We start from the raw sequence: 113,388 nt of genomic DNA on the forward strand, positions 1-113,388 counted from the left end.
GAAGACCTCGGCCGGCCGGGGGACCTGACGGGTGACCATACGACTCCTGACTCTCCGTTCGTGCCACCGAGGCTAGTCGCCCGCCTGAGAGACTGTGCCCATGAGCAACGCCGAGCAGATCACCGACCCGCTCTGCCACCACGGTGAGGGGCCGGTGTGGTCCCCGGTCTGGGGCGGGCTGCGCTGGGTCGACATGCTCGCCGGGGATCTGATGACCCTGCGCGAGGACGGCACCGTGGACCGGCTCCCGACCGGCTCGGACGTGGCCGCGTTCGTGCGGCCTCGGACCTCGGGCGGGTACGTCGTCGGGCTGGAGCGCGGGCTGGGCCTCGCGGACGCCCCGGACGACCCGCCACGCGCCCTGCCGGAGATCTGGGCCGACCCGAACCTGCGGATGAACGAGGGCGGCTGCGACCCGGCGGGCAACCTGTACTGCGGCACGATGGCGTACGACCGCACGCCCGAGATCGCGCACCTGTACCGGGTCACACCCGGCGGGGAGGTCACGGTCGCGCTGGAGGGCGTGACGACGTCGAACGGGCTGGACTACTCCCCCGACGGCGCACGCGCCTACTACAACGACACCCACACCGGGGGCACCGACGTCTTCGACGTCGACGAGTCCTTCGCCCTGGTGAACCGGCGCCGGTTCCACTCCGCCGACGACGGGCGGGCGGACGGCCTGTGCGTGGACTCGGCGGGCAACGTGTGGGTCGCGCTCAACCGCGTGGGCAGGGTCCGCCTGTACTCCCCCGACGCCGAGATCCTCACCGAGATCTCGCTGCCGGTGCGGCTGACCACCGCCTGCACGCTGGGCGGGGAGGACGGGCGGGACCTGTTCGTGACGACGTCGCGCGAGGGACTGCAGGACCCCGAGCCCGAGGCGGGCGCGGTGTTCAAGGTCCGCGTCGACGTCCCCGGCAAACCCGTGCTCCCGTACGGCGGCTGACGTGCGGTACGACGCCGTCGTCGTCGGTGCCGGGCACAACGGCCTCACGGCCGCGGCGTACCTCGCGCAGGCGGGACGCCGCGTGCTGGTCCTGGAGCGGCTCGACCACGTCGGCGGCGCGGCGGTCTCCGCGCGGGTCTTCCCCGGCGTGGACGCCAGACTCTCTCGGTACGCGTACCTCGTCTCGTTGCTCCCGCGCCGCATCGTGGCAGAGCTGGAGCTGAACGTCACGCTGCGCCGACGGCGGTATGCGTCCTACACCCCCGTCGGCGGGACCGGGTTGCTCGTCGACACCTCGGACCGGGCGGCGACCGCGGCCTCCTTCGCACGGGTGACCGGCTCGGACCGGGACCACCGGGCGTGGGAGGCGTTCTTCGGCCGGGTGGCGACGCTGGCCGCGCGCGTCGCTCCGACGCTCACCGAGCCGCTGCTCAGCCGTGACGAGCTCCGCCGGGTGGTCGGGGACGACGAGATCTGGCGGGACGTCGTCGAGGAGCCGCTCGGCGCCGTGCTCCGCCGGACGTTCGGCGACGACGTGGTCCGCGGCGTGGTGCTCACCGATGGGCTGATCGGCACGTTCGCCGACGCCGACGAGGAGTCGCTGCGACAGAACCGCTGCTTCCTGTACCACGTGGTCGGCGGCGACTGGGACGTGCCGGTGGGCGGCATGGGCGCGGTGACCGCCGCCCTGCGCGACGCCGCGCTGGCCGCAGGTGCCGAGATCGCCGTCCGTCGCGAGGTGACCGCGATCGACCCGGCCGGGGCGGTGACGTACCGCGACGACGAGGGCACCGAGCGGACCCTCGAGGCCGGGCACGTGCTGGCCGGCTGCGCTCCGGCGACGCTGGCCCGGCTGCTCGGCGAGGTGCCCGGCGGCTCGCCCGGTGCCGCGCCGGAGGGCGCGCAGCTGAAGGTCAACATGCTGCTGCGGCGGTTGCCACGCCTGCGCGACGACGTCGAGCCGGCCGCGGCGTTCTCCGGCACCTTCCACGTCAACGAGTCCATGTCGCAGCTCGCCGACGCGCACCGGCAGGCCGCGGACGGGCAGATCCCAGACCTGCCGCCCTGCGAGATCTACAGCCACTCCCTGACCGACCCGACGATCCTCGGCGCGGAGCTGCGTGCCGCCGGTGCCCAGACGCTGACCCTCTTCGGGCTGCACATGCCCGCACGGCTCTTCGCGACCGACAACGAGCGCGGACGCGGTGAGGCCCTCGCGGCGACGCTCGCCTCGCTGGACTCGGTGCTGGCGGAGCCGATCGAGGACTGCCTGATGACCGACGCCGACGGCCGGCCCTGCCTGGAGGTGCGCACCCCGGTGGACCTGGAGCACGACCTCGGCCTGCCGGGCGGCAACATCTTCCACCGCGACCTCGCCTGGCCGTTCGCCGAGGCGCCCGCGGACGTGGGCCGGTGGGGAGTGGAGACCGCGCACGAGCGGGTTCTGCTGTGCGGCGCCGGAGCCCGGCGCGGCGGAGGCGTGAGCGGCATCCCGGGACGCGCGGCCGCGATGGCCGTGCTGGGTTCGGGTCAGGCGTCGCGATGATCGCGGGCGAGCCCGAGGGGGCGGACCAGGGCCGACTCTTCGACCTGCCGGCCGGGTCGCGGCGCGGCGTCGCGCGTGTGGTGCTGCTGACCGGCCCGTCCGGGTCCGGCAAGACGTCGCTGACCCGGCGGCTGGGCGTCCCCGTGGTCCCGCTCGACGACTTCTACCGCGACGGCGACCATCCCGACCTGCCGCGCCGGTACGGCATCGTCGACTGGGACGACCCGGCGTCCTGGGACGCGGAAGCCGCGGTGGCGGCGCTCGTGGAGCTCGCCACCACCGGCGAGGCCGAGCTGCCGGTCTACGACATCCCCACGAACGCCCGCACCGGCACCACACGGCTGTCGCTGGACGGCTTCCCGGTGTTCGTCGCGGAAGGGATCTTCGCCGCCGAGATCGTCGCCGCCTGCCGTGCGGAGGACATCCTGGCGGACGCGCTGTGCCTGGTCCGGCCGCGCCTGAAGACGTTCTGGCTGCGTCTGCTGCGGGACCTCGGGGATGCCCGCAAGCCCCCGCTGACCCTGGTGCGGCGCGGGCTCGACCTGGCCCGCCGCGAGCCGGCGATGGTGGCTGCGATCGGTGCCCGAGGTGCCCGGCCGGTGACCGTGGAGGAGGCGGAGCAGGTGATCCGGCGGCTCGTCGCCGGCGACTGAGGTCCGGTCACGGCTTCGGCACGGATGTCGAACGGTGCTGGTCGACCTCGGGGTACCGCCGTCGCCGCCGTGCGGAGGCACCGCCGCCGGCTCAGCGGGCCTTGACCAGGGGGAAGGTGATCGTCTCGCGGATCCCGCGGCCGGTGAGCGCCATGAGGATCCGGTCGATGCCCATGCCCATACCGCCGGTGGGCGGCATGCCCTGCTCCATCGCCTCGAGGAAGTCCTCGTCGAGGACCATGGCCTCCGGGTCGCCCGCGGCGGCCGCGAGCGCCTGGGCCTCGAACCGCTCGCGCTGGACCACCGGGTCGACGAGCTCGGAGTATCCGGTGGCGAGCTCGACGCCGCGCACGTACAGGTCCCACTTCTCCACCACGCCCGGGATCTCCCGGTGCGCGCGCACCAGCGGCGAGGTGTCCACCGGGTAGTCCCGGACGAAGACGGGACCGACCAGGGAGTCACCCACCAGGTGCTCCCAGATCTCCTCGACGATCTTGCCCGGCGTGTAGTGCGGCGCCAGCTCGACGCCGACCCGCTCGGCGTGCGCGGTGAGCGCGTCCACCGGTGTCTGCGGCGTGACCTCCTCGCCGAGCGCCTCGGACAGCGACGGGTAGAGGCTGACCGACTCCCACTCGCCCCCGACGTCGTACTCCGTGCCGTCCTCGAGGGTCACCGTGGTCGAGCCGAACGCGTCGAGTGCGGCCTGCTGGACCAGCTCGCGGGTGAGCGCACCGATGGTGTCGTAGTTCCCGTACGCCTCGTAGGCCTCGAGCATGGCGAACTCGGGACTGTGCGTGGAGTCCGCGCCCTCGTTGCGGAAGTTGCGGTTGATCTCGAAGACCTTCTCGATCCCGCCGACGACGGCACGCTTGAGGAACAGCTCCGGCGCGATCCGCAGGTAGAGGTCCACGTCGTAGGCGTTCATGTGCGTCACGAACGGCCGGGCGGCGGCACCACCCGGCTGGATCTGCAGCATCGGCGTCTCGACCTCGAGGAAGCCGCGGGCGTCCAGGGTCTCTCGCAGGGAACGCACGACGGCGGCGCGCGTACGCACCATGTCCCGCGCGGCCGGTCGCATGATGAGGTCGAGGTGGCGACGACGGACGCGTCCCTCCTCGGAGAGCGCGACCGTCTCGCCGTCGGCCGTCTCGTAGGTCTTGGGCAGCGGCCGCAAGGACTTCGCGGCGATCCGGTAGGAGTCGGCGAACACGCTGAGCTCGCCGCGGCGGGAGGCGATGACGCGGCCGTGGACGTACAGGTGGTCGCCGAGGTCGACGTCGGACTTGAACGCCGCCAGGGCCTCCTCACCCACCTCGGCGAGCGACAGCATCGCCTGCAGCCGGTTCCCGGTGCCGTCCTGCAGCGTGACGAAGCACAGCTTCCCGGTGTTCCGCAGGTACATCACGCGTCCGGCCACCCCGACGACCGTCTCGGTCTCCTCGCCGGCCGCCAGGTGGCCGAACTCGTCGCGGACGACCGCGATCGTCGTCGTGATCGGCAGGGTGACAGGGTAGGGGTCGACGCCCGCCGCGAGGAGCCGGTCCCGCTTCTCGGTGCGGACGCGGACCTGCTCGGGGACGTCGGAGTCGTCGTCCGTGGCGGGCAGGGTGGGTTCGGTGGTCTGCTCGGTCACCGGACAAGCCTAGCCAGCGAAGAGCTCGTGCTCCGCGCGGTACTGGGCGGTGGAGATCCCGCTGGCGCCCACGCCGGCGGCGGCCGGGACGTCCGGGACCTGACCCGGTTCCTCGCCGACGTCCACGATCCGGTTCTGTCCGTCCACGAACACCACGTGCGGGGTGTAGCTGCGGGCGTCCGCGTCGGAGAGCTGGCCGTAGGCGATGACGATGACGAGGTCACCGGCGTGCACCAGGTGCGCGGCGGCGCCGTTGATGCACACGGTCCCGCTGCCGCGTTCCCCCGGGATCACGTAGGTGGTCAGCCGCGAGCCGTTGGTGACGTCGACGACGTCGACCTGCTGGCCGGGCAGCAGGTCCGCAGCGTCGAGCAGGTCCGCGTCGATGGTGATGGAGCCGACGTAGTGCAGGTCCGCGCCCGTGACGGTGACGCGGTGGATCTTGGAGATCATCATCGGACGCTGCAGCGAGCGTGGCGTCGTGGTCACGGCGGTCCTTGCGGTCTACGGGCGGGGATCGAGCTCGACGGGCATGTTGTCGATGAGACGGGTGCTGCCGACCCGCGCGGCGAGGGCCAGCAACCCGGGGCCGCGGGCGTCCGCCGCGAGCGGCAGGAACGTCTCAGGATCGACAAGCACAAGGTAGTCCTTCTCTATTCCGTCCGCGGCCCCCAGCACCTCCTCCGTGACGCGAAGCACAGCCTCGGCGTCCCGGCCCGCCTCGGCCGCCGTCGCACCGGCGGCGAGCGCCCGCGGGATCGCCAGCGCCCGCTCGCGCTCGGCGGCCGAGAGGTAGACGTTCCGGCTCGACATGGCCAGCCCGTCCGCCTCGCGCCGGGTGGGCACGGTCGCGATCTCGACGCCGAGGTCGAGGTCGCGGGCGAGGGTCCGGACCAGCGCGACCTGCTGGGCGTCCTTCTGACCGAACACCGCGACGTCCGGCCGCACCAGCGAGAAGACCTTGGTCACGACCTGCAGCACGCCCGCGAAGTGGCCGGGCCGGGTGGCGCCCTCCAGCACGTCGGCGACCGGACCCGGGTCCACACGCACCAGCGGGTCGGCCGGGTACATCTCCGCGTCCTCCGGTGCGAAGACGACGTCGACCCCCCGCCCGGTGAGCAGCGCGACGTCCGCCTCGAGGTCACGCGGGTAGCGCTCGAAGTCCTCCCCCGGACCGAACTGCAGCGGGTTGACGTAGATCGAGACGACCACGTGGTCGGCCCGCCGGGCCGCCTCCTCCACGTTGACGAGGTGGCCCTCGTGCAGCGCCCCCATCGTCATCACGAGTGCCCGGGATCCCGGCAGCGACGCCAGGGCGGCACGCAGCTCCGCCCGGGTGCGCACGACGAGCGGCTCGGGGGTCCGGGACGGCTCCTGTGACCGGGGTTCCGCGGGTGCGGGCTCTGCCGTCGGGGCGGCGAGCGTGTCCAGCAGCCGGGCGGCGGCGGGCTCGGTGATCCGGCCGGATGCCAGCGCTCGCCGGGTGGTGACGCCGGCGAGGTGCCGGTAGCTCTCGGTGACGTCCGCCAGGTCCGGCCCGAGGCCGGCGAGCGCCGTCAGGTGCGCCGCGACCGTTCCGGCGTCGCCACGCACGACGGGCCCGGTCAGTCCCTGCTCGCCGCCGCGCAGCACGCCGTCCAGGGCGGCGCCGAGCAGCGGACCGAGGTACCGGCCCGGCTCCTGGACGCCTGCGGCCACGAGGGTGCGTTGGGCCTGGGCCACGAGGGTGACCAGGTGGTTCGCACCGTGCGCGAGGGCCGCGTGGTAGGCGGGCCGGTCCCGCTCGGCGAGCACCACCGGCTCCCCGCCGAGCTCGACGACGAGGGCCTGGGCGATCGGCAGCACGGGCGCGGCGGCGCTGACCGCGAACGGGCAGCCGGTGAGCCGGGCGAGATCGAGGCTGGTGCCGGTGAACGTCATGGCGGGATGGATCGCCAGCGGGATCGCGCCGCGCTCGGCCGCCGGTGCGAGGATCTCGGTGCCGTACCGGCCGGAGGTGTGCACGAGCAGCTGACCGGCCTGCCACCGGCCGAGGTCGGCGAGACCGCGGACGAGGTCGCCGAGGGCGTCGTCGGGGACGGTGAGCAGCACGAGCTCGGCACGCTCGACGACCTCCTCGATGCCGAGCACGGGCACGCCGGGCAGCAGGGCGTCCACGCGGTCGCGGTTCTCCGCCGAGACCGCGGTCGCGCCGACGACGGCGTGCCCCACCGACCGCAGGGCACTCGCCAGGACGGCGCCGACCCGGCCGGCACCGATCACGCCGACCCCGAGCCGGCCCGGACGTGCCTCGCTCACGACGACCCGCTCCCCTGGTCCGTGGCGGGGCCGTGCGGCACGCCGACTCTTCGCATCCACTCCTCCGGCCCTTCGGCGGCCCGGGCCGTGCGTGCCCGCTCCGCCTGCTCGACGAGCACGTGCTGGGCGAGCATCTCGTCGAGGTGGTACGCGATCGGGGTGACCGGTCCCGACACCGAGTGCGCGAGCAGGTCGGCGAGGCGGAGACGCCGCTCGAGCGGCCCCTGGCGGATCGCCAGCGACTGGGTCCGTTCGTGCGGGACGACGACGAGCGAACGGACCAGCCGGCCGCTGCGCATGAGGAGCGCGGTGCCGGTGATGCGCAGCCCGTTGCGGCGCCACCCGATCGGGTCCACCCAGCGGGCGCGCCGTGGGCTGGTCCAGAAGCCCGCGGCCTCGCCGTCGCCCTCGAGGGCGGCGTCCAGCAGACCGGGCACGTCCTCCTCGCCCAGGTCGGGCAGCACCAGCCAGAGGGCGGTCAGGGCGTCACCGCGGGGCCCGACCGGCAGCAGCACGGTCTCGACCTCGCTGCGCTGCTGCCCCTCGCTCCCGCCGTACCCGGCGACGTTGATGCGCACCCGCCACCAGCCGAACGGGCGCCACAGCAGCGGCTGGCTGAGACGGACCGCCTGCACGCGGCCCGGCGGAAGGGTCTGGGAGCGGGTCTCCAGGAGGCCGTGGCGCAGCCGGATGCCGTCGGGTGAGATCGCCGCCCGGAAGTGGAACTCCCCGGCGAACCGTCCCCACAGGTAGAACACCCAGCCGATCAGGCCCGGCCCGGCACCGAAGATGGGGGCGGTGGTCTCCGCCAGCACCGCGACCACCACGAGGACGGCCACGCCGATCACCAGCAGCAGCAGCGACGGCGAGAGCAGCAGCGAGGCGACGAGCCGATTGGCCGGGACGCGCAGCATCTCCCGCTCAGGTGCCTCGGCGAACGTCGGTGCCGGGCCGGCCTCGCCGCTCGCCGGGTGCTCGACCGGGGCGTCGACACCCGCCGCGCGTGCCATCACCTCGTTGCGCAGCGCGTGCGCCTCGTGGTCCCGCAGATACCCGATGACGACGTTGGACTCGTTCCCGCCGGCGGTCTCGACGCGCACCTGGGCGAGGCCGAAGACCCGCCCGAGCAGCGGCTGGACCACGTCGACCGCCTGCACCCGCACCAGCCGGGCGTGCCGCTGCCGCCGGAACAGGATGCCGCTGTGCAGGTCGACCGACTCGCTCGTGACGGCGAACTTCATGCGCCGCCACGCGAGGGCCGAGTAGACGGCGGCGATCGCGCCGACCACGACGACCACACCGAGTGCCACGAGGAGCGCCGTCGTGCGGTAGCTCTCGATGGCTCCCCAGAGCTCGGAGAACTGGCGGAGGTTGTCCCCGAGCTGCCAGATCAGCGCGGCGACGACCGCGACGACGACCTTCCACGCGTTGAGGATCGGCGTGACCTTGTGGACCGAGCGCCAGACGGGATGCGCGGCGGGCGGCTCTGCGGCGGGCGGCCCGTCCGGCTCCGGACCCATGCCTCCCTGCTCGGTCACAGGCCTGCCAGCCTCGCCTCTCCGCGGGCGGTGAGGCGGTCTCGCAGCCGCGAGGCCTCCTCCGGCGGGAGCCCGGGGATGGTCGCGTCGGTCTGCGCCGCGGCGGTGTGCAGGCGTACCTGGGCCACGCCGCAGGCGCGGTCCAGCGGGCCCGCGGTGACGTCGACGAACTGCATCCGGCCGTACGGGACGACCGTCAGGGACCTGAAGAGGATGCCCTTCCGGACGAGCAGGTCGTCGTCCAGCTCGGAGTACCCCATCGCGCGGACCTGGCGCGGGATCAGCCACAGCAACCAGAGCACGAGCAGAGCCACGACCGCTGGAGCCACCCAGACCCAGCCGCCGAAGATCACACCGAGCACGATCGTCCCGGCCAGCGGGACGGCGAACCAGATCGCCAGTGAGACGAGGCGCACCGTGATCAGGGAGGAGGACACGGGCGCGAAGACGACGCCAGGCGGGTCGAAGGCACCCCCGGAGATGGCGGGTTCGGCGGTCACGTCACCAGCCTCCCAGAAATCAGGCCGGTGTCGCGCCGTGGTTGGCGCCGCCGGAGGGCTCGTCCTCGTCGTCGGGCGGGACGCGGCACCACCGCTCGACCACCATCGCGGCGACCACGAGCGCCAGGCACGCGAGCAGCGACAGCCCGGCCGCGAGCGCCACCTGCCGCGGCAGCGGGGCGGAGAGGTTGTCCAGCGCGACGAGGATCTGGGCACCGAAGTACCCCACGAGCGCCGCGCCCACCAGTGCGGACGCCTTGGCGAGCACCACGACGCGGGCGGCGCCGATCGGGGTGATCGACGTCGGCTCCTGGCGCACCAGGCGGCGCACGCCCTGCCCGAGACGGAGCAGCACGACGCTCAGCACCGCCGGGCCGGCGGCACTGAGGTACGGCACCGGTGGCCCGAGGCCGCCGCGGGCCTCGATGTTCTCGAGCACGAAGAACGTGGCGAGGCCGACGACGCCGGCGATGAGGACGAGGGTCTGCCAGGACGTCCGGTTCACGGTCCGCCGTCCTCCACGTCGGCCGTGCGCCAGTCCCCGTCCAGCCAGGTCAGGCCGTGCCGGTCCGGGGCGGCCGCGGCGAGGACGGCGACGGGCCCGCCGTGCGGCCCGGGCAGCACCGCGTCCGGGTCGAGCCGGGCCCACGGGGCGAGGACGAACGCCCGCTCGTGCGCCCGTGGGTGCGGCAGGGTGAGGTCTGGGTCGTGGATGACCCGGTCGCCGACGGCGACGACGTCGACATCGAGGGTTCGTGCACCCCAGCGTTCGGTCCTGGTGCGGCCGTGGGCGTCCTCGACCGCGTGCACCAGCTCCAGCAGCCGCCCGGGGGCGAGGGTCGTGGTGCCCGTCAGGACCGCGTTGAGGTAGTCGGGCTGCGGGTCCTGGCCCGGTGCGAGCACGGCAGCGGTGCGGGCCAGCGGCGAGACGCCGGTGAGGTGCAGGCCCTCGGCGTGCGCGAGCGCGTCGACGGCGGAGCGCAGCGTGGCCGTGCGGTCGCCGAGGTTCGCGCCCAGCGCGAGCACCACCTGCTCCGGGGCCACCGTCCTCGCCGGCTCCTCGACGTCGCGGGCCGCCGGCCCGGACGGCTCGGCGCGGCTGCGGTGGATGGTGATCTCGACGTCGTCGAACTCCACGGGGATCGGTGCCTGCGGCTTGTGCACGGTCACCTCGACCGCGCGGACCCCCGGCCGGGCCAGCACGACGGCGGCCACGCGGTCGGCGAGGGTCTCGACGAGGTCCACGGGCTCGCCCGCCAGGACGGCGACGACATCCTCGGCGACGTCGGCGTAGCTGACCGTCCGGTCGAGGTCGTCGGTCCGGGCGGCGGGCCGGGTGTCGAGGTGCAGCACGACGTCCGCGCGGAACTCCTGGCCGGTCTCCCGCTCGGTGCGCAGCACCCCGTGGTACCCGACGGCGCGCAGACCCGAGAGCCGGATCGTGTCTCCCACGGGGTTCATCGGTGCGCCGTCCAGGCCGCGGCGACCCGCGTCGCGTCGAGGCTGGCGGTGACCTCGTGCACCCGCACGGCCCAGACGCCGGCCGCGGCCGCCAGCGCGCTCACGGCTGCCGACGCGGCGTCGCGCGCCATGGGCTGGTCGGCCAGACCGGGCGCGACGACTCCGCCGAGGAACCGCTTGCGCGAGGCACCGACGAGCAGCGGGCGCCCCAGCCGGCCGAGCTCGTCCAGCCGGGCCAGCAGGGCCCAGTTGTGCTCGGCGTTCTTGGCGAAGCCGAGCCCGGGGTCCAGCACCACCTGCTCCTCCCGGACACCGGCCGCGGCGGTGGCCGCCAGCCGTTCGGCGAGCTCGGCACGCACCTCCGTGACGACGTCGTCGTAGACGGCCAGCTCGTTCATCGTCGCGGCCGTGCCGCGCCGGTGCTGCAGGATGTACACGACGCCGGTCTGCGCGACGGTGGCGAGCATCTCGGGGTCGGCGGTGCCGCCGGAGACGTCGTTGACGATGAGCGCGCCGGCGTCCACCGCCGCACGGGCCGTCGCCGCGTGCAGCGTGTCGACGCTCACCACGCCACCCGCCTCGACCAGGGCCTCGACGACCGGGAGGATCCGGCGTCTCTCCTCCTCGGGCGTCACCGGTGCCGCCCCGGGTCGGGTGGACTCCCCGCCGACGTCGACGATGTCCGCGCCCTGGGCGAGCAGGTGCTTGGCGTGCGCCACCGCGACATCCGTGTCGAACCACTGACCGCCGTCGGAGAAGGAGTCGGGCGTGACGTTGACGACGCCCATGACGAGGGTCCGTCCGGCGTCGCGCAGCGCGTCCGGCAGCGGTCCGGGAGCCGCTGTGCCGTCGGGTGAGCTCACCGTCCCAGGCTATCCGCGGCTCAGACCCGGCCGGTGAGCAGGCTCATGGCCTCGGCGCGGGTTGCGGCCCGCCGCATCGTGCCGCGGACCGCGGAGGTCACGGTCCGCGAGCCGGGCTTGCGGACACCCCGCATGGACATGCACAGGTGCTCGGCCTCCACGATGACGATGACGCCGCGGGGCTGCAGGCGGGCGACCAGCGCATCGGCGATCTGCGAGGTCAGCCGCTCCTGGACCTGGGGCCGGCGGGCATATCCCTCGACGAGCCGGGCGAGCTTGCTCAGGCCCGTGACGCGGCCGTTCTCGGCGGGGATGTACCCGACGTGCGCGACTCCGTGGAACGGCAGCAGATGGTGCTCGCACATGGAGTACAGCGGGATGTCGCGTGCCAGGACCATCTCCTCGTGCCCGATGTCGAACACGGCGTCGAGGTGGTCTGCCGGGTCCTCGGACATGCCGGCGAAGATCTCGGCGAACGAGCGGGCCACGCGGTCTGGCGTCCCGGCGAGCCCGTCGCGGTCGGGGTCCTCGCCCACCGCGAGCAGGAGGTCACGCACGGCCCTGCGGACGCCGTCGTGGTCGTACGGGCGCGGGACCGAGGGCTGGCGCAGCGGGCCGGCGTCGCTGGCGTAGGTCGTACCGTCACCGGGCTCCGACGGAGAGCCGGCGATGCCGGAGACGTCCGGCCGGCCGTCCTGCCCGGCCGTCATCACACGCCCTCGGCGGGCCCGCCGACCTTGCCGCTCTCGGGGACCGGCGCGGTGCTGTCCAGCTCGGTCTCGCCCGCGGCGGCCACCTGGTCCTCCGGCTGCATGTGCTCGCCGCTCGCCCGCTCGGCGGCGGTGAGCACCGGCGGGCGGTCGCTGACGTGCCGGTCGAGGGAGGACAGCCAGACGGGGCGGGCCTGCCGCTTCTCCACCGGGGCGAAGATCCGGGCGAGCTCCGACTCGTTGAGCGTCTCGTGCTCCAGGAGCTCCAGGACGAGGTGGTCGAGCACGTCGCGGTACGTGTTGAGGATCTCCCACGCCTCGTCGTGCGCGGCCTCGATGAGGCTGCGGACCTCCTCGTCGACGATCCGCGCGACGTCCTCCGAGTAGTCCCGCTCGTGACCGTAGTCGCGCCCGAGGAACGGCTCGTCCTGGTTCTTGCCGAGCTTGATCGCGCCGACGCGCGCGCTCATGCCGTACTCGACGACCATCTTGCGGGCGATCTTCGTGGCCTTCTCGATGTCGTTGGAGGCGCCCGTCGTCGGGTCGTGGAAGACGATCTCCTCGGCCACCCGGCCACCCATGGCGTAGGCGAGCTGGTCCAGCAGCTCGTTGCGGGATGTGGAGTGCTTGTCCTCCGTGGGCATGACCATCGTGTAGCCGAGGGCGCGCCCGCGCGGCAGGATCGTCACCTTCGTCACGGGGTCGGTGTAGCGCAGCGCCGCCGCGGCGAGCGCGTGACCACCCTCGTGGTACGCGGTGACCTTGAGCTCCTTGTCGTTCATCACCCGGGTGCGCTTCTGCGGCCCGGCGATGACGCGGTCGATGGCCTCGTCGAGCGCGCGATCGTCGATCAGCTGCGCGTTCGAGCGGGCGGTGAGCAGTGCGGCCTCGTTGAGCACGTTGGCCAGGTCGGCACCGGTGAACCCGGGCGTGCGCTTGGCGACCATGCCGAGGTCGACACCGGGCGCCATCGGCTTGCCCTTGGCGTGCACCTCGAGGATCGCGGCGCGCCCGTGCATGTCCGGGGCCTCGACGGCCACCTGGCGGTCGAAGCGGCCGGGCCGCAGCAGCGCCGGGTCGAGGACGTCCGGCCGGTTGGTGGCGGCGATGAGGATGACGTTGGTGTTGACGTCGAACCCGTCCATCTCGACGAGCAGCTGGTTGAGGGTCTGCTCGCGCTCGTCGTGGCCGCCGCCCATGCCGGCGCCGCGGTGCCGGCCGACGGCGTCGATCTCGTCGACGAAGATGATGGCGGGCGCGTTGGACTTGGCCTGCTCGAACAGGTCGCGGACGCGGGAGGCGCCCACGCCGACGAACATCTCGACGAACTCCGAGCCCGAGATGGAGAAGAACGGCACGCCGGCCTCGCCGGCCACGGCCCGCGCGATGAGCGTCTTCCCGGTACCCGGTGGGCCGTAGAGCAGCACGCCCTTGGGGATCTTCGCGCCGACGGCCTGGAACTTCTCCGGCTCGGCGAGGAACTCCTTGATCTCGTGGAGCTCCTCGACCGCTTCGTCCTCGCCGGCCACGTCGACGAAGGTGACGTCCGGGTTCTCCTTGTTGACCTGCTTGGCACGGGACTTGCCGAACTTCATCATCCCGCCGGCGCCGCCCTGCATGCGGCTGAGCAGCCACCAGAAGACGGCGAGCAGGATGACCATCGGCAGCACGAACGTCAGCAGCGACGTCCAGATCGACTGCGTCGGGACCACGGAGTTGTAGCCCTGCTCAGGGTCGGCCTGCCGGACGGCGTCCACGACCTCCCGGCCCTGGGGCGAGACGTAGTAGAACTCCACGTCGGTGCCCTTGTCGACGGTGCCGCCCTCGCCGTCGGGCGCCTCGTACGGCTCGGAGAGGGTCAGGCGCACCCGCTGGGTGCCCTCGGTGATCTCGACCTGCTGGACCGTCTCACCGCGCAGGAGCTCGAGGCCCTGGGAGGTGTCGATCTGCTGGGTGCGGGCCTGCCCGAGCAGCGACCACCCGACGGAGACGAGCAGCAGCACCAGCAGGATCCACACCAGTGGCCCACGCAGCAGTTTCTTGGCGTTCATCGATCTCGGCTCGCGCCCGGTCCCTCCTGGTCGCACGGTTCACCTGACGGTATACGACGACGACGGTCCGGGGGCGCGATGTTCGCGCAGGGCGGTACGTGGAACGTCCGCGCGACCGGGGCGTTCCCCGTCAGCCCCCGTACACGTGCGGCGCGAGGGTGCCCACGAACGGCAGGTGCCGGTACTGCTCCGCGTAGTCCAGGCCGTACCCGACGACGAACTCCGGCGGGATGTCGAACCCGACGTAGCGCACGTCGACCGGCACCTTCGCGGCGTCCGGCTTGCGCAGCAGGGTCGCGATCTCCACGGACGCTGGGCCGCGCGAGCGCAGGTTGCCCACCAGCCAGGACAGCGTCAGCCCGGAGTCGATGATGTCCTCCACGATCAGGACGTCCCGCCCGGTCAGGTCCGTGTCGAGATCCTTGAGGATCCGTACGACGCCGGAGGACTTGGTCCCCGATCCGTAGGAGGAGATGGCCATCCAGTCCATCTGGACGCGGCTGTGCAGCTTCCGGGAGAGGTCCGCCATGACCATGACGGCGCCCCGCAGCACGCCGACCAGGAGGATCTCCCGCCCCGCGTAGTCGGCGTCGATCTCGGCGGCCAGCTCGGTCAGCCGCTCCTCGATCTGCTCCTGGCTCAGCAGGACCTTCTCCAGGTCGGAGCCCATGTCACGGTCGTCCACGTGTTCTCCTCGTCGCCTCAGCCGAAGGCAAGCCTGCCACAGGTGCGGCGGACCACCACCGGCCCCGGCAGGTGCACCGGCCCCTGCCCGTGGTAGTCCGTGACCAGCGCCTCGACGGCTTCCACGTGCACCGCCGCGAGCGCGCCGGCGCTGGCACCGGCACGCACGGCGGCCGACCGGATCGCCCGGCTCCGCAGGGCCGGATGGGCGTCGGCGAGCACCGCCACGTCGAGGGCGACGGCCGAGCTCTCGGGCGGCACCGTCGCCCGGTCCGCGAGCGCGGCGGCCTGCTCCTCGAGGAGTCCGGCGTCGCGGGCGAGCTGCTCGGCGGTCCGGCCGAGCGACTCGACGACGCCGGGCCCGAGGGCGTCCACGAGCGCGGGCAGGACCCGGTCCCGCACCGCCGCCCGCCGCAGCGCCGAGCCGTCGGCCGCGCGCCAGGGACCGTCGGCGGCGTTCGTCGGGTCCTCCTCGGGCACCACCCCGGCCGCCCGGCACACGGCGCCCGTCTGCGCGCGGCGCAGGCCCAGGAACGGTCGGCGCCACAGCCCCCGCACGCCGGGCATGCCCGCGAGGGAGCGGGCGCCCGAGCCCCGGGCGAGCCCGAGCAGCACGGTCTCCGCCTGGTCGTCCAGCGTGTGGCCGAGCAGGACGGCGGCGGCACGGTGCTCCCGCGCGGCTGCCTCGAGGGCCGCGTAGCGTGCGGCACGCGCGGCGGCCTCCGGCCCGCCCGCCCCGGTGCCGGCGGCCCCGCCGGGGACCTCCACGGTCCGGACGTCCACCGGGTCGAGCCCCAGCTCGCGGCAACGTCCGGCCGCGCGTGCGGCGGCCGCCGCCGACTCCGGCCGGAGCCCGTGGTCCACCACCACGGCGCCCGCCGGCCGGCCCTCGCGGCCGGCGACGAACGCGGTCGCGACCGCGAGCGCGAGCGAGTCCTGGCCGCCCGAGCAGGCCACCAGCACCGGTGCGTCCGGTGCCAGGTCCGCCAGCGCGGATCGCACGGCCCGGCGTGCCGCCGCGACGGCCGGGTCGAGTGCGGGCACGGCGTGCTCCGTCAGCCGTGGACGCGGCGCACCCAGGCGGCCGGGTCGCTGACCTCGGCGGCCGTGGGCAGCGTCTCCGGCGACGTCCACACCGCGTTGAGGCCGGCGTGCCCGACCTCGTCGACGACGGCACGGACGAACCTCGCGCCGTTGCGGTACTGGGCGACCTTGGCGTCCATGCCGAGGATCCGGCGCAGCAGCACGTCCCCGGTGGAGGTGCCGTCGCGCCGCTTCTCGAACGCGGCACGGATGTGCCGCACGGATGGCAGCCGGCCGGGACCGACCTCGTCCATGACGACGTCCGCGTGCCCCTCGAGGAGGCTCATCACGGCGACGATCTCGGCAAGGTCGGCCCGCTCCCGCTCGTCGAGGAAGGCATCGACGAGCGGGCCGCCCAGGTCGTCGGGCTTCTCCTGCGGCGTGCCGCCGAGCGCGGCGGTGGCCGCGTCGAGCACGCCGCGGACGGCCCGCGCCAGGCGAGCGCTGCCGTCCGGCGTCGCGGAGACGCCGCCGACCAGACGCCGCATCCGACCCGCGAGATGCTCCGGGAGCCACGGCGCGGCGGCGAACTGCACGGCGTGGGTCTGCTCGTGCAGGCAGACCCACAGCCGGAAGTCCATCGCGTCGAGGTTGAGCTCGCGCTCGATCTTCAGCACGTTCGGCGCGACGAGCAGCAGGCGCCCGCGGGGCTCGTCGCCGAACGGGTCGTACTGGCCCAGCACCTTGGTCGAGAGGATCGCCAGGACGAAGCCCATCTCCTCGCCGGCGACGCGCCCGGAGCCGGGCAGCGGCGAGGTGGGCAGCAGCCCGTCGGTCAGCCGGGCGAACATCTCGACGTTCGCCTGGGACCAGCGCGGCCGGTCCACCACGTACACCGGGACGTCGGCGACCTGCTGGGCGGCACGCGTCAGCCCGGTGATCTCCGCCACGTGCTCGGGGGCCTCGGCGGCGGCGCGGCGCAGCACCTGCACCAGCGCCCGCAGCTCGGCCGGCGTCCCGGTGGGGCCGGGCCGCGCGAGGCCACCCGCCCGGCGCACCGCGGTCTGCCAGTCGACGGCGCTGCTCATGGAGCCACCGTAAACCGTCACGCGCACCCGCAGGCGGCCATGTCCGTGACGAGGTCCTCCATGGCCAGGTGCGCCAGGCTGCCCGTGCCCGGCGAGAGGTCGGAGGCGATGAGCGAGAAGTGCAGTGGACGGCCGTCGGCGGTCAGGACGAGCCCGGTCAGCGAGACCGATCGGACGAGCGTCCCGGTCTTGGCCCGGACGTATCCGGCGGCGTCGCCGGTGAACCGGTCGGACAGGGTGCCGTCCAGGCCGCCGACGGCGAGGCCCGGCACGAGGCCGTGCAGGTTGCGGTTCGCCGGGTCGTCGGAGAGCCGCAGCACGTCCACCAGGACCGCGGGCGGCACGGTGGTCGCCGGGCTGAGACCCGAGGCGTCGGCCATGGTGACGGCGGAGACGTCCGCGCCGAGGTCCCGCAGGACGGCGCGCACCGCGGCGGTGGAGCCGGTGAAGTCCGCGTCCTCGCCGCGCTCCACCGCCACCAGGTGGCCGAGGACCTCGGCGAGGGAGTTGTCGGACTCGCGGAGCATGTGGCGCACGACGGCGGATATCGGCGCGGACTCGACCGTGGCGAGCACGTCCGCCTCCTGCGGCGCGGCCCCCCGGTCGATCCCGGTGACCTCGACGCCGCGCTCCTCGAGGGCGTCGGCGAAGGCCACCGCGGCGTCCACGCCCGGATCGTCGGAGTAGGCGCCGCCGGAGCGGCCGGAGTCCAGCGCGATCGGCTGGATTGCGGAGACGAAGGTCCGGTCGATGGGACCCCAGTCGGGGTGGTAGAGGGGGTCGGTGAAGAGCGTGTCGTCCAGGTCCAGGTCCACCCGCGTGACGTCCCGCTGCCGGAGCGCCTGGGCGGTGGCCTCGGCCAGGTCCGCCAGGCCGGCGTGGCCGTTGGTGAGGCTCGGGTCCCCCTCGCCGGGCGCGAGCAGGGTGTCGCCCCCGCCGCGGAGGGTCACGGTGTCCTCGTCCGCGAGGACCGCGGAGGTCGTCAGGGTGCGGTCCGCACCGAGGGCGGCGAGGGCGGCGGCACCGGTGAGCACCTTGAGCGATGACGCCGGTGAGCGCGGGGTCTCGCCGTCGTGGTCGAGGATCACCTCGCCCGTGATCGCGTCGGCGACGACCAGGCCGAAGCTGCCCGTTCGGCGCGGGTCCGACTCGAACGCGGAGACGAGCTCCTCGAGGCCGGCCCGGGTGGGCACCTCGGCGGACTCGTCCGGGCCCTCCACGGTGGGGGCGACCACCGGGCCCCCGGGGAGCGCGAGCTCGGGGAAGGGCCGGGCGTCGGGCGGGACCGGGTCGGTGGTGAGGACGCCGGGAACGGCGTCGGCGGCGTCCGCGGCCCCGTACGCGAGGACCAGGGCGAGCACGACGACGAGGAGGCGGCTCCGACGTCGTCGGGTGCCCGACGTCCTGGGACCGTCCTCCGCCACGTGCGTCCCCCTTTCCCGCGAGCGGTCACCTCGAGCGGTCACGTGCGGGACCACCCCGGCCGGTAGGTCACACTAGTGGGCAGGAGCGGCGGGCGACGTGAGACCCGACCGCGTGAGATCGAGCCGGGCACCAGCGGACTCGAGAAAGGGTAGACGTGGAGTTCGACGTCACGATCGAGATCCCCAAGGGGAACCGCAACAAGTACGAGGTGGACCACGAGACGGGCCGGATCCGGCTCGACCGGATGCTCTTCACCTCGACGAGATATCCGGACGACTACGGCTTCATCGAGGACACGCTCGGCGAGGACGGGGACCCGCTCGACGCGCTCGTGCTCCTCGAGGAGCCGACGTTCCCCGGCTGCCTGATCCGCTGCCGGGCGCTCGGCATGTTCCGCATGCGCGACGAGGCGGGCGGCGACGACAAGGTGCTGTGCGTCCCGTCGGGCGACCAGCGTGCGTCGTGGCGGACCGACATCGACGACGTCTCGGAGTTCCACCGGCTGGAGATCCAGCACTTCTTCGAGGTCTACAAGGACCTCGAGCCGGGCAAGTCGGTCGAGGGCGCCCACTGGGTCGGCCGTACGGAGGCCGAGGAGGAGATCCGCAGGTCCTACGAGCGGTACCGCTCCGGCGGCCACTGACAGCCGTCCTGGACAGGAGAAGACCCCGCCGCCCCAGCCGGCGGGGTCTTCTCGTGCGGCCGGTCATCTCTGCCCGGGCGGGTCGGCGCACCGCCGGGGCAGGTCAGGCGACGCGACCGCCGTAGGGGAGGATGCTGCCGTACCACATGGGGACCTCCTCGACCGTGCTCCCCGGGCTCGGGGCGTGCAGCCGCATCCCGTTCCCGGTGTAGATGCCCACGTGGTAGATGCCCGAGGCGGCGCCGTTGCTGCTCCAGAACACCAGGTCACCCGCGCGAAGCTGGCTGAGCGGGACCGGCGTGGAGGCCGCGTACTGCGCGCCCGAGGTGCGCGGGAGGTAGATCCCGGCCTGCTCGTAGGCGCGCATCGTCAGGCCCGAGCAGTCGTAGCCGTGCGGGCCGGCGGCGGCCCAGATGTACGGCTTGCCGAGCTGGGTGCGCGCCCAGGCGATCGCGGTCTGCGCGGCCGAGGTGTTCGGCGGCGCCGGGGCGGGCTCCGGTTCCGGCTCCGGTGCCGGTTCGGGCTCCGGCTCGGGGGCCGGTTCGGGCTCCGGCTCGGGGGCCGGTTCACGGGTGGGCTCGGGGGCCGGTTCACGGGTGGGCTCGGGGGCCGGTTCGCGCGTGGGCTCGGGCTCGGGCCGACGGGTCGGCTCCGACCGCTCCGGCGCCTGCTCCTCCTCGGCGGCACGGTCCCCCGCCTCGCGCTGCGCCTGCTCCTGTGCGGCCTGCTCCTGTGCCGCCTGCTCTTGGGCCGCCTGCTCCTCGGCCGCCGCCTCGGCGGCCCGCCGCTCGCGCTCCCGTCGCTCGGACTCGAGCGCCTCCTGACGCTCCTCCTCGAGCGCGACGGTCGTCCGGCGCTGCTCGGCAAGCTGGGCGATGAGCTGCTGGCGACGCTCGGCGGAGACCGTCAGCTGGGTCTCGGCGGCCCGCGCCGCCGACTGGGCCTCGCGCGACGCGGCGGCGAGGGCGTCCGTGGCCTCCTGCTGCTCGGCCACGGCGTCCTCGGCGCGGTCCTGCAACGTGCCGTGGACCTGCTCGAGCGCCTGGAAGTGCTGGACCTGCTCGTCGGTGCGGGTGCCGAGCCGGTCCAGCGTCTCCTGGCGAGCCATCGCCTCGGAGAACGAGTGTGACGAGAGGTAGGGCATCGCGCCGGACAGCGTCGCGGAGCCGTCGCGATAGAGCGCAGCGCCGATCTGGCCCAGCTCGGTGCGGGCCGCGTCGACCTCCTCGGCGGCTGCGTCGGCCTGGGCCTGGGCCTCCTCCGCACGAGCCTCCGCCTCGTCGAGCGCCACCTGCGCCCGCAGGTACTGCTCGTTGGCGATCTGCGCGCGCACACGGGCCTCTTCCGCCTGGGCGGCGACCGACGCCAGCTCGATCTCGAGCGCGGCGATCTGCTGCGACGTCGACCGCTCGGCCTCACGCGCCGAGGAGATGTCCTCCTGGCTCGGCGTGGCGAACGCGGCCGCCGGGATCAGGGTGCCGCCGACAACGAGGGCAGCGAAGGCCGCCGTGATGCGCCTCATGCGCTGCTCTCCCGCCACGAGCACTCCCTTGAATCACACGCGTGTTATTCGAATTGTCGTTCCACCGGCGTGTCGCCTTGACGTTTCGCCGATGCCCTCGCAGACGGTAGCGGAAGTTTGCCTCACTGTGAACAGGGGTCCCGATTTTCACATCATTCACACCAGCACCAGGATGCTGCGCGGCGGCGCATCACGAGCTGCGGCCTGCCGCCCCCGGCCCTGCCCACCGAGTGCGCGCGTCTCGGAATCCAAGACGCACCGGACCGCACCTCGCACCGGTGCCCCGCGGCACGTACCGTGCGGGTCATGTTCCTTCGCCGAATGTGCCGCTGACGCGCACGTTCGGCATGCCCGCTGGCGCGAGACCGGGCCGGATCCACCCGGCCGGAGACGACGCCGCGGGCGGCACACGTGCACGTCATCCCCAGTCCCCCGCGGGCTGACGACGTCGGCACGAGACGCATCGGCCCGCTCCCCCGAACCGACCTGGAGCCAGACCATGAGCGAGCCGACCACCTGGGCCTTCGAGACCCGTCAGATCCATTCCGGCCAGGAGCCTGACCCCGCGACGGGGGCCCGAGCCCTGCCGATCTACCAGACCACGTCCTTCGTCTTCGACGACGCCAAGCAGGCCGCCGACCGCTTCGCCCTCGCGGAGCTCGGCCCCATCTACACCCGGATCACCAATCCCACCCAGGAGACCGTCGAGAACCGCATCGCCGACCTCGAGGGTGGCGTCGGGGCACTGCTCGTCTCCTCCGGCCAGGCGGCCGAGACCCTTGCGATCCTCAACATCGCCGAGGCCGGTGACCACCTCGTCGCGAGCCCGCACCTGTACGGGGGCACGTACAACCTGCTCCAGCACACGCTCCGCAGGTACGGCGTCGAGACGACCTTCGTCACCGACCCCGACGACCCCGAGGCCTGGCGCGCGGCCGTCCGGCCGAACACCAAGCTCTTCTTCGCCGAGACGATCGCGAACCCGAAGGGCTCGGTGCTCGACATCGAGGCCGTCGCCGCCGTCGCGCACGAGACGGGCGTCCCGCTCGTCGTCGACAACACCGTGGCGACGCCGTACCTCGCCCGGCCGCTGGAGCACGGCGCCGACATCGTGGTGCACTCGGCCACCAAGTACCTCGGCGGCCACGGCACGGCCATCGCGGGGGCGATCGTCGACGGCGGCACCTTCGACTGGTCCGCAGACCCGGAGCGGTTCCCCGGCTACAACACCCCGGACCCGAGCTACCACGGCCTGGTGTTCAAGGACCTCGGCGCACCGGCGTTCATCCTCAAGGCCAGGGTCCAGCTGCTGCGCGACCTCGGCCCGGCGGTCTCGCCGTTCAACGCGTTCCTCGTGGCCCAGGGGCTGGAGACGCTGTCACTGCGCATCGAGCGGCACGTCGCGAACGCCCAGCGGGTCGCGGAGTTCCTCGAGGCCCAGGAGCAGGTGACGTCCGTCGCGTACGCCGGGCTGCCGTCCTCGCCGTGGTACGAGCGGGCGCAGCGGTACACCCCGAAGGGCGCCGGGGCCGTGCTGGCCTTCGAGCTCGCCGGCGGCTACGCGGCCGGCCTGGCGTTCGTCGACGCCCTGACGCTGCACTCGAACGTGGCCAACATCGGCGATGTGCGCTCGCTGGTCATCCACCCCGCATCCACGACCCACTCGCAGCTCGACGCCGCGGGGCTCGCGGCGTCCGGCGTCAGCGAGGGTCTGGTCCGGCTGTCCGTCGGAATCGAGCACATCGACGACATCCTCGCGGACCTCCGCCTCGGCCTGGAGGCGGCCGCCGCGTTCACCCCCGCCGACACGGCCGAGCAGGGGGTGGCGTGAGCGAGCCTCGCCCGTGGACCGGGGCCGACGCCGTGGGCACGGACCACGACCGTCGGCACCGGCGCCGGGTCATCGACCTCGCGGCGCTGCCGGCCACCGGCGCGTGGCGGGAGGGCGAGGACCCGGGAGCACGGCAGTTCGTCGACATCGGCTCCCTCACGCTGGAGGCGGGGGGTCGGCTGCCCCGCGTGCGGATCGCCTACGAGACGTGGGGACGGCTCAACGAGGCGGGCGACAACGCCGTGCTGGTGCTGCACGCCCTCACCGGCGACTCGCACGTCGCCGGGCACGGACCGGGCGACCCGGTGCCCGGGTGGTGGGACCAGATCGTCGGTCCGGGCCGGGCCATCGACACCGACCGCTACTTCGTCGTCGCGCCGAACGTGCTCGGCGGCTGCCAGGGTTCGACCGGTCCGTCGAGCCCCGCACCGGACGGCTCACCGTGGGGCTCCCGGTTCCCGTACCTCACGGTGCGGGACCAGGTCGCGGCGGAGATCGAGCTCGCCGACCGGCTCGGCATCGAGCAGTGGGCGCTCGTGGTCGGGGCGTCGATGGGCGGGCACCGGGTCCTGGAGTGGGCGGTCACGGCGCCCGAACGGGTGCGTGCGATCGCCCCGGTCGCCACCGGGGCGCAGGCGTCGGCCGAGCAGGTCGCGTGGGCGCACACCCAGCTGGCCGCCATCGAGCTCGACCCGGGCTGGAAGGGCGGCGACTACTACGCGGCCGGGCCCGGCGAGGGCCCGAATCGCGGCCTCGGTCTGGCCCGGCAGATCGCCCACGCCACCTACCGCTCGCCGGCCGAGCTGGACGCGCGGTTCGGCCGCATCCCGCAGGGCGGTGAGGATCCGCTCGAGGGCGGGCGGCTGGCCGTGCAGTCCTACCTGGACCACCACGCGGCCAAGCTCGCCGAGCGCTTCGACGCCGGGAGCTACGTGACCCTCACCCGCTCGATGATCACGCACGACGTCGGACGGGACCGCGGCGGGATCGACGCGGCACTCGGCCAGATCCGGGCGGAGACGCTCGTCGTCGCCGTCGACTCCGACCGGCTGTTCTTCCCGGCTGAGTCGGAGCGGATCGCGGCGGCCGTGCCGGGAGCCGGGCCGGTCGCCCACGTGCGGTCCCTGTACGGGCACGACGGGTTCCTGGTCGAGCACGACCAGGTCGCCGCGCTGCTCGGGCGGTTCCTCCGGGCGGTCTCGCCGCAGCACTGAGCCGCCGCCGAGTCGTCGAGCTCGCGCCGCAACGTCGACGACTCGCGAGCCCCGGGTGGGCGACGGACGGCATGATGTGCCCCATGCCTCGCAAGAAGGCTCCGGAGGTGCGCCCGGAGGGAACCGTCCCGGAGGACCTGGTCGACCTGCCGCCACCAGCCCCGGCGGGTCGCTGGTCCCCGGACGTGCTCGGTGACGGCTTCGAGGCCCGCACCATCCCGCTGCTGGAGGACGACGAGGGTGAGGTCGTCGCCACCCTCGTGCGGCACGTCCCCGCCGACGATCCGGGCGCGTTCCACGAGACGCCCTCCTCGCCGTCGTTCGCGGTGCTCTATCTCCACGGCTGGAACGACTACTTCTACAACCGGGACGTGGCACGGCGGTGGTCGCAGCTCGGCGGCGCCTTCTACGCGTTGGACCTGCGCAAGTACGGCCGGTCCCTGCGCCCGCACCAGACCCGCGGTTACGTCGAGTCGCTCTCGACGTACGACGAGGACCTCCACGAGGCGCTCAAGGTCATCCGGCGTGAGCAGGGCGTGCGGACGGACCTCGTGCTCATGGGGCACTCCACCGGCGGCCTGACGGCGGCGCTGTGGGCGCACCGGCACCCGGGGGCGCTACGGGCTCTCGTCCTGAACGCCCCGTGGCTGGAGCTGCAGCACTCGGCGCTGCTGCGCGGCGTCGCGCAGCCGATCATCGCCCGGCTCGCGCGGACACAGCCCAAGGCGGTGATCCCTACCAGCGACCCCGGGTTCTACCAGCGCACCCTCACGGGGTGGACGGACGAGGACGGTCCCCTGCCCGAGGGACAGGAGGACGACCCGTTCGTGACCGGCTGGGAGCCGCACCCGGCCTGGCGCATCGTCGGTGCTCCGATCCGGGCGGGCTGGCTCTCGGCCGTCCTCGCCGGGCACGCGCAGGTGGCCGCCGGCCTGGACATCGACTGCCCGGTGCTCGTGATGACCGCGGCGAAGACGATCATCACCGCCACGAAGTGGTCGCCGCAGCTCCGCGAGGTGGACGTGGTCCTGGACGTGACCTGGATCCGGCGGCGTGTCCACCTGCTGGGCGGTCACGTCACGCTGGTCCGGCTCGACGGCGCGATCCACGACGTGATGCTGTCCTCGCGGCGTGTGCGGGACCGGGCACACGCCGAGCTGGCACGGTGGGCGCGGACCTACGTCCTGCGCTGACCGTCGACGGCCGGCGCGCGAACGCATCAGGCGGGCCGACTACACCCGGCCGGCCGCGATCGCGTCGAGGTCACGCGCGGCGTAGCGGTGGTGCTCCCACTCCTCCTCGAGGATCGTGTGCAGGCAGGACAGGACGGTCTCGTCGTGGTCGGGGTCGTGCGGGTTCGGGCGCGGCTCGGCGAGCAGGTCAGCCGTGGCGGCGGCGAGGAAGTCCCGCACCATCGTCTGACGGCCCGCCCGCGCCCGGAGCACCTCCTCGTACGACGGCGCCGCCGTCTGCAGGCCGTCGGGGCCGCCTTCGCGCGCGGTTCCCGTGTCGAGGAGGCCGACGGGATGGAACGGCTCGGCCTTCCCGAGGATGCCCTTGCCGAGCCACATGTCGGTGGCCATGATCAGGTGGCGCAAGGTCTGCGTCAGCGACCACTCGCCGTCGACCGACGCCTCCACCGTGCCGTCCGGCATCGCGGCGGCACGGGCGAGCGTCGCCGCCCACGTGCTCTCGACCTTCGCCCACGCCGAGCGCAACCCGTCCGGGTCGGCGGCGCGCTGCTCGGAGCGGCCGGGGAAGCGACGGTTGAGCTCGGCATCGACGTAGGGCAGCACGTCGACGCCGTTGACGAGGAGGACGTTGTCGCCGTCGAAGATCCACGGCGAGTCGATCTCCATCTGCTGGAGCTCGCTCCCGCGGACCACCACGCCGGACAGGTCGCACCCACGGAACTGCGCACCGCGCAGGTCGGCGTTCTTCACGACCGCCCCTCTGAGCTCGTCGGACCCGCTGAACGTGGCCATGTCGCCTCCTCTGCGTCCCAGATACGCGCAGTATGTCGGCCGCCGGTGACATCGTGGGCGGCATGGCGGCCCGCGAGGGCCGGGACACGGTGCTGCGGAAGATCGACGGTCCGACGCCTGGTGGCGGGCCGACGCCGAGCGGCTGCAGGAGATCGCCGAGCGCTTCCGCTGAAGCGCACCCGTCCGTCGACGACCGTACCGGGAGGCGTGACGGCGATGCGTCACGGAGACCCCTCGGGTCATGGCACCGCGAGCGCGCGGACGGGGCGCAGTACCCTCACAGTGAGGGGGCGACCAGCGTCAAGGAAGTCTGCGATGCCACCCGCGCACGTGCCCTCACCCGAGGCGGAGACGACATGACAGGCACACAGACGCCGAGGAGCGCCGGGGCCAGTCCAGGAGGTATGGCCCTGGCTCTGGCACTTCCATTGGGCACCCTGGCCGCGGCCGCCACCCTCACCGGGCTCGTGCTCCGGCCCATCGAGACCACTGTCGTCGCCGTGCTGGCGGTGCTGGTATCCGCCGGCGGCGTCCTCACTGTGCGGAGAGCCGGACACGGCCCGCTTCTGAGCAGGTCGTTGTCGGCAGTGCTCGTCGGGACCTTGGCCGTACTCGCGTACTACTGGGTCTCGGCGCTGGTGCACCTCGAGTAGCTCGTCTGCCGCTGACACACGTGTCACCCGGTTCCGAGGCGGCGGCGAGCTCGAGCGTCGTCGTCCCCGGGTCCTCAGGCCTCGCCCGCCAGCAGCTGGGCCAGGTGCACGCCTCGCCGGCCCGCGAGCTGGTCGGCCTGGGTCCGGCAGGACAGCCCGTCGGCGAGGTAGACGGCGTCCGGGCTCGCCTCGCGCAGCGCGGGCAGCAGCGCGTTCTCGGCGACGGCGACCGACGTCTCGTAGTGCCCGCGCTCCATGCCGAAGTTCCCGGCCAGCCCGCAGCAGCCGGCGAGCCGCGTCACGCGGGCGCCGGCCCGGGCGAGCAGGGCGGCGTCCGCCTCCCAGCCCATCACCGAGTGCTGGTGGCAGTGCGGCTGCGCCACGACCTCGACGCCCTCCAGGGACCGGGGCACCCACTCCTGCCCGGGACCGAGCGGCGCCGGGGCGGTGAGCAGCTCCGCGAGGGTGCGGACCGCGTCCGCGACCTCGCGCGATCGAGGGTCCTCCGGGAGGAGCTCCACGAGGTCGGAGCGCAGCGTCGCGGTGCACGACGGCTCGACGCCCACCACCGGGATGCCCTCGGCGACGTACGGGCCGAGCACGTCGAGCAGCCGCGTCAGCCGGCGCCGTGCGCCGTCGAGCTGGCCGGTGGTGATCCAGGTCAGGCCGCAGCACGCCTGCTCGGTGGGGACGATCACCTCGTAGCCCGCGCCCTCGAGGACGGTGACGGCGGCCCGGGCACCGGCGCCGTCGAGCGTCTCGGAGAAGGAGTCCGCCCACAGCACGACCCGGCGCCCCTCCCCCACGCTCGTGCGCCGCCCGCGCCGGCGCCACCACGCGGTGAAGCGCTCCTCCGCGAACCGCAGCAGGTGGCGGCGGGTGTCCATGCCGCCGAGCCGCAGCACGACCTTCGCGAGCGGCCGCAACCGACCGGCCCGGTTGGTCAGCCGCGCCAGGCCCGGGACGGCCGTGATCAGGCCAGACCAGCGCGGCAGCTGGCCGAGGAGGTAGTGGGTCCGGGGCCGGAGCCTGCCCCGGTAGGCCCGGTGCAGCACCTCGGACTTGTAGGTGGCGACATCGACGCCCGCGGGGCAGTCGGCGGCGCAGGCCTTGCAGGACAGGCACAGGTCGAGCGAGTCGCGCACGGCGGGGCTGTGCCACGAGGTCACGAGCGAGCCGTTGGTCAGCTCCTGCAGGACGCGGGCGCGCCCGCGCGTGACGTCCTTCTCGTCGTTCGTGGCCAGGTAGCTGGGGCACATGAAGCCCCCGGCGCCGGAGGTGTCCGCGCGGCACTTGCCCACACCCGTGCAGCGGTGCACCGCGGTGGCGAAGTCCCCGCCGTCCTCGAGGAAGGCGAAGCCCGACCGGTCCCGGACGGGCCGGGCGTGCGGCCGGCGCAGATCGGCGTCGATCGGCCGCGGGTCCACCAGCACACCCGGGTTGAGGTGGTTGTCCGGGTCGAACATCGCCTTGACCCGGCCGAAGAGGTCGAGCACCTCGGGCCGGTACATCCGCGGCAGCAGCGCGGAGCGGGCCCGCCCGTCGCCGTGCTCGCCGGAGAAGGACCCGCCGTAGGAGGCGACGAGGTCGGCGGCCGCCTCCAGGAGCTCCCGGGACGGACCCACGCCCTGCGGGGTCTCCAGCGGCAGGTCGAGGCGCACGTGCACGCACCCGTCCCCGAAGTGCCCGTAGAGCAGGCCGTCGATGCCGCGGTCGGACATGAGTGCGGTGAAGTCGCGCAGGTAGTCCCCGAGCCGCTCCGGTGGGACGGCCGCGTCCTCCCAGCCGGGCCAGGCGGGCTCGCCCGCGGGCGTACGGCCTCCCAGCCCTGCGCCGTCGGCGCGGATCCGCCACAGCGCGTCGGCCTGCGCCCCGGCGGGCACCACCGCGGCGGCGCCGGTGCCGCCCGCCGCGGCGAGCGCGCGGGCGCGGGCCAGCACGTCGTCCGGGCCCTCGCCGTCGCGGGCGCCGACCTCCACGAGCAGCCAGCCTGCGCCGTCGGGCAGCTCGGGGACGGCAGCGGCGCCGCGGTGGCGCCGCACCACGTCCACGAGCCGGGCGTCGATCCCCTCGACGGCGAGCGGCTCGTGCTCCAGCAGCGCGGGCACCGCGTCCGCGGCCGCAGGCATGTCCGGGTAGCCGAGGGCGACGACGACCGGGGCCTGCGGGATCGGCACCAGGTCGAGCGTGGCGCCGAGGACGGTCACGAGGGTGCCCTCGGTGCCGACGAGCATCTTCGCCAGGTCGGCACCGTGCTCGGGGAGCAGGTGCTCGAGGGAGTAGCCGGAGACCTGGCGTTTGAACCGGCCGAGCGCGGTGCGGATGGTCGCGAGCTCGGCGGCGACGAGCGCATCGAGACCGGGGACCGCGTCGAGCGACCCGCGTCCGGCGGTGAACCGGCGGCCGGAGCCGTCGACCACGTCGAGGCTGCTGGTGTTGTCGGCCGTGCGGCCGTAGGCCACGGCGTGCGGGCCGCACGCGTTGTTGCCGATCATGCCGCCGAGGGTCGCCCGGTTCTGCGTGGACGGGTCGGGGCCGAACCGCAGGCCGTGCGGCTTCGCCACGGCCTGGAGGGCGGACATCACGACGCCGGGCTGGACGGTCGCGGTGCGGGCCTCGGGATCGAGGGCGAGGACGTTGTTCAGGTGGCGCGAGAAGTCCAGCACCACGCCGGGTCCGATCGAGTTCCCGGCCACGGACGTGCCGGCGCCGCGGGCGGTGACCGGCACGGCGAGGTCCCGGGCGGCCGCGAGCGCGGCGAGGGCATCGGCCTCGTCCCGCGGCGCGACGACGACCTGCGGCACCACCCGGTAGTTCGAGGCGTCCGTGGAGTACTCGGCGCGCCGCCGGTCGGAGTCCTCGACCTCGCCGTCGACGACCGCGCGGAGCGCGGCGGCGACGTCCCTGCTGGTGACCGTGCTCACGGGCGCGAGTCTGGCAGAACGGAGGCCCGCTCGATGAATCAGGCGGTCGCGTCCTCGCCGGTCACGACGGCGGCGCGGCCGGCCTCGAGGCGCGCCACCGGGACCCGGAACGGCGAGCAGGAGACGTAGTCCAGGCCCGCGCGGTGGAAGAAGTGGATGGACTCCGGGTCACCGCCGTGCTCGCCGCAGACCCCCATGTGCAGTCCCGGCCTGGTCTGCTGGCCGCCCGCCACACCGGCGACGACCAGGGCACCGACGCCGTCACCGTCGAGGGTCTCGAACGGGGAGATCGTCAGCACTCCGTTCTCGAGGTAGTCGGCGAAGAAGGAGCCCTCGACGTCGTCCCGGGAGAAGCCCCAGGTGGTCTGGGTGAGGTCGTTGGTGCCGAACGAGAAGAAGTCCGCCTCCTCGGCGATGCGGTGCGCCGTCAGCGCCGCCCGGGGCAGCTCGATCATGCAGCCGATCGGCGGCTCGAGGAGCTCGTCGTGCTCGTGGCCGACCTCGGTGAGGATCCGCTCGGCCTCGTCGCGGACGATCTGCATCTCCCGCACCGAGCCGACCAGCGGCACCATGATCTCCGGCCGGGGGTCACCTCCGGCGCGCCGCCGCTCCACCATCGCCTCGGCGACGGCCCGGATCTGCAGCGCGAACAGCCCGGGGACCTTGAGCCCGAGGCGCACGCCGCGCAGGCCGAGCATGGGGTTCTCCTCGTGCATCCGCCGCACCTGCGTGAGCAGGGCGGCGTCGTGGTCCGCCTGCTCGCCGGTCTCGCCCCGTTCCTGCGCCAACGCGACCCGGACTGCCAGCTCGGTGAGGTCCGGGAGGAACTCGTGCAGCGGCGGGTCGATGAGCCGGATCGTCGTCGGCAGCCCGTCCATCGCCTCGAGCAGCTCGACGAAGTCCTGCCGCTGCAGCGGCAGCAGGGCCGCGAGCGCGTCCCGACGCTCCTCCTCGGTCCGGGCGAGCACGAGCCGCTCGATGTGGCGGCGCCGGTCACCGAGGAACTGGTGCTCGGTGCGGCACAGCCCGATGCCCTCGGCGCCGCGCTCGCGCGCCTGCCGGGCGGCGTCGGCGGTGTCGCAGTTGGCCCGCACCCGCATCCGGCGCACCTCGTCCGCGTGCGTCATGACCCGGTGCACGGCGAGCACCAGCTCCTTCATGCCCTCGTCCTGCCCGCAGGCCTCGACGCCGGCGTGCACCCCGGCGGCGACGTACCGCATGACGGGCGAGTCGACCACCGGGACCTCGCCGCGGAAGACCTCGCCGGTGGTGCCGTCGAGCGCGATGACCTCCCCGGCCTGCAGGACGGTGCCGTCGACCGTCACCTGCTGCGCCGCGACGTCGACGCTCACCTCCTCGGCGCCCACCACTGCGGCCTTGCCCATGCCGCGCGCCACGACGGCGGCGTGCGAGGTCTTCCCGCCGCGGGCGGTGAGGATGCCGGTGGCCGCCACCATGCCCTGCAGGTCGTCCGGGTTGGTCTCACGCCGGACCAGGATCACCTCCGCGCCGGCCGCGGTGCGCTCGACGGCCTGGGCGTTGTCGAGCACGATCTCCCCGACGGCGGCGCCCGGGGAGGCGGCCATGCCGCGGGTCAGGAGCTGCTTGCCGGCGTCGGCGTCGAACTGCGGGAAGAGCAGCTGGGTGAGCTGCGCGCCGGTGACGCGGGCGATGGCCTCGTCCATGGTGATGAGGTTCTCGTCCACGAGCTGGGTGGCGACCCGGAACGCCGCCGCCGCGGTGCGTTTGCCGACCCGGGTCTGCAGCAGCCAGAGCGTGCCGCGCTCGACGGTGAACTCGATGTCGCACAGGTCGCGGTAGTGCGTCTCCAGGCGGCGCATCGCCTGGGTCAGCTCGCGGTAGCAGGCCGGGTCACGCTGCTCCAGCTCGGTGAGCGCCAGGGTGTTGCGGATGCCGGCCACGACGTCCTCGCCCTGGGCGTTGGGCAGGTAGTCGCCGTACACGCCGGGCTGGCCGCTGGACGGGTCGCGGGTGAACGCGACACCCGTCCCGGAGGACTCGCCCAGGTTGCCGAAGACCATCGCGACGACGTTGACGGCGGTGCCCAGGTCGTTCGGGATGCGCTCGCGGCGCCGGTACAGCCGGGCGCGGTCGGTGTTCCAGGAGCCGAAGACCGCCTCGATGGCCATGTCGAGCTGCTCGCGGGGGTGCTGCGGGAAGTCTCGGCCGCCCGCGTCGCGGACGATGGTCTTGTAGGTGCCGACCAGGTCCTGCAGGTCCGCGGCGCCGAGGTCCACGTCCGTGGCGGCGCCGACCTGCTGCCTCTTCTGCTCCAGGGCCGCTGAGAAGGCCTCGCCGTCGATGCCCAGGACGGTCCGTCCGAACATCTGGATGAGGCGCCGGTAGGAGTCCCATGCGAAGCGTTCGTCGCCGGAGAACTCGGCCAGCCCGCGGACCGAGGCGTCGTTGAGGCCGACGTTGAGGACGGTCTCCATCATCCCGGGCATCGAGAACTTCGCGCCGGAGCGGACCGAGACGAGGAGCGGCTCGTGGAAGTCACCGAGTCGCCGCCCGATGGCGTCCTCGACCTCACGCAGCGCCATGGTCACCTCGACGCGCAGCTCCGGCGGCAGACGGCCCTCGCGCATGTAGGCACGGCACGCCTCGGTGGTGATGGTGAACCCGGGCGGCACCGGCAGGCCGATCCTGGTCATCTCGGCGAGGTTCGCGCCCTTCCCGCCGAGCAGGTCCCGCTGGTCCTTGCCGCCCTCGCTGAAGCGGAAGACGTACCTCGCCATCGCAGCCTCCTGGCCGCCGCCGCGACGAACCGGCACACGCTCGCCGGCGGCGCCCTCGAGCCGAGCATAGGTGACCCGCGTCGGCTGTGTCCGCCATGGGGAGATCTCCCCATCGGCCCGTGCTCGGGCGTGCCCATAGCCTCGGCCCCGGCGGTCGGCAGCGACGCTGCGACCTGGTGACTCAGGGGGAACAGGTGGCCGGTGCACAGGGTGATGGACTGATCGATCCGGCGCGGTTCGTCGCGCGCTCCGGCGACCTGAGCATCGAGCGGATCACCGAGGTGTCGGAGGCGATGCGCCGGGCCGGCCGCCGCACGGTACGACACATGCAGACCGTCCAGGTCAGCTGGTCGGGTCTGCGGACGCACTACGAGGCCCCCGAGCAGCACCAGGTGCACTCGCTCATGGAACCGGCCGTGCGCACCTCCGAGGAGATGCACCGCCGGCTCGGGTCCGCAGCCACCCACCTCGAGACCTACGCCCGGACGCTGGCCACGATCAAGCCCGACCTGGCCGACCTCGAGCGTCGGGCGGCCGCCTTCCGGGCGCGCGTGGCCGGCGGGGTGACCGTCGGCGCGTCCGAGGCGAAGGACGCCGGGGTCGTCGACCACCTCCAGGCGGCCTTCGACTGGGTCCCCTTCGTCGAGGAGGACCGGGTGACGGTGCCCTGGTACGAGGACACCGCGACCGTCGAGGAGAACACGCGTCTGCTCGGCCAGTACGGAGCGCTCCTGTCGCGGATCTCGCTGGCCGCCACGACCTGCGCGAACGACATCAACAGCCTGATCTCCGGGGAGCGGGCCCCGGTGGCGGAGCCCCTCCCGGCGCCCGCGTTCACGGACGCGGCGCTGCCGATGCCGTGGGGGCATCCGCGCGAGGAGGACCGCAGCTGCATCGAGAGCGCGGGACACACGGCGACGAACGGGTTCCGGGTGCTCACGCGCGCGGGCGGCACCGCGCTCCTGGGGTACGACCCGGTGACGGGCAGGTTCTTCGACGACGCCGCCTACGGCCGGTTCTGGGGCACGACGTTCGACCTGACGGTCTCGATCGTCCGCGCCTTCGGCCCGGGCGAGATCGACTCGCTCGACGACATCCCGCGTGAGCTCGGGGAACAGCTCCCCGTGGACGGCCTCACCTTCGGGCTGCTCGGTCTCGTCGGCTTCGGTGCCGGCCGCGCCCTTGCCGGCGTCGCGGACCATCGCGCCGACCGCACGAAGGTCAAGGACGTCACGGGCCTCGCCCGGACAGCCGGCGTGCCCGAGGGGACGACGCCCACCGGCCCGGCGGACCTCTACGACGACCTCGACGAGGTCTACGGGGTCCGCGGCGCGGTCCGCGTCCAGACCATCACGCGCGCGGACGGCACGGAGCTCGCCGTCGTCCAGGTTCCCGGCACGCAGACCTGGTCACCGGCACCGGGTCAGGACCCGTTCGGCCCGTACGGGGCGGCCGCCAGCGCGGCCGGGAAGGACTCGCCGCAGCGCGCCGCCGTCCTCGAGGCGTTGCGGCAGGCGCAGGTCGACGCCGGAACCCCGGTCGTCATGGTCGGCCACAGCCAGGGAGGCTTCACCGTCATGGACCTGGCGGCGGACCCGGACGTCCGGAGGACGTACGACATCCGGTCCGTGGTCACGGCCGGCGCCGGCGGCGGCCAGTTCGATCTCCCCGACGAGGTCACGCACATCTCGGTCCGCAACCCCGACGACCCGGTGGCCCGCCTCGTCGGACCGCGCGACGGCGACGTCACCGTCTCGGGGACCTGGGAGGGCGACCATCCGCACGCCTCGAAGAAGTACGCCGAGCTGCTCCGTGGCTCCGACGACCCCGCGCTGCGGCGCTGGTGGCAGAGCCTCGGCGTCGACGAGCGGGCCCGCGTCGAGGACACGATCTACCAGGGCTCGGTCGACTGACACCGCTCACCCCGGTCGACCGAGCTCGCCGGCCGGCACACCTACAGCCAGCCGTTGCGCTGCGCCACCCGCGCCGCCTCGACGCGGTTGGCGGTGCCGGTCTTGCCGATCGCCGCGGACAGGTAGTTGCGCACCGTGCCGGCCGAGAGGTGAACGCGCGCGGCGACGGCGGCCACCGGAGCGCCGTCGAGGCACTCGCGCAGCACCTCACGCTCCCGCTCGGTCAGCGGGTTGGCGCCGCCGGCGAGGGACTCGGTGGCGAGCGCCGGGTCGACCACGCGGAGGCCGGCGTGGACCTTGCGGATCGCCTCGGCGAGCTCCGTGGCCGGGGTGTCCTTCACGACGAAGCCGCTCGCGCCGGCCTCGAGCGCACGGCGTAGGTAGCCCGGCCGGCCGAAGGTGGTGACCATGAGGGACCGGGTGCCGGGCACCTCGGCGGCGAGCCGGGCGGCGACCTCGATCCCGTCCGCGCCGGGCATCTCGATGTCGAGGAGGCAGACGTCCGCACCCGAGGCGCGTGCCGCGTCGACGACGTCGTCGCCGTTGCCGACGTCGGCGACGACCTCGATGTCCGGCTCGAGCCGCAGCAGCGCGGCCAGCGCGCCGCGCACGAGCGCCTGGTCGTCGGCGAGCAGCACGGTGATCACCACGTCACCTCCAGACGGGTCCCGGCCCCGTGGTCGCCGGGGCCGAGGGTGACGGTGCCGCCGGCGCCGTCGACCCGTTCCCGGACTCCCCGCAGCCCGCTGGACTCGCGGGCGCCGTCGAGACCGACGCCGTCGTCGAGAACCTCCAGCGAGGCGCGGCCGAGCCGCACGGTGCACGTGCTGGCGCGGCTGTGCCGGACGACGTTGGTGACGGCCTCGCGCAGCACCCAGGCCAGGACGAGGCGGTGGCGCGGGTCGACGACGTCGGGGTCGGCGGGCACGTCGGCGGTGATGCCGGCGCCGGTGAGGGTGTCGCGCGCGGCGGTCAGCTCGTCGCCGAGGCGTGCCACCCGCAGGCCCGCGACGGTCGCGCGGATCTCGGCGAGCGCCTCGCGGGTCAGGGACCGGATCTGGGTGATCTCCGCCTTCGCGGCGCCGGGGTCGGCGTCGACGAGCCGTTCCGCCAGCTCGGCCTTGACGGTGATGACGGTGAGGCTGTGACCGAGCACGTCGTGGACGTCGCGGGCCACCCGCTCGCGCTCGGCCACGAGGTCCAGCTCGCGGCGCAGTCGCTCGTGGTCGCCCTGGCGCTGGTCGAGCCAGCGGATGAAGCCGGTGAAGAGGCCGACCAGGACGTTGATGCCGACCAGGAACCACAGCTGGGCCCACAGCCCCGTCACCAGCAGCACGACCGCGGAGACCGCGACCCAGCCGACGGCCATGAGATAGGCGCGCCGCAGCGGCTGGCTGAACATGCCGGAGGCGAGGAGGAAGGTCGTCATCCCGGCCGCCCGGCCGCCGACGACGAGGCCGGCCACGAGGGCCAGCAGCGACATCCCGGCGAGCACCGCGAGCCCGAACCGGGCACCCTGCCGTTTGTCGTCGTACCGGGAGAGGCGGACGAATCCGTAGAGGTACAGCGCCGCGAACCCGAGGATCGCGGCCACCGCCAGGGCGCGCACGAGCACCGGCCGGTCCACACGGAACGCCTCCACGAGCGGGAAGGCGAGGAAGAGCAGCCACACCGCGCCCATGACCCAGGCGAACCGCTCCCACGGCGCGCGCACCTCCGGTGCACGGGCCGCCGCAGGATCCGCCCGGCCGTGGCCGCTCTCGCCGTGGTCGCTCGTCATCGTGGTCCGATCATGCCGCCCCGGGACCGCTACTGGCGGGCACGCGAGCGGCGGACCAGCCAGACGGCGAGGAACGCGAAGACCAGTCCCCAGGCCAGCAGGCCCGCCACCGGGATCCACAGCGCCTGCTCGATCGCGCCGCCGGCCGTGTCGAAGATCGTCCCCTCGGTGACCGGGTAGCGCGCCAGGGCCACGTACCCGTAGAGCGGGGTGAAGGTCGCGATGGTCAGCATGGTGCCGGACAGCGGGAAGAAGATGTTGCCGAGGAAGGCGAGGATCACCAGGGCGCCGCTCGCGCCGCCGACCGCCGCCTCGGACCGGAAGATCAGCCCGATCACCAGCCCGAACAGCGAGAAGACGGCTGCGCCGAGGACCACGACGGCGGCGCTCAGCAGCCACGCCCACCAGGCCGCCTCCGCACCGGTGAGGAAGCCGAGGCCGTAGATGAGGGCGATCGGGACGGCCGCGACCGCCAGCGCGACGGCCGCCTTCGCGGCCACGTACTGTGCGTCCGGCATCGGGGTCAGCCCGAGCTGGCGACCCCAGCCCTGCATCCGCTCGACGGCCGCCATGCCGCCCACCCCGGTGGTCGCGGTGACGGCGCCGTAGGCCGCCATCGAGATCATCACGTACATGGTCACGTTGCCGTTGCCGGCGTCCTGCGCGCCGTAGTCCATGGAGGCGCCGAAGATGACGTAGAAGAACGCGGGCAGGACGGCGATGAAGAACATCGAGACGAGGTCGCGGGTGACCCGCCGGAGCTCGATCCCGGTGTAGGTGGGGTTGGCCAGCGCAGCCATCACGATGCTCCCTCGGTGAGGGCCTGGAAGGCCTGGTCCAGCGAGCCGGAGGTGATCTCCAGGTCGGTGGCGCCGAAGTCGGTGAGGAGGGCGAGAGCGACGGCGTCGGAGTCCGCGGCTCGCACGGCGACCCGTCCGCCGTCGAGACTGACGTCCTGGACGCCCGGCAGCGTGCGGAGGCGGTGCCGCACGTCCGCCGTCGGGCTGCCGAGACGGGCCGAGACGGTGCGGCCGGTGGCCCGGGCACGGATCTGCGCGGTGGGCCCGTCGGCGACGACCCGGCCGGCCGAGACCATCACGATCCGCTGGGCGAACGCGTCCGCCTCCTGAAGGTAGTGGGTGGCGAAGACGACCGTGCGGCCGCGCGCGGCGTCCTCACGCATGGTGTCCCAGAACTCGCGCCGGGCGGTGACGTCCATGCCCGCGGTGGGCTCGTCGAGCACGAGGAGGTCGGGGTCGGGCAGCAGGGCGAGCGCGAAGCGCAGCCGCTGCTGCTCCCCGCCCGAGCACTTCGACACCTTCCTGCTGGCGATCGACTGGATGCGTGCCCGGCGCAGGACGTCGTCGACCTCGGCGTGCCGGTCGTAGGTCGAGGCGATCATGCGGACGGTCTCGGCGACGGTCAGGTCCCGGAGCAGCCCGCCGGTCTGGAGCACGGCCGAGACCTGCCCGGCACGCACCGCCCGGCGGGGCTCGGTCCCCAGCACCGAGATCGTTCCCGACGTCGGGGTCGTCAGTCCCAGCACCATGTCCAGGAGCGTGGTCTTCCCGGCGCCGTTGGGCCCGAGGAGGGCGAGGATCTCACCGCGCCCGATCGTGAGGTCCACGCCGTCGACGGCCCGGAGCGGACCGTCCTTGGTGTGGAACTGCTTGGCGACGCCGATGACGTCGACGGCGTCGGTCGCCGTCCGTGTCGTGGTGGTCATGGCGTCCACGGTGCCGCCGCGGGGCATGGTCGCACGATGGTGCGCCGTCACGTTCTCGGCATGACAGCTGTCATGCGGTGACGGAGGAGATTCCTCAGGATCAGCCTGAGAGATCCCCTCCGGAGCTCACAGGACCCCGGGCGCCGGCCTACAGGTGGCGCTCGTCCGGGCCGTCGTACTCGCTCAGCGGCCGGATGAGGGAGTTGTCCGCGGCCTGCTCCATGACGTGCGCGGTCCATCCGGTGACCCGCGATGCGACGAACAGCGGCGTGAAGGTCGCGGTGTCGAAGCCCATCAGGTGGTACGCCGGCCCGGACGGGTAGTCCAGGTTGGGCTTGATGTTCTTCCGCTCCCCCATCGCCGTCTCGAGCCGGGTGTACAGGTCCAGGACGTCCGGGCGCCCGTAGTGCTCGACCAGCCGCTCCAGCGCGGCCCTCATCGTCGGCACTCGCGAGTCGCCCTTCTTGTACACGCGGTGCCCGAAGCCCATGATCTTGCGCTTCTCCGCGAGCGCCCGCTCGAGCCACGGCTCGGCGTTCTCGGCCGATCCGATCTCGTCGAAGACGTGCATCACGGCCTCGTTGGCGCCACCGTGCAGCGGCCCCTTGAGCGCACCGATCGCCCCCACGACGGCGGAGTACAGGTCGGCCATGGTCGAGGTGATCACCCGGGCGGTGAAGGTCGAGGCGTTGAAGGAGTGCTCGGCGTACAGGATCAGCGAGACCCGGAACGCGTCCACCACGACGGGATCAGGGACCTCCCCGAAGGTCATGCGCAGGAAGTTCTCCGCATAGTCGAGGTCCTCGTCGGGCGGCACGAGGTCCTCACCACGGCGGCGGCGTTGGTCGTACGCCACGACCGCGGGCAGCTGGGCGAGCAGCCGCACCGACTTCGCAAGGTCGGCGTCCGGGGACGCGTCGCCCGCCGACGGATCCTGCGCGCCGACCAGCGACACGGCAGTGCGCAGCACGTCCATCGGGTGCGCCGTGGTCGGCGTCCGGTCGACCAGGTCCCGGACGTCGTCGGACAGCGCCCGGTTCGCCCGCTCGGTCTCCTGCAGCGTGTCGAGCTGCTCGTCGGACGGCAGCTCGCCGTGCCACAGCAGCCAGGCGACCTGCTCGAAGGAGCACTCCGCGGCGAGCTCCTGGACGGGATAGCCCCGGTACAGCAGGGAGTTCGTCTCCGGATTGACCTTGCTGATCGCCGTCGTGTCGGCGACCACGCCGGCCAGACCTTTGTGGATCTCGGGGGCGGTGCTGCTCATGTCTCGCTCCTTCGCGGCAGGGGGCCAGGGCCCGGCAGGGATGTCCATCCCCTCAGGGCTCGTACGTGAAGATCTGGTTGTCGAAGGCGTTGTACCCGGCGTAGTCCACCAGCTCGTACAGCCGGGAACGGTGCTGCATCCCGGGAACCTCGGAGCGCAACGACCCCTCGGCTGCCAGGGTGTCCAGCGCCCGTTCGGCCGCGCCCATCGCCACCCGCAGCAGCGAGACCGGGTAGATGACGATCCGGATCCCGGCGGACGCGAGCTGCTCGGTCGTGAAGAGCTCGGACTTGCCGAACTCGGTCATGTTCGCCAGCACCGGCACCTCGACGGCCGACGCCACCGCCTCGAACTCGCCCAGATCGGCCATGGCCTCCGGGAAGACGGCGTCGGCACCGGCGTCGACGAGCGCCTTCGCCCGGTCGACGGCCGAGCTCAGCCCTTCGACGGCGCGGACGTCGGTCCGGGCCATGATCAGCAGGTTCGGGTCCCGTCGGGCATCGGCCGCCGCGCGGATCCGCCTGAGCGCCTCCGACTCGGCCACCACCTGCTTGCCGTCAAGGTGGCCGCAGCGCTTGGGGTTGACCTGGTCCTCGATGTGCAGGCCGGCCACCCCGGCGTCCTCGAGCGTCTGCACGGTGCGGGCCACGTTCATCGGCTCGCCGAACCCGGTGTCGGCGTCGACGAGGGCCGGCAGGTCGGTCATCCGGGCGATCTGCCCGCTGCGGCCCGCGACCTCCGTGGCCGTCGTGAGCCCGATGTCCGGCAGCCCGAGGTCGGCGGACAGCACGGCGCCGGAGATGTAGACGCCCTCGAAGCCCTTCTCCTGGATGAGGCGCGCCGAGAGGGGGTTGAACGCTCCGGGGAAGCGCAGCAGCGCGCTCGACTGCTCCAGCTCACGGCGCAGACCGGCGCGCTTCTCGGCGGCCGAGGTCGACGCGTACAGCATCAGAAGATCCCCTCCGGGGCGCTCGCCCCGGCGAGCAGCTCGGGCGGCGCCACCACCGTGAGCTCGGCGAGCTCCTCGCCCCGCAGCTCGGGCAGCCGCTGGGCGACGTCGAGGAACCGGTCGATCTCGGCGTCGGGCAGCACACCGGATGCGAGGGTGCGGAACTTCTCGACGTACTGCTCGCGGCCGAACGGCCGCGCACCATACGGGTGGGCGTCGGCGAGCGCGATCTCCTCCACGATCCTGGTGCCGTCCGCCAGGTCGATCTCCACCCGGCCACCGAACGCCTTCTCGTCCGGGTCGCTCGAGTGGTACCGGCGGGTCCACTCCGGGTCTTCCGCGGTCGTGATCTTGCGCCACAGGCCCACCGTGTCCGGGCGGGCCGCCCGCTCCGGCGTGTAGGAGTCGACGTGGTGCCACCCGCCGTCCTGCAGGGCGACGGCGAAGATGTACGGGATCGAGTGGTCGAGGGTCTCGCGCGAGGCGGCCGGGTCGTACTTCTGCGGGTCGTTGGCGCCCGAGCCGATGACGTAGTGGGTGTGGTGCGAGGTGTGGATGACGACGCTGACGATGTCCTCGACAGCGCCCGGGCCGGCCAGCTCCGGACGCTCGCGGTGCAGGCGGCGGGCCAGGTCGATGAGTGCCTGCGACTGGTACTCCGCCGAGTGCTCCTTGGTGTAGGTCTCGAGGATGCCGCGCTTCGGCTCGCCCGGCCCGGGCAGCGGCACCCGGTAGTGCGCCTCCGGCCCGTCCAGCAGCCACGCGATGACGCCGTCCTCACCCTCGTAGATCGGGGTGGGCGAGGTCTGGCCGCGCATCGCCCGGTCCACCGCCTCGACGGCGACCTTGCCGGCGAACGCCGGGGCGTGCGCCTTCCACGTGGAGATCTCGCCCTTGCGGGACTGCCGGGTCGCCGTCGTCGTGTGCAGGGCCTGGCCCACTGCCTGGAAGATCACCTCCGGCGGCAGCCCGAGCAGCGTGCCGATCCCGGCTGCGGCGGACGGGCCGAGGTGGGCGACGTGGTCGATCTTGTGCTTGTGCAGGCTGATCGCCCGGACCAGGTCCACCTGGATCTCGTAGCCGGTGGCAATGCCACGGACCAGGGCGGCGCCGTCGAGCGAGCGCGCGGAGGCGAGGTGCTGGGCGACGGCGAGGACGGGCGGGATGTTGTCACCGGGGTGGGAGTACTCGGCCGCGAGGAAGGTGTCGTGGTAGTCGAGCTCGCGGACCGCGACGCCGTTCGCCCAGGCCGCCCACTCCGGGCTGACCCGTTCGGCCGCCGGGACGCCGAACACGGTCGCGCCGGGTGTGTACGGGTGCGCGAGCGCCTGGGCACGCGCCGCCACGATCGGCGCCCGGACCAGGGACGCCGTCGCCACCGAGGCGTTGTCGATCACCCGGTTGATGACCATGTCGACGACGTCGTCGTCGACGTCGACGGGGTCGGCGGCGACCTCCGCGATCTTCCAGGCGAGCTGGTCCTCGCGGGCGAGGTTGTCGCTGGACGGGTGGACCCGGACGTCGTGCGTGATCACTCCCCGAGCCTACCGACGCGCCATGCACCGGCGCGGCCCGGCCCGGTCCCGTCAGTCCCGGCGTCCGCTCTCCTCGCCGTCGTGCCGGTGCGCCCGCTCGTGCCGCTCGCCGAGGTCGTCGGGCGTCTCCTCCGCCACGATCGGCACCTCCGTGCCGGCGGCGTCGACGAGCTTGCCGTCCCGGACGTGGTCGCCGTCCTCGAGCGCGTCCAGCACCTCGGGGCCGATGTACCGCACGCCCCGTGCCGCGAAGACCGACGGACGCTCCGGCGTCCCGGCCCGCAGGTGGTTGAAGACCAGGTTCAGCAGCACGGCCATCACGGCCGCCGAGGAGATGCCGGAGTGGAAGATCGTCGTGAACCAGTCCGGGAAGCCGTCGTAGAACGTCGGCGCGACGATCGGGATCATCCCGAACGCCAGCGACGAGGCCACGATGACGAGGTTCATGTTGCCCTCGTAGTCGACCTTGGCCAGGGTCCGGATGCCCGCGGCGGCCACCGTCCCGAAGAGGACGACGCCGGCACCGCCGAGCACGGGAGACGGGATGGCCGCGACCACCCGGCCCAGGACCGGCAGCAGGCCGAGCACCACCATGATGAGTCCGCCGGCGGAGACCACGAACCGGGACCTGATCCCGGTGATGGCGACCAGCCCGACGTTCTGGGCGAAGGCCGTCTGGGTGAAGGAGTTGAACACCGGCGCGACCGTGGAGGACAGCATGTCCGCCCGTAGCCCGTCGGCGATCCGCTTCGAGTCGACCTTCGTGCCGATGATCTCCCCGACGGCGAGGATGTCGGCCGTCGTCTCGGTCATCGTCACCAGGACGACGATGACCATCGAGATGATGGCGGCGGCCTCGAAGGTCGGCATGCCGAACGCGAAGATCTGTGGCACCGCCACGACGGCCCCGTCCCCGACGCCGGAGAAGTCCGTCATGCCCAGAGCGGCGGCCACCAGGGTCCCCACGATGATCGCCAGCAGGATCGACAGCCGCGAGATGCTCGCGACACCGACCTTGGACAGCGCCAGCACGACGACGAAGGTGAGGAAGGCGAGCCCGATGTTCGCCGTCGAGCCGTAGTCGGGGGCCTCCGCGTCGCCGCCCATCGCCCAGCCCGCCGCCACCGGCATGAGGGTGAGGCCGATTGTCGTGATCACGACCCCGGTGACCACCGGCGGGAAGAAGTGGATGATCTGGGCGAAGAACGGCGCGGCGATCAGACCGACGGCACCGGCGACGATGACCGCACCGATCACGGCGGGAAACCCGCCGCCACCGGCGAGGATGGCGAGCATCGTCGCCACGCCCGCGAACGACACCCCCTGGACGAGCGGGAGACGGGAGCCGAAGAATGGCACGCCCCAGCTCTGCAGGATCGTCGCGGCACCGCCCACGAACAGGGCGGACGCCACCAGCACCGCGACCTCACCGGGCTCCAGACCCGCCGCCTGACCGACGATGAGCGGGACGGCGATGACACCGCCGTACATGGTCAGCACGTGCTGCAGGCCGTACATGAACGACCGGCCGATCGGCAGCCTCTCGTCCTCCGGCCGGGTGGCCGTGGTGGCTGAGGTCGTGGGCATGGTGCCTCCTCGTCGAGACGTCGGTGGGGTGGGTCGGGGGTCAGGTGGCGAGGAACAGGTCGCGCGCCACGAGCAGCGCGGCGACGACGTAGAGGATGGCACGGACCTCACGTCCCCGGCCGGTGAGGTCTCTGATCGCGCAGCAGGCGATCGTGCCGAAGGAGCGGTCGAGGACCGGCGGGCGCCGGCTCGTCTGCGGCGTCGTCGTGGTCGAGACGCTCATGCGTTCTCCAGCTCGGTCCGGCGGGAGGCCGTCACGGCCTCCCCGGCGACCCACGTCCGGGCGACGTCCGCGGGTCCCCCGAGCGTGATGGTCCTGGCGAGCGCGTCGGCCGGGTCGGCGGCGTGACGCAGGGCGACGTCGAGCGTGCTGTCGCGGGCCGGTCGGACCCAGACGGCGTCGAACGCCTTGCCGACGGACAGGTCGCCGACCGTGTCCGCCAGCCCGAGCGCCTGCGCCCCGGACCGGGTGGCGAGGTGCAGCAGCGCGGCGGGGCCGAGCTCGGCCCCCTCGGGATGGAGGTGCTGCAGGAGGCACGCCTGCAGCGCCTCCTTGAGCAGGCAGAAGCCCGTCCCGGCCCCGACGTCGGACCCGAGGGCGAGACTCACGCCGGCGGCGAGATGGTCGCGCATCGGGAAGATCCCGCTGCCGAGCGCCGCGTTCGACGTCGGGCAGTGCGCGACGGCGGTGCCGGTCTCGGCGAGCCTGGCGAGCTCGGCCGCGGTCGGGTGGACGTCGTGCGCCCACACCGAACGTCGGGTGACGAGGCCGTGCCGGTCGTACGCGTCGAGGTAGCCCGGCACCCCGAAGAGCTCGCGGACCTGGGCGACCTCGTCGCGGTTCTCGTTGAGGTGGCTCGTCACCCACACCCCGTCGACCGCGTCGACGACGGCGGCGCACGCGTCGAGCATCGCCTCCCCGGCCGAGAGGGCGAACCGGGGCGTGACCGCGTAGCGCAGCCGGCCGGAGCCGTGCCACCGCGTGGCCAGGGCGACCGACTCCTCGACGGCGCGTTGCGGGGTCGTGAGCAGCTCCTCGGGCAGGGTGACGTCGGAGAGCACCAGGCCCGCGGTGATCCGCAGGCCGCTGGCCGCGGCCGCCGGGAAGAACTGGTCCATCGCGCCGGCGAAGTGCGAACCGAACACCAGGGCCGTCGTCGTCCCGGCGCCGGCGAGCCCGGTGAGGAACTCGGTGGCGACCCTCGCCGCGTACCCCGGCTCGGCGAGCCGCGCCTCCTCCGGCAGGGCCCGCTCCCGCAGCCAGTCCAGCAGTGGCAGGCCGACCCCGCCGACCACCCGGACCTGCGGGTAGTGCACGTGGGTGTCGACCAGCCCGGGCAGGAGCACGCCCTCGGTGAGGTCGACGACGTCGTGGTCGGGGAACCGCGTACGGGCGTCCGCCCGGTCGGTGCGTGCGACGACCGTGCCGTCCTCCACGACGAGCGCGATGCCGGACGCGGCGCGCAGGCGCGGCTCGAGCATGGTCTCGCCGGGGGTGTCGAGGACCGTGGCGAGATACACCGTCACGGCAGCACCGCCAGGTCGCCGACGTCGTGCGGTCCGGCCGGTGCGGCGTCGGCCTCGAGGCGCAGCAGCAGGTCCGCGGCGACCGACACTGCAATGACCGCCGGCGACTTTCCGACGAGCGCCGGCAGGCCGATGGGGCAGGTGACCGTGTCGACGGCGGCGGGCTCGTGGCCGCCCTCGACGAGCCTCTTCCGGAACCGCGCCCACTTCGCGCTCGACCCGATCAGCCCCACCGTGCCGAGGTCGCCGCGACGCAGCGCGGCGTCGCACAGCACCATGTCCTCGGCGTGGTCGTGGGTCATCACGTACACGTGCGCGCCGCCGGGGAGGGCGGCGAGGACGGTCTCGGGTGCTGGCGCGTGATCAGCACGCACGTCCGCCACCTGACCGGCGAGCGCCTGCGCTGCCCGGACCTGCCCGGGACGGGAGTCCACCAGGCGGAGGGCGAGCGGGTGCCGGGCAAGGATCCGGCCCAGCTCGAGGCCGACGTGCCCGGCGCCGAAGATCGCGACGGTCGGGCGGGCGGGCAGCGGCTCGAGCAGGACCGTGACCACCCCGCCGCAGCACTGTCGTCCGTGGCGGGTGGTGACACGCTCGTTGAGCGTCATCTCCATCGTCTCGGGTGCGCGAGACCCGGCCGCGAGGATCTCCCTCGCCCGGCCCACGGCGGTCGCCTCGAGATTGCCGCCGCCGATGCTGTCGTGGCAGTCCTCGGCGGTGACGACCATCTTCGCGCCGGCGTCCCGGGGCGCGTGGCCGCGCACCGTGACGACGGTGACGAGGACGGCGTCGCGCCCGTCGGTCCGCGAGCGCCGGAGGGCTTCGAGCCAGTCCATGTCAGCCTCCCGACGTCCCGGCCACCGCCCGCGCGGGGGCGGACCTGGCCCGATCCTGGTCCTGGACCGCGGCGCGGGCGTCCTCGATCGCCCAGTAGACCGCCTCCGGCGTCGCGGGGCTCGCGAGCTGGACCACGTGCCCGGGCGGGCCGAACGCGGAGGCCGCCTGCCGCAGCGCCTCCCGCACGGAGAACGCGAGCATGAGGGGCGGCTCGCCCACGGCCTTGGAGCCGTAGACGACGCCGGGCTCGGTCGCCCGCTCGTAGAGATGGACGTTGAGCTCCTCGGGCATCTCGGAGAACGACGGGAGCTTGTAGGTGCTGGCCGCCTGGGTGGCCAGCCTGCCGCGGCCGGGGCCGTCGGAGAGGTCCCACCGTAGCTCCTCCAGCGTGAGCCAGCCGGCGCCCTGCACGAAGCCGCCCTCGATCTGACCGCGGTCCACGAGCGGCGAGAGCGAGTCGCCGACGTCGTGGACGATGTCGGTGCGCAGGAATCGGTAGGCGCCGGTGAAGCCGTCGACCTCGACCTCGGTGGCCGCGGCCCCGTAGGCGAAGTACTTGAACGGCTCGCCCTGCATCCGGGTGGAGTCCCAGTGCAGGCCCTCGGTGCGGTAGTACCCCGCCGCGAACAGGGGGACACGGTCGGTGTAGGCGGTGCCGACGACCTCCGCGAAGCTCAGCCCGGTCTCGGTCCCGAGACCCGTCACCGTGCCGTCGCCGAAGCGCACGTCGCCCGGGTGGACGCCGAGCCTCCGGGCGGCGACCTCGGCGAGCCGGGTGCGGATCTGCTCGCACGCGTTCTTCACGGCGCCGCCATTGAGGTCGGCGCCGGAGGAGGCCGCGGTCGCAGAGGTGTTGGGCACCTTGTCGGTACGGGTCGGCGCGAGACGGACCGTCTCGAGCGGGACCCCGAGCGCGGTGGCCGCCACCTGACGCATCTTCGTGTGCAGCCCCTGCCCCATCTCGGTGCCGCCGTGGTTGATGAGCACCGAGCCGTCCTTGTACACGTGGACGAGCGCGCCGGCCTGGTTGAAGGCGGTGAGGTTGAAGGAGATGCCGAACTTCACCGGGGTCACGGCCAGGCCGCGCTTGACGTGCTCGTGGCCGGCGTTGAACGCCTCGACGGCGGCCTGCCGGCGGGCCACGTCCGCCCGGTCGGCGAGCTGCTGCCAGATCTCGTGCAGCCGTTCGACGTGCCGGACCGGCTGGGCGTACGGGGTGGACTGGCCGGGCAGGTAGAAGTTCTGCCGGCGCAGCGCGGCCGGGTCGATGCCGAGAGCCGGGGCGCACCGGCCCAGGATATCCTCGATGACGAGCATGCCCTGGGGTCCGCCGAAGCCGCGGAACGCCGTCTGGGACGTCTTGTTGGTCTTCGCGATGCGCCCGTGGACCTCGACGTCGGGGATGAAGTAGGCGTTGTCGACGTGGCACAGGGCCCGGCCGAGCACCGGCTGGGAGAGGTCGAGCGACCATCCGCCGTCCGCGGTGAGCGTGGCGCGCAGCGCGAGCAGGCGGCCCTCGTCGTCGAAGCCGACGTCCCAGGTGGCGTGGAACGGGTGACGCTTGCCCGTCATCGTCATGTCCTGCGTGCGGGTGAGCCGCAGCCGGACGGGTCGCCCGGTGGTGACGGCGCCGAGTGCGGCGACGGCCGCCAGGCCGTGCGGCTGCATCTCCTTGCCGCCGAACGCCCCGCCCATGCGCAGCGACTGCACGGTGACCTCCGAGGAGCTCAGGCCCAGCACGTGGGCGACGATCTCCTGGGTCTCGGACGGGTGCTGGGTGGAGGACTGGACGAAGACCTGCCCCGCCTCGTCCACCTGGGCGAGCGCGGCGTGCGTCTCGAGGTAGAAGTGCTCCTGCCCGCCGATCTCGAGCTCCCCGGTGAAGCGGCGCGGCGCACGCTCGAGCGCGGCCGCGGCGTCGCCGCGCGAGACGGTCGGCTGCTGCCCCTGGAAGGACCCGGCGTCGATGGCCTCGCGCAGGGTGAGGATCGACGGCAGCGGTTCGTACTCGACCTCCACGGCGTCGGAACCCTTCCGGGCGGCCTCGAGCGACTCCCCCAGGACCCAGCAGACGGCCTGGCCGGCGTAGCAGACCTCGTCGGGGAAGAGCGGTTCGTCGTGATGGATGCCGCCGTCGTTGACGCCGCGCACGTCGGCGGCGGTGAGGACGGTCACGACGCCGTCGACGCCGAGGGCCGGGGCGGTCCGCAGAGCCGTGAGGCGGGCGTGGGCGTGCGGGGCCTGCACGGGCCAGGCGTGCAGCACCCCCGGGGCGCGGGCGAGCAGGTCGTCGGTGTACAGCGCCGCACCGGTCACGTGCAGGTCGGCGCTCTCGTGGGAGACGGTCCGGCCCACGACCGCGTTCGGGGGACGGTCGGCCAGTGACGTCATCGGGTCACCTCCAGTGACCGGGGCGAGGACTCGGCGTGGAAGCGGCGCAACGCCTGCCCCAGCATGGCCGTGCGGTAGCGCGCGGAGGCGCGGTGGTCGTCCAGCGGCGTGCCCTCGGCAGCCAGCGCGGCGGCGGCACGCTCGACGGTCTGCGGGGTCCACGACGCCCCGGTGAGGGCCTCCTCCGTGCCCAGGGCCCGGATCGGAGTGGCGGCGACGCCGCCGAGCCCGATCCGGACGCGGCCGACCCGGTCGCCCTCGAGATCCATCGCGACGGCGACGGCCACCGAGGAGATGTCGTCGAACCGGCGCTTCGCCACCTTGTAGAACGCGGCGAGCCGGGGCTGCGGCGCCGGGAGACGCACCGCGCGGATCATCTCCCCCGGCTGGCGCACGGTGCGCCGGTAGCCGGTGAAGTACTCGGCCAGGGGCACCTCTCGCTCACCGTCGCTCGCGGCGAGGACCAGCGTGGCGTCGAGGGCCAGCAGGACCGGCGCCGCGTCACCGATCGGTGAGGCGGTGCCGAGGTTCCCACCGAGGGTGGCGGCGTTGCGGATGAGCCGGGAGGCGAACTGCGGGAAGAGCTGGTCCAGCAGCGGGACCCGCCCGGCGAGGCGGCGCTCGATCTCGCTGAGGGTGAGGGCCGCGCCGATCTCGATACCCTCCGCGGTGGTCTCGAGGGTGCGCAGCTCGGGCAGCCGGTCCACGGCGAGCACGCGCCCCGGACGGGCGTGCCGGATGTTGACCTCCACGCCCACGTCGGTGGCGCCCGCCACGAGCACGGCGTCCGGGTGCTCGGCGTACCGCTCGAGGAGCTCGGTGAGGCTGACCGGACGGACGAACTCGGTGCCGGCGGACGTGACCCGGGTGGGCACGGCGGGCGGTGCCGGGCGGGTGCGGCGCTCGGCGATCCGGTCCGTAGGGTCCGGCCCGCCGAGGGCGTACGCGGCGTCGCGGATCGGCCGGTACCCGGTGCACCGGCAGAGGTTCCCGGACAGCGCGTGCAGGTCGAACCCGTTCGCGCCCACCTCGTGACGGTCGACGCCGTCGTCGGCCGTCGGCGCGGCGACCCGCTCCGGCCGGTAGTACTCCGCGGCCATCGAGCACACGAAGCCCGGCGTGCAGTACCCGCACTGGGACCCGCCGCGGGCGGCCATCTCGCGCTGGACCGGGTGGAGGTCGCCCTCCCTCCCCGGAGCCGGCGGGCCGCCGAGGCCCTCCGCCGTGAGGACCTCCTGACCGTCGTAGGCCAGCGCGGGCGGCAGGCAGGCGTTGACCGCGGTCCAGCGGGTGCCGGCATCGCCGTCCGGGCGGGCCACGAGGACGGCGCACGCGCCGCACTCCCCCTCGGCGCAACCCTCCTTGGCGCCGGTCAGCCCCGTGCCGCGCAGGAAGTCCAGGAGGCGGGTGTGCGGCGGGACGTCCACGGTCCTCGTCCGCCCGTTGACCGTCATCGTCATCCGGTCCATGAGTCCTGCTCCTCACCGAGACGCCGCAGCCGCCGTGCGCCTCACGGGCGGCGGTACGGGCATGGTTGGAGTCTTCTCCCGGTCCGCAGGTTATCCATGCCGAACAGCGGAGCCGGTGCAGTCGAATGTAGACCTCCGCTTTCGCCGGGACAAACAATTTGGAATCCCGATTTCGCTTCGCGGAGTTGCGGCCCAAGGACTCGGGCTCGGCCCCACGTCCTCGGACCAGGATCTGAGACCGCTCCGCCCGCGCCGGTGACGACCGTCGCCGATCGGCTTCACTGATGCCATGACCAGGCCCTTCCTCTTCCTCGCCTCCCGCAGCGAGCAGGTCGCCGCGGAGGACGAGTACGCCTCACTCCTCCGCCTCGGCGGCCTGCGTCCGTCGGAGCTGGTGCGGGTGCGGATGGAGGCTGGGACGTTCACCCCGGTCGACCTGGACGACTACGCCGGCGTCATCCTCGGTGGCAGCCCGTTCACGACGTCGGTGCCACCCGGCGAGAAGAGCGCCACCCAGCGTCGCGTCGAGGCAGAGCTGGACACCGTGCTGGCCGAGGTCCAGCGCCGCGACCTCCCGTTCCTCGGGCTCTGCTACGGCGTCGGCACGCTCGGCCGGCGCGCCGGCGCCGTCGTCGACGGGACGTACGCGGAGGAGACCTCGGCCGTCGAGGTCCGCCTCACTGACGCCGGCGGCCGGGACCCGCTGCTGCACGGCCTGCCGGCCCGGTTCCAGGCCTACGTCGGGCACAAGGAAGCGTGCACGGTGCTCCCACCGGGCGCGGCGCTGCTCGCCGCCTCCGACGCCTGCCCCGTGCAGATGTTCCGTCTCGGCCGGAACCAGTACGTCACCCAGTTCCACCCCGAGATGGACCGAGCGGCGATCGCGACGCGCATCGAGGCGTACCGGCACTCCGGGTACTTCCCCGCCGACGAGATCGATCAGGTCCTCGCGCGGGTCGCCGGCGCCGACGTCGAGGCCTCGCACCAGGTGTTGCGCGCATTCGTGCAGCGTTATCGTCACGCCCTCGTGGAGGACGATGTTGCGACGGCGACGGCGACGGCGGTCGGCACGGCCGCCTGACCGGCCGCCGGCCGGACTGGGCGCGCGTCGACCGCACGAGCCCAACCGCGCGCGTTGACCACACGACCCAACCGCGCGCGTTGACCACACGACCCAACCGCGCGTTGACCACACGACCCAACCGCGCGCGTTGACCACACGACGACCCGCGGCGTACATTCCACAACGTAGGATCTGACTTTCTCATCCCGAAAGTTCGGAGGTGTCGGGCGGTGGACGCCAGAGTGGCCGACGTCAACGACCCGGCCCGGATACGCGCCCAGATCCGCGAGTACCGCCGCACGCACGACCTCACGGACACGCCCCATGACGGCGCGCCAGCACCACACCGCCCGTCCGTCCGCGCGGACGGGAGCTTCGAGCTCGTGCTGCGAGGCCGGCGGGTCCTGGGCGAGGACGGCATCCGGCCCCGGGAGGTCGGCGTCGTGGACGGGCGGGTCACCGCGGTCCGACCGCTCGGCGCGAACCTGCCGGGCGACCGGGTCGTGCAGCTCGCCGAGGACGAGACGCTGATCAGCGGTCTCGTCGACGCCCATGTGCACGTCAACGAGCCGGGCCGCACGGACTGGGAGGGGTTCGCGAGCGCCACCCGCGCCGCCGCGGCCGGCGGCGTCACCACGATCGTCGACATGCCGCTCAACTCCGTCCCCTCCACGGTCAACGGCCCGGCGCTGGAGTACAAACGACTCGTCGCACGGAGCCAGGTCTTCGTCGACGTCGGGTTCTGGGGCGGCGCCGTCCCGGGCAACCGGACGGACCTGCGTGACCTGCACGACGCGGGCGTCTTCGGGTTCAAGTGCTTCCTGCTGCACTCCGGCGTCGGGGAGTTCGCGCCGCTGACGCCCGACGGCCTCGAGGACCACCTGCGGGAGCTGACCCGGTTCGGCGGCATGCTGATCGTCCACGCCGAGGACGCCCGGACCATCGACCGGGCGCCCCGGCCCGCGGGCGCCCGGTACGAGCGCTTCCTCGCGTCCAGACCCCGCGAGGCCGAGAACCTCGCGGTCGCCGAGGTGGTCGAGCGGACCCGGCGGACCGGGGGCCGGGCCCACGTCCTGCACCTGTCGTCCGCGGACGCGCTGCCGGCGATCCGGTCCGCGAAGCACGACGGCCTGGACCTGACCGCGGAGACCTGTCCGCACTACCTGACCCTGCAGGCCGAGGACGTCCCGGACGGCGCGACGGCCTACAAGTGCTGCCCCCCGATCCGCGAGGCCGACAACAGGGACCAGCTCTGGGAGGGCCTGCTGGACGGCACGATCGACTACATCGCCAGCGACCACTCCCCTGCGCCGCTGGAGCTGAAGGACCTCCCGGGCGGCGACTTCGGCATCGCCTGGGGCGGCATCTCCTCGGTGCAGCTCGGGCTGCCGGTCGTGTGGACCGAGGCCCGGCGCCGCGGCATCGGCCTGGAGCGGGTCGTCGAGTGGATGTCGGCCCGGCCCGCGACCCGGACCGGCATGCGGCGCAAGGGCAGGCTGGCGGAGGGGTACGACGCGGACCTCGCGGTCTTCGCGCCCGAGGAGACCTTCGTCGTCGAGGCGGCCCGTCTGCACCATCGGAACCCGCTGACCCCCTACGAGGGCCGCACGCTCTCCGGCGTCGTGCACCGCACGTTCGTCCGCGGCACGGAGGTGGACCACGAGAACCCGCGCGGACGGCTCATCAGCCGCGGCGAGGCCTGACTCCGAGCTCGAGCGGCGCGTGCCGGTTGACGTCCTTGTACAGCAGGTACCGGAACGGACCCGGCCCGCCCGCGTAGCAGGCCTGGGGGCAGAAGGCCCGCAGCCACATGAAGTCGCCCGCCTGCACCTCCACCCAGTCCTCGTTGAGCCGGTACACCGCCTGCCCCTGCAGGACGTACAGGCCGTGCTCCATCACGTGCGTCTCCGCGAACGGGATGATCCCTCCGGGCTGGAAGGTCACGATCGTCACGTGCATGTCGTGCCGTACGTCGTCCGGGTCCACGAACCGCGTCGTCGCCCACCGGCCGTCCGTGTCCGGCATGGGTGTCGGGGTGACGTCCCGCTCGTTCGTCACGAACGACTCGGGCACCGCGACACCCTCGACCCGCTGGTACGCCTTGCGGATCCACATGAAGCGCGCGGTCTCGGCACCCTCGTTCCGCAGGCTCCAGCGCTGGCCCGGCGCGAGGAACGCGTACCCACCCGGCGCCATGCGGTGCACGGCACCGGCCGGGCCGGAGGTGTCGGCCGAGCCGGGGCCACCGAGCGTCAGGGTCACCTCACCCTCCATGACGAACAGCACCGCCTCGGCGTCGGGATCGTTCTCGGGCGTCTCGGACCCGCCGCCCGGCACCACCTCCATGAGGTACTGGGAGAACGTCTCGGCGAAGCCGGTCAGGGGTCGCGCCAGCACCCACAGCCGGGTCCCCTCCCACATGGGAAGGTTCGAGGTGACGATGTCGCGCTGCGTGCCCCGCGGGATGACGGCGTACGCCTCCCGGAACACCGCCCGGTCGGTCAGCAGGTCGGTCTGGGGCGGGTGGCCACCGTGCGTGGCCCAGTACGTCCGTTCGCTCATGCGTGCATTCTTCCTCTGGGCGTGCCATGCAGTCTCTTGACACCACCCACGACACCACATAGGTTCACGGGCTGGAAGTTATCTTCCGCGTTATGGAACTCTACGAGTCGAGGTCGACCCATGACTCCGCAGCTGGCGCTGTTCAACGAGGCCGACGACGCTGCTGCCCGCACCCTGCTTCTCCGGTGCGTCGACGTGCCCCGCTGGGCGGCCGAGGTCAGTGCCGGACGACCGTACGCGGACGTCGAGAAGGTGCTGACGGCGGCGCGCACCGCCGCGCCCGGCTGGACCGACGCGGAGCTCGCCGCCGCCCTCGCGCACCATCCCCGCATCGGCGAGCGCCCCGCGGGCGACGACGCCGGGGCGGCGCACTCGCGCCGGGAGCAGGCCGGCGTCGGGACCGACGCCGAGACGGCCCGCCGCCTCCTCGACGGCAACCGTGCGTACGAGGACCGGTTCGGCCACGTCTTCCTGATCCGCGCCGCCGGGCGCAGCGCCGCGGAGATCCTCGCGGCCCTCGAGGAGCGTCTGGGCAACGACCCGGTCACCGAGCGCAGCATCACTGCCGAGCAGCTGCGCGAGATCGCCGTACTCCGACTCCAGAAGGAGCTGACATGACCTCGCACGTGACCACGCACGTCCTCGACACCGTCCGCGGCGGGCCGGCCCCCGGCATCCGGGTGACCCTCTCCGGCGCCGACGGCGGGACGATCGCCTCGGGGGTCACCGACGACGACGGACGGGTCGCGCAGCTCGGACCGGAGCGGCTCGAACCAGGCGTCTACCGGGTCTCCTTCGCCACCGGCGAGTACTTCGGACGCCAGGACGTGAGGACCTTCTACCCCTCGGTCACGATCGACTTCGTCGTCGAGGAGGGCGAGGACCACTATCACGTCCCATGCCTGCTGAGCCCGTTCGCCTACTCGACGTACCGGGGCAGCTGAGGCACCGGGGCGCAGCACGACGCAGTCGCAGACCTACCGAAGGAGCTAGTGAGATGACCGCGAACGCGCAGGAGGCGACCGGAGGCATCGTCCTCGGCGAGAACCAGTACGGCAAGGCCGAGGTCCGGGTCCTGAAGGTCGACCGGGACCGGCCCCGGCATCGCATCACCGACCTGTCGGTCACCTCCCAGCTGCGCGGGGACTTCGCCGCCGCGCACGTCGAGGGCGACCAGGGAAAGGTCGTGCCGACCGACACCCAGAAGAACACCATCTTCGCGCTCGCCAAGGACGGCATCGGCTCGCCCGAGGAGTTCGCGGTCCGGCTCTCGGAGCACTTCACCTCGAGCTTCGACTGGGTGGCCGGCGGGCGCTGGGAGGTCGAGGAGTACTCCTGGGAGCACATCCCCTCCTCGCTGACCCACAACGTCACGGACGGCGAGCACGACCACTCCTTCGTCCGCGGCGGCACCGAGACGCGCACCGCAGTGGTCCAGCGCGAGGGTGACGAGATCTTCGTCGTCGCCGGCCTGCAGGACCTGAAGGTCCTGAAGTCCACCGGATCGGAGTTCCACGGCTTCCCGCGGGACCGGTTCACGACGCTGCCGGAGACGACGGACCGGATCCTGGCCACCTCGGTCACCGCCAGGTGGCGCTACACCAAGGACGCCCTCGACTACAACGCCACCTACGACGACGTGCGCCGGATCCTCCTGGAGACCTTCGCGGACGTGCACTCCCTCGCGCTGCAGCAGACCCTGTTCCAGATGGGCAGGCGCGTGCTGGAGGCGCACCCGGAGATCGGCGAGATCCGGTTCTCGATGCCCAACCTCCACCACTTCCTCGTCGACATGGAGCCGTTCGGCCTCGAGAACCCGAACGAGGTCTTCTACGCCGCGGACCGGCCCTACGGGAAGATCGAGGCCGAGGTCAGGCGCGACGGGGCCGCGGCCGAGCCGCGCGCCTGGAGCACGGTCAGCGGCTTCTGCTGAGCCGGACCCGACCGCCCGTCCATCGAAGGAGGCGGACATGACCAGCGCACGCCCCGAGGACGAGAGCTACCCGGTCGCGCGGACCCGGGCATGAGGCGCCGGAGGTCAGGCCGAGAGCAGCTCCTGGGCGATGTCCCGCGCCACCGAGTGCAGCATCGGCACGGCGGTCTCGCCGAAGTCGTCCGTCACCCGGATCGCAGGCCCGGAGACGGACAGCGCGGTCGGGGTCGGCGCGTCGGGGACCGGCACCGCGTAGCAGCGCACGCCGATCTCCTGCTCGCCGTCGTCGACGGCGTACCCCCGCTCCCGGATCCGCTCCATCTCCTTCAGGAGAGCGTCGAGCGAGGTGATCGACTGGTCGGTCGCCGGCTGCATCCCGACCCGGCCGATGATCTCGCGGATCGTCTTGTCGGGGAGCTGGGAGAGGACCACCTTTCCGACCCCGGTGCAGTGGCAGTAGACGCGGCGGCCGACCTCGGTGAACATCCGCATCGAGTGGCGCGACGCCGCCTGCGCGACGTAGACCGCCATGTCGCGGTCGATCATCGCGAGGTTCGCGGTCTCCCCGAGCTCGCCGGCGAGGCGCTCGAGGTGGGGCCGGGCGCCCGCGCCGAGCTGCCGGCCCGCGCTCTCGCCCAGGCGGATGAGGCGCGGCCCGAGCGTGTAGCGGCGCGAGGGGAGCTGGCGCGCGTACCCGCGCATCACCAGTGTGCGCATGAGCCGGTGGATGGTCGGCAGCGGCAGCTGCGAGGCGGCGGCGATCTCGTTCAGAGCGACGTCGCCACCGAGGTCCGTCATGATCTCGAGCAGGTCGATCACCCGGTCCACGGACTGGACCCCCGAGCCGTTCGCCATGTCGCCCCTTCGTCGTGCGCCGGACAGTGGTCGGGCGCGCACAAGGCGCGCCGCTTCGTAGAACTATGATTCCACAATTTGGAACCTGTTGGCAGGAAGGATCCAGGAATGGCGACGCCGCTCCCCGCACGGACCTCGCTGGACCAGGCCACACGGCGCCAGGTCGAGGAACGCCTGGCAGGTCACGACAACCATCTCGCGCAGGCGTACCCGGGCGACGACGGCATGCGACAGCCCGTGCACACCGTCTACGTCCCCGCCGACCGGTACCACCGCGACGTGGCGACCGAGTGGGGCGCGCGGGCGCGTGAGCTGGTCGCGGCGTCCGGCGGGACGGCCGCGGTGCTGGAGGCCGTCGGGGTCCGCCCGGACCTGCGCGACGCGGTCGCGGCCCAGGTCGAGGACAAGCTCGCCCGGGAGCCGGTCGAGGATCTCCGGGTGGACCTCGAGGACGGCTACGGCGACCACGGTGACGCGGCGGAGGACGAGGCGGTCCTGGCCGCCGCGAGCGGACTGCGCGAGGCGATCGAGGCGGGGACCGCTCCCCCGTTCTGCGGGATCCGGTTCAAGTGCCTCGAGGCGGCCACCCGTGCCCGCGGCCTGCGCACGCTCGACCTGTTCGTCACGGCCCTCGCCGCATCCGGGCCGTTGCCGGACGGGCTGGTGCTGACCCTGCCGAAGGTGACCGCCGCCGCCCAGGTCGAGGCGATGGTCGAGGTGTGCGCCGCCCTCGAGCGGGCCAACGACCTGCCCAGCGCCCGGCTGCGCTTCGAGGTCCAGGTCGAGACGCCGCAGGCGATCCTCGACGCGGGTGGCACGGCCGGTGTGGCGAGGATGGTGCACGCCGGCGACGGCCGGATCAGCGGCCTGCACTACGGCACCTACGACTACTCCGCCTCCCTCGGCATCGCGGCGGCGTACCAGTCGCTCGAGCACCCCGCGGCCGACCACGCCAAGGCCGTCATGCAGCTCGCCGCCGCCGAGACCGGCGTCCGGCTGTCCGACGGATCCACGAACGTCCTCCCGGTCGGCGAGACGTCCCAGGTGCGGGCCGCGTGGGCGAACCACGGTCGCCTGGTCCGCCGGTCACTGGAACGGGGGTTCTACCAGGGGTGGGACATGCACCCCGGGCACCTGCCCAGCCGGTTCGCGGCGACCTACTCGTTCTTCCGCGAGGGCTTCGAGCCGGCGGCGGCACGCCTGCGGGCTTACGCGGGCCGGGTCGAGGGCGCCGTCCTGGACGAGCCGGCGACCGCCAAGGCCCTCGCCCGGTTCCTCCGGCGAGGTCTCGACTGCGGCGCGATCGGCGCCGCGGAGCTCACCGACCGGACAGGGCTCGAGCCGGGTGCTCTGGAGCGGCTGCGCTGAGCTCCTGCGATGTACGTCCCGGCGCCGAGACGCGAGACTGGGACGCAGCGGGACACGGACCGGCACCCGGCCGAGAAGAAGGAGCCTGAGAGATGACCCAGCTCGACGCGGGCGAGACCGCCCCGGACTTCACCCTGCCCGACGCCGACGGCAACCCGGTGGCCCTCGCGGACCTGCTCGCGGGCGCCCGCCGTGGTGTCGTCGTGTACTTCTACCCCAAGGCGGGCACCCCGGGGTGCACCACCGAGGCCTGCGACTTCCGGGACAACCTCGCCTCGCTCGCCGGCGCCGGCTACGCCGTCGTCGGGATCTCCGCGGATCCCGTCCCCGACATCAAGGCGTTCGCCGACGCCGAGCGGCTGACCTTCCCGCTGCTGTCCGATGCCGACCACGCCGTCGCGGACGCCTACGGAACCTGGGGTCCGATGACGTTCCGCGGCACGACCTTCGAGGGCGTGCGCCGCAGCACCTTCGTGGTCGACCCCTCTGGGACGATCCGCAGCGCGGAGTACGACGTCGACCCGCAGGGTCACGTCGCCCGGCTGCGGTCCGAGCTCGGCGCCTGAGCGCAGGCACGACGACGGCGGAGGCGATCGCTCGCCTCCGCCGTCGTGCGTGGTCCGAGGGTCAGGCCCCGGGCTGCAGCTGCCCGCCGCCGCCGGCACCGCCGCTCGGTGGCGCCGTCGGCAGGTCCCGCTGCTCGACGGTCGTGCTGGTGCCGACCGTCACGGGCTCGGGCTTCTCGATGTCACCGGCCTGCTCACCGGCGAAGGTGAACTGACCGAGCAGGCCCTCGCCCTCGGCGTCGACCACGACCTTCTGGCCGGGCTTGACGTCGCCGAACAGGATCTTCTCGGACAGCACGTCCTCGATCTCCCGCTGGATGGCCCGCTTGAGCGGCCGGGCGCCGAGCACCGGGTCGTAGCCGCGCTCCGCCAGCAGCTCCTTGGCCGCGGCCGTCAGCTCGATCGTCATGTCCTGGTCCCGCAGCCGGGTGTCCAGCTTGCTGATCTCGAGGTCGACGATCTGGATGATCTCGGCCTCGGACAGCTGCGGGAAGACGATGACGTCGTCGACGCGGTTGAGGAACTCGGGCCGGAAGTGCTGCTTGAGCTCCTCGTTGACCTTCGTCTTCATCCGGTCGTAGCTGTTGGACAGCTCGCCCTGCGCCTGGAACCCGGTGAGCAGGCCCTTGGCGATGTCCCGGGTGCCGAGGTTCGTGGTCATGATGATGACGGTGTTCTTGAAGTCCACGACCCGGCCCTGGGAGTCGGTGAGGCGACCGTCCTCGAGCACCTGCAGCAGCGAGTTGAAGATGTCCGCGTGGGCCTTCTCCACCTCGTCGAACAGCACCACGGAGAACGGACGGCGGCGCACCTTCTCGGTGAGCTGGCCACCCTCCTCGTAGCCGACGTAGCCCGGAGGGGACCCGAACAGCCGCGAGACGGTGTGCTTCTCGGAGAACTCCGACATGTCGAGCTGGATGAGCGCGTCCTCGTCCCCGAAGAGGAACTCGGCGAGCGCCTTGGCCAGCTCGGTCTTCCCGACGCCGGTCGGGCCGGCGAAGATGAACGAGCCGCCCGGACGCTTCGGGTCCTTCAGGCCCGCACGGGTCCGGCGGATGGCCTGGGACAGCGCCTTGACCGCCTGCTCCTGGCCGACGATCCGCTTGTGCAGCTCGTCCTCCATGTGCAGGAGCTTGGAGGACTCCTCCTCGGTGAGCTTGAAGACCGGGATGCCGGTGGACATCGCCAGCACCTCGGCGATGAGCTCCTCGTCCACCTCGGAGACGGCGTCGAGGTCGCCGCTCTTCCAGGCCTTCTCCCGCTCGATGCGGCGCTCGCCCAGGTTCTTCTCGTCGTCGCGCAGCCGCGCGGCGCGCTCGAAGTCCTGGTCGTCGATCGCCGACTCCTTCTCGCGGCGGACCTCGGCGATGCGCTCGTCGAGCTCGCGCAGCTCCGGCGGTGCCGTCATCCGGCGGATCCGCAGGCGGGCGCCCGCCTCGTCGATCAGGTCGATCGCCTTGTCCGGCAGGTACCGGTCGGAGATGTACCGGTCGGCGAGGTTAGCGGCGGCCACCAGCGCCTCGTCGGTGATGGAGACGCGGTGGTGCGCCTCGTAGCGGTCGCGCAGCCCCTTGAGGATCTCGATGGTGTGCGGGAGCGTCGGCTCGGCCACCTGGATCGGCTGGAAGCGGCGCTCGAGCGCGGCGTCCTTCTCGATGTGCTTGCGGTACTCCTCGAGGGTGGTCGCGCCGATGGTCTGCAGCTCGCCGCGGGCCAGCATCGGCTTGAGGATGCTGGCGGCGTCGATCGCGCCCTCCGCGGCGCCCGCCCCGACGAGGGTGTGGATCTCGTCGATGAACAGGATGATGTCGCCGCGGGTGCGGATCTCCTTGAGGACCTTCTTCAGCCGCTCCTCGAAGTCACCGCGGTAGCGGGACCCGGCGACGAGCGACCCGAGGTCGAGGGTGTAGAGCTGCTTGTCCTTGAGCGTCTCGGGAACGTCGCCGCGCACGATGTCCTGGGCGAGCCCCTCGACGACGGCGGTCTTGCCGACGCCGGGCTCACCGATGAGCACCGGGTTGTTCTTCGTGCGCCGCGACAGCACCTGCATGACCCGCTCGACCTCGGTCTTGCGGCCGATGACCGGGTCCAGCTTGCCCTCCCGGGCGGCCTGGGTGAGGTTGCGCCCGAACTGGTCGAGCACGGCGGAGCCGGAGGGCTGTCCCTCGGCCGGGCCGCCGGCCGTGGCGGGCTCCTTCCCCTGGTAGCCCGAGAGCAGCTGCATGACCTGCTGGCGGACGCGGTTCAGGTCCGCGCCGAGCTTCGTCAGCACCTGCGCGGCGACACCCTCCCCCTCGCGGATGAGGCCGAGGAGGATGTGCTCGGTGCCGATGTAGTTGTGGCCGAGCTGGAGGGCCTCTCGCAGCGAGAGCTCGAGGACCTTCTTGGCGCGCGGCGTGAACGGGATGTGGCCGGACGGGGACTGCTGCCCCTCGCCGATGATCTCGGTCACCTGGACGCGGACCGCCTCGAGCGAGATGTCGAGGGCCTCCAGCGCCTTCGCGGCGACACCCTCCCCCTCGTGGATCAGGCCGAGGAGGATGTGCTCGGTGCCGATGTAGTTGTGGTTGAGCATCCGCGCCTCTTCCTGGGCGAGGACGACCACACGACGGGCACGGTCGGTAAATCGTTCGAACATGTGCACTCCTCACTGGCGGCCGCCGGGTGTCTGGTGCTGCGGTCTACCTCCGCAGCGGCCTTTCTGGGCGACGTTCGTCCAGGCTAACCGTGGCCGGCTCCCGGAACTGCCCGTGTTCGCCACCGGCGTGACGGGCGGCGACGGGAAGCCTCAGAGCTCGGCGGCGAACGCCGACCGGGCGGTCTCGTCCACCAGGACGAACCGGACGAGGTCGATGCCGGATCCAGCCTCGGCGGGCCGCCATCCTGCGACGGCGGCGACGGCGACGCGGGCGACGTCACCCATCGCCCACCCGAAGACCCCGGCGCTGATGGCCGGGAAGGCGACGCTCGCGGCGCCGACGTCGGAGGCCACCTGGAGCGAGGAGGTGAAGCACGACGCGAGGAGTGCCGGGTCGGTCTCCCCGCGGTGCCGGTTCGGCCCGACCGTGTGGATCACCCAGGAGGCGGGCAGATCGTAGCCGGCGGTCGGCACGGCCTGCCCGACCGGCAGCCCGTCGGGCAGCTCGGTCCGACGCAGCTCCATGCACTCCTCGAGCAGGCCCGGGCCTGCCGCCCGGTGGATAGCTCCGTCGACGCCACCGCCGCCCATGAGGGAGGAGTTGGCCGCGTTGACGATCGCGTCCACCCGTTCCTCGGTGATGTCGCCGGTGACGGCCTCGATCTGCATGGCCCCGATCCTGCCGTGCCGGCCCGGCTTCCGCACACCGCCTGTGGACCGGGTGTCACGAGGGACGGACGTCACGCCTCGACGAGCAGGGTGACGGGGCCGTCGTTGACCAGCTCGACCGCCATGTCCGCACCGAACCGGCCGGTGGCGACCTCCACGCCCCGCTCCCGCAGTGCCGCGACGAGGTCGTCCACGAGGGGCTCCGCGACCGGGCCGGGCGCCGCACGGTGCCAGGTCGGGCGGCGACCCTTGCGGGTCTCCGCGTACAGGGTGAACTGCGAGACCACGAGCACCGGGGCGCCGTCGTCCAGGACGGAGCGCTCCTCCCGGAGGATGCGCAGCTCGGAGATCTTGCGGGCGAGCCGGGTCACCTGGTCGGGTCCGTCGTCGTGCGTGACTCCGACGAGCGCCACCAGCCCGGGCCGGTCGAGCGATCCGACGACCTCGCCGTCGACGGTCACCGCCGCGCGGGTGACCCGCTGCAGGACGGCCCTCACCAGCGCCCGCCGCCGCTCGGCGGCCGGCGCCGCGAGTACGGCTCGACGGCGGGCCGCACGTCGGCGAGGTAGATCCCGGCGGGCACGACCGCGACGAACTGCAGGAAGGAGGAGCCGAGGATCCCGATCCCGAGCGGCGGCGGGATCGTGACGAACCCGATCGCGGCGGCCCCACCGAGCACCAGTCCCCAGAACTTCTTGGTCCGCTTGTCGGCGGCCACGAACGCGCTGGCCGGGCGACGCAGCAGGTCCACCAGCGCCCACACCTCGACGCCGAGCAGGACGAGGGAGAGGGCGAGGAACAGGTACATCTGGAAGCTGCCGAGCACGGACCGAGCCTAACCCTCCGGCATCTGGCTCATCGCCTCCCGGCTGGACATGCCGGTCATCTGCAGGGCGTCGACCACCAGTGACCGCAGCAGCGAGACGAGGGTCTGCTTGCGCCACCCCTCCTCGGCGTGCGTGACCGGGACGAGGTCGGCGGAGATGCGCACCAGGGTGGAGCGGGCGTGCTGGGGCGGGTCGCCCGCCCCGATGGCGCCGGCGAGGGCGTGCAGCCCGACGGCGATCGTGTCGACCTCGGCCCCGACCTGCGGCGAGGCACCGCCGTCCTCGATGGCGCCGACCGTGCGCCGGGCGACGACCCGCGCGTTTCGGATCGCGCGGTCGGCGAGCATCCCGGTCCGGGAGAGCTCCGCGACCGTGCCGCGGAGCTTGCGGAGAGCCGGGTTGACGGCGACGACCTCCTGGGCGCTGCGCAGCGTCTCGTCGAGGGAGTCAAGCGCGGCCTGGGTGCCGCGGAGCTGCGCCAACGCGTCCTCGGCGAGCTGCGCGTCACCGGTCCGCAGGCCCTGCGCGAGGGTGCCGAGCGCCGATGCGAGGTCACGGACGATGGCGGCAGTCATGCGGCGCGGACGTCGGGTGAGGTCGCCGGGCAGGAGCGCGGCCACCAGGAGCGCGATGGCGGCGCCGACCAGTGCGTCCGCCCAGCGCCCGACGGCGCCGTCGGCGATCATCGCGGCCGGCATGGCGATGATGACGACGGCCTGGACCCCTGCCTGCATGGTCAGCAGGTGGCCGCGGTCGAGGAACCGTGCGACGGACGCGGCGATGAGCAGCACGACGGCGATCTGGACCGCCCCGGAGCCGACGACACCGAGGAGGACCTCCCCCAGCGCCACGCCGATGGTCGCACCCGCGCCCAGCTCGGCCACCCGGCGCGGCTGGCGGTCCGGGCTGAACCCGAGGCAGACCCACGCCGCGATCGGCGCGAACATCGGCAGCTCGTGGCCGAGCAGGTGCCGCGAGACGAAGTACGCGACGGCCGCGGCGACCGCGGCGGTGAGGATGGGCAGGAAGGCCTCGGCGACCCGGCGTCCGCCCTGGCGCACCCGCAGCGCCAGCAGGACGCGCCCGCGGCGCCAGGTGCCCCTCACGGGCGCAGGCGCCTCAGCCCGGCCCCCGGCCTCTCCTCCGGACGCGCATCCGTGGTTCCCTCGAGGCCGACGATGATCTCCTGCGCCGCGGCGATCCCGCCCGCGGTCAGCTCGGCGTCGGCGGGCAGGTTCCGCTTGACGAGCGCGAGCGCCACCGGCCCGAGCTCCTCGTGCCGCACGACCGTGGTGAGGTGGCCGACCGGCCGCTCGCCGTGCCGGACCTCCTCCCCCTCCCCGGGCAGCACGTGCTCGGACCCGTCGAGGTGCAGCATGACGAGCCGGCGCGGCGGCTTCCCGAGGTTCACCACCCGCGCGACCGTCTCCTGGCCGCGGTAGCAGCCCTTGTCGAGGTGGACCCCGGTGCGCAGCCAGTCCAGCTCGTGCGGGATGGCGCGCTCGTCGACCTCCCGCCCGAGCCGCGGGCGCCAGGCCTCGACCCGCTGCGCCTCCCAGGCCCACGTGCCCGCCAGGCGGGCGTCGGTCGCGAGGACGTCGTCGACCACCGTCTCCAGCTTCTCCCGGCGCACCAGGCTCAGCGCCCGGTGGATCTCGACCCCCGGGTGCTCGGCGTCGGGCGGGCCGTAGGCCGTCGAGCCCGGGGCCGTGCGAGGCCACGGGTCGCGCCAGGTCAGCGCGTGCGCCTCGTGCCCGGTGATCCGGTTCCAGCCGCCTGCGGCCGAGCCGAGCACGGCGACGTCGTCCCGGACGGCGACCTCGACCCGCAGCATGAACCGCATCGAGTCGAGGAACTCCGCGAGGGGGCCGGTGTCGGACGCCTCGGTGACGAGCCACGTGGTCTCGCCGTCGTCCTGCACGGCGGGGGCGTGCTCGATGTGCCCGTGCACGTCCAGCAGGAGCAGCTCGGTGGGCACGCCGGCCTCGAGGCCGAGCAGCAGCTGGGAGCTGAGCGTGTTGAGCCAGCTGATGCGGTCGGGGCCGGTGACGGTCACCACGCCCAGGTGCGACAGGTCCACGACGGCCAGGCCGCGGGACAGTGCCCGCTGCTCGTGCACGGGATCGCCGTGGTGCAGCGGGACGCCGGCGTCGGGACCGGAGGCCTCGACGGCCCCGGGCCGGCCGAGCAGAGGGCTTCGGTAGTCGGTCGGCATCTCTCACTCCTCCCGGCTGAGTCGGCCCGAGGCGTAGGTCTGCAGCTCCTGCCCGAACGCGGCGAGGTCCATCGCCCACATGAGGTCCTGCTCGACGAGGCCGTAGACCCGGGTGGCGCCGGTCATCTCGGCGGCGGTCGCGGTGCGCACGACGGCGTCGGTCGCGAGCTCGATCCGCGGGCCGCGCACGGCACCCACGTAGAGGCTGATGTGACCTGACGGGTCCGCCACGAGGACCTCGAGGTCCGTCGGGTCGGGCACCGGGGCGCCTGCGCCGGTCGTCCCGGCCCGGCCGTCGCTCTCGGACGTCCCGTCGCCGGGCACCGGGCGCCAGTACTCGGTCTCGGTGGACCAGAGCTGGCCGGGGACCAGGCGATCCGCTCCCGCACGCCCGCTCATCTCACGCTGCACCTCCTGCGACGCCTCGGCGTCGGCGAGGTGGATGGTCGTCGTCGCGCGCAGGTACGGGCCGCCGTCGTGATCGACGACCAGCTCCTGGAGGAACGCCGCCTCGGGCACGCCGGGGTAGCCGAGCATGCCGAAGCCGCGCCAGCGGCCGAGGAGCCAGGAGATCGGGTAGCACTCGGGGGCGAGGTCGTCCGGGACGGTGAAGGGCACGGCCCCAGGCTAGCGCTCAGACGCCGGGGAGACCCGACTCGAGGAGACGGCCGACCAGGTAGACCGGGACGCCCGAGACCAGCACGAGCAGCAGCGCGGCGGCCAGGGCGGGCCGGATCCGCCCGGAGGCGGGGAACTGCCCGAACAGGATGTGCAGCGCCGCGGTGAGAATGCCGGCGGTCAGGCCCACGAGGGCTCCGGCCACGGGCCCGACCTCACCGAGCAGGAAGCCGATCAGCAGCCCCACCCCGGCGCCGACGACGGCCGCCAGCCCGCCGACGACCGCGATCGGCGCACGCAGGGCGGTGACGGTGGCGGCGGCCGCGATGGTGGCCGCCGCCGTGACCACGAGGGCGGGCGTCGTGCGGTCCACCTCGATCGCCAGCCAGCCGGCCGCGGAGATGGTCACGACGGCGCCGGTGACGATCCCGGAGACCGACTCCACCAGGCGGGGACGGCCGTCCCGGCGCAGCATCTGGTGCACGATCGCGGCGACGACGGCGAGACCCGCCACGAGACCGAGGTGCCCGAAACCGGCGAACCGCACGACTGCGAGCGCCGCGACGGCCGCGAGGCCGATGACGATGCTGCCCCCGCGCGCCGTCGGCAGACCCAGGAGCCGCGGCCAGCCGGCCGCGAACAGCAGTCCCAGGGCGACCACGACGCCGTAGAGCGCGTCCGTGGAGAGATAGCCGGCCAGGGCGATCGCGGCGGCCCCGACGGCGGTGACGGCCGCCCGTGTCGCCGCACCCATCACGTCAGGACACCGCCCCTGCCGCCCCGGGCACCGGCGTCGGCGAGTGCGAGAGGGGCGGAGTGGACCACCCGGCGATTGTGGCATGACCGTGCGACCGGACCGCGAAACGGCGCCCGCGCGGACGACCGCTCCGCGAACGCGGGCCGAGACCTCACCGGCCCGCGGCTAGAGTGTGCCGCACCCGTGAGGAGGGGATCTGTGGCGGAACTCCTGATGCTGACTGCCGAGCCCGGTGGCGTCGCCCGTGTGCTGCCCTCGCTGACGCTCCTCGGTCACCAGGTGCAGGTCGCCCCGATGTCGCCGTCCTCGATCGTCGAGCACGGGGACGCCGCCGCCGTCGTGCTGGACGCCCGCAAGGACCTGGTCGCCGCCCGCACGCTCTGCCGGATGCTCTCCGGGCCGGTCCAGGCACCTCCCGTGCTGCTCGTGCTGGCCGAAGGCGGCTTCACCGCGGTCTCCCGGACCTGGGGAGCGGCCGACGTCATCCTGGCCAGCGCCGGACCGGCCGAGGTCGAGGCACGGCTCCGGATGATCGCGGAGACCACCCGCGACGAGGACCGGGACACCTCGACGCCGGAACGGCTCGAGGCGGGCGACCTGGTGATCGACGCCTCGGCGTACACGGCGCGGGTGCGTGGGCGTGTGCTCGACCTGACCTACAAGGAGTTCGAGCTCCTCAAGCACCTCGCGCAGAACCCGGGCCGCGTGCTCTCCCGCGCCCAGCTGCTGCAGGAGGTGTGGGGCTACGACTACTTCGGCGGCACCCGCACGGTCGACGTCCACATCAGGCGGCTGCGGGCGAAGCTCGGGAACGAGCACGACCACCTCATCGGCACGGTCCGGAACGTCGGCTACCGGTTCGACCCCCGGGGTCGGGACGGCGTCGCCGCCGAGACACCCTGATCGGGCGCGCCGCGTTCGCGACCGGGGAACGGCCCTTGCACCCACACGCAGCTGACGTACAGTGGTGAGCGACGCCGGGCCGCGAAAGCCCCGGGCTCCAACATCAGCCGCTACGAGCGGCCTTCGCGCCGACTGGCGCTCTCCGGCCCGGCGTCCCTCACTTGTCACACAAGTTTTCGGTCGCTGCCGACTCCTGCCTTAGCCTGTGGGCTGTCGTTCTCCCGGCGTTCATCCGCCAGTCACCCAGGAGCCAAGCTGCGACTTCGACTGATCCCGCGCGACGAGGTCTACTTCGAGCTGCTGTCCGCAGGAGCCGAGTGCCTCGTGCGCGGCGCGCGCCTGCTCACCCGGATGGTCGGGGCCGACCGGACGACGCGCGCCCGGCTCGCCACCGAGCTGCACGCCGTGGAGCAGGAGGCGGACCAGACCACCAGCACGGTGCTGCACCGGCTGGACCGGACGTTCGTGACCCCGTTCGACCGACGCGACCTGTACGCCCTGACCACGGCGATCGACGACTGCATGGATGCGCTCGACGAGGCGGCCGACCTCATGATCGCGCACAGGCTGGGCGACCTTCCGGCGGACGCGGGCGCGGTCGTCGGCGGGATCTCCCGCTGCGCGGACCTCACCGCGGACGCGGTGCGCGCCCTGCGGACGATGAACGGGTCGAACACCTACCGGGACGAGGTGGTCCAGCTCGTGGAGACGGCGCGGCGGACGTACCGGCGGCTGGCGGCAGAGGCGCTCGACGGCGCGCCGGACCCGGTCGCGGCGCTGCGGGTGACGCGCGTGCTGGACGCGCTGAACGACGTCGCCGGTCGGTTCCGCCGACTCGCCGACGTGGTCCAGTCGCTCGTGCTGCAGGAAGCCTGAGCCGAGGGCATGGACCTCGTCGTCTTCCTCGTGGTGGTCGTCGTGGCCGTCGCGCTCGTCTTCGACTTCACCAACGGTTTCCACGACACCGCCAACGCCGTCGCCACCTCCGTCTCCACGCGCGCCCTGACGCCGCGGGCCGCGGTGACCCTGGCGGCGGTGATGAACCTCGTCGGGGCGATGCTGGGCACCGGCGTCGCGGAGACCATCGGCTCGGGGATCATCACACCGCCGAGCGGCGCGCACGGGCTCGGCGTGGTGCTCGCCGGGTTGCTCGGGGCGATCGCGTGGAACCTGGTGACGTGGCGCCTCGGGCTGCCCTCGTCCTCCTCCCACGCCCTCATCGGCGGGCTCATGGGTGCCGGGATAGCCTCGGCGACCGAGGTGCACTGGGACGTCATCGGCTGGATCGTGGCCGTGCCGATGGTCGCCTCGCCGCTGGTGGGCTTCCTGCTCGCGGCAGGCGCCATGATCGGCGTGCTGTGGTGGGCCCGGGATGCCCCGTACCGCCGGGCCACGCGCCGGTTCCGCCTGGCGCAGACGGTGTCCGCGTCGGCCATGGCCCTCGGGCACGGCCTGCAGGACGCGCAGAAGACCATGGGCGTCATCGTGCTCGCCATCGTCGCCGGCGGGCTGCACGAGGGCAGCACCATCCCGCTGTGGGTCAAGCTCTCGGCCGCGGTGGCCCTGGCGCTGGGGACGTACGTGGGCGGGTGGCGGATCATGCGGACGCTGGGCCGCCGCGTCGTCGACCTGGACCCGCCACGCGGCTTCGTCGCGGAGTCCGTGGCTGCGGCCGTGCTGTACGTCGCCGCGCTCGGGTTCCACGCGCCGGTCTCGACGACGCACACCATCACCGCGGCGATCACCGGCGTCGGGGCCGGGCGGGGACTCGGGGCCGTCCGGTGGGGCGTCGCACGATCGATCGTCGTCGCCTGGGTGCTGACCGCACCCGCCGCCGGCCTCATCGCGGCGGGCGGTTACCTGGTCCTGTCGCCCGTCCTGCCGTAGCGGCGCCGCGGCCGGTGGGGACCTCTCCCCCGCGCCGGACCACCCACGACGGCGACGTTGCCCCTACATTGTGGTCGGCACCACGTGGTCGCCATCACCTCGAGGAACCTGGAGACCCCATGCGCAAGGCCGTTCTGTCCGCCGTCGCCGTCACCGCCCTGGTCGCCCCGCTCGCGGCGTGCAGCAGCGGGAACGTGTTCGAGCTGCAGGAGGGTGACTGCCTCAACCGGTCGGACTTCGAGGGCGGAGAGGTCACCGACGTCGAGATCCTGGAGTGCGGCGAGCAGCACGACGCCGAGGTCTTCGCCCTCGTGGAGCACACCGGTGAGGAGTTCCCGGGCGACCAGGCGATCCAGGACGAGGCGGGCACCATGTGCGAGCCGCCGTTCGAGGAGTTCATCGGCGTCCCGTACGCGGAGTCCGAGCTCTTCTTCTCGGTGCTGACCCCCAGCGAGGAGAGCTGGAACCAGGCCGACGACCGCACCAGCGCCTGCATCGTCACCGTGGACGAGCCGATGACCGGGTCCCTGGAGGGCGCGAACCGCTGAGGGTCCTCGCACCCACCTCGCGGTCGTCGTCAGCCGAACCCTCGCGGCAGACTCCTCCCGCTCCGGCTCCGGCGGGCCCTCGCACCCTCCTGGCCCGCTTCCTCGCACTCCGCTCGTCCCTCGCTCGTGCCCGTCAGCGAACCGACCTCGCGCCCACCTCCGCCTGCGTGGTCGTCGTCAGCCGAACCCTCGCGGCAGACTCCTCCCGCTCCGGCTCCGGCGGGCCCTCGTACCCTCCTGGCCCGCTTCCTCGCACTCCGCTCGTCCCTCGCTCGTGCCCGTCAGCGAACCGACCTCGGGCCCACCTCCGCCTGCGCGGTCGTCGTCAGCCGAAGCGGCCGGAGATGTAGTCCTCGGTCGCCTTCTCGCTCGGCGTCGAGAACATCTTCTCGGTCTCGTCGTACTCGATGAGGTGCCCGGGCTTGCCCGTGCCGGCGATGTTGAAGAAGCCGGTCTTGTCCGAGACGCGGGCTGCCTGCTGCATGTTGTGCGTGACGATGACGATCGTGTACTCGCTCTTCAGCTCCGCGATGAGGTCCTCGATCGCCAGCGTGGAGATCGGGTCGAGCGCCGAGCACGGCTCGTCCATCAGCAGCACCTCGGGCTTGACCGCGATCGCACGCGCGATGCACAGCCGCTGCTGCTGACCGCCGGAGAGGGAGGAGCCCGGCCGCGCGAGCCGGTCCTTGACCTCGCCCCACAGGTTCGCGCCGCGCAGGGAACGCTCCACCAGGTCGTCCGCCTCGGGCCTGCTCATCCGCCGGTTGTTGAGCCGCACCCCGGCGAGCACGTTGTCGGCGATGGACATCGTCGGGAACGGGTTCGGCCGCTGGAACACCATGCCGACCTGACGGCGGACCTGCACGGGGTCCACGCCCTTGCCGTACAGGTTCTGGCCGTCCATGTTGGCCTCGCCCGTCACGTACGCCCCGGGGATGACCTCGTGCATGCGGTTCAGCGTCCGCAGGAACGTGGACTTCCCGCAGCCCGACGGACCGATCAGCGCCGTGACCGACCGCGGCTCGATGGTCATGGTGACGTCCTCCACGGCGAGGAAGTCGCCGTAGTAGACGCTGAGGTTCTTGACGTCGATGCGCTTGGACATCAGTGGTCCTTCCGGAGACTGTCGGGGCGGCGGGTCACGAGATGCCCTTCGGAGAGAAGAATTTGCTGACCAGGCGGGCGACGAGGTTGAGCAGCATCACGATGACGATGAGGGTCAGGGCCGCCGCCCAGGCCCGCTCGACCTCAACCGACCCCTGGATCCCGGCGCCCTGACGGTACTGGGAGTAGACGTAGACGGGCAGGGTCATGATGCGGCCCTCGACAGGGCTGTAGTTGAAGAGCACCGCGGAGGAGCCGACCGTCAGCAGCAGCGGTGCGGTCTCGCCGATGACGCGCGCGATGGCGATCATCACGCCCGTGGTGATGCCGGCGATGGCGGTCCGCAGCACGACCTTCACGACCGTGAGCCACTTCGGAACGCCGAGGGCGTAGGAGGCCTCACGGAGCTCGTTGGGCACGAGCTTGAGCATCTCCTCGACCGAACGGACCACGACCGGCGTCATGAGCACGGCCAGCGCGACTCCGCCCATGAAGGCCGACCGGTACTGCGGGTCGATCTGCGCGAACAGCACGAAGACGAACAGGCCGGCGACGATGGACGGGATGCCGGTCATGACGTCCACCAGGAGCGTGATCGCGCGCGCCAGACGCCCGCGCCCGAACTCCACGAGGTACACGGCGGTCAGGATGCCCAGCGGGATCGCGAAGGCGGACGCCAGCCCGGTGACGTACAGCGTGCCGACGATCGCGTGTCCCGCACCGCCGTCGCGGATCTCCCCGAACACCCCGCCCATGTCGGTGTTCAGGAAGTCGAACGACATGAATTTCATGCCCTCGGCGGCCACCTGCGTGACCAGGGACCCGAGCGGGATCATCACCAGCACGAACGCACCGGTCACCACCGCGGTGGCGAGCCGGTCCGTCGCCTGCCGCGGTCCCTCGACGACGCGCGAGAGGACCCACGTGGCGAGGACGTACAGCGCCGCGGCGAGGAAGAAGACACCGGCCGGCGTCGGCGTGCTGAGGAGCTGCAGCACGAGGAACGCGACCGCGAGGGCGGCGGCGAGCAGCGCCCACGGCGTGTGCTTGGGGAGGCGCTTGACCTGCGCCAGCGGCCGGCGCTTGGGCGTCGTGGTCGTCGTCGTCATCAGTTGGCTCCCGAGAACTCGGCACGCCGCGCGATGATCCACCTCGCGAGGAGGTTGACGCCGAAGGTGATGGCGAAGAGGACCAGCCCGGTCGCGATGAGGACGTTGCCGCCGAGACCGCCGCCGCCCTCGCCGAACTGGCTGGCGATGTTCGCGGCGATGGTGGTGTGCTGCCCGGCCTGCAGCAGGTGGAGGTTGATGCTCAGTCCGGGCGAGATGATCATCAGCACGGCCATGGTCTCGCCGAGCGCGCGCCCCAGGCCGAGCATGGACGCCGAGACGATCCCGGACCGCCCGAACGGGAAGACCGCCTGCCGGACCATCTCCCACCGGGTGGCGCCGAGCGCGAGGGACGCCTCCTCGTGCAGGCGCGGCGTCTGGAGGAAGACCTCACGGATGGTCGCGGTGATGATGGGCAGGATCATGATCGCGAGCACCAGGCCGGCGGTCGCGATGTTCTTCGCCGGTGCCGAGTACTCCGCGAAGAGCGGGATGAACCCGAGCGTCTCCGACTGCCAGGCCTGGAACGGCTCCACGAGCGGCATCAGCCAGAAGAAGCCCCACATGCCGTAGATGACCGACGGGATCGCGGCGAGAAGGTCGACCAGGTAGCCCAGGCCCTGGGCGAGGCGGCGCGGGGCGTAGTGCGAGATGAAGAGGCCGACGCCGACGCTGAGCGGGACCGCGATGAGGAGCGCGATCAGCGAGGCGAGCAGCGTGCCGAAGGCCAGCGGCAGCACGTACTCGACGAACGTGCTGCCGCGCATGAAGGAGATGCCACCGAGCGCCTCCTCGCTCGCCGTGAGCGCAGGCCAGGACCGGATGATCAGGAAGGCGGCGACGGCGGCGAGCGTGATGAGGATGGCGATGCCCGCGCCGGTGGAGATGCCGCGGAAGATGACGTTGCCGATGCGGCCGGGCGCCTCCCGCAACCGGGGAGCAGGTGTGTCGCGACTCGTGAGGTCAGGAGGGGCAGTTGCCACGGGTCCTCCGCTTCGTGCTGGTCGTGACGGCCGGCTGGCGCCGGCTGCTATCGCTGAGTGCCAGCCGTCGGCAGGCTAAGCGCGACTGGTGTCCACCGGGAAGGCGCTCGGTGAACGGAAGGTTAACGTGACCTGTCGGATGGCTCACACCACCCAGGGGCCTGCGACGCCGAAGGGTGGGACCGTCACGACGACGGTCCCACCCTTCGGCCGGGTCACCAGCCGATCACTCGGCCACGGAGATCTGCTCGATGGCCGCCTCGATCTGGCTGCGCAGGTCGTCGGAGATGGGGGCCGAGCCGGCGACCGCCGGGTCGGCCGCGCGCTGCTGCCCCTCCTCGGACGCGATGTAGCTGAGGATCGCCTGGACGTTCTCGACGTCCGCCTGGGACTCGTACACCGAGCACGCGAACTCGTAGGAGACCAGGACGATCGGGTAGGTGCCCTCGATGTCGCGCGAGAGCTCGATGGTCAGGCGCAGGTCGTTCGCGTCCTCGGCCGGCTCCGAGCCGTCGACCACGGCGGCCGCGGCGTCCGGCGAGTAGGGCACGAACTCCTCACCCACACCGACCGCTGCGGTGCCCAGCGAGTCCGGCACCTGCGAGGCATCGGCGTAGCCGATGGCTCCCTCGGCGCTGGAGACGGTGCCGAGGACACCGTCGGTCTGCGCACCGGACTGGGTGCCGGAGATCGGCCAGGTGTCGGACGGCTCGTGCGGCCACGCGTCGCCGCCCGCGTCCGCGAGGTACTCGGTGAAGTTCTCGGTGGTGCCGGAGCCGTCGGACCGGTTCACGGGGACGACGTCCAGCGAGGGCAGGTTGGCCTCCGGGTTGTCCTCCGCGATGGCGGGGTCGTCCCAGGAGGTGATGTCCCCGTTGAAGATGCCGGCGATGACCTCCGGCCGCAGGTTGAGGTGGTCGACGCCGACGTCGGGCAGGTTGTACGCCAGGGCGATCGGGGAGATGTAGACCGGCAGCTCAAGCACCTCGCCGCCGTAGCACCGCTCGGAACCGGCCTGGAGCTCCTCCTCGTCGAACGTGGAGTCGCTGCCGCCCCAGAGCGTGGCACCCTGCAGGAACTGCTCGCGCCCGGTGCTCGACCCGACGGCGTCGTAGGTGATGTTGACGCCCGGGTGCTGCTCCTGGAACCCGGCGAGCCAGCCCGCCATGGCCGCCTCCTGCGACGACGCACCCGCACCGGGCAGGTCGCCGGACAGGTCCGAGCCGCCGCCGTTGCCGCCACCGGCGCCCCCGCCGGCGCCGCCGCTGTTGTCACCACTGCCACCACAGGCCGCGAGCGCGAGCGCCAGGGCGCTGATCGCGGCAACTCCCGCCAGACGGCGGCTACCTGCAAGCTTCACGGTCATCCATCCTCTGTGTCGATGGGCCGGGAACCAGGGCTTGCCCGACCGGATTCGACGGTAGGCACGATTGGTGTCCGCCACGCGGTCGAGTGGTGAACACCAGATGAATGCAGTCTGTTCGTTCCGTCACAGTTCGGCAACGGGGAGCGGCACTTGTCTCTCGGTCGCGGCGCGGTGCTTCTCCAGGGCGACGACCACAGATCCCCGACCCGTCCGCTGTGCCACGTGCACGACGAGGACCTCGCCGGTCTTGAGCCACGGATCGGCCTCGGGGACCTGCTTCATGATGCTGTGCGGCGTGCGCTTCGCGATCTCCGACACCACGGTCGGCAGCACGGGCCGGTGCGCGCAGACCGCCACGGGCACGTCCCGCCCGACCAGCTCCCGCCGGACGAGCGCGCGGACCGGCTTGGGCTTCTTGGCGTGGGCGGTCTCGGTCAGCTCGGGCAGCAGCACGGCCCCGATGCCGGTCGCCTCGAGGTAGGGCCGGACCGTCGCGATGCAGCGCTCCCAGGGCGAGCTGATGACCTCGGCGATGCCGAATGAGGCGAGGAGCGGCACGAGCCGCTCCGCCTGGGCCATGCCCACCGGGGTCAGGGGTCGGCTCTCCTCCGCGCCGTCCCACGCGGACCGCTTGCGTGCCCGGGCGTGGCGCACGACCACCATCGTCCAGGTGCGCAGCTTCTCGTCGCGCCACTGGTCGAGCAGCTGACCGAGCGGTTCCCGGTCCGGCGGGTAGGTGAGCAGGTCCATCGCCTGACGCGCCTCGACCCAGCGGATCTCGTCGACCTCCGGCGGGTCACCCTGCACGGGGGCCATCTCCTCGGCCCGGTGCCGAGCGCCTGGCGGGTGCTCCTCCAGCGGCTGGGCGGCCCAGTAGCTCGTCCGCTTCCGGCGGCCGTCCTTCAGCCGGTAGCGCACGGCGGGCAGCGGTTGCCCGAGCGCGACGGCCACGCCCGTCTCCTCGGCCACCTCGCGCACGGCGGCCTCGGGCGCGGACTCACCCGGGTCGAGCTTCCCCTTGGGCCAGGACCAGTCGTCGTAGCGCGGCCGGTGGACGAGGAGCACCTCCAGGCGCCGACCGGTGACCCGCCAGACGAGGGCACCGGCCGCCAGGACGTCGGCGGACTTGCTCACCGGGAGGTCACCGGGAGGCCGCCACGCGACGGCGCGCCCGCGTCATGAGGATCTCCTGCAGGTCCTCGAGCTGCTCGCCCTGAGGACCGGTGAACACCCGGTGCCAGCCGTCGGGGCCGAGGTGCCAGGAGGCCGTCGTCCTCGCCATCGACCTGTCGATCAGCTCGACGAGGTCGTCGATCTGGCCAGGGTCGTCGATGCGGATGAGCGCCTCCACGCGCCGGTCGAGGTTGCGGTGCATGAGGTCGGCCGACCCGATCCATACCTCCGGCTCACCACCGCCCGCGAACGCGAAGATGCGCGCGTGCTCGAGGAAACGGCCGAGGATCGAGCGGACGCGGATGTTCTCGCTGAGGCCCGGCACGCCCGCCCGCAGGCCGCAGATGCCGCGCACGACGACGTCGACGGGCACCCCGGCCCTGCTCGCCCGGTAGAGCGCGTCGATGATCTTCTCGTCGACGATCGAGTTGACCTTGATCTTCACCCAGGCGGGCTTGCCCTTCCGGTGGTTCTCGATCTCCTGCTCGATCCGCTCGATCAGCCCGGTGCGCACCGAACGGGGCGCGACCAGCAGCCGGTGGAACCGGGTGCGGGGCGCGTAGCCGGAGAGCTGGTTGAACAGTCGTGTGAGGTCCTGGCCGACGTCCCGGTCGCAGGTGAGCAACCCGAGGTCCTCGTACCCGCGGGCGGTCTTCGGGTGATAGTTGCCCGTGCCCACGTGGCAGTACCGCCGCAGCCCGTCCGCCTCCTGGCGCACCACGAGGCAGAGCTTCGCGTGCGTCTTCAGGCCGACCATGCCGTAGACCACGTGCACGCCGGACTGCTCCAGCTTCCGGGCCCAGGTGATGTTCGCCTCCTCGTCGAACCGTGCCTTGATCTCAACGATCGCCAGGACCTGCTTACCGGCCTGTGCCGCGTCGATCAGCGCGTCGACGATGGGAGAGTCGCCGGAGGTGCGGTACAGCGTCTGCTTGATCGCCAGCACGCGCGGGTCGGCGGCCGCCTGGGAGATGAACTGCTGCACCGAGGTGGAGAAGGAGTCGTACGGGTGGTGCAGGAGGATGTCCCGCTCGCGGATCGCGGCGAAGATGTCGGTCGGGTTCGCCGACTCGACCTCGGCCAGGCCCTGCGCGGTCACGCCGACGAACTTCGGGTACTTCAGCGACGGCCGGTCGAGGTCGTGGATGATGTTGAGGCCGGTCAGGTCGAGCGGGGCGGGCAGACGGAAGACGTCCTGCTCGGTGACACCGAGCTCGCGCATGAGCAGGTCCAGGACGTGCGGGCTGATCCCCCGGTCCACCTCCAGCCGGACCGCCGGGCCGAACCGGCGCCGCATGAGCTCCTTCTCGAGGGCCTTGAGGATGTTCTCGGCGTCGTCCTCCTCGACCTCGACGTCCTCGTTCCGGGTGACCCGGAACGTGTAGTGCTCGACGATCTCCATGCCCGGGAAGAGCGCGTCCAGGTGGTGCCCGATGACCTCCTCGAGCGGCACGTAGGCGGTCCGGCCTCCGGCGTCTGCCGGGACGTCCTCCGGCCGGTACGGCACACCCTCGGCGTCCACCGCGATGAACCGGGGCAGCAACGGCGGCACCTTGACGCGGGCGAAGTGCTCCTTGCCGGTGCTGGGGTTGCGGGCGAGCACGGCGAGGTTGAGCGAGAGGCCGGAGATGTACGGGAACGGGTGCGCCGGGTCCACCGCGAGCGGCGTGAGGACCGGGAAGATCTGCTTCCGGAAGAACTTGTGCAGGCGCTCCTGCTCCGGCTCGCTCAGCTCGGACCAGTGGAGGAGGTGGATGCCCTCGCGGGCGAGCTTGGGTTGGACGTCCTCGGCGAAGACGCGCGCGTGCCGGTCGGCGAGCTCTCGCGCGCGATGCGACAGCGCCTCGAGCACCTGCCGGGGCGTCAGGCCCGACGCCGCGGTCACGGCCATGCCGGTCGCGATGCGGCGCTTCAGCCCGGCGACGCGGACCATGTAGAACTCGTCGAGGTTGGAGGCGAAGATCGCCAGGAACCATGCCCGCTCGAGAATCGGGAGGCTGGTGTCCTCGGCCTGTTCGAGGACGCGCTCGTTGAAGGCGAGCCAGCTGAGCTCACGGTCCGCGAAGCGCCCGTCCGGCAGCTCCGACCCGACGGCGGCCGGAACAGGACCGCGGTCGGCGCCCGGGGCCGGTGGTGCGGACGTCGCCACCGGCGGCACGGTCGCCACGCCACCCGCGCCGCCGACGGCGTTGCGCGCGAGGCTACGGGCCTGGGCGACGAGCTCGTCCTCGTCGTCGGCCTCGAAGCCGCCGAGCTCGGCCTCCTCCGCGGCGGAGACGTCCTCCGCGCGCAGTCCGTCACCCGCGGCAGGCAGCGCGTCACCGGCCCCGTTCGGCCGGTCGTTCTCCCCGGGGCCCCGGGCCCCCTCGGTGCTGCTCATGGGGGACATGTTCGCACCCGAAGGTGACGAGCGCGTGACCGGTCGGCGCCAGCGGACTCGTCTCATCGATACTGGACGTCGGTGGCGACGCACGTGAATCCCTTCTGCTCGTAGGTCCGCCGCGCGGCCGTGTTGTCGCCCTCCACGTAGAGGGTGGACCGGCGCAGCCCACGGGCGGTCATCTCCGCGAGCGCGAGCGAGGTGAGACGACGGCCCAGTCCACGCCCCTGGGCGTCGGGGTCGACGCCGAGGACGTAGATCTCGCCGGCGTCGTCCCCGGGGAGGATCTTCACCCACATGGCGGCGAGCAGCTCGCCGTCATGCTCGTCCGGGACGACCCACAGGACGGACGGGTCGAACCAGGACTCGTCCTGGCGGGCACGCAGGTCCTCGAGGGTCATCCGGCCCTGCTCCGGGTGGGAGGCGAAGGCACGGCCGTTGAGCCGCAGCCAGGCCTCCTCGTCCTGACCGGGACGGAACGTCCTGGCCTGCGGGAGGCCGTGGGCCGCGGGGGCGGTCTCGAGCGGGACGCCCGGTGCGGGGAGGTCGAGCGCCATCTGGAGCAGCTCCCGCACGCGCTCCATCCCGGAGGCGGCCGCGAGCGCGCGGGCGGCGGGCAGGTCTCCGTGCGCCCACACGGCGACGCCGGGCGCGAGGCGCCGCACGGCGTGCAGCAGGGCCGCCCCGTTCCCCCGGCGCCTGCTCTCGGGGCGGACCGTCAGCTCGGCCGTGCCGGCCACCGGGTCGACCTGCGCGTACCCGGCCGGCTCGAGTCCCCCGACGAGCAGGTGCCGGACGTCCTCGCCCCGGCGCAGCGCGAGCAGGGATGCCTCGGACAGGGCGGCGACGCCGTCGTGCTCGGCGACCGCGGCGGCCAGGTCGAGAACCTCCTGGGTCATCCGCTCGTCGAGCCTTGCCGTCTCGGCGACGTCGGAGCTCGGTGCCATCAGTCGAGCCGGCCGGCGCGGTACATGGCGGCGGCCTCCTCGAACTCCTCGGCCGTGGTGAGCAACGCACCCGCGCGCCGGGTGACGCGGAAGGCGAGGTCGTCGTCGTCCTCCTCGATCCAGTCGGCGTCGAGCGCCGATCCGGTGGCGAGGACGCGGAGGAAGGCCGCGGCACGCTCGAGGGTGATGGCGAGGTCGCCGTCGAAGAGGCCGGAGAGCACCCGGTCGACGACCTCGGTGACCTCGTCCGGCCCGGGCGGGCTGGCGACCCCGGCGACGGCGCCGGCCACCTCGGCGCGCTGGAGACCGCGGCGGTACCGGTCGGAGACGGCGCCCGGGTCCCGGCGGACCCACTCGCGAAGCAGGTACAGCCGCCAGAGCGTTCCGGGAAGGGTGGTGTGCGGGCTGCGGGACCACAGCGCCGCGACGGCGTCGAGGCCCTCGGTGTCGACGAGGGTGACGAGGCGCCGCACGAGCTCGGGGTCGTCGCTCGCCTCCTGACCTCCGCGCACGAGCGCCTGGGCAGACGTGTGGGCGACCTCGGAGCGCATCGCCGGATCCTCGTCGCCCTCGATGAGCTCGGCCTGGGCCGGGTCGAGCATGGCCGGCCGGCGGAATCGTCGTTCGCTCACGGCGTCCTCCTCTCACCGGCACCGTACTCGACCCGGCGCGCGCTGGCGCCGGGAGCGGGCTCAGGCGCTTGGACGGCTGATGAGCTCCGGCCGGCGGCGGCCCGCCGGGGCGCGGTCGCTGCCGGAAGCCGGTCAGTAGACGATGCCGAAGACCACGACGGCGAGCGTCAAGGTCACGGCGGTGATGAGCACGATGCCGACGAGGTTCAGCCAGAGTCCGCCGCGGACCATCTGACCGATGGTCACGTAGCCCGAACCGAACGCGATGGCATTCGGTGGCGTCGCGACCGGGAGCATGAAGGCGCAGGTCGCGGCGAGCGCGACCGGGATGGCCAGCAGCAGCGGGTCGAGGTCGAGCCCGAGCGCCACACCCGTGGCCACCGGCAGGAACGTGGCCGCAGTCGCGGTGTTGGAGGTGATCTCGGTCAGGAAGAGCACACCGGTCGTCACCACGACGACGAGCAGGAGGGTCGGGACGCCGCCGAGCGCACCGACCTGCTCACCGATCCACTCGGTGAGGCCCGAAGCGGAGAACTGGTCGGACAGGGCGAGCCCGCCGCCGAAGAGCAGGAGCACGCCCCAGGGAAGCTTGACCGCGGACTGCCAGTCGAGCAGGCGGACGCCGCGCGCCGTGCCCGCCGGCAGGGTGAAGAGGAGCACGCCGACGGTCATGGCGATCCCGGCGTCGCTGATCGGTGGCGAGTCGGGCCAGATCAAGGGGATCGCGACCCAGGAGACCGCGGCGAGGATGAAGACGCCGAGGACGCGGGTCTCGCCGGAGGACATGGGGCCGAGCTTGTTCAGCTCGGACGTGATGAGCTCCCGGCCGCCGGGGATCTGGTCGATCTCTGGCCGGAACAGCACCTTCGTCAGCAGCCACCAGGCGAGTAGCAGGAAGACGACGGAGAGCGGCAGGCCCACCACCATCCACTGGCCGAAGCCGATCTGGACGTCGAACTGCTCGGACATGTGCGCGACCAGCAGCGCGTTCGGCGGTGTGCCGATGATGGTGCTCAGCGAGCCGATGGAGGCCGCGTAGGCGATCCCGAGCATCAGGGCGGTGCCGAACTTCGAGGAGACGACGGCGCTCTTCAGCTCGGTCTCGGACACCTCCGGCGTCTCGGTGCGCTTCTCGAGGTTGACGACGAGCGCGAGCACCGAGATGCCGATGGGCAGCATCATGACCGCGGTCGCCGTGTTGGAGACCCACATGCTCAAGAACGCCGTGGCGACCATGAAACCGGCGACCATGCGGACCGGGTTGGTGCCGATGAGCCGGACGGTGACCAGAGCGATGCGACGGTGCAGGTTCCACCGCTGCATGGCCTGGGCGATGAAGAAGCCGCCCATGAAGAGGAAGATGATGTTGTTGCCGTAGGCGGCGCCCACGTCGTCGATGTCGGCGCCGGCCAGCACCGGGAAGGCCACCAGCGGGACGAGCGCCGTGGCCGGGATCGGGATCGCCTCGGTCATCCACCAGACGCCCATGAGCACCGCGATGGCGGCGGTGACCTTCACCGCACTCTCCACGTCACCCGGCATGAGGAGGTAGACCAGCAGGCCGGCGAGCAGTCCGCCGGCGAAGCCCGCCCAGCGCCGGGCGTTGAGCCGCGAAGGCTCCGGCTCGGCCTGCTCGCCCGGTGAGCGTCCGTCCACCTCGTCCCCCTGGGACGACGGCGCGAAATCCCTCTCCCGCTGGCCCGAGTGACTCATGTCCACCCTCCTCCTCGACGGCAGGCGCTCGGGGCACTGTAGCGGCGCGGCGACCTCCGTGACGGGGCCGTCGCCCCGGGGGAGGCGTGGAACCCTCGGCCCCACGCCTCCACGAGCTGTCCGCGACGCTTCCGCGGAAGCGTGTGAGCCCCTGCTCGTGTGAGCACCCAGTGCCAACAACCCCGTCCCCGGGCACGTGCTTCGCCGTCCGCACCGCCACGTATCCTGCCGGGGGGCGTCGTCGCCTGGGCCTCTAGCTCAATTGGCAGAGCAGCTGACTTTTAATCAGCGGGTTGTGGGTTCGAGCCCCACGGGGCCCACTCCGCACTAGGCCGCGAGCCCACTGTCTCGGATTGCTCATGGGGGCGACCGTGAGGATGTCCGAGCTGGTCGACTCCACCTCTGCACCAACACGCGGGAGAAGACCGCATCCCTCGCATTGCGGCACGGGCGCACGCAGGTGATCGAAAGCTACCTCGACCAGGATCGCATCCACGAGGGCAACGCCGAGGCGATAACCGACGATGTTTCGGCGGACCTACCAACCGTGTGCCTAAAAGGAGCGGGGCGTCGTGGGTAGGCCCTGAACTTGTCTGGAAATGTCGTCCGACCCTCCCGGCAAGGCGCGGTGCGTGTCCGCCGGTCGGTGGACATGTGGTGTGGGCCGGCCGTACGTGTCGGGCGATGGCTGCACGTAGCAACGATGACAGCATGACGAATTTGCCGGTCCGTGTTGCTCGCTGGAGTGCTCATCATCCGTGGCACGCGATCGCAGGATGGTTGGTGTTCGTCGCAGTGTGTCTGGGGGCCGGGATCGCGGTTGGCAACAACTCCGCCGTCACCGCGGACTATCGAGTCGGTGAGGCGGGGCGGGCCGAAGCGATCGCGGCGGATGGTGGGTTGCAGCGTCGACCCGTCGAGCATGTCTTGATCACTGCGCCGGTTGGTGGGGTACTGAACGAACGCGCTGCGGACTCTGCCGCGCAAGACGTGATCGACCGGATGTCGTCGCAGGCCATGGTCGCGGACGTCAGTGATCCGATACCGGCATCGAACAGTCCCGCGCTCCGCGTCGACCTGACACTGGATGTCGAGGAGCGCGAAGCCTCGGCGGCGGTGGCTAATCTTCATATTGAGATCGAAGCCGTACAAGACGCCCATCCCGAGGTGCTGGTGCAGCAGACCGGCCGTGCGTCGATCGGGCAGGCGGTGGAGCAACAACGTGGTCAGGACATCACCCAGGCCGAACTGATCACGCTGCCGATCACCTTGATCACGCTGCTGTTGGTGTTCCGGTCGCTCAGCCTGGCCCTCGTACCGGTGGTCCTGGCGCTGTCGTCCATTGCGGCTTCGGTCGGGCTGTCGATGTTGGTCTCGCACATCGTGCCCGACGCCGGCGTCGGAACGAACGTCATCTTGCTGATCGGTCTGGCGGTGGGCGTGGACTACAGCCTCTTCTACCTGAAGCGGGAGCGAGAGGAACGTGCGCGGGCCGGCGGAAGTCTGTCCGCCACGGCGGCGGTCGATCTCGCCGCGGCGACATCCGGCCGGGCGGTCGTGCTGTCGGGAGTCGCTGTCGCGGTGTCGAGCGCCACGCTCTACTTCGTAGGCGACGTCATCTTCTCCTCGCTCGCCACAGGTGCCGTGCTGGTCACCCTCGTCGCAGTGGCCAGTTCGATCACGGTCTTGCCAGCGACGCTGGCCAAGCTCGGCGCGATCGCCGAACACCGGACCTCCCGACGACGCAAGCCGATGCGGACACCGAAGGCCAACCGACTCTCCGCAGCGCTGATGCGCTTCGTCGGCCAATGTCCGGCACTCACGCTGAGTGTGGCGACCCTGGCGATGCTGTCGCTGTCTGCACCCGTTCTCGGCATGAAGATCACCGACATGGGGGTGGAGACACATCCACCCGACCTGCCTGCGATGCAGACTTACGAACGGCTCACTACGGCTTACCCGGAAGTGAGGGCCATCCACCAGGTCGTCGTGCACAGTGACGATCCGGCTACCGCCACAGCGCTCGCCGAACTCAAGGCGATGACGGCGGACGATCCCGCCATGGGCGAGTCTTCAACACTGCGTGTCTCAGCCGACGGCCGCACTCGTGTTCTCGATATCGCCGTGCCGCATTTCGTCGGTGAGCAGACAGCGCGGGACTCCCTGCAACGCCTGCGCGAGGAGTATCTCCCCCTAACGCTGGGCCAGTTGGACAGGGTCGAGTACGCGGTCAGTGGTGACGTGGCACGCAATGTCGACTACCCGCAGCACCAGCAGGAGCGTCTGCCATGGGTTGTCGGTGCACTGTTGTTGGTCACCTTCGGGATCACCGCTTGGGCATTCCGATCGGTGGTGCTCGGGGCAATCGGGGTCGTGCTCAACCTGCTCTCAGTCGGAGCGGCGATGGGGGTAATGACCTGGGTGTTCCAGGAGAAATGGGCTGAGGGACTCCTGGATTTCACCTCGACCGGTTCGATCGGGTCACGGGTCCCGTTGTTCCTGTTCGTGATCTTGTTCGGACTATCAATGGACTATCAGGTATTCCTGATCAGTCGGATTCGGGAAGCGGCGACGGATGGCATGTCCACCAGGGAGGCGGTCTTCGACGGGATGCGAAACTCGACCTCGGTGATCACCAGCGCGGCGATCGTGATGGTGACGGTGTTCGCAGCCTTCGTCGCGGTCCACCTGATCGAGATGAAGCAGACCGGCCTCGGCCTCGCTGTCGCGGTGTTGCTGGATGCGTTTATCATCCGGACATTGATCTTGCCGTCGCTGATGCTCCTGCTCGGCGACCGGGTGTGGTGGCCGACTCGTATGCAGTCGCCACGCGACTCAGCAGCCTCGATGCAATCGGCGACTTTAGGCTGATCCGGTGCGTGGTTGGTACTCCCTGGTCTGGGTGGTCTTCGGACTCTGCCCCGGCCTGGTCGCGGTGCTCCGCAACACCGGTGACCCGCGGTACATCTCCCTGGTGATTCTCGGGGCAATGGGCGTCGCCTACGCGCTGGTCACGTTGCTGCCAGATCTCCGGGCGATCCGGCTCAGTTACTTGGCGCTCCTCGTCCCGGCCTTGGGCGCGATGGCGTTCCTCCCAGGCGGTGGCGCCGCGCTGCTCCTACTCACGCTGCCGCAATTCTGGCTGTTCACCTCGGTGTCCTGGCAGGCGATCGGCTTCGCCGCAGCCGCGACTGCGGCCGTCGTCGCGGGCTCGTTGGCGCCCACGGACGACGCCATTCCCGAGAACGCGGTCGCGGCTGCCGCAGCATTCGCGCTCTCGCTACCGATCATCCGGTGGTGGCACCGCAACGAGCACCATGCCCGAGAACGTGATCACGAACTTGCTCGAACCCAGCAAGCACTCGCAGACGCCCACCGCCGCGAAGGTGCGGTGCAGGAACGTGACCGGATCGCGCGTGAGATCCACGACACGCTTGCCCAGGGCTTCGCCTCGATCGTCGCGTTGGCGGAAGCGGGCAGGCTCACCGACGACCCCGACCAACGAGACCGGCACCTGATCTCGATCGAGGTCACCGCCCGGGAGAATCTTGCCGAGGCTCGAATCCTCGTCGGCTCCGAACCGCCCCCCACGCCGTCATCTCTACGACGCATGCTCGTCCGCTTCGCCGACGACACCGGCATCGAGGTGCACGCCGACTCGACCGACGACGACCTCAGTCCTCGAATCCGGGCGGCGCTCCTGCGCTGCGCGCAGGAGTCGCTGGCGAATATCCGCAAGCACGCATCCGCCTCCACCGTCACGGTCGAGCTCGTTCAACATCATGGCGCGGTCCAGCTTGAGATTGCCGACGACGGCCGCGGATTCAACGTCGCCGAAGCGCGCGGGTTCGGCATCGACGGCATGAGACGACGCATCGCCGAGCTCGGCGGTGAACTCACCCTCACCAGCTCGATCGGCGACGGCACCCGGATACTGATCGACGTCCCGATCCCCGCGGAGGAACGATCGTGAACGTGCGGATCGTCGTCGCCGACGACCACCCGCCCATGCGCGCCGGCATTGTCGCCCTGCTGGCCACCGAGCCGGACCTGGAGATCATCGGCGAAGCATCCGATGGGCGCGAAGCCATCGAACTCGTGGCCCGGCTACACCCCGACGTGGTCGTACTCGACCTCCGCATGCCCGTTCTCGACGGGACGGCGGCCACCCGACGCATCACAACCGACCACCCCACGACGAAGGTCCTCATCCTCACCACCTACGACACCGACACGGATATCGATCCCGCCCTGGCAGCCGGGGCAGTCAGTTACCTCCTCAAAGATGCCGGGCGCGAGCAACTCGTCCATGCGGTCCGCGCCGCAGCGCGCGGCGAGACGGTCCTCGCCCCCAGTGTCGCCGCCCGTCTCACCGCGCGGCTGCGCGCACCCACACCCATCGCGCTGAGCCCCCGCGAGACGGAAGTCTTGCGGGCCGTCGCCGATGGGCTCTCCAATCCTGACATCGGCGCCCGCCTCCACATCACCGAGGCCACGGTCAAGACACACTTGCTCCGCACCTTCGCCAAGCTGGCCGTTGACGACCGCACGGCCGCCGTCGTCGAAGCCATCCGACGGAACCTCATCAGCCCTAACGACGACGAGAACAGCTGAGCACGTCGGATTCGCGCTTGGCAGAGAGGTTCGAGTGGCTCGGTTCCGCATGGGATTTGGTGTGTCCTTAACGACGTTGTTGTCGCGTCGCGGGTACGTATGGCGCTGCAGAGTTCCCAAACCCATTCATCTGCCGGCGCCGTGACGGAGAGTTGTGTGGGCTGCCGGGGATGAACCCTGGGGGTCACGTCACGCGTAGAGTCACGGTCGTGAGATACCGGGAGTTCTCGGCACCGAGAAGCCTCGCCACCGGTGAATTCGTGTTTGTGGCACAACACGCATTAGAGCATCGTTCAGACCTCTGCCGTGAGTCCGCGAGTCTTCAGGTCAGCCACTGCCGACGGCGCAGAACGTGTTCATAGTCAGCAGCACGGCGTCGACCAACCGCAGACCCACGTGCGGTGCTCTTCTACCGCGAGCACGGCATCATAACGATCAAACGCTGCCTCTCGGACAACAGTCGGGCATACCGCTCGAAGGTCGTCAACCAGGCGCTCGCAGGGACTGGGACGACGCACAAGTACACGCGCCGCATACGCCCCGGACCAGTGTCCCGCCCGCCCCGTACAGGGCCACGCGATCGTCTACCTGGGCCAGGTTCAGAAGGGTTGAGCACTCCCAACCGACACCACCATCGCCTCCGCGCGTCCATCACGGTCGGCTCCAGCGACCTCCGATTCCGCCGGTAGACCCCACGACCTGCGGGAAGCGCAGTCTCAAGGCCAGCGAGAGGGTTCTCGAGTTCTCTACGGAGGCCCACCGAGCTCGGGTCCGTCATCACAGCGTCACATGGCCAGCCCGACCAGGATGTTCGCGACGGCGAGCAGCACCGCAGCGCCCACGACGACCCACAGGGTCCGGGCCACGCCGGACTTGAGACGCCGCCCCTGCTCTGCCACCTCGGCCTGCGTGATGAGGTGCCCGTCCTGCTGACCCCCGCCGGTGGCGGGCGCCTCGCCGTGGGAGGTCGCAGCGTTCTCGTCACGCCAACGCTCCCACTGAGCGACCTTCGTGCCGATCGCGCTCAGCGCCTCGACCGACCGTTCCCAGTCGTCCGGGTTCAGCGTCACGATCTCCCCGGGCCGGGTGAAGAAGACCCAGTCGTCGACCAGCTCGATGTCGAAGTCTCCGGCCGAGTCGATCGCCCGCGCCATGATGTCGAACGAGAACAGGTAGAGCGCGTCCCGCTCGTAGCCCTCCGGGCAGTACAGGGTGAAGTGGTCGCTGAACTCGCCCCCGATGTCGAGACGTTGCGCGCGCTTGGGCGCCGGCACGGGTGAGAGCAGCCGTTCGTTGCGCTTCGCCTTCAGCAGGATGTGCGGCAGCTTGCTGTGCACGCGGAGATACATGTACCCGCCCAGTGCCGTGTCACGGCTGTTGCCCGCTCCGACCATCAGGTCGTAGTTCCCGAGCTCGACGAAACGTGAGCGCATGACGCGGCTGACCAGGATGCGGCCACGCCCACGCCACGGCGTGAGGTGCTGACCCCCGTACGGACCGGGCAGGTACTGCATGCCGTTGTCGCGGGCGAACGCCCAGAGTCGGTAGTGCCGCTCCGGCGTGCCCTTGCGCAGCTGGGTGCGGACGAAGAACACCGTCATGACGCCGCACGCGTACAGCATCAGGACCGAGATGGTCACCATGCCGAACACCTGGCTGGCGGCGTCTGGTGCGCCCGCCCGGATCTCCTCCGCGATCCCGACGCCCATTGCGAGCAGGAACACCGCGGTGCACAGGAACACCACGACGCACGCCGCGAGCCGCCACGACGACAGCCAGCTCTTCGTGGAGGGGTGCTCGCGCGAGAACGACCTGAAGAACTGCTTCGCCTCGCGCCGCGAGACCTCTGCCGTGAGTGCACGAGTCTTCAGGTCAGCCACCGAGCCATCGTTGGGGCGGTCCGCCTCGCGGTCAAATGCGTCCGCGACCCACCGCCGACCTCCGGTGCGCGACTCCGCGCTCACCACAGGAACGGGACGAGCCCGACGACGCACACGAGGACCACCGCGGAGAGCAGCCAGCCGAGTCGGGCGTAGTCGGTGAACCGGTAACCACCGGGGCCGTAGACCATCATGTTGGTCTGGTACCCGATCGGCGAGAGGAACGAGGCCGAGGCGGACACCGCCACCGCGATCACCGCGCCGCGTTCATCCAGCCCGGCCGTGGTGGCGGCCTGCACCGCGATCGGGACCATGAGCAGCGCGGCGGCGTTGTTCGTGACGAGCTCGGTGAGCACGATCGTGGCCAGGGCGAGACCGAGCAGGACACCACGCTCCCCCCAACCGCCGAAGAGGTCCACCAGCCCCTGCGCCAGGCTCTCGGCGAGCCCGGACTGCTGCATCGCGGCGGCGAGCCCGAACGCGGACGCGATCACCACCAGCACCTCGATGTCGATCGCGCGGCGTGCCTCGAGCGCACTGAGCACCCGGGTCGCGATCAGGACCAGGGCGGCGACGAGGGCTCCGTGAAGGATCGGGACCAGCCCGGTCGCGGCCAGCACGACCACGGCGAGGAGCAGCGCCACCGGGATCCACGCCCGCGACGTCGTGACCGGGGGCGTGCCGTCGAGATCGGCCACGAGCAGGAAGTCGGCGCGGTCCCGCCACCGCTCCCGGAACCCGGGGTCGGAGACGACGATCAGCGTGTCACCCACCCGGAGCCGGATCTGACCGAACCTGCCCTCGACGAGCTGGCCGGACCGGTGGATCCCCAGCACCGCTGCCTGATACGTGGACCGGAACCCCACCTCGCTGAGCGTGCGGCCGACCAGGGGGGAGCGGGTCCCGACCACCGCCTCGAAGTACCGCACCGACGGGTCGTTCAGATCGATCACGTGCGCCAGCTCCGCCGAGCGCAGGCCGCGGATCTCCTGCAGCTCCACCACCCGGTCCGCGGAGCCGACGAAGTGCAGCCGGTTGCCGCCGCGCAGCACCGTCTCCGGACGCACCGGGGCGATCGTCGTGTCGCCGCGGTCCACCGAGGCGAGGAACAGACCCTGCAGGTGCCGGAGGTTCGCCTCGGCGACGGTCTTGCCGTCCACCGGCCCGCCCGGGGCGACGGTCATCTCGACCGTGAACCGGCGGCCCTCCTCCTCCATCTCGGCATGGGCGGAGCGACGGTCCGGCAGCAGCTTCGGCGCCAGCACCACGAGCAGGACGAGTCCGACCAGCGCGATCGGCAGACCCAGCTTGCCGACCTCGAAGAACGTCATCTCGCCCATGCCGAGGCTGCGCATCTGCCCGGACACGACCAGGTTCGTCGACGTGCCGATGACGGTCAGGAGGCCGCCGAGGATCGCGGCGAAGGAGACCGGCATCAGCAGCTTCGACACCGCGACGCCGCGGCGGCGCGCCCACGCGGTGACCTGCGGGATGAGCATCGCGACGATCGGGGTGTTGTTGAGGAAGGCCGACGCGGCGACCGTCGGACCGAGCGTGCGCAGGAGCGGCCGGCGGTAGGTGCCGCGCTCCCCCAGCGTGGACTGCATGAGCGGAGTCAGGGCGCCGGTCTTCTCCACCCCGGCGGCGACCACGTACAGCGCGGCCACGGTGATCGGCGCGGCGTTCGAGAACCCGGAGAACGCCTCCTCCGCCGAGATCACCCCCAGCACCAGGAGGGTGACCGCACCCCCGAAGATCACGACGGCGGGCGAGAAGCGGCCGCGGACGAGGAGCGCGAGGACCGCGACGATCACAGCCAGGGTGAACCAGGCGTCCAAGGGCATGGCCGTAGTCTTCCCCAGCCAGCGGTGCCACCTCGAGATCCGGCGACGCTCGGCGGGGCGAGTGCGCGGAACCCGCCCGCGGGTGCCTCAGGACCGGGCCGGCACCCGCCTGTCGCGCCATGCGGCGCTGGACGCCACCCCGACGGATGCCAGGACGAACGCCAACGCCTCGGCGACGGCGCTGACCACCTTGGGCGTCGACCAGGTCGGGTCGTACATCGACGGGACCGGGCCGATCGCCGGCACCTGGACGTAGGTGTAGAGCAGCACGGGCACCAGGGCCGACAGGGCGGCGAGCCCGGCGAGGAGGTAGGCCGCCCGCGCCCCGGTCACGAGCAGGAGCACCGCGGCGAGCCCGGCCAGCACGGCCTGGGCCCGGAAGAGCGTCCCGCCGCCCAGGCCACCGGGGGCGGCCAGCTGCATGACCTCCGCGAGCTGGAGGTGCACCACCGCGTCGACACCCAGCGCGGCGACGACCAGGAGCCGGAGCGTCAGCTCGAACCCGCTGCGCGGCCGCATCGGTCACTCCACCACGAGCGTGGAGGTCATGTCCGGGTGGGGGGTGCAGTGGAACGGGAACTCGCCCGCCTCCTCCGGCGCGGTGAACGTCACCGTCTCGCCGGGTCCCACCACGACGTCGAAGATCCCTTCCTCGTCCGAGGTGACGGTGTGCCCGACGTCGTCCTCGTTCGTCACGGTGATCTCGGCGCCGGCGGAGACCGTCTCGGGCACCTGGTAGGAGAAGTCGGCGATCACGACCGTGGCCTCCGCCATCCCCTCGTCCGCGTCGTCGGTCATCTCCGAGTCGGTGCCCTCCTCATGGGTCATCTCCTCGGACATCTCCTCGGTGGTCTCCTCGGCATCCCCGCCGGCCCCGGGCTCCGCCTCGCCGCCGCCGCATCCGACCAGCAGGAGTGCGGCCGAGGCGGCCGCGACGATCACGTGGCTTCGTCTGCTCGCTGTGCGTCCCATGAGGGTTCTACGGATGAGGAAGGCCTGAGGGATTGCTCACATCTGTGCCGTCGCGACCACGCCGCCGGACTCGTCGACCAGCTCGACCATCTCGACACCGGGGTCCATGTCCTCGACGACCCACATGTTCGCGCCGTCGTCGGTCACCTCCCACTCCCCCATGTCATGCGCCGTGCCGTCCTGCAGCATCAGGCGGCACCGGTACTCCGCCCCGGCCGGGCCGCCGCTGAGGTCGACGACGAGCATCGGCCCGGACGAGCCGTAGCTCCGGGAGACCCGGCCGACACTGGCCCCGTCCTCCGTCATCAGCGGCGCAGACCACTCGCTGGCTGCGGGTGGCGGATCCTGCCTGGCGCGCTCGACGCCCACGGCCCCGACCACGCCGACGGCGACGCCCACCAGGGCGGCGGCCGCCACCGGGAGCAGCCGCCGGCGGGGCGCCCGCCGCCTTCCCGCGGCTCCGTCCCGGGTGGTGTCCCGCAACCGGGCCAGCGCCGTCGTCTCGAAGCTCGGCGGCGGCGCCACGCGCGGGACCGCGGGCAGGACGAGCTCGATCCCGCCGGCCAGCTCGTCGTAGGCGCGACGGCACTCCGCACACCCCGCCAGGTGCCCGGTGACGTGGTCCCGCGCAGCGGCGTCGGCCGTGCCGAGGGCGACCTCGAGCAGGACGTCCTCGTCGGGGTGCCGGTCAGTCACGCTCCACCTCCGCGTTCTCACGCAGCCGACGCAGGCCGGTGCGGATCCTCGTCTTCGCCGTCCCGAGCGGGATGCCCTCCCGGCGCGAGACCTCCTCCGCGGTGCAGCCCCCGAGGACCGCCAGCACCACGGCCCGTGCCTGCTCCGGCGAGATGCGGTGCAGGCGCCGCACCGCCCGTTCCGTCTCCAGGCGGTGCATCGCCGTCTCCTCCAGGTCCGGTGCGGACCCGAGCGTGTCCTGCACCAGCTGGTCGAGCAGCTCGTCGTCGGTGGGGGTGACGCGGCGGGCACGGACGGCGTCGATGGCGGCGTTGCGGGTGATCGTCAGCAGCCACGTCAGCACCGACGCGCGGCGCACGTCGTACCCGCCCGCCGCCCGCCACGCGCGGACGAACACCTCTTGCGCGACGTCCTCGGCCAGCACCGGGTCACGGGTGATGCTCACCGCCAGGCCGTGCACCGCGCCCTGGAAGCGCCTGACGAACGCCGCCGAGACGGCCGGATCCTCGAGCGCGAGGCCCGCGAGGAGCGCGGCGTCGTCGGCCCGGTCCGCACGGGAGACGGTTGCCATACCTCACGGTACGGCCCGGCACGCTGGAAGAGATTGCCTGCCCGCCGCGGCGGAGCAGGCTCCCCTGTTGCAGAGGCCCTGACCGCGTGATTCGGTCCCATGTCATGACCGAACCCACGAGCACCGCAGACCGACGTAATGTCTTCGTCCTCGGACTGACCGACCTGCAGCGGCACGACCTCGAGAACATGCGCGGCGCCGAGCGCTTCACCTTCCACTCGCTGCTCGACTACGACAGCCTCGTCCGGGACACGGACTACGACTTCGACGCCCTGCTGGACCAGGCGCGCACCCAGCTCGAGGAGTTCGACGGCTCGGTCGACGCCATCATCTGCCACTGGGACTTCCCGAGCTCCATGCTGGCGCCGATCCTCGCGCACGACCGCGGCATCCCCGCCCCATCGCTGCTGAGCATGCTCAAGTGCGAGCACAAGTACTGGAGCCGGCTCGAGCAGCGGACCGCGGTCCCTGACGTGGTGCCGGGGTTCAGCGCCTTCGACCCGTTCGCCGAGGACGCCCTGGCGCAGGTGGACCTGCCGTTCCCGTTCTGGGTGAAGCCGGTCAAGGCGCACTCCTCCAACCTCGGGTTCGAGATCCACGACGAGGACCAGTTCGCCTCCGCGCTGGAGGAGATCCGCGCGGAGATCACCGACCTCGGCGACGCGTTCAACCAGGTGCTGCGGCGGGTCGACCTGCCGCGGGAGCTGCAGGAGGCCGGCGGCAACACCTGTCTCGCGGAGGAGATCATCACCGGGATCCAGGCCGCACCCGAGGGCGTCGTCTCCCGCGGCCGGTTCGACGTCCACGGGATCGTCGACATGTACAAGGACCCCGACGGCCGCAGCATCGAGCGTCTCGACTACCCGGCCGCCACCGTGCCGCCCGAGGTCCAGGACCGGATGGTCTCGACCGCGGAGCGCTTCCTGCGGCACATCGGCTTCGACGACGGCGCGTTCAACGTCGAGTACATGTGGGACCCGGACACGGACCGCCTGCGGATGATCGAGGTCAACACCCGGATCTCGCAGTCGCACAGCGAGCTCTTCCTCAAGGTGGACGGGACGTCCAACCACGAGGCGGCGATCGACGTCGCGCTCGGCGACCCCCCGGACATGCCCCACGGCGAGGGTCGCTACGCCGTCGCCGCGCAGTGGCACATCTTCCACGACCACGACGGCGTCGTGCGCAGCGTGCCGAGCGAAGAGGACGTCGCCGCGCTCCAGCGCGAGCTGCCCGACACCCACGTGACCTTCCAGGTGGCGCCGGGAGACCAGCTCTCGGACCTGCCGCACCAGGACAGCTACCGCTTCAAGCTCGGCAGCCTCTACCTCGGCGCGGACGACCGCGACCAGCTGGTCGAACGCTACCGTCGGGCCCTGGCCCTGCTGCCGTTCGACATCGACCCCGTCCCCGAGGCAAAGGCTGGATGAGAACCCGCACCGATCTCCCGCACGACGTCGAGGACGTCGAGAACGTCTTCATCCCGCTCCGCGACGGCCAGCAGCTGGCTGCCCGAATGTGGCTGCCCGTGGACGCGGACGAGCGCCCCGTCCCTGCGGTGGTCGAGTACATCCCGTACCGCAAGCGTGACGCCACACGCGGGCGGGACGCGCTGAACCACCCGTACGTCGCCGGGCACGGGTACGCCTGCGTCCGGGTGGACCTGCGCGGCAGCGGTGACTCAGACGGCGTCCTCGTCGACGAGTACCGCGAGCAGGAGCACCGGGACGCCGAGGACGTCATCGCGTGGCTCGCCGAGCAGCCGTGGTGCGACGGCAACGTCGGCATGATGGGCATCTCCTGGGGCGGCTTCAACGCTCTGCAGCTGGCCGCCCTCGCCCCGCCGGCGCTCAAGGCCGTGATCAGCGCGTCCGCCACCGACGACCTGTACGTCGACAACATGCACTACATGGGTGGCTGCCTGCTGGCGGACAACCTCTCCGAGGCCACCGTCATGTTCGCGTTCAACAGCCTCCCGCCGGACCCGGCGATCGTCGGTGACCGCTGGCGCGAGATGTGGCACGAGCGGCTCGAGGGCAGCGGGCTGTGGCTGGACACCTGGCTGCGGCACCAGCGCCGGGACGACTACTGGAAGCCCGCGTCCGTGTGCGAGGACTACACCCGGGTGCGCTGCCCCGTGATGGCCGTCGGAGGGTGGGCGGACGGCTACACGAACGCCATCTTCCGGCTGCTGGAGAACCTGGACGTGCCCCGCCGCGGGCTCATCGGCCCGTGGGGGCACCGGTACCCGCACGTGGGCGTGCCGGGCCCGGCCATCGGCTTCCTCCAGGAGGTGGTCCGCTGGTGGGACCACTGGCTCAAAGGCGTGGACACCGGGCTCGAGGACGAACCGATGCTGCGTGCCTGGATGCAGGACAGCATGCCGCCCAGCGCGGCCTACGAGGACCGCCCCGGCCGGTGGGTGGCGGAGCCGACCTGGCCCTCGCCCGGGGTCCGCGAGCGTGAGTACCGCTTCACCGCGCACCACCTGCTGCCGGTGGACGCGGACCACGACCACGTCCGGACCTGGGACCCGGACGAGGCCGCCGAGCAGGACCTGAGCCTGCAGTCCCCGCTGAGCGTCGGGATGTTCGCCGGCAAGTGGGCCTCCTACTCGGCGGTACCCGACCTGCCGTACGACCAGCGTGAGGAGGACGGCGGAGCCCTGGTCTTCGAGACGGAGCCGTTGCGCGAGCCGCTGGAGATCCTGGGGCTGCCGCGAGTCACGTTCGAGGTCTCCGCGGACAAGCCGGTCGCCCAGCTCGCCGTCCGCCTGTCCGACGTCGCCCCGAACGGCGAGGCGAGCCGCGTGACCTACGGTGTGCTCAACCTGACCCACCGCGACGGCAGCGAGCACCCGCAGCCGCTCGAGCCGGGGCGCGCCTACCGGGTAAAGGTGCCGCTCAACGGGATCGCCCAGTCCTTCCCCGCGGGCCACCGCATCCGCCTGTCCGTCTCGACGTCGTACTGGCCGCTGGTCTGGCCCGCCCCCGAGCCCGCGACCGTCACCATCGCGACCGGCCGGAGCTCGCTGGTCCTCCCCGTGCGGGAGACGCGCACCGAGGACGCGGACCTGCGGCCCTTCGGGGCGCCGGAGGCCGCACCGGAGGCCGAGACCACGGTGCTGGCGACCGGGCAGCACTCCTGGCGGGTCACCCGTGACCTCGCCACCGACATCTCCACCCTGGAGATCGTCAACGACCAGGGCACCTTCCGGATCGAGGACACCGGCACCGTCATCCACCGCGACACCCGCGAGTGGTACAGCTTCCGCTGGAACGACGTCAGCTCGGTCCGGGGTGAGACGCGCACCGTCCGGCGCCTGGACAACGGCGAGGACTGGCGGGTGGAGGTCGCCACGCGCACCGTGCTCACCTGCACCCCGACACACTTCCTGCTCAACGCACAGCTCGACGCCTACGAGCTGGACGAGCAGCAGGGCGACCCGCGGGTCTACTCCCAGAACTGGGAGCGCAGCATCCCGCGGGACCTGGTGTGAGGCCGGGGCGCGTCGGGGGCGGAGCGCCTCACTCCAGCTTGGTCAGCGCCGCCTCGATCGCCCGGTGGAACGTCGGGTAGGCGTACATCATCTGCTTCAGCTGCGCCGTCGGGACCGCGCCGTGGACGGCGACGGCGAGCGCGCCCAGCACCTCGCCGCCGCCAGGTCCCGCCGAGGCCGCGCCGACCAGCACCCCGCGGTCGGCGTCCTCCACGACCTTGACGAAGCCGGCGTTGCCGCTCTTGTGGATCCAGCCCCGGGCGGCCGAGGGGACCTCGGTGACGGCGGTGCGCACGGACAGTCCCTGGTCTCTCGCCTGATCCTCGGTCAGTCCCACGGCGCCCACCTCGGGGTCGGTGAACGTCACCCGGGGCACGGCCCGGTAGTCGGCCCGGTAGTCACCGTCCTGCTCATGGTCACCGAGGATGTCGGCGACGGCGATCCGGGCCTGGTAGAGCGAGACGTGGGTGAACGCTCCCTTGCCCGTGACGTCGCCGATCGCCCACACGCCGTCGGCGGCACGCATCCGCTCGTCGACCGGGACCGTCCGGGCCTCGGCGTCCAGGCCCACCGCGGCCACGCCGAGCGCCTCGAGGTCGGTGCCGCGTCCCGCCGCGACGAGCAGCTGTTCGGCGCCGAACGACTCGCCGTCCTCGAGCTCGACGGTGAAGCCGTCCCCGCCGTGCCGCACCCGGAGGGCCCGTGCGTCGGTCCGCACCGTGATGCCCTCCTCGGCGAAGACCTCGGCCAGGAGGGCACCGGCCTCCGGCTCGTCCTTGCCGAGCAGCCGCGGCCCGGACTCCAGGACGGTCACGCGGCTGCCGAAGCGGGCGAAGACCTGCGCGAGCTCGCACCCGACCGGTCCGCCGCCCAGCACGACCAGCGAGTCGGGCACCGCCGTGGCGGAGACGGCCTCACGGTTGGTCCAGTACGGCGTGCCGGGCAGTCCGTCGACCGGTGGGATGGTCGGTTCGGTGCCCGGGTTGAGGACGACGGCGCGGCGGGCGGTGAGCCGGCGCTCGCCGTCGTCTGTGGTGACGGCGACCTCACCGGGCGCCACGAGCCGGGCGCGACCGCGGAGGAAACGACTTCCGCTCCTCTCGAGCCGCTCGACGGCGGCCGCGTCGTCCCAGCCGGTGGTCGCCTCCTCGCGGATCCGGGTGGCGACGGGCGAGAAGTCGGGCACGAGGTCGGCCCGGCCCGCGAGGTCTCCCACGCGGCGGCCCTCGGCGAGCGCGTCGGCCGCGCGGACCATCATCTTGGTCGGCACGCACGCCCAGTACGGGCATTCGCCGCCGACCAGGCGGGCCTCGACACCCACCACGGACAGCCCTGCCTCGGCCAGCCGCGCGGCGGCGTCCTCACCGCCCGGCCCCAGTCCGATCACCACGACGTCGACGGTCTCGGCGGCCATGGCGCCTCCCTCTCGGCTCGGTGGTGCCATCGTCCACCACCGCGGTCGGGTCGCGCACCTGCGCGCGTGGCTGGCGGGCTCAGCGCGCGCGGCGCACGTCCTCCGGGCGCAGCGGAGAGCCGCCCTCGAGCCGGTCGAACCCGCGCTCGGCGAGCGCGAGATAGTGCTCGACCTCGGCCGCCGGGTAGGCGTGCCGGATCGTCCAGTCGACCAGCCGCAGGCTCATGTGCGCCCACCAGCGGCGGACGTCGCCGGCCGGCGCCGCCGCCAGCCCGGCGAGCACCAGCCCCACCGCCGGGGACAGGTCGGGCGAACCGGCGGCGAAGCGACCCCGGTGCGTGAGGTCGAAGAGAAGCGTCACCAGCGCGAGCCGTCGGTCGCCGCGCCCGTAGCCGTCCCAGTCGACGAGGCCGGTGATCTCTCCGGCCGCGTCGACGAGGACGTTGCCGGGGTGGAGGTCGAGATGGACGAGGTCGCTCGGCTCGTCGTGCGCGCCGCCGTCGTCGCGACCGGCCTCACGGACACGTGCGAGGAGGCGGCGGGTCCGGGGCCCGTGGAGCTCGAGCGTCTCGTGCAGGCAGAAGCCGGGGCCCGAGGAGTCGAGGTAGAGCTCGACGGCGGGCAGGCCGCCGCCCAGGTGGGCGGTGCGCTCGAGCAGCTCCAGCATCCGCTGGACGAGCTCGGTCGTGACGACGGCGGGCGGGGCGCCGGGCAGCCGGGCCTGCAGGATCGCGCGATCGTCGCCGAGGTCGACCACGAGCCGGTAGACGGGGACCGGGAGTCCGGCCTCCGCGGCCCTCGCGAGCACGCTCCGGGTCCGTTCGAGCTCCTCGACGGAGGCCCCGCTGCGGGTGATCACCCCCGGCGAGCCGTCCGGCCAAATGACGAAACCGGCGCCGACCTCGCCGTGCCCGGCCTCGCCGACGAGCCGGAGCCCGGCATCCGTGGCGCGGTTCACGGCCTCGACGAGGGCGACCGCGTCGATCCGGGGAACCGGCGGAGGACCTTCCCCGGTCATCGTGCGCTCCCCTCGTGTCGGTACGGCGCCGCCGACCGTACAACGGTCACTCGCGGCAGCTCATGACAAATATCAGTACCTCCAGGCCCCAGCGCGCCCTTAACGTCGTGACCGTGGCAGCCACAAGTGCGCCGAGCGTGACCCGCGGGCCGACCCGGGACACCGAACGAGCTCCGGCACCGGACCTCGCGCGGGGCTTCATGCTGGTGCTCATCGCACTGGCGAACACCCCGTTCTACCTGTGGGCGTCCCAGGCGGGCGCCTCGGGCACGGCGCACCCCGTCGACGGCTCCGTCGCGGACCGGGTGACGCAGTTCCTCGTCATGACGACGGTAGACCTGCGGGTGTACCCGATGTTCGCCTTCCTCTTCGGCTACGGCATGGTCCAGCTGTTCCGCCGCCAGGTGAGCAGCGGCACGCCGGAGGGCCGGGCGCGCCGGCTCCTGCAACGCCGGAACCTCTGGCTTCTGCTCTTCGGGTTCGTCCACGCGGCTCTGCTGTGGATGGGGGACGTCCTCGGCGCCTACGGTCTCGCCGGCCTGATCCTCGTCGGCCTGTTCTTCCGCCGCCGGGACCGGACCCTCGTGGTCTGGGCCTCCGTCCTCACCGGGCTCCTCGTGCTGATGGTGGCGTTCTCCGCGGTCGGGGCGTTCTTCGCGATGCAGCTGCCGCCGTCCGAGGCCGCGGCCATGTCCTTCTCGTTCGAGGAGCCGTCCATCGGTGACCCGGACTACCTGCGCTCGATCGCCGACCGGCTGCTCTTCTGGCTCGGCCTCAGCGTGGGCCAGGGCCTGCTGATGCTCGTCGTGCCGATCATGATCCTCCTCGCGTTCGTCGCCGCACGGCGGGAGATCCTCGAGCGTCCCGGCCAGCACCTGCGCCTGCTGCGGACCACCGCGGTTGCCGGGATCGCCGTCGGCTGGCTCGGCGGCCTGCCGCACGCCCTCGTGCACGTGGGCGCCTGGGACTTCCCGGAGCAGATCAGCTGGGTCTTCATGCCTCTCCAGCTGTTCACCGGCCTGTTCGGGGGCCTGGGCTACGTCGCCCTGTTCGGGCTGCTCGGGCACCGGATCGCCATCTCCGGCGCACGACCGGCACCCACCAGCCCGGCCGGTTCCGTGATCGCCGTAGGCAAGCGGTCGCTCTCGTGCTACCTCGCCCAGTCCGTGCTGTGCGCCCCGGTCCTTGCCGCCTGGGGCCTCGGGCTCGGGGAGCACATGGGCAGCTTCGTCATGGCGCTGTACGCGGTCGTGGTCTGGCTCGTCACGCTGGTGCTCGCGGTCTGGTTCGAGCGCACCGGCCGTCGCGGGCCGGCCGAGGTCCTGCTGCGACGCCTCGTCTACCGCCGCGCGGCCACCCCAGCGCCGGCGCCGCAGGCCGGCCAGGAACGCCCGGTCTAGCGGTGCACGGTCCGCCGGGTCGGGTACCACTCGTCGCCGACCGGCTCACCGTCGAGGTTCCAGCTCCACGAGACCTGCGGCACGATGCGGACGTAATGCCCCGGCCCCATGAACCCATCACGTTCGACCGGTGGCTCGGCGGCGCCGTAGACGCGGATCCCGCGCGCGACGAACGGGTCGAAGGAGACGAGGTCGTCCACGACCAGCGCCACCAACCTGCCCCCGGCGACGACGTTGCGCACCTTCCGCGTCTGCAGGAAGCTGCTGCCCGGTCCGCCCACCCAGAAGCACGTGCCGTCGAACCCGTACCCGACCGGTACGACGTCGGGTCGACCGTCGGCCGACACCGTGGCGAGGCGCGCCAGCATCTGCGAGCGCAGGTAGGCGACCTCGGCGTCGGTGAAGGACACGACCGTCACGCTACCGCGCCGACCACCGCACGCCCGCGGCGCAGCACGACGGCGACCGCAAGGGCACACACGGCCGTGCCCACGTAGCCCATGACCGTGGGGCGCTCGCCGAGCATGGCCGCCGCCCACAGCATGGTGCAGGGCGGGGTGAGGTACAGCAGGGTCGACAGCCGGGTGGGCCCCCGCCGCCGGAGCACCAGGAAGTAGCAGCCGTAGCCGCCGAACGTCGACAGGACCACGACCCAGAGCACCGCGAGCCAGAAGCCCGGCTCCGCCGGTGGCCGGAGACCGTCGGTGGCCGCGGCTCCCACGACCAGCGAGACGGCGACCACGACCGTCTGCGCGCCGAGCGAGTCCACGAGGCCGTCGCGCAGCTGCCAGCGCTGGGCGAGCACAGTCCCGACGGACAGCGAGAGGGTGCCCGCGAGCGGCAACGCGTACGCCCACGCCGGGCCGGACGCCGCCCCCAGATCACCGGAGACCACCAGGGCCACGCCCACGACGCCGACCGCGAGGCCGACGAGCTGCCGGCCCGACTGCCGCTCCCCCGGCATTCGCCGCGCGAGGGCCGCGACCACCAGGGGCTGGAGCGCCGCGATCAGGGCCGCGGTCCCCGCGGGCACGCCGAGGCCGATGCCCGTGACGACCCCGCCGACGTAGCCGGCCTGACACAGGATGCCGAGCGCGACGTGCCGGGCCGGCCGGTCGCGGACCGGTCCGCGACGCAGCGCCGCCAGCACGACGACGAAGAGCACCGCGGCGGCGACGTACCGCCAGGTGAGCAGCGTCCCGGCGGGTGCGTACCGGGTGCCCAGATGTGCGCCGATGAAGCCGGAGCTCCAGGTGAGGATCAGGCCGGCCTCGGCCACCAGGCCGGTGAGCGCGGTTCGGGTCGAGAGAGCCATACCGCGAGGTAACCATACAGGTCGGTATACTCGCAGTGGAGCTCAGGAAGGAGACCCGATGCCACGCACGTCGCTCGACCAGACCGTCCTCGACCGCGAGGAGGTCCCGGCCCTGACTCCCGCGGGAGAGCGCCTCCTGGACGTGGCGTCCCGGCTCTTCTACAGCCACGGCATCCGCGCCGTCGGCGTGGACCGGGTGGCCGCGGAGGCCGGCACCACCAAGAAGACGCTGTACGACATCTTCGGCTCGAAGGATCTCCTGGTGGCGCTGTACCTGCACCGCCGGGGCGTCCGCTGGCGGTCGCACCTCACGGAGCGCCTCGCCGCCCGGGAGCCGGGCACCGACCGGCTGCTCGGCGTGTACGACGTCATCGCCGAGTGGCACGCCGACCAGGACCGCGGCTGCGCATTCGTCAACGCCTACGCCGAGATCGGCACCGCCGACCACCCGGCCCTGCCGGTCATCCGGGCGGACAAGGCCTACATGCGGGAGCTGTTCCGGCGGCTCGCCGTCGAGGCCGGCCGGGCCGACGCCGAGCGCACGGGCGACACCCTGCATCTCCTCTACGAGGGTGCGCTGGTCCTGTCCACCGCCGGCGCCCGGCCGGACGCGATCAGCGAGGCCCGCCGGGCCGCGCAGGACCTCCTCGCGAGGAACTGACGCCGGGTGTCGCCCGTGTCACGCCTCAGCGGGTGGTGCGGCGCCTGGTGAGCCCGAGGTAGAGCGAGATGAACACCATCGCCAGGATGATGCCGACGATCCACACGAGGATCGTGCTGCCGACGTTGAACACGTCCTGCACGAGCCATCCCCCGACGAAGGCACCGAGCGCTCCGAGGATGATGGTCCAGATGATGCCGATGTTCTGGTTGCCCTTCATGAACAGCCGCGCGAGCGCGCCGAAGATGGCTCCCAGAACCAGCAGACCGATGAGCGAACCCATGTGAGCACCTTTCTGTCAGGGCCGGAATCCGGCCGTCCGGGTGGTCCTGATCAGGAGGTTCCCAGCACCGCGGGGGTTCCGCATCTCGAGCGGCGGCCTCAAGCCCCCTCGGCCCGGCCGCGGGTCGTGCCCTCGCGGTTCGCGAGCAGCACGGCGACGGAGATCAGCGCCAGCCCGACGGCCTCCCCGACCGAGGGCACCTGCGCGAGCAGCACCAGGCCCACGACGAGCGACGTGGCCGGCAGCAGCGCCGTCAGCAGCGCGAACCTCCCCGCGGAGAGCCGGGTCAGCGCGACCTGGTCGACCGCGTACGGCACGAGCGAGGACAGCACACCCACGGCGAGCACCCCGAGCAGGATGCCCGGCGAGGCGAACGCCAGCGCCGCGGTCGGCGCGACCAGGGGCAGCAGCACCACCGACCCGACGGTCGAGCCGACGGCCAGCGACGTCAGGCCGTCCCGGTTCGTCGCGATCCGCCGGCCCAGGACGATGTAGGCGGCCCACGCAGCGCCGGACAGCACCGCGAACAGCACGCCGGTGCCCGTGCCCGGCCGGGACCAGTCGAGGCCGATGCCGCTGATCGAGACGACCCCGAGCAGGGCAGGCACCACTGCCAGACGGGTCCGCGCCGTGCGGGCGCCTGTCACCGCGACGGCCACCGGGCCGAGGTACTCCAGGGAGATCGCCGTCCCGAGCGCCAGGTGGTCGATGGCGGTGTAGAACAGCAGGTTCATGCCGCCGAGGATGGTGCCGAACAGGGAGGATGCGGCCAGCATGCGGCCGGTCCAGCGGACCCGCCACGGTTTGCGCCAGACGAGCAGCACGACGGCGGAGACCGGCAGCCGCCACCACGCCACCGTGGTGGCGGGGAGGTGGGCGAACAGGCCGACGGCCACGGCGCTGCCGAGGTGCTGGCTCAGGCCGGCACCCATGAACAGCGCCTCGGCGGGCACCTGCCGCCGGACCGAGGGTTCGCCGCCCGCCGTCATCCGAGCAACGCGACCAGGGCGACGATCACGGGCACGCACACGATGGTGGTCAGCAGCACGGTGTCGCGCACCATCGGCACCGCCCGGCCGTACCGCATGGCGTAGACGAACACGTTCTGCGCCGTCGGCAGTGCGGCCACGATCACCGGGGCCAGCAGCGCCCGTCCCTCCAGGCCGAGGACCTGGCTGCCGAGGAGGTATGCGATCGCCGGACCCCCGAGGCAGCGCAGCACCATGGCTGTCCACATCGGCCCGCGGACCTCGCCACGCCCCGGCAGCGGGGCGCCACGGAGCGAGAAGCCGAAGGCGATGAGCATCGTCGGCACCGCCATGTCCGCCAGCAGGTCGATCGGCATCATGACCGGCTCCGGGACCCGGGCCCCGACCATGGCGATGACCAGGCCGGCGGCGACCGAGAGGACCAGCGGGTTCGCCAGCGGCGTGAGGAGCGCCTGGACGCCGGAGAACCCGCTACGGCCGGTCTGCCGGTCGAGGATCGTGAAGACCACCGGCACCATGACGAGGAGCTGCAGCAGCAGGACCGGCGCGATGGCCGCCGCGTCGCCGACCGCGAAGACCAGCAGCGGGATGCCCAGGTTCCCGGCGTTGACGTAGCTGACCGTGAGCGCCCCGAGCGTCAGGTCGGGGCCGCGGAGCGAGGTCAGGAGCCGGCCGAGCACCGCGAACACCAGGGCGAGCAGGAGCGCGGTCGCGACGTTCACCACCGCGCCCGCGGAGAAGACCGTCGCGACGTCGGCGTCGGCCACGGTGCGGAACATCAGGGCGGGCGTCGCGGCGTAGAACGTCAGCCGGGCCAGGACGCTGTCCGCGCCGTCGGGCAACGCCTTCCAGCGGGCGAGCAGGTAGCCGAGGACCACGACGACCGTGAGGCTGGCGAAGCCCACCAGCACCTCGCCCACTCGATCGCCTCCCCTCGGCCGCCGTACATCCTCCCACCTCGACGAACGGCGGACCGCGGCCGTCCGCCCGTCGATAGGGTCGCTCAATGATCCGCCGATGGGACCGCGCCACCGCCGACCTGGCCGCGCCGTTCGCCGTCGTCGACCTCGAGGCGTTCGACGCCAACGCCGCGGACCTGCTGGCCAGAGCGGGAGGCCGGCCGGTCCGCGTGGCGTCGAAGTCCGTGCGCTGCCTGCCGCTGCTGCGCCGCGCCCACGAGCGGGGCTTCACCGGCACGATGGCGTACTCGCTGCCCGAGGCGCTCTGGCTGGTCGGCAACGGCCTGCGCGACGTCTTCGTGGCCTACCCCACGGCCGACCGGGCCGCCCTGCGGGCACTCGCCGACGACGCAGCCGCGGCCTCCAGCACCACTCTCACCATCGACAGCCTCGAGCACGTGGAGCTCCTGGCCGCGATGCGCGGCCGGCACGCGTTCCGCGTCGCGCTCGACGTCGACGCGTCGCTCCGCCTCGGCCCGCTCCACCTGGGGGTGCGACGGTCACCGGTACGGACCCCCACCGATGCCGTCGCCGTCGCCCGGGCCGCCGGACGGGCGGGCCTGCAGGTCGTCGGCCTGATGTTCTACGACGCCCAGATCGCCGGCCTGCCGGACACCTCCGCGGCCGTCCGGCTGGTCAAGGCCCGCTCCCACGCCGAGCTGCTGCGACGGCGGGCGGAGGTCGCCGCGGCGGTGCGGGAGGTGTCCGACCTGGAGTTCGTCAACGGCGGCGGCACCGGAAGCCTGCATCTCACGGCCCAAGACCCGACCGTCACCGAGCTCGCCGCCGGCTCCGGGCTGTACGGCCCCACGCTCTTCGACGGCTACCGGGCCTTCCGGCCACGCCCTGCGGCCGCTTTCGCGTTGCCCGTCACGCGCCACCCGGGCCGCGGCCTGGTCACCGCCTTCGCGGGCGGTTACATCGCCTCCGGCCCGCCCGGCTGGTCGCGGGTGCCGCGGCCGGTGGCGGCGCTGCGGCTGCTGCGCGCCGAGGGCGCCGGCGAGGTCCAGACGCCGCTGCGCGGCCCCGCCGCCGACGGCCTGCGGCTCGGTGACCGGGTGTGGTTCCGCCACGCGAAGGCCGGCGAGCTGGCCGAGCGGTTCGAGGCGTTCCACCTCCTCGCCGGCGAGCGCCTGGTCGAGACCGTGCCGACGTACCGCGGCGCCGGGAAGGCCTTCGGGTGACGGGCACCTGGCGGAACTGGGCCGGCACGGTCCACGCCAGGCCCGCCGAGACCGTGGTGGCCATGTCGGTCGAGGACGTCCGGTCCGCCGTCGAGCGGGCGCGGCCGCGCGGCCTGAGGGTCAAGGCGGTGGGGGCGGGACATTCGTTCACCCCGATCGCGCGCACCGACGGCGTCGCCGTCCGGCTCGACGGGCTGCGCGGCCTGACGGCGGCCGACCTGCCGGAGCGACGGGTCCGGGTCCGCGCCGGGACGCCGCTGCACGAGCTCAACCCGGCGTTGCAGGCCCTCGGGCTGGCGCTGCCCAACCTCGGCGACATCGACCGGCAGAGCCTGGCCGGCGCCCTCGCCACCGGCACGCACGGCACGGGTGGTCGCCGGCACGGGATCGCCTCCGCGGTGACCGGCCTGCGGCTGGTGCTCGCGGACGGCTCGCTGCTGTGGTGCTCGGCCGAGGAGGAGCCGGCGGTGTTCGAGGCGGCGCGGGTGGGGCTCGGCGCGCTCGGCATCGTCGTCGAGGCGGAGCTGCAGTGCGTGCCCGCGTTCCTGCTGCGGGCACGGGAAGGCTCGGACACGCTCTCGGCGATGCTCGACGGTGCGGCGCTAAGGGCCGCCGAGGAGCACGACCACTTCGAGCTCTACTGGTTCCCGCACACCGACCGGGTCCAGACCAAGCGGAACGACCGGGCCGCGCCGCACGCGCCGCGCCGGCCCCTGCCGGCGTGGCGCGCGTGGCTCGACGACGAGCTGCTCGCCAACGACGCGTTCGAGCTGGTCAACCGGATCGGTGCCTGGCGGCCCCGGCTCGTGCCGCCGCTCGCCCGGCTGAGCGCCCGCGCGCTGTCCGGCCGGGAGTTCGTGGACCACTCCTGGCGGGTGTTCTGCTCCTCGCGGCGGGTCCGGTTCGTCGAGTGCGAGTACGCGGTGCCGCGGGCGTCGGTCGGAGAGGTGCTCCGGGCGCTGCGGGACTGGGTGGACGCGCACGACGTCGCGGTGTCCTTTCCCGTCGAGGTCCGGTTCCTCGCCGGTGACGACGTCTGGCTCTCCACGGCCCACGGCCGGGACACCGCCTACGTGGCCGTGCACCAGTACCACCGGGTGGATCCCGGACCGTACTTCGCGGCGTTCGAGGCGATCGCCGGCGAGCACGAGGGACGGCCGCACTGGGGCAAGGTGCACACCCTGACGGCGGACGACCTCGCGCCGCGGTACGCCCGCTTCGACGACTTCCGAGCGGTCCGGGACCGGCTCGACCCGGACCGGGTGTTCGGCAACCGCTACCTGGAGCAGGTGCTGGGCGCCTAGGCGAGCGCGACGCCGATCCCGGCGTGGTCCGATACGGACAGGTGGTGCACCCGGCCCGGGCCCCCGGCCCGCACGCCGCAGCCGAGCAGGTGGTCGATCTGCTTGCGCGGGTGGGCGTTGGTGAACGTCAGGCCGGACGCCAGAGGAGCGAACCCGGCCGGGGCGGTGACGGCGGCGACGGCCTGCGGGCCGAGGTTGAGGTCTCCGCCGAGCAGCTGCGGGCCCGGCAGCGCGCGCAGGGCGTCCACGCAGGTGGCGAGCTGCCGCCGGGCGACGCCGTTGAGCACCGACAGGTGCGCGACGCCTACCGTGAGCGGTCCGCCCGGGGTGCTGAGCACGCCCGCGAGGAGCACCCGGTCCTCATCCGGCCACCAGCCGCTTGCCGCCCACCACGGCCCCGGCATCCGCCGCAGCCCGCTACCCCGTAGCCGCCTGACGTGCCAGCTCCTGACGGGCACGCGACTGAGGAGAGCCACGCCGTAGCCGCGACGGACGGTCGACCGGCGTGCGGGCAGGAGCAGCCCCCCGGGTGCGACGGCGAGGGCAGCGGCGAAGCGGTGGCTCATGCCCAGCTCGCGGGCGAGCTCACCGGCCTGGTCGAGGTTACCCGAGCGCGGGTGGTACCGGTCCACCTCCTGCAGCAGGACGACGTCGGCTTCGGTCCGGGCGACCTCCTCGGCGGCCCGTCGCAGGGTCGCGCGACTCGCCCGGCTGCCGGCGTCGGGCGCGGTCGCCGCCGGCAGGCCGTGCTGGAGATTGAGGGTCAGGACCCTCAGGCCGTCGGCGACGTCGACTCCCTGTCGTGCTCGTTCTCGAACGTCAGAGCCACCGAGTTCATGCAGTAGCGGTCGCCGGTCGGGGTCTGCGGCGCGTCGTCGAAGACGTGGCCGAGGTGGGAGCCGCACGCGGCGCACCGCACCTCGGTCCGCACCATCCCGTGCGAACGATCCTCGACGAGCTCGACGGCGTCGGAGTCCTGCGGTGCATAGAAGCTCGGCCAGCCGCAGTGCGACTCGAACTTGGTCGTCGAACGGAAGAGCTCGGCGCCGCAGGCGCGGCAGCGGTAGATGCCCTCCCGGTGCTCGTTCAGCAGCGCACCGGTGAACGCACGCTCCGTGGCGGCCCGGCGCAGTACCTGGAACTCGAACGGGTCCAGGATGCTCTGCCACTCCTCGTCGGACCGGGAGACCTTCTGGGGCTTCGTCATGTCCCTATGGTGCGCCCACCGCAGGCGTCCGTGCACGCGCGGTCACAGGGGGTCGCCCCGGCGACCCATCGGGTTCTCGTCCTCGTCCACCTCGCGGGTCTCGTCGCCGGTCTCGTCGTCGGTCTCGTCGCCGGTCTCGTCCGTCGCCTCGAGCCGGGCGGTCTCCCCCGTCGCCGTCACCGGGCTGGTCGGCTGCTCCTCCGCCGTCGTCTCCTCGGTGGCCGGCTCGTCCTGATCGCCACCGGACTCGGGGATCTCGCCGGTCTGCTCGGCCGCACGCCGCTCGGCCGCACGCTGCCGCTCCGTGTAGACCTCCTCGCTCGGCCCGCTGAAGTCCTCCGCCCGCTTCTCCGCCTCGGGCGAGCCGGTGAAGAACGCGGACGGGTGAGACCCGCTGGAGGTCGTCGGGCCGGGCTCGGTCGCGGTCTCCGGGTCTACCGTGCGGCCCTTGAGCGAGGTCCGCTCCGGCAGCGGGATGTTCATGACGACGGTCTTGTCCACCGAGGGCCGGGGGCGCGGGTCGTGACGAACCGGAAGGCCCTCGCGCACACGCTTGCGGTCCTCACGCTCGGCCCGCCGGCGGGCTCGGCGGGCTGCCGCCTCCCGCACCTTGCGGCGTTCGGGGTCCTCCTGGGCGCGCAGGTCGGTGAGGGTGTCGACGGCCAGCTCGTCCGGCGGGAGGTGCTCGGGCGTGCTGAGCTCCGCCATCTCCTCGGCGAGCACGCCGCTGCTGAGGGCGGGGCCATCCGGCTCCTGGGTCACCCGGTACTCGTCCACGCGGCTGCGTGGCAGTGCGTACGGCGCGTTCGTCTGCAACCAGTCCACCAGGGACTCGCGCAGGTAGTACTTCAGGTCGGTGATCGTCGGGGCGTCCTTGGCGGAGACCAGTGCCCGGATGCGGATGAACCCCCCGGTGGCGTCGTAGACCTGCAGCACCCCGACCCGGTGGTCCCACAGCTCGCTGGCCCCGAGGAGCCGCTCGAGCTCGGCTCGCACCGCGGGGATCGGGACACGCCAGTCGACGTCGAGCTCGACGGTGCCCAGCAGGGACGGCGCCCGCCGGGTCCAGTTCTCGAACGGGGTGGTGGTGAAGTACGTGGAGGGCATCACCATGCGCCGGTCGTCCCAGATCCGCACGACGACGTAGGTGAGGGTGATCTCCTCGATGTAGCCGAACTCCTCCTCGACGATGACGATGTCGTCGACGCGGAGCGAGTCCGTCAGGGCGATCTGCAGGCCGGCGAAGACGCTGCCGAGGGTGGTCTGGGCCGCGAGGCCGGCCACCACGGAGATGATGCCTGCGGAGGCGAGGATCGACGCGCCCGCGGCCCGGGCACCCGGGAACGTGAGCAGGATGCCGGCGATGCCGATGATGACGACGACCGCGACGGCGACGCGCCGGATGACCTGGGACTGGGTCTGGATACGGCGGGATCGTCCGCTCGTGGCGTCGTCACCCAGCCGGGCGAGGATCACGTCCTCCGCGACGCGGATGAGCCCGGCGGCCAGCCACACCGCGGTCGCGATGAGGACGATCAGCAGCGTGTGCTGGGTGGCGGCGCGCCAGGTCGGCTCCTCGACGCCCCGGGGTATCGGGGTGGAGGCGACGAACCCGATCCACGTCCCGACCACCGTGCCGATGACGAGGAACGGGCGCCGGCACCGTTGACGGATGAACCGGGCCACCGGCTTGCCTCGCGCGATGACCCTGATCAACGCGGCGATGAGCACCGCGGCCAGGAAGCCGCCGACGAGGCCGACCGACGTCCACAGGGCCACGGATACCGCGCGGAACGTCAGCTCGATGGTCTGTTCGGTATCCATGGGCACCAGGCTATGAGGGGATGCTGGACCGTGCCTGGGTTCCCCCTGGACGGCGCTCGACGTGTGCCGCGATCACAGGTCCTTGCCCAGGAAGACGTCCACGTACGGGTTCTCCTCGTAGGGCTCGGCGCTCGTGTAGCCGGCCGAGCGGAACAGCGCCATCGCCTCCGACAGGGATCGGTTGAGGCTGAGTACGACGCGCCGGGCACCGAGGGCGCGTGCCCGGTTCTCCAGCGAGCGCAGCAGGAACCGCCCCAGGCCCTCCCCGCGGACGCCGGGCACCAGCCACATCCGCTGCAGCTCCGCGACCCCAGAGGAGTCCGGCCGCACGCGCACGCCGCCGCAGCCGAGGACGGCCGAGGTGCCGAGCTCGGTGACCAGCACGAAGTCGCCGTGCGGCGGGGTGCACTCCTCCGGCGGGACGGCCTCGACCAGCTCGGCGCGGAACCCGCCCTCGAGCCGTTCGTCGAGCTCCGCGAAGTAGGCGGAGAGCGCACGGGCCGCGCGCTCGCTCGCGGCCTGTCCCTCGAGGAGACGAACCGGCCGGGCCGCCGCTGACATCGTCATCGCAACATGGTGCCCCGCATGGTGGTCCGGCGCCAGGACACCTAGTCTCGCGCTCATGCATGCCTCACCGTCGAGCGCCGGGCCAGGAGGGCGGCCGCGCATCTGCGTGGTCGCCCCGACCCCGCTGCTCGTGATGGAGATCGCCGCCGGTGCGCCGGGTCAGACGAGCGCACCGACGACGCCCGGGACCGCCCCGTCCGCCCAGCCGGACGAGCGTGCGCACGCGGACGTCCACATGCATCCGGGCGGTCAGGGACTGTGGGTGGCCCGGATGGCGGTCTCGCTGGGGGCCGAGGTCACCGTCTGCGCCCCGTTCGGCGGGGAGCTGGGCGGATCTGTCATGCAGATGCTCGACGGCGCCGACCTGACGATCCACGCGGTCAACTCCGCGGCCGGGAACGGGGCGTACGTGTTCGACCTGCGTGGCGAGGACCGCGAGACCGTCGCCCACATGCCACCGCCGGCCCTGACCAGGCATGAGCTGGACGACCTCTACGGCACGGTGCTGGTCGACGCGCTGGAGTCCGACGTGCTCGTGGTGACCGGCGCGGAGCCCGCGTCGGTGGTGCCGGCCTCGTTCTTCGGCCGGATCATCGGAGACGTGCGTTCGGCCGGCAAGCCCGTGGTCGCGGACCTGTCCGGCGACGCCGCGCTCGCGGCCGCGGAGGCCGGGCCGACGGTGCTGAAGATGAGCCACGAGGAGGTCGTCTCGGCCGACCTCGCCGACGACGAGGGCCCCGCGGCGCTCCGGGAGGCCGGCCGTCGGCTGGTGGCCGGCGGTGTCGGTGCGATGGTCATCTCGCGCGCGGAGGACCCGGCGCTCCTGGTGACGCAGGAAGGTGCGAGCTACGCCGTCGGGCCGGTGGTCAGCCCGCTGGACCACCGCGGTGCCGGCGACTCGATGACGGCGGGGATCGCCGTCGGGCTGGGGCGCGGCCTGGACGTCACCGAATCCGTGCGCCTCGGCGCCGCGGCCGGCGCGCTCAACGTCACCCGCCGCGGGCTCGGCACCGGTCGGCGCGACCAGATCGAGCGGTTCGCCGAGCAGATCACCATCGAGGACGCCCAGGACGAGGAGACTGGATGACGTGCAGGTCCTCGTGACGAACGACGACGGGATCGACTCCCCAGGCCTGACCGTGCTGGCCGAGGCGGCGCTCGCCGCCGGCCACGAGGTGGCGGTGGTGGCACCCCACCGCCAGTACTCGGGTGCGTCCGCCGCGCTGACGGCGCAGGAGACCGAGGGACAGCTCGTCTTCGTCGACGCCCGGCCGCCGGGCCTGCCGGAGCAGGTCCGCGCGTTCGGGGTGAAGGCGGCGCCCGGTCTCATCGGATTCGTGGCGTCGTTCGGTGCGTTCGGGTTCCGGCCGGACCTCGTGATGTCGGGGATCAACCTCGGCGCCAACACGGGCCGCGCGACGTTGCACTCCGGGACCGTGGGGGCGGCGCTGGCGGCCGCGTCGCACGGCATCCGTTCGATGGCCGTGTCGATCGCCGCGGGAGACCCGCAGCACTGGCAGACCGCGCGGCGGGTCACCGACCACGCCCTGGCCTGGCTGACGTCCTGCGAGGACCCCGACGACCGCGTCCTCAACGTCAACGTCCCCGACGTCGCCCCGGACCGTCTGCGCGGGATCCGCCCGGCAACGCTGGCGAGCTTCGGCGCGGTCCAGGCACGGGTCAAGGAGCTCGAGACGGGCTACGTCCAGCTGACCTACACCGGCGTCGAGGCCGAGGAGGAGCCCGGCACCGACCACTACCTGCTGGCCCGCGGCTGGGCGACGCTCACCATGCTGCGAGCCCCCGTGGCGGACGACGCCGGGCTGACCCTGCCGCGGGTCGACGGCACCCAGTCCGCCGCGGCCGGGCACGAGGGTGAGCCGCTGGTCGACGTCTCCGCCGGGACGGTCATGTCGACGGGTGCGGACGCCCCCGCCGGGGAGATCGACGAGGAGTGACCCACCGCCGAGTCGTCAACGTCGCGGGTTCTCAGGCCCAGCCGAGCTCGTGCAGCCGGGCGTCGTCGATCCCGAAGTGATGGGCGATCTCGTGGACCACCGTGACGGCGACCTCCTCGACCACCTCCTCCTCGCTCGCGCACAGCCGCAACGTCGGGCCACGGAAGATGGTGATCCGGTCCGGCAGGGAGCCCGCCGCCCACCACTCGCCCCGCTCGGTGAGCGGCGTGCCCTCGTAGATCCCCAGCAGGTCGGGCTCGTCCACGAGCTGCTCCGGTGACGGCTCGTCCTCCACGAGCACGACGACGTTGTCCATGTGCGCGGTCAGCTCGGGCGGGATGAGGTCGAGAGCCTCGGAGACGGCATCCTCGAAGGCCTCTCGGGACATGGTCACCACACGCTCCATGGTGCCCTGCCGGGGTCCGCGGGGCACGACCGAGCGGTGCCCGCACGCGTGACCATCGGCACACGGTGAGCGCTTTGCCCGGCGGGCCCGCTTGCCCGTATGCTGTCCGAGGTCTTGGGGCGCTCCGGCGTCACGGGCGTCCACGGCTTCACCGGGCCCCCATCGTCTAGCGGCCTAGGACCCCGCCCTTTCACGGCGGTAGCACGGGTTCGAATCCCGTTGGGGGTACGCACTCCAGCAGGATTCGTGCCACTAGAATGATCGAGGCCCAGTGCCTCGAACGAGGCCCCGTGGCGCAGTTGGTTAGCGCGCCGCCCTGTCACGGCGGAGGTCGCGGGTTCAAGTCCCGTCGGGGTCGCGGAAGGGCGCCCGGTCACCACGACCGGGCGCCCTCGCACAAGGCTCTGTAGCTCAGTTGGTAGAGCGTTCGACTGAAAATCGAAAGGTCGCCGGATCGACGCCGGCCGGAGCCACAGCACGAAAGCCCCGGGAGTCCCGGGGCTTTCGTCGTGTCCGGCGCCGTCCTCCGACCCTGCCGCACGGCCGCCTCGCGGAGGATCGCCCCCATCTCGACGACGTCTGCACCGGGCTGGTCGGGGAGAATCGACCCATGCGCAGGGTCGACCCCCGAAGGCTGCTCGCTCTCCTCGGTCCTGGACGTCACACCGACGACCAGCCGCACCAGGCGGACCAGCCGGCCCCCGAGAAACGGCCGCGGCTCGTCCGGCCGGACGCGTTCGCGCCGGTCCCAGACCCGATCGTGACCGCCCGCGCGCTGACGAAGATCTACGGCGCCGGCAACACCCGGGTCCGCGCGCTCGACGGCGTCGACGTCGATCTCGGCCGGGGCGAGCTCACGGCGATCATGGGCCCGTCGGGCTCCGGCAAGTCCACCCTGATGCACTGCCTCGCCGGCCTGGACTCGCCGACGTCCGGCACGATCCTGCTCGGCGGGGTGCAGATCTCGGGCCTCAGCCAGCGACGCCTCACGGAGCTGCGGCGGACCCGGATCGGCTTCGTCTTCCAGGCCTACAACCTGGTGCCCACGCTGACGGCGGCCGAGAACATCACCTTGCCGCTGGACATCGCCCGGGCGCCAGTGGACCGCGAGCGCTTCCGCACGATCGTGGAGACCCTGGAGCTGAGTGACCGGCTGCACCACCGGCCCGCCGAGCTCTCCGGTGGCCAGCAGCAGCGCGTGGCCTGCGCCCGGGCGCTGATCGCCGCACCGGCAGTGGTGTTCGCGGATGAGCCGACCGGAAACCTCGACTCCACGGCGGCCGCCGAAGTTCTCGGCTTCCTCCGCCGCAGCGTGGAGGAGCTGGGCCAGTCGGTCGTCATGGTCACCCACGAGGCGACCGCCGCGGCCTATGCCCACCGGGTCGTCTTCCTCGCCGACGGCCGGCTGGAGGGCGAGCTGCGCGACCCGGACGCCGACGCGATCCTCACGGCTCAGGGCGAGCTGAGCGCCGCCCGCGACGCCGCGATGACGAGAGCCCCGTCCTGACATGGTCCGCGTGGCCCTGCGTGAGATCCGCGCCCACCTGGTCCGGTTCCTCCTCAGCGTGCTGGCGGTGACGCTCGGCATCGCCTTCGTCACCGGGACGTTCTCCCTCCGCGCGCTGCTCGCCGACACGTTCTCCGCGATCATCGCCTCCACCACCCAGGGCGACCTGTACGTCCGCGGCGTGGAGACCACCGACGACGACGCCTCGCCTACTCCGGAGCCCAGCCCACCGGAGGGCGCCGCACCACCCGACCAGACCGCACCGCCAGACCAGACCACGCAGCAGCAACCGGTCGGCGGCGGGACCCAGCTCCTCGGCCCGCAGCGTGTCTCCGTGCCGCTCGAGCTGGTGCCCGACGTCGCGGCCGTCGACGGCGTCGAGCAGGCCGTCCCCGACCTGCTGGGCACGGTCGTGCTCGTCGGTGCCGACGGTCAGGCCGTGGTCAACGGCCAGGCCCCGTCCCTGGGGAGCGCGCTGCGCGAGAACGACCCCTCCGGAACGCTCGTGCAGGGCCGCGCCCCGCGCGACGAGACCGAGATCGCCCTCGAGACGACCGCGCTGGAGAGCTCCGGCCTCGCGATCGGCGACACCACCCACGTGATCGTCGGCAGCGGCGCACCCCGCGAGGTGACCGTGGTCGGCGAGGCCACCTACGGCAACCCGATGGTCGGCACCACCCTCGTCCTGCTCGACGCCGAGACCGGTGAGGCCGCGTTCGCGCCCGACGGGCAGCTCCCCTCGATCGCGGTGTTCCTCGAGGAGGACGCCGACCCCTCCGCCGTCGCCGAGGAGATCCGCGCCGAGCTGGGCGATCGCGACGACCTCCAGGTCGTCACCGGCGAGACGGTCCGCGCGGAGGGCACCGAGTCCATCAACCAGGCGCTCGGCTTCCTCGGGACGTTCCTGCTGGTCTTCGCCCTCATCTCCCTCTTCGTGGGCGCGTTCCTCATCTCCAACACGTTCGCCATGTCCGTGCGCCAGCGGCAGCGGGAGTTCGCCCTGCTGCGCGCGGTCGGCGCCTCCCCCGCCCAGGTCATGGTGACCGTCCTCGGCCAGGCGGTCGTGGTGGGGGTGGTCGGCTCTGCCGCCGGGGTCGCGGGCGGCATCGGGCTGATCGCGCTCGTGCGGGCGTGGCTGGCCCGGATGGACATGGAGCTGGGCGGCCAGGTGGCGATCTCGCCGCTGGAGACCATCGCCGCCCTCGCGATCGGCACGGCGATCTCCGTGGTGGCCGCGGCCGTGCCGGCGCGCCGCGCGGCCACCACCCCGCCGGTGGAGGCGATGCGGGACGACGTCGTCGTGGTCGAGCGGTCCCTGCACGTGCGGGCTGCCGTCGGCGCGACCCTGCTGGCCGCCGGCACCGGGGCGGTGCTGTGGTCGGTCCGCGAGGCGACGGCGGACGCCGGTACGTGGCTCGGCGTCGGGGCCGGCGCGGTGCTCATCGGGACGCTCGCCGTCTCGCCGGTCATCGCCCGCGCCGTGCTGCGGGTGCTCGCGTGGCCGTTCGTCGTCGCGCTCCGGCCGGTCGGGCGACTTGCCCGCGGCAACGTCATGCGCAACCCGAGGCG

102 protein-coding genes and 4 tRNA genes (2 of these 106 only partly in view) are annotated in these 113,388 nt (G+C 72.6%); 37 read left to right on the top strand and 69 right to left on the bottom strand.

Annotated features, from left to right (window positions below; all coding sequences use genetic code 11):
- A protein-coding gene (locus tag ACFQQL_RS18220; RefSeq protein ID WP_382396591.1) for an alpha-hydroxy acid oxidase crosses the window boundary here: on the bottom strand, positions 1-39 show its 5' end (the start). The gene continues 1,359 nt to the left of window position 1, outside the view; the window shows 39 of its 1,398 coding nt (coding positions 1-39); the start codon lies at positions 37-39; the stop codon falls past the left edge of the window.
- 61 nt (positions 40-100) lie between these two features.
- Here ACFQQL_RS18220 and ACFQQL_RS18225 point away from each other — a divergent pair, with 61 nt between their 5' ends.
- The 3 genes from ACFQQL_RS18225 to ACFQQL_RS18235 are packed head-to-tail and all read left to right on the top strand — an operon-like array spanning position 101 to position 3,148.
- Complete coding sequence (locus ACFQQL_RS18225; protein ID WP_382396592.1) at positions 101-949, top strand: SMP-30/gluconolactonase/LRE family protein; 849 nt, start codon at positions 101-103, stop codon at positions 947-949.
- Between the two features lies 1 nt (position 950).
- Positions 951-2,495 carry a phytoene desaturase family protein gene (locus tag ACFQQL_RS18230; RefSeq protein WP_382396593.1) on the top strand — a complete coding sequence of 515 codons (1,545 nt, stop codon included), beginning with the start codon at positions 951-953 and terminating at the stop codon, positions 2,493-2,495.
- Positions 2,492-3,148 carry a uridine kinase family protein gene (locus ACFQQL_RS18235; protein ID WP_382396594.1) on the top strand — a complete coding sequence of 219 codons (657 nt, stop codon included), beginning with the start codon at positions 2,492-2,494 and terminating at the stop codon, positions 3,146-3,148. Before ACFQQL_RS18230 ends, ACFQQL_RS18235 begins: the two co-directional genes overlap by 4 nt.
- Positions 3,149-3,239: 91 nt before the next feature.
- Here ACFQQL_RS18235 and lysS read toward each other — a convergent pair whose 3' ends face one another.
- From lysS to dacB, 14 genes are all read right to left on the bottom strand, one after another.
- Positions 3,240-4,781: a lysine--tRNA ligase gene (gene lysS / locus ACFQQL_RS18240; protein ID WP_382396595.1), complete on the bottom strand. Its 1,542-nt coding sequence runs from the start codon at positions 4,779-4,781 to the stop codon at positions 3,240-3,242.
- Positions 4,782-4,790: 9 nt separating this feature from the next.
- Positions 4,791-5,237, bottom strand: coding sequence for an aspartate 1-decarboxylase (gene panD / locus ACFQQL_RS18245; protein ID WP_382396809.1), 447 nt, complete (start codon positions 5,235-5,237; stop codon positions 4,791-4,793).
- Between the two features lie 48 nt (positions 5,238-5,285).
- A complete protein-coding gene (panC, locus tag ACFQQL_RS18250; RefSeq protein ID WP_382396596.1) occupies positions 5,286-7,079 on the bottom strand; it encodes a pantoate--beta-alanine ligase in 1,794 nt (597 codons plus the stop codon).
- The gene (locus ACFQQL_RS18255) at positions 7,076-8,617 is read right to left on the bottom strand and encodes a PH domain-containing protein (RefSeq protein ID WP_382396597.1); all 1,542 of its coding nucleotides are present in this window, start codon (positions 8,615-8,617) and stop codon (positions 7,076-7,078) included. Before ACFQQL_RS18255 ends, panC begins: the two co-directional genes overlap by 4 nt.
- On the bottom strand, positions 8,614-9,117 hold the full coding sequence (locus ACFQQL_RS18260) for a PH domain-containing protein (RefSeq protein ID WP_382396598.1): 504 nt from the start codon (positions 9,115-9,117) through the stop codon (positions 8,614-8,616). Before ACFQQL_RS18260 ends, ACFQQL_RS18255 begins: the two co-directional genes overlap by 4 nt.
- A 19-nt stretch (positions 9,118-9,136) precedes the next feature.
- Entirely contained in the window at positions 9,137-9,622 is a 486-nt protein-coding gene (locus ACFQQL_RS18265; protein ID WP_382396599.1) for a DUF3180 domain-containing protein, read from the bottom strand.
- The gene (gene folK / locus ACFQQL_RS18270) at positions 9,619-10,578 is read right to left on the bottom strand and encodes a 2-amino-4-hydroxy-6-hydroxymethyldihydropteridine diphosphokinase (RefSeq protein WP_382396600.1); all 960 of its coding nucleotides are present in this window, start codon (positions 10,576-10,578) and stop codon (positions 9,619-9,621) included. Before folK ends, ACFQQL_RS18265 begins: the two co-directional genes overlap by 4 nt.
- Positions 10,575-11,441, bottom strand: a complete 867-nt coding sequence (gene folP, locus ACFQQL_RS18275; RefSeq protein WP_382396601.1) for a dihydropteroate synthase — start codon at positions 11,439-11,441, stop codon at positions 10,575-10,577. The genes folK and folP overlap by 4 nt, the downstream gene beginning before the upstream one ends.
- Positions 11,442-11,461: 20 nt before the next feature.
- On the bottom strand, positions 11,462-12,151 hold the full coding sequence (gene folE / locus ACFQQL_RS18280; protein WP_382396602.1) for a GTP cyclohydrolase I FolE: 690 nt from the start codon (positions 12,149-12,151) through the stop codon (positions 11,462-11,464).
- The gene (gene ftsH, locus ACFQQL_RS18285; RefSeq protein ID WP_382396603.1) at positions 12,151-14,202 is read right to left on the bottom strand and encodes an ATP-dependent zinc metalloprotease FtsH; all 2,052 of its coding nucleotides are present in this window, start codon (positions 14,200-14,202) and stop codon (positions 12,151-12,153) included. The genes folE and ftsH overlap by 1 nt, the downstream gene beginning before the upstream one ends.
- A gap of 130 nt (positions 14,203-14,332) precedes the next feature.
- Complete coding sequence (gene hpt / locus ACFQQL_RS18290) at positions 14,333-14,887, bottom strand: hypoxanthine phosphoribosyltransferase (protein WP_382396604.1); 555 nt, start codon at positions 14,885-14,887, stop codon at positions 14,333-14,335.
- Positions 14,888-14,904: 17 nt separating this feature from the next.
- Complete coding sequence (gene tilS, locus ACFQQL_RS18295) at positions 14,905-15,930, bottom strand: tRNA lysidine(34) synthetase TilS (RefSeq protein WP_382396605.1); 1,026 nt, start codon at positions 15,928-15,930, stop codon at positions 14,905-14,907.
- 11 nt (positions 15,931-15,941) lie between these two features.
- Positions 15,942-16,997 (bottom strand): zinc-dependent metalloprotease, encoded by a 1,056-nt coding sequence (locus ACFQQL_RS18300; RefSeq protein ID WP_382396606.1) that lies wholly within the window; start codon positions 16,995-16,997, stop codon positions 15,942-15,944.
- A 17-nt stretch (positions 16,998-17,014) separates the two neighbouring features.
- Entirely contained in the window at positions 17,015-18,421 is a 1,407-nt protein-coding gene (dacB, locus tag ACFQQL_RS18305) for a D-alanyl-D-alanine carboxypeptidase/D-alanyl-D-alanine endopeptidase (protein ID WP_382396607.1), read from the bottom strand.
- A 155-nt stretch (positions 18,422-18,576) separates the two neighbouring features.
- Here dacB and ACFQQL_RS18310 point away from each other — a divergent pair, with 155 nt between their 5' ends.
- On the top strand, positions 18,577-19,065 hold the full coding sequence (locus ACFQQL_RS18310; RefSeq protein ID WP_382396608.1) for an inorganic diphosphatase: 489 nt from the start codon (positions 18,577-18,579) through the stop codon (positions 19,063-19,065).
- 103 nt (positions 19,066-19,168) lie between these two features.
- On the opposite strand, the gene ACFQQL_RS18315 is transcribed toward ACFQQL_RS18310, so the two are convergent.
- Positions 19,169-20,587, bottom strand: coding sequence for a C40 family peptidase (locus ACFQQL_RS18315; protein WP_382396609.1), 1,419 nt, complete (start codon positions 20,585-20,587; stop codon positions 19,169-19,171).
- A gap of 499 nt (positions 20,588-21,086) precedes the next feature.
- Here ACFQQL_RS18315 and ACFQQL_RS18320 point away from each other — a divergent pair, with 499 nt between their 5' ends.
- The 3 genes from ACFQQL_RS18320 (at position 21,087) to ACFQQL_RS18330 (ending at position 24,825) form a co-directional block, all read left to right on the top strand.
- Complete coding sequence (locus ACFQQL_RS18320; protein ID WP_382396610.1) at positions 21,087-22,418, top strand: bifunctional o-acetylhomoserine/o-acetylserine sulfhydrylase; 1,332 nt, start codon at positions 21,087-21,089, stop codon at positions 22,416-22,418.
- Positions 22,419-22,489: 71 nt separating this feature from the next.
- Positions 22,490-23,632, top strand: coding sequence for a homoserine O-acetyltransferase MetX (metX, locus tag ACFQQL_RS18325; RefSeq protein WP_382396811.1), 1,143 nt, complete (start codon positions 22,490-22,492; stop codon positions 23,630-23,632).
- A gap of 83 nt (positions 23,633-23,715) precedes the next feature.
- Positions 23,716-24,825, top strand: a complete 1,110-nt coding sequence (locus ACFQQL_RS18330; protein ID WP_382396611.1) for an alpha/beta hydrolase — start codon at positions 23,716-23,718, stop codon at positions 24,823-24,825.
- Between the two features lie 39 nt (positions 24,826-24,864).
- Here ACFQQL_RS18330 and ACFQQL_RS18335 read toward each other — a convergent pair whose 3' ends face one another.
- The gene (locus ACFQQL_RS18335; protein ID WP_382396612.1) at positions 24,865-25,617 is read right to left on the bottom strand and encodes a DinB family protein; all 753 of its coding nucleotides are present in this window, start codon (positions 25,615-25,617) and stop codon (positions 24,865-24,867) included.
- A gap of 404 nt (positions 25,618-26,021) precedes the next feature.
- Between ACFQQL_RS18335 and ACFQQL_RS18340 the strand changes: the two genes are divergently transcribed.
- Complete coding sequence (locus ACFQQL_RS18340; protein ID WP_382396613.1) at positions 26,022-26,270, top strand: hypothetical protein; 249 nt, start codon at positions 26,022-26,024, stop codon at positions 26,268-26,270.
- A gap of 74 nt (positions 26,271-26,344) precedes the next feature.
- Here ACFQQL_RS18340 and ACFQQL_RS18345 read toward each other — a convergent pair whose 3' ends face one another.
- Positions 26,345-29,194 (bottom strand): FAD-binding and (Fe-S)-binding domain-containing protein, encoded by a 2,850-nt coding sequence (locus ACFQQL_RS18345; RefSeq protein WP_382396614.1) that lies wholly within the window; start codon positions 29,192-29,194, stop codon positions 26,345-26,347.
- A gap of 38 nt (positions 29,195-29,232) precedes the next feature.
- Positions 29,233-31,953 carry a pyruvate, phosphate dikinase gene (gene ppdK, locus ACFQQL_RS18350; RefSeq protein ID WP_382396615.1) on the bottom strand — a complete coding sequence of 907 codons (2,721 nt, stop codon included), beginning with the start codon at positions 31,951-31,953 and terminating at the stop codon, positions 29,233-29,235.
- Positions 31,954-32,129: 176 nt separating this feature from the next.
- Here ppdK and ACFQQL_RS18355 point away from each other — a divergent pair, with 176 nt between their 5' ends.
- Positions 32,130-33,866 carry an alpha/beta fold hydrolase gene (locus ACFQQL_RS18355; RefSeq protein WP_382396616.1) on the top strand — a complete coding sequence of 579 codons (1,737 nt, stop codon included), beginning with the start codon at positions 32,130-32,132 and terminating at the stop codon, positions 33,864-33,866.
- 41 nt (positions 33,867-33,907) lie between these two features.
- On the opposite strand, the gene ACFQQL_RS18360 is transcribed toward ACFQQL_RS18355, so the two are convergent.
- From ACFQQL_RS18360 to ACFQQL_RS18420, 13 genes are all read right to left on the bottom strand, one after another.
- Positions 33,908-34,516, bottom strand: coding sequence for a response regulator (locus ACFQQL_RS18360; protein ID WP_465254075.1), 609 nt, complete (start codon positions 34,514-34,516; stop codon positions 33,908-33,910).
- Positions 34,510-35,646 carry a sensor histidine kinase gene (locus tag ACFQQL_RS18365; RefSeq protein WP_382396618.1) on the bottom strand — a complete coding sequence of 379 codons (1,137 nt, stop codon included), beginning with the start codon at positions 35,644-35,646 and terminating at the stop codon, positions 34,510-34,512. The genes ACFQQL_RS18360 and ACFQQL_RS18365 overlap by 7 nt, the downstream gene beginning before the upstream one ends.
- Positions 35,647-35,675: 29 nt before the next feature.
- Positions 35,676-36,446: an ABC transporter permease gene (locus ACFQQL_RS18370; RefSeq protein WP_382396619.1), complete on the bottom strand. Its 771-nt coding sequence runs from the start codon at positions 36,444-36,446 to the stop codon at positions 35,676-35,678.
- Complete coding sequence (locus ACFQQL_RS18375; RefSeq protein ID WP_382396620.1) at positions 36,446-37,372, bottom strand: ABC transporter ATP-binding protein; 927 nt, start codon at positions 37,370-37,372, stop codon at positions 36,446-36,448. Before ACFQQL_RS18375 ends, ACFQQL_RS18370 begins: the two co-directional genes overlap by 1 nt.
- A 148-nt stretch (positions 37,373-37,520) precedes the next feature.
- Entirely contained in the window at positions 37,521-38,636 is a 1,116-nt protein-coding gene (locus ACFQQL_RS18380) for a bifunctional 2-methylcitrate synthase/citrate synthase (RefSeq protein ID WP_382396621.1), read from the bottom strand.
- A 52-nt stretch (positions 38,637-38,688) separates the two neighbouring features.
- A complete protein-coding gene (gene prpB / locus ACFQQL_RS18385) occupies positions 38,689-39,585 on the bottom strand; it encodes a methylisocitrate lyase (RefSeq protein ID WP_382396622.1) in 897 nt (298 codons plus the stop codon).
- Entirely contained in the window at positions 39,585-41,120 is a 1,536-nt protein-coding gene (locus tag ACFQQL_RS18390) for an MmgE/PrpD family protein (RefSeq protein ID WP_382396623.1), read from the bottom strand. Before ACFQQL_RS18390 ends, prpB begins: the two co-directional genes overlap by 1 nt.
- A 51-nt stretch (positions 41,121-41,171) precedes the next feature.
- Positions 41,172-42,707, bottom strand: coding sequence for a nucleobase:cation symporter-2 family protein (locus ACFQQL_RS18395; RefSeq protein ID WP_382396624.1), 1,536 nt, complete (start codon positions 42,705-42,707; stop codon positions 41,172-41,174).
- Positions 42,708-42,747: 40 nt separating this feature from the next.
- Entirely contained in the window at positions 42,748-42,930 is a 183-nt protein-coding gene (locus ACFQQL_RS18400) for a hypothetical protein (RefSeq protein ID WP_382396625.1), read from the bottom strand.
- The gene (locus tag ACFQQL_RS18405; RefSeq protein ID WP_382396626.1) at positions 42,927-44,234 is read right to left on the bottom strand and encodes a guanine deaminase; all 1,308 of its coding nucleotides are present in this window, start codon (positions 44,232-44,234) and stop codon (positions 42,927-42,929) included. The genes ACFQQL_RS18400 and ACFQQL_RS18405 overlap by 4 nt, the downstream gene beginning before the upstream one ends.
- Positions 44,231-45,070: a xanthine dehydrogenase accessory protein XdhC gene (gene xdhC / locus ACFQQL_RS18410; protein ID WP_382396627.1), complete on the bottom strand. Its 840-nt coding sequence runs from the start codon at positions 45,068-45,070 to the stop codon at positions 44,231-44,233. Before xdhC ends, ACFQQL_RS18405 begins: the two co-directional genes overlap by 4 nt.
- A 1-nt stretch (position 45,071) precedes the next feature.
- Complete coding sequence (xdhB, locus tag ACFQQL_RS18415; RefSeq protein ID WP_382396628.1) at positions 45,072-47,462, bottom strand: xanthine dehydrogenase molybdopterin binding subunit; 2,391 nt, start codon at positions 47,460-47,462, stop codon at positions 45,072-45,074.
- Positions 47,459-48,931, bottom strand: coding sequence for a xanthine dehydrogenase small subunit (locus ACFQQL_RS18420; RefSeq protein WP_382396629.1), 1,473 nt, complete (start codon positions 48,929-48,931; stop codon positions 47,459-47,461). The genes xdhB and ACFQQL_RS18420 overlap by 4 nt, the downstream gene beginning before the upstream one ends.
- A gap of 289 nt (positions 48,932-49,220) precedes the next feature.
- Here ACFQQL_RS18420 and ACFQQL_RS18425 point away from each other — a divergent pair, with 289 nt between their 5' ends.
- Both ACFQQL_RS18425 and allB read left to right on the top strand, forming a co-directional pair.
- On the top strand, positions 49,221-50,012 hold the full coding sequence (locus ACFQQL_RS18425; protein WP_382396630.1) for a glutamine amidotransferase: 792 nt from the start codon (positions 49,221-49,223) through the stop codon (positions 50,010-50,012).
- 365 nt (positions 50,013-50,377) lie between these two features.
- The gene (gene allB / locus ACFQQL_RS18430; protein WP_382396813.1) at positions 50,378-51,697 is read left to right on the top strand and encodes an allantoinase AllB; all 1,320 of its coding nucleotides are present in this window, start codon (positions 50,378-50,380) and stop codon (positions 51,695-51,697) included.
- Here allB and ACFQQL_RS18435 read toward each other — a convergent pair.
- Entirely contained in the window at positions 51,678-52,556 is an 879-nt protein-coding gene (locus tag ACFQQL_RS18435) for a bifunctional allantoicase/(S)-ureidoglycine aminohydrolase (RefSeq protein ID WP_382396631.1), read from the bottom strand. The genes allB and ACFQQL_RS18435 overlap by 20 nt on opposite strands.
- A 120-nt stretch (positions 52,557-52,676) precedes the next feature.
- Between ACFQQL_RS18435 and uraD the strand changes: the two genes are divergently transcribed.
- From uraD to pucL, 3 genes are read left to right on the top strand one after another with little or no spacing between them, the layout of a single operon-like run.
- Positions 52,677-53,174 carry a 2-oxo-4-hydroxy-4-carboxy-5-ureidoimidazoline decarboxylase gene (uraD, locus tag ACFQQL_RS18440; RefSeq protein ID WP_382396632.1) on the top strand — a complete coding sequence of 166 codons (498 nt, stop codon included), beginning with the start codon at positions 52,677-52,679 and terminating at the stop codon, positions 53,172-53,174.
- Complete coding sequence (gene uraH, locus ACFQQL_RS18445) at positions 53,171-53,500, top strand: hydroxyisourate hydrolase (RefSeq protein WP_382396633.1); 330 nt, start codon at positions 53,171-53,173, stop codon at positions 53,498-53,500. The genes uraD and uraH overlap by 4 nt, the downstream gene beginning before the upstream one ends.
- 53 nt (positions 53,501-53,553) lie before the next feature.
- Entirely contained in the window at positions 53,554-54,489 is a 936-nt protein-coding gene (gene pucL / locus ACFQQL_RS18450; protein WP_382396634.1) for a factor-independent urate hydroxylase, read from the top strand.
- A gap of 105 nt (positions 54,490-54,594) precedes the next feature.
- Here pucL and ACFQQL_RS18455 read toward each other — a convergent pair whose 3' ends face one another.
- Positions 54,595-55,344, bottom strand: coding sequence for an IclR family transcriptional regulator (locus ACFQQL_RS18455; RefSeq protein ID WP_382396635.1), 750 nt, complete (start codon positions 55,342-55,344; stop codon positions 54,595-54,597).
- Between the two features lie 108 nt (positions 55,345-55,452).
- Here ACFQQL_RS18455 and ACFQQL_RS18460 point away from each other — a divergent pair, with 108 nt between their 5' ends.
- A complete protein-coding gene (locus ACFQQL_RS18460) occupies positions 55,453-56,712 on the top strand; it encodes a DUF6986 family protein (protein ID WP_382396636.1) in 1,260 nt (419 codons plus the stop codon).
- A 92-nt stretch (positions 56,713-56,804) separates the two neighbouring features.
- Positions 56,805-57,278 carry a thioredoxin-dependent thiol peroxidase gene (gene bcp / locus ACFQQL_RS18465; RefSeq protein WP_382396637.1) on the top strand — a complete coding sequence of 158 codons (474 nt, stop codon included), beginning with the start codon at positions 56,805-56,807 and terminating at the stop codon, positions 57,276-57,278.
- 61 nt (positions 57,279-57,339) lie between these two features.
- On the opposite strand, the gene ACFQQL_RS18470 is transcribed toward bcp, so the two are convergent.
- The 8 genes from ACFQQL_RS18470 to ACFQQL_RS18505 form a co-directional block, all read right to left on the bottom strand.
- A complete protein-coding gene (locus ACFQQL_RS18470; RefSeq protein ID WP_382396638.1) occupies positions 57,340-59,916 on the bottom strand; it encodes an ATP-dependent Clp protease ATP-binding subunit in 2,577 nt (858 codons plus the stop codon).
- Between the two features lie 150 nt (positions 59,917-60,066).
- A complete protein-coding gene (locus ACFQQL_RS18475) occupies positions 60,067-60,585 on the bottom strand; it encodes an O-acetyl-ADP-ribose deacetylase (protein WP_382396639.1) in 519 nt (172 codons plus the stop codon).
- Between the two features lie 71 nt (positions 60,586-60,656).
- Complete coding sequence (gene dtd / locus ACFQQL_RS18480) at positions 60,657-61,082, bottom strand: D-aminoacyl-tRNA deacylase (RefSeq protein WP_382396640.1); 426 nt, start codon at positions 61,080-61,082, stop codon at positions 60,657-60,659.
- On the bottom strand, positions 61,079-61,411 hold the full coding sequence (locus ACFQQL_RS18485) for a DUF2516 family protein (protein ID WP_382396641.1): 333 nt from the start codon (positions 61,409-61,411) through the stop codon (positions 61,079-61,081). The genes dtd and ACFQQL_RS18485 overlap by 4 nt, the downstream gene beginning before the upstream one ends.
- A gap of 9 nt (positions 61,412-61,420) precedes the next feature.
- Positions 61,421-62,518 (bottom strand): FUSC family protein, encoded by a 1,098-nt coding sequence (locus ACFQQL_RS18490; protein WP_382396642.1) that lies wholly within the window; start codon positions 62,516-62,518, stop codon positions 61,421-61,423.
- The gene (ygfZ, locus tag ACFQQL_RS18495; RefSeq protein WP_382396643.1) at positions 62,515-63,627 is read right to left on the bottom strand and encodes a CAF17-like 4Fe-4S cluster assembly/insertion protein YgfZ; all 1,113 of its coding nucleotides are present in this window, start codon (positions 63,625-63,627) and stop codon (positions 62,515-62,517) included. The genes ACFQQL_RS18490 and ygfZ overlap by 4 nt, the downstream gene beginning before the upstream one ends.
- Before the next feature lie 3 nt (positions 63,628-63,630).
- The gene (locus tag ACFQQL_RS18500) at positions 63,631-64,245 is read right to left on the bottom strand and encodes a heme-binding beta-barrel domain-containing protein (protein WP_382396644.1); all 615 of its coding nucleotides are present in this window, start codon (positions 64,243-64,245) and stop codon (positions 63,631-63,633) included.
- Positions 64,246-64,261: 16 nt separating this feature from the next.
- Positions 64,262-64,999: a hypothetical protein gene (locus ACFQQL_RS18505; protein WP_382396645.1), complete on the bottom strand. Its 738-nt coding sequence runs from the start codon at positions 64,997-64,999 to the stop codon at positions 64,262-64,264.
- A 201-nt stretch (positions 65,000-65,200) separates the two neighbouring features.
- Between ACFQQL_RS18505 and ACFQQL_RS18510 the strand changes: the two genes are divergently transcribed.
- The 4 genes from ACFQQL_RS18510 to ACFQQL_RS18525 all read left to right on the top strand — a co-directional run bounded on the left by ACFQQL_RS18510 (position 65,201) and on the right by ACFQQL_RS18525 (position 68,340).
- Positions 65,201-65,905, top strand: coding sequence for a winged helix-turn-helix transcriptional regulator (locus ACFQQL_RS18510; RefSeq protein WP_382396646.1), 705 nt, complete (start codon positions 65,201-65,203; stop codon positions 65,903-65,905).
- A gap of 300 nt (positions 65,906-66,205) precedes the next feature.
- Positions 66,206-66,781: a DUF47 domain-containing protein gene (locus tag ACFQQL_RS18515; RefSeq protein ID WP_382396815.1), complete on the top strand. Its 576-nt coding sequence runs from the start codon at positions 66,206-66,208 to the stop codon at positions 66,779-66,781.
- A 9-nt stretch (positions 66,782-66,790) separates the two neighbouring features.
- A complete protein-coding gene (locus ACFQQL_RS18520; RefSeq protein WP_382396647.1) occupies positions 66,791-67,792 on the top strand; it encodes an inorganic phosphate transporter in 1,002 nt (333 codons plus the stop codon).
- 119 nt (positions 67,793-67,911) lie between these two features.
- A complete protein-coding gene (locus tag ACFQQL_RS18525) occupies positions 67,912-68,340 on the top strand; it encodes a septum formation family protein (RefSeq protein WP_382396648.1) in 429 nt (142 codons plus the stop codon).
- Between the two features lie 325 nt (positions 68,341-68,665).
- Here the strand turns inward: ACFQQL_RS18525 and pstB are convergent, their stop codons facing one another.
- From pstB to ACFQQL_RS18570, 9 genes are all read right to left on the bottom strand, one after another.
- Positions 68,666-69,445: a phosphate ABC transporter ATP-binding protein PstB gene (pstB, locus tag ACFQQL_RS18530; RefSeq protein WP_382396649.1), complete on the bottom strand. Its 780-nt coding sequence runs from the start codon at positions 69,443-69,445 to the stop codon at positions 68,666-68,668.
- A 34-nt stretch (positions 69,446-69,479) separates the two neighbouring features.
- Complete coding sequence (pstA, locus tag ACFQQL_RS18535; RefSeq protein ID WP_382396650.1) at positions 69,480-70,553, bottom strand: phosphate ABC transporter permease PstA; 1,074 nt, start codon at positions 70,551-70,553, stop codon at positions 69,480-69,482.
- On the bottom strand, positions 70,553-71,536 hold the full coding sequence (pstC, locus tag ACFQQL_RS18540; RefSeq protein WP_382396651.1) for a phosphate ABC transporter permease subunit PstC: 984 nt from the start codon (positions 71,534-71,536) through the stop codon (positions 70,553-70,555). Before pstC ends, pstA begins: the two co-directional genes overlap by 1 nt.
- Positions 71,537-71,762: 226 nt before the next feature.
- On the bottom strand, positions 71,763-72,902 hold the full coding sequence (locus ACFQQL_RS18545) for a phosphate ABC transporter substrate-binding protein PstS (protein WP_382396652.1): 1,140 nt from the start codon (positions 72,900-72,902) through the stop codon (positions 71,763-71,765).
- Between the two features lie 123 nt (positions 72,903-73,025).
- A complete protein-coding gene (locus ACFQQL_RS18550; RefSeq protein WP_382396653.1) occupies positions 73,026-74,036 on the bottom strand; it encodes an NUDIX hydrolase in 1,011 nt (336 codons plus the stop codon).
- Positions 74,037-74,043: 7 nt separating this feature from the next.
- Complete coding sequence (locus ACFQQL_RS18555; protein WP_382396654.1) at positions 74,044-76,455, bottom strand: RNA degradosome polyphosphate kinase; 2,412 nt, start codon at positions 76,453-76,455, stop codon at positions 74,044-74,046.
- A gap of 62 nt (positions 76,456-76,517) precedes the next feature.
- Positions 76,518-77,402 carry a mycothiol synthase gene (gene mshD, locus ACFQQL_RS18560; protein ID WP_382396655.1) on the bottom strand — a complete coding sequence of 295 codons (885 nt, stop codon included), beginning with the start codon at positions 77,400-77,402 and terminating at the stop codon, positions 76,518-76,520.
- Positions 77,402-78,034 (bottom strand): hypothetical protein, encoded by a 633-nt coding sequence (locus tag ACFQQL_RS18565; RefSeq protein WP_382396656.1) that lies wholly within the window; start codon positions 78,032-78,034, stop codon positions 77,402-77,404. The genes mshD and ACFQQL_RS18565 overlap by 1 nt, the downstream gene beginning before the upstream one ends.
- A 132-nt stretch (positions 78,035-78,166) precedes the next feature.
- Positions 78,167-79,747 carry an SLC13 family permease gene (locus tag ACFQQL_RS18570; RefSeq protein ID WP_382396657.1) on the bottom strand — a complete coding sequence of 527 codons (1,581 nt, stop codon included), beginning with the start codon at positions 79,745-79,747 and terminating at the stop codon, positions 78,167-78,169.
- Between the two features lie 247 nt (positions 79,748-79,994).
- Here ACFQQL_RS18570 and ACFQQL_RS18575 point away from each other — a divergent pair.
- From ACFQQL_RS18575 to ACFQQL_RS18590, 4 genes are all read left to right on the top strand, one after another.
- Positions 79,995-80,067 (top strand) — tRNA-Lys (locus ACFQQL_RS18575).
- 391 nt (positions 80,068-80,458) lie between these two features.
- The gene (locus ACFQQL_RS18580) at positions 80,459-82,618 is read left to right on the top strand and encodes an MMPL family transporter (protein ID WP_465254079.1); all 2,160 of its coding nucleotides are present in this window, start codon (positions 80,459-80,461) and stop codon (positions 82,616-82,618) included.
- 4 nt (positions 82,619-82,622) lie between these two features.
- Positions 82,623-83,720 (top strand): sensor histidine kinase, encoded by a 1,098-nt coding sequence (locus tag ACFQQL_RS18585; protein ID WP_382396659.1) that lies wholly within the window; start codon positions 82,623-82,625, stop codon positions 83,718-83,720.
- A complete protein-coding gene (locus ACFQQL_RS18590) occupies positions 83,717-84,361 on the top strand; it encodes a response regulator (protein WP_382396660.1) in 645 nt (214 codons plus the stop codon). Before ACFQQL_RS18585 ends, ACFQQL_RS18590 begins: the two co-directional genes overlap by 4 nt.
- A 785-nt stretch (positions 84,362-85,146) precedes the next feature.
- Here ACFQQL_RS18590 and ACFQQL_RS18595 read toward each other — a convergent pair.
- The 6 genes from ACFQQL_RS18595 to ACFQQL_RS18620 form a co-directional block, all read right to left on the bottom strand.
- On the bottom strand, positions 85,147-86,241 hold the full coding sequence (locus ACFQQL_RS18595; RefSeq protein WP_382396661.1) for a hypothetical protein: 1,095 nt from the start codon (positions 86,239-86,241) through the stop codon (positions 85,147-85,149).
- An 80-nt stretch (positions 86,242-86,321) separates the two neighbouring features.
- Positions 86,322-88,085 (bottom strand): SLC13 family permease, encoded by a 1,764-nt coding sequence (locus tag ACFQQL_RS18600; RefSeq protein ID WP_382396662.1) that lies wholly within the window; start codon positions 88,083-88,085, stop codon positions 86,322-86,324.
- 87 nt (positions 88,086-88,172) lie between these two features.
- Positions 88,173-88,604 carry a hypothetical protein gene (locus tag ACFQQL_RS18605; protein ID WP_382396663.1) on the bottom strand — a complete coding sequence of 144 codons (432 nt, stop codon included), beginning with the start codon at positions 88,602-88,604 and terminating at the stop codon, positions 88,173-88,175.
- Between the two features lie 3 nt (positions 88,605-88,607).
- Positions 88,608-89,057, bottom strand: coding sequence for a cupredoxin domain-containing protein (locus tag ACFQQL_RS18610; RefSeq protein ID WP_382396664.1), 450 nt, complete (start codon positions 89,055-89,057; stop codon positions 88,608-88,610).
- 36 nt (positions 89,058-89,093) lie between these two features.
- Entirely contained in the window at positions 89,094-89,753 is a 660-nt protein-coding gene (locus ACFQQL_RS18615) for a DUF2613 family protein (protein ID WP_382396665.1), read from the bottom strand.
- Positions 89,746-90,324 (bottom strand): RNA polymerase sigma factor, encoded by a 579-nt coding sequence (locus ACFQQL_RS18620; protein WP_382396666.1) that lies wholly within the window; start codon positions 90,322-90,324, stop codon positions 89,746-89,748. The genes ACFQQL_RS18615 and ACFQQL_RS18620 overlap by 8 nt, the downstream gene beginning before the upstream one ends.
- 104 nt (positions 90,325-90,428) lie before the next feature.
- Between ACFQQL_RS18620 and ACFQQL_RS18625 the strand changes: the two genes are divergently transcribed.
- On the top strand, positions 90,429-91,754 hold the full coding sequence (locus tag ACFQQL_RS18625) for an ATP-binding protein (RefSeq protein ID WP_382396667.1): 1,326 nt from the start codon (positions 90,429-90,431) through the stop codon (positions 91,752-91,754).
- A complete protein-coding gene (locus tag ACFQQL_RS18630) occupies positions 91,751-93,823 on the top strand; it encodes a CocE/NonD family hydrolase (RefSeq protein ID WP_382396668.1) in 2,073 nt (690 codons plus the stop codon). The genes ACFQQL_RS18625 and ACFQQL_RS18630 overlap by 4 nt, the downstream gene beginning before the upstream one ends.
- Positions 93,824-93,851: 28 nt before the next feature.
- Here the strand turns inward: ACFQQL_RS18630 and ACFQQL_RS18635 are convergent, their stop codons facing one another.
- Together ACFQQL_RS18635 and ACFQQL_RS18640 are read right to left on the bottom strand one after the other, a co-directional pair.
- Positions 93,852-95,237, bottom strand: a complete 1,386-nt coding sequence (locus tag ACFQQL_RS18635) for a dihydrolipoyl dehydrogenase family protein (RefSeq protein ID WP_382396669.1) — start codon at positions 95,235-95,237, stop codon at positions 93,852-93,854.
- Between the two features lie 79 nt (positions 95,238-95,316).
- Positions 95,317-96,255, bottom strand: coding sequence for an aminoglycoside phosphotransferase family protein (locus ACFQQL_RS18640; RefSeq protein WP_382396670.1), 939 nt, complete (start codon positions 96,253-96,255; stop codon positions 95,317-95,319).
- A gap of 113 nt (positions 96,256-96,368) precedes the next feature.
- On the opposite strand from ACFQQL_RS18640, the gene ACFQQL_RS18645 reads away from it, so the two are divergent.
- Positions 96,369-97,655 carry a DUF418 domain-containing protein gene (locus tag ACFQQL_RS18645; protein ID WP_382396671.1) on the top strand — a complete coding sequence of 429 codons (1,287 nt, stop codon included), beginning with the start codon at positions 96,369-96,371 and terminating at the stop codon, positions 97,653-97,655.
- On the opposite strand, the gene ACFQQL_RS18650 is transcribed toward ACFQQL_RS18645, so the two are convergent.
- Together ACFQQL_RS18650 and ACFQQL_RS18655 are read right to left on the bottom strand one after the other, a co-directional pair.
- Positions 97,652-98,065 (bottom strand): PPOX class F420-dependent oxidoreductase, encoded by a 414-nt coding sequence (locus tag ACFQQL_RS18650; protein ID WP_382396672.1) that lies wholly within the window; start codon positions 98,063-98,065, stop codon positions 97,652-97,654. The two genes, ACFQQL_RS18645 and ACFQQL_RS18650, sit on opposite strands and share 4 nt — an antisense overlap.
- A 5-nt stretch (positions 98,066-98,070) precedes the next feature.
- The gene (locus ACFQQL_RS18655; protein ID WP_382396673.1) at positions 98,071-98,970 is read right to left on the bottom strand and encodes a DMT family transporter; all 900 of its coding nucleotides are present in this window, start codon (positions 98,968-98,970) and stop codon (positions 98,071-98,073) included.
- Between the two features lie 58 nt (positions 98,971-99,028).
- On the opposite strand from ACFQQL_RS18655, the gene ACFQQL_RS18660 reads away from it, so the two are divergent.
- The gene (locus tag ACFQQL_RS18660; protein ID WP_382396674.1) at positions 99,029-99,631 is read left to right on the top strand and encodes a TetR/AcrR family transcriptional regulator; all 603 of its coding nucleotides are present in this window, start codon (positions 99,029-99,031) and stop codon (positions 99,629-99,631) included.
- 25 nt (positions 99,632-99,656) lie between these two features.
- Here the strand turns inward: ACFQQL_RS18660 and ACFQQL_RS18665 are convergent, their stop codons facing one another.
- The 3 genes from ACFQQL_RS18665 to ACFQQL_RS18675 all read right to left on the bottom strand — a co-directional run bounded on the left by ACFQQL_RS18665 (position 99,657) and on the right by ACFQQL_RS18675 (position 101,823).
- A complete protein-coding gene (locus ACFQQL_RS18665) occupies positions 99,657-99,914 on the bottom strand; it encodes a GlsB/YeaQ/YmgE family stress response membrane protein (RefSeq protein ID WP_382396675.1) in 258 nt (85 codons plus the stop codon).
- Between the two features lie 98 nt (positions 99,915-100,012).
- Entirely contained in the window at positions 100,013-100,903 is an 891-nt protein-coding gene (locus ACFQQL_RS18670; RefSeq protein ID WP_382396676.1) for an EamA family transporter, read from the bottom strand.
- Complete coding sequence (locus ACFQQL_RS18675; protein WP_382396677.1) at positions 100,900-101,823, bottom strand: AEC family transporter; 924 nt, start codon at positions 101,821-101,823, stop codon at positions 100,900-100,902. Before ACFQQL_RS18675 ends, ACFQQL_RS18670 begins: the two co-directional genes overlap by 4 nt.
- Before the next feature lie 86 nt (positions 101,824-101,909).
- Here ACFQQL_RS18675 and ACFQQL_RS18680 point away from each other — a divergent pair, with 86 nt between their 5' ends.
- Positions 101,910-103,046 (top strand): alanine racemase, encoded by a 1,137-nt coding sequence (locus tag ACFQQL_RS18680; RefSeq protein ID WP_382396678.1) that lies wholly within the window; start codon positions 101,910-101,912, stop codon positions 103,044-103,046.
- Complete coding sequence (locus ACFQQL_RS18685) at positions 103,043-104,350, top strand: D-arabinono-1,4-lactone oxidase (protein ID WP_382396679.1); 1,308 nt, start codon at positions 103,043-103,045, stop codon at positions 104,348-104,350. The genes ACFQQL_RS18680 and ACFQQL_RS18685 overlap by 4 nt, the downstream gene beginning before the upstream one ends.
- On the opposite strand, the gene ACFQQL_RS18690 is transcribed toward ACFQQL_RS18685, so the two are convergent.
- From ACFQQL_RS18690 to ACFQQL_RS18705, 4 genes are all read right to left on the bottom strand, one after another.
- Complete coding sequence (locus ACFQQL_RS18690) at positions 104,347-105,192, bottom strand: endonuclease/exonuclease/phosphatase family protein (RefSeq protein ID WP_382396817.1); 846 nt, start codon at positions 105,190-105,192, stop codon at positions 104,347-104,349. The two genes, ACFQQL_RS18685 and ACFQQL_RS18690, sit on opposite strands and share 4 nt — an antisense overlap.
- Entirely contained in the window at positions 105,123-105,557 is a 435-nt protein-coding gene (gene msrB, locus ACFQQL_RS18695) for a peptide-methionine (R)-S-oxide reductase MsrB (RefSeq protein ID WP_382396680.1), read from the bottom strand. The genes ACFQQL_RS18690 and msrB overlap by 70 nt, the downstream gene beginning before the upstream one ends.
- Before the next feature lie 42 nt (positions 105,558-105,599).
- Positions 105,600-107,381 carry a mechanosensitive ion channel family protein gene (locus tag ACFQQL_RS18700; protein ID WP_382396681.1) on the bottom strand — a complete coding sequence of 594 codons (1,782 nt, stop codon included), beginning with the start codon at positions 107,379-107,381 and terminating at the stop codon, positions 105,600-105,602.
- A 72-nt stretch (positions 107,382-107,453) separates the two neighbouring features.
- Positions 107,454-107,948 (bottom strand): GNAT family N-acetyltransferase, encoded by a 495-nt coding sequence (locus ACFQQL_RS18705; RefSeq protein ID WP_382396682.1) that lies wholly within the window; start codon positions 107,946-107,948, stop codon positions 107,454-107,456.
- A gap of 55 nt (positions 107,949-108,003) precedes the next feature.
- Between ACFQQL_RS18705 and ACFQQL_RS18710 the strand changes: the two genes are divergently transcribed.
- Positions 108,004-109,035 carry a 1-phosphofructokinase family hexose kinase gene (locus ACFQQL_RS18710; protein ID WP_382396683.1) on the top strand — a complete coding sequence of 344 codons (1,032 nt, stop codon included), beginning with the start codon at positions 108,004-108,006 and terminating at the stop codon, positions 109,033-109,035.
- Position 109,036: 1 nt separating this feature from the next.
- Positions 109,037-109,906 carry a 5'/3'-nucleotidase SurE gene (gene surE / locus ACFQQL_RS18715; RefSeq protein ID WP_382396684.1) on the top strand — a complete coding sequence of 290 codons (870 nt, stop codon included), beginning with the start codon at positions 109,037-109,039 and terminating at the stop codon, positions 109,904-109,906.
- Positions 109,907-109,937: 31 nt separating this feature from the next.
- Here the strand turns inward: surE and ACFQQL_RS18720 are convergent, their stop codons facing one another.
- Positions 109,938-110,294 (bottom strand): metallopeptidase family protein, encoded by a 357-nt coding sequence (locus ACFQQL_RS18720; RefSeq protein WP_465254080.1) that lies wholly within the window; start codon positions 110,292-110,294, stop codon positions 109,938-109,940.
- 173 nt (positions 110,295-110,467) lie between these two features.
- On the opposite strand from ACFQQL_RS18720, the gene ACFQQL_RS18725 reads away from it, so the two are divergent.
- The 5 genes from ACFQQL_RS18725 to ACFQQL_RS18745 form a co-directional block, all read left to right on the top strand.
- A tRNA-Glu gene (locus ACFQQL_RS18725) sits at positions 110,468-110,540 on the top strand.
- A 56-nt stretch (positions 110,541-110,596) separates the two neighbouring features.
- Positions 110,597-110,670: transfer RNA gene (locus tag ACFQQL_RS18730), tRNA-Asp, on the top strand.
- A gap of 42 nt (positions 110,671-110,712) precedes the next feature.
- A tRNA-Phe gene (locus ACFQQL_RS18735) sits at positions 110,713-110,785 on the top strand.
- A 137-nt stretch (positions 110,786-110,922) separates the two neighbouring features.
- Positions 110,923-111,819: an ABC transporter ATP-binding protein gene (locus ACFQQL_RS18740; RefSeq protein WP_382396685.1), complete on the top strand. Its 897-nt coding sequence runs from the start codon at positions 110,923-110,925 to the stop codon at positions 111,817-111,819.
- A gap of 1 nt (position 111,820) precedes the next feature.
- Positions 111,821-113,388, top strand: partial view of an ABC transporter permease gene (locus ACFQQL_RS18745; RefSeq protein WP_382396686.1) — the 5' portion only. Its footprint extends 1,084 nt past the window's final position; 1,568 of the gene's 2,652 nt are visible here — the first part of the coding sequence; its start codon is at positions 111,821-111,823; its stop codon lies off the right edge, out of view.

It is taken from the genome of Georgenia alba, from assembly GCF_042665525.1.
GTDB lineage: Bacteria > Actinomycetota > Actinomycetes > Actinomycetales > Actinomycetaceae > Allobogoriella > Allobogoriella alba.

Coding starts and splice junctions, on each gene's coding strand:
- ppdK (WP_382396615.1), bottom strand. CDS start 31,953: ATGGCGAGGTACGTCTTCCGCTTCAGCGAGGGCGGCAAGGACCAGCGG.
- ACFQQL_RS18455 (WP_382396635.1), bottom strand. CDS start 55,344: ATGGCGAACGGCTCGGGGGTCCAGTCCGTGGACCGGGTGATCGACCTG.
- ACFQQL_RS18705 (WP_382396682.1), bottom strand. CDS start 107,948: ATGACGATGTCAGCGGCGGCCCGGCCGGTTCGTCTCCTCGAGGGACAG.
- ACFQQL_RS18365 (WP_382396618.1), bottom strand. CDS start 35,646: ATGACGAGCGACCACGGCGAGAGCGGCCACGGCCGGGCGGATCCTGCG.
- pucL (WP_382396634.1), top strand. CDS start 53,554: ATGACCGCGAACGCGCAGGAGGCGACCGGAGGCATCGTCCTCGGCGAG.
- ftsH (WP_382396603.1), bottom strand. CDS start 14,202: ATGAACGCCAAGAAACTGCTGCGTGGGCCACTGGTGTGGATCCTGCTG.
- ACFQQL_RS18635 (WP_382396669.1), bottom strand. CDS start 95,237: ATGGCCGCCGAGACCGTCGACGTCGTGGTGATCGGACTGGGGCCGGGC.
- ACFQQL_RS18700 (WP_382396681.1), bottom strand. CDS start 107,381: ATGGATACCGAACAGACCATCGAGCTGACGTTCCGCGCGGTATCCGTG.
- ACFQQL_RS18720 (WP_465254080.1), bottom strand. CDS start 110,294: ATGTCCCGAGAGGCCTTCGAGGATGCCGTCTCCGAGGCTCTCGACCTC.
- ACFQQL_RS18235 (WP_382396594.1), top strand. CDS start 2,492: ATGATCGCGGGCGAGCCCGAGGGGGCGGACCAGGGCCGACTCTTCGAC.
- ACFQQL_RS18545 (WP_382396652.1), bottom strand. CDS start 72,902: ATGACCGTGAAGCTTGCAGGTAGCCGCCGTCTGGCGGGAGTTGCCGCG.
- ACFQQL_RS18475 (WP_382396639.1), bottom strand. CDS start 60,585: ATGCAGATCGAGGCCGTCACCGGCGACATCACCGAGGAACGGGTGGAC.
- ACFQQL_RS18335 (WP_382396612.1), bottom strand. CDS start 25,617: ATGGCCACGTTCAGCGGGTCCGACGAGCTCAGAGGGGCGGTCGTGAAG.
- ACFQQL_RS18710 (WP_382396683.1), top strand. CDS start 108,004: ATGCATGCCTCACCGTCGAGCGCCGGGCCAGGAGGGCGGCCGCGCATC.
- ACFQQL_RS18640 (WP_382396670.1), bottom strand. CDS start 96,255: ATGACCGGGGAAGGTCCTCCGCCGGTTCCCCGGATCGACGCGGTCGCC.
- ACFQQL_RS18655 (WP_382396673.1), bottom strand. CDS start 98,970: ATGGCTCTCTCGACCCGAACCGCGCTCACCGGCCTGGTGGCCGAGGCC.
- ACFQQL_RS18610 (WP_382396664.1), bottom strand. CDS start 89,057: ATGGGACGCACAGCGAGCAGACGAAGCCACGTGATCGTCGCGGCCGCC.
- ACFQQL_RS18300 (WP_382396606.1), bottom strand. CDS start 16,997: ATGAGCAGCGCCGTCGACTGGCAGACCGCGGTGCGCCGGGCGGGTGGC.
- ACFQQL_RS18665 (WP_382396675.1), bottom strand. CDS start 99,914: ATGGGTTCGCTCATCGGTCTGCTGGTTCTGGGAGCCATCTTCGGCGCG.
- ACFQQL_RS18740 (WP_382396685.1), top strand. CDS start 110,923: ATGCGCAGGGTCGACCCCCGAAGGCTGCTCGCTCTCCTCGGTCCTGGA.
- mshD (WP_382396655.1), bottom strand. CDS start 77,402: ATGGCACCGAGCTCCGACGTCGCCGAGACGGCAAGGCTCGACGAGCGG.
- ygfZ (WP_382396643.1), bottom strand. CDS start 63,627: ATGCCGACCGACTACCGAAGCCCTCTGCTCGGCCGGCCCGGGGCCGTC.
- ACFQQL_RS18425 (WP_382396630.1), top strand. CDS start 49,221: ATGACCAGGCCCTTCCTCTTCCTCGCCTCCCGCAGCGAGCAGGTCGCC.
- ACFQQL_RS18400 (WP_382396625.1), bottom strand. CDS start 42,930: ATGAGCGTCTCGACCACGACGACGCCGCAGACGAGCCGGCGCCCGCCG.
- ACFQQL_RS18395 (WP_382396624.1), bottom strand. CDS start 42,707: ATGCCCACGACCTCAGCCACCACGGCCACCCGGCCGGAGGACGAGAGG.
- ACFQQL_RS18470 (WP_382396638.1), bottom strand. CDS start 59,916: ATGTTCGAACGATTTACCGACCGTGCCCGTCGTGTGGTCGTCCTCGCC.
- ACFQQL_RS18330 (WP_382396611.1), top strand. CDS start 23,716: ATGCCTCGCAAGAAGGCTCCGGAGGTGCGCCCGGAGGGAACCGTCCCG.
- ACFQQL_RS18580 (WP_465254079.1), top strand. CDS start 80,459: ATGACGAATTTGCCGGTCCGTGTTGCTCGCTGGAGTGCTCATCATCCG.
- uraD (WP_382396632.1), top strand. CDS start 52,677: ATGACTCCGCAGCTGGCGCTGTTCAACGAGGCCGACGACGCTGCTGCC.
- ACFQQL_RS18605 (WP_382396663.1), bottom strand. CDS start 88,604: ATGCGGCCGCGCAGCGGGTTCGAGCTGACGCTCCGGCTCCTGGTCGTC.
- ACFQQL_RS18625 (WP_382396667.1), top strand. CDS start 90,429: ATGACCGAACCCACGAGCACCGCAGACCGACGTAATGTCTTCGTCCTC.
- ACFQQL_RS18460 (WP_382396636.1), top strand. CDS start 55,453: ATGGCGACGCCGCTCCCCGCACGGACCTCGCTGGACCAGGCCACACGG.
- ACFQQL_RS18630 (WP_382396668.1), top strand. CDS start 91,751: ATGAGAACCCGCACCGATCTCCCGCACGACGTCGAGGACGTCGAGAAC.
- ACFQQL_RS18520 (WP_382396647.1), top strand. CDS start 66,791: ATGGACCTCGTCGTCTTCCTCGTGGTGGTCGTCGTGGCCGTCGCGCTC.
- ACFQQL_RS18225 (WP_382396592.1), top strand. CDS start 101: ATGAGCAACGCCGAGCAGATCACCGACCCGCTCTGCCACCACGGTGAG.
- ACFQQL_RS18525 (WP_382396648.1), top strand. CDS start 67,912: ATGCGCAAGGCCGTTCTGTCCGCCGTCGCCGTCACCGCCCTGGTCGCC.
- uraH (WP_382396633.1), top strand. CDS start 53,171: ATGACCTCGCACGTGACCACGCACGTCCTCGACACCGTCCGCGGCGGG.
- ACFQQL_RS18570 (WP_382396657.1), bottom strand. CDS start 79,747: ATGAGTCACTCGGGCCAGCGGGAGAGGGATTTCGCGCCGTCGTCCCAG.
- xdhB (WP_382396628.1), bottom strand. CDS start 47,462: ATGACGTCACTGGCCGACCGTCCCCCGAACGCGGTCGTGGGCCGGACC.
- bcp (WP_382396637.1), top strand. CDS start 56,805: ATGACCCAGCTCGACGCGGGCGAGACCGCCCCGGACTTCACCCTGCCC.
- ACFQQL_RS18315 (WP_382396609.1), bottom strand. CDS start 20,587: ATGAGGCGCATCACGGCGGCCTTCGCTGCCCTCGTTGTCGGCGGCACC.
- ACFQQL_RS18555 (WP_382396654.1), bottom strand. CDS start 76,455: ATGAGCAGCACCGAGGGGGCCCGGGGCCCCGGGGAGAACGACCGGCCG.
- folK (WP_382396600.1), bottom strand. CDS start 10,578: ATGAACCCCGTGGGAGACACGATCCGGCTCTCGGGTCTGCGCGCCGTC.
- ACFQQL_RS18670 (WP_382396676.1), bottom strand. CDS start 100,903: ATGACGGCGGGCGGCGAACCCTCGGTCCGGCGGCAGGTGCCCGCCGAG.
- prpB (WP_382396622.1), bottom strand. CDS start 39,585: ATGCTGTACGCGTCGACCTCGGCCGCCGAGAAGCGCGCCGGTCTGCGC.
- ACFQQL_RS18320 (WP_382396610.1), top strand. CDS start 21,087: ATGAGCGAGCCGACCACCTGGGCCTTCGAGACCCGTCAGATCCATTCC.
- ACFQQL_RS18435 (WP_382396631.1), bottom strand. CDS start 52,556: ATGAGCGAACGGACGTACTGGGCCACGCACGGTGGCCACCCGCCCCAG.
- ACFQQL_RS18370 (WP_382396619.1), bottom strand. CDS start 36,446: ATGGCTGCGCTGGCCAACCCCACCTACACCGGGATCGAGCTCCGGCGG.
- ACFQQL_RS18420 (WP_382396629.1), bottom strand. CDS start 48,931: ATGGACCGGATGACGATGACGGTCAACGGGCGGACGAGGACCGTGGAC.
- ACFQQL_RS18680 (WP_382396678.1), top strand. CDS start 101,910: ATGATCCGCCGATGGGACCGCGCCACCGCCGACCTGGCCGCGCCGTTC.
- ACFQQL_RS18505 (WP_382396645.1), bottom strand. CDS start 64,999: ATGGGTGCGGCGACACGGGCGGCCGTCACCGCCGTCGGGGCCGCCGCG.
- ACFQQL_RS18380 (WP_382396621.1), bottom strand. CDS start 38,636: ATGAGCAGCACCGCCCCCGAGATCCACAAAGGTCTGGCCGGCGTGGTC.
- pstA (WP_382396650.1), bottom strand. CDS start 70,553: ATGACGACGACGACCACGACGCCCAAGCGCCGGCCGCTGGCGCAGGTC.
- ACFQQL_RS18340 (WP_382396613.1), top strand. CDS start 26,022: ATGGCCCTGGCTCTGGCACTTCCATTGGGCACCCTGGCCGCGGCCGCC.
- ACFQQL_RS18600 (WP_382396662.1), bottom strand. CDS start 88,085: ATGCCCTTGGACGCCTGGTTCACCCTGGCTGTGATCGTCGCGGTCCTC.
- folE (WP_382396602.1), bottom strand. CDS start 12,151: ATGACGGCCGGGCAGGACGGCCGGCCGGACGTCTCCGGCATCGCCGGC.
- ACFQQL_RS18375 (WP_382396620.1), bottom strand. CDS start 37,372: ATGACCACCACGACACGGACGGCGACCGACGCCGTCGACGTCATCGGC.
- panD (WP_382396809.1), bottom strand. CDS start 5,237: ATGATGATCTCCAAGATCCACCGCGTCACCGTCACGGGCGCGGACCTG.
- msrB (WP_382396680.1), bottom strand. CDS start 105,557: ATGACGAAGCCCCAGAAGGTCTCCCGGTCCGACGAGGAGTGGCAGAGC.
- ACFQQL_RS18620 (WP_382396666.1), bottom strand. CDS start 90,324: ATGGCAACCGTCTCCCGTGCGGACCGGGCCGACGACGCCGCGCTCCTC.
- xdhC (WP_382396627.1), bottom strand. CDS start 45,070: ATGGACTGGCTCGAAGCCCTCCGGCGCTCGCGGACCGACGGGCGCGAC.
- ACFQQL_RS18660 (WP_382396674.1), top strand. CDS start 99,029: ATGCCACGCACGTCGCTCGACCAGACCGTCCTCGACCGCGAGGAGGTC.
- pstB (WP_382396649.1), bottom strand. CDS start 69,445: ATGTCCAAGCGCATCGACGTCAAGAACCTCAGCGTCTACTACGGCGAC.